The organism is Novosphingobium sp. EMRT-2 (assembly GCF_005145025.1).
Taxonomy (GTDB): domain Bacteria; phylum Pseudomonadota; class Alphaproteobacteria; order Sphingomonadales; family Sphingomonadaceae; genus Novosphingobium.
In genome coordinates this window covers 574,826-690,168 of record NZ_CP039697.1, presented here as the reverse complement: position 1 = coordinate 690,168, position 115,343 = coordinate 574,826, and the positions used below count along the sequence as shown (strand labels likewise).

98 protein-coding genes (2 of these 98 running past the window's edge) are annotated in these 115,343 nt (G+C 67.5%); 35 read left to right on the top strand and 63 right to left on the bottom strand.

The window, feature by feature from the left end:
• Window positions 1-82: the 5' end (the start) of a twin-arginine translocation pathway signal protein gene (locus FA702_RS21010; protein ID WP_370385533.1), read on the bottom strand. Its footprint begins 470 nt before the window's first position; the window shows 82 of its 552 coding nt (coding positions 1-82); the start codon lies at window positions 80-82; the stop codon falls past the left edge of the window.
• A 55-nt stretch (window positions 83-137) separates the two neighbouring features.
• Between FA702_RS21010 and FA702_RS22930 the strand changes: the two genes are divergently transcribed.
• Together FA702_RS22930 and FA702_RS21005 are read left to right on the top strand one after the other, a co-directional pair.
• Window positions 138-293 carry a hypothetical protein gene (locus FA702_RS22930; RefSeq protein ID WP_168196128.1) on the top strand — a complete coding sequence of 52 codons (156 nt, stop codon included), beginning with the start codon at window positions 138-140 and terminating at the stop codon, window positions 291-293.
• Window positions 294-412: 119 nt separating this feature from the next.
• Complete coding sequence (locus FA702_RS21005) at window positions 413-1,255, top strand: phosphatase PAP2 family protein (RefSeq protein WP_136958007.1); 843 nt, start codon at window positions 413-415, stop codon at window positions 1,253-1,255.
• A gap of 22 nt (window positions 1,256-1,277) precedes the next feature.
• Here the strand turns inward: FA702_RS21005 and FA702_RS21000 are convergent, their stop codons facing one another.
• The 11 genes from FA702_RS21000 to FA702_RS20950 all read right to left on the bottom strand — a co-directional run bounded on the left by FA702_RS21000 (window position 1,278) and on the right by FA702_RS20950 (window position 13,133).
• Window positions 1,278-2,255, bottom strand: coding sequence for an acyl-CoA dehydrogenase family protein (locus FA702_RS21000; protein WP_136958006.1), 978 nt, complete (start codon window positions 2,253-2,255; stop codon window positions 1,278-1,280).
• A 17-nt stretch (window positions 2,256-2,272) separates the two neighbouring features.
• On the bottom strand, window positions 2,273-3,418 hold the full coding sequence (locus FA702_RS20995; RefSeq protein WP_255504870.1) for an acyl-CoA dehydrogenase family protein: 1,146 nt from the start codon (window positions 3,416-3,418) through the stop codon (window positions 2,273-2,275).
• Window positions 3,419-3,555: 137 nt separating this feature from the next.
• The gene (locus tag FA702_RS20990; protein WP_136958004.1) at window positions 3,556-4,245 is read right to left on the bottom strand and encodes a response regulator; all 690 of its coding nucleotides are present in this window, start codon (window positions 4,243-4,245) and stop codon (window positions 3,556-3,558) included.
• 10 nt (window positions 4,246-4,255) lie between these two features.
• A complete protein-coding gene (locus tag FA702_RS20985) occupies window positions 4,256-6,913 on the bottom strand; it encodes a sensor histidine kinase KdpD (protein ID WP_136958003.1) in 2,658 nt (885 codons plus the stop codon).
• Window positions 6,910-7,506: a potassium-transporting ATPase subunit KdpC gene (gene kdpC, locus FA702_RS20980; RefSeq protein WP_136958002.1), complete on the bottom strand. Its 597-nt coding sequence runs from the start codon at window positions 7,504-7,506 to the stop codon at window positions 6,910-6,912. The genes FA702_RS20985 and kdpC overlap by 4 nt, the downstream gene beginning before the upstream one ends.
• 11 nt (window positions 7,507-7,517) lie before the next feature.
• Window positions 7,518-9,515, bottom strand: coding sequence for a potassium-transporting ATPase subunit KdpB (gene kdpB / locus FA702_RS20975; protein ID WP_136958124.1), 1,998 nt, complete (start codon window positions 9,513-9,515; stop codon window positions 7,518-7,520).
• A 43-nt stretch (window positions 9,516-9,558) separates the two neighbouring features.
• A complete protein-coding gene (gene kdpA, locus FA702_RS20970; RefSeq protein WP_136958001.1) occupies window positions 9,559-11,262 on the bottom strand; it encodes a potassium-transporting ATPase subunit KdpA in 1,704 nt (567 codons plus the stop codon).
• A 12-nt stretch (window positions 11,263-11,274) separates the two neighbouring features.
• Window positions 11,275-11,364: a K(+)-transporting ATPase subunit F gene (gene kdpF, locus FA702_RS20965; RefSeq protein WP_136958000.1), complete on the bottom strand. Its 90-nt coding sequence runs from the start codon at window positions 11,362-11,364 to the stop codon at window positions 11,275-11,277.
• A 106-nt stretch (window positions 11,365-11,470) separates the two neighbouring features.
• A complete protein-coding gene (locus FA702_RS20960) occupies window positions 11,471-11,749 on the bottom strand; it encodes a hypothetical protein (RefSeq protein ID WP_136957999.1) in 279 nt (92 codons plus the stop codon).
• A gap of 137 nt (window positions 11,750-11,886) precedes the next feature.
• Window positions 11,887-12,600 (bottom strand): anti-sigma factor, encoded by a 714-nt coding sequence (locus FA702_RS20955; protein ID WP_136957998.1) that lies wholly within the window; start codon window positions 12,598-12,600, stop codon window positions 11,887-11,889.
• Window positions 12,597-13,133: an RNA polymerase sigma factor gene (locus FA702_RS20950; RefSeq protein ID WP_136957997.1), complete on the bottom strand. Its 537-nt coding sequence runs from the start codon at window positions 13,131-13,133 to the stop codon at window positions 12,597-12,599. The genes FA702_RS20955 and FA702_RS20950 overlap by 4 nt, the downstream gene beginning before the upstream one ends.
• A 33-nt stretch (window positions 13,134-13,166) precedes the next feature.
• On the opposite strand from FA702_RS20950, the gene FA702_RS20945 reads away from it, so the two are divergent.
• Both FA702_RS20945 and FA702_RS20940 read left to right on the top strand, forming a co-directional pair.
• A complete protein-coding gene (locus FA702_RS20945) occupies window positions 13,167-14,417 on the top strand; it encodes a S8 family serine peptidase (RefSeq protein ID WP_136957996.1) in 1,251 nt (416 codons plus the stop codon).
• A 115-nt stretch (window positions 14,418-14,532) separates the two neighbouring features.
• Window positions 14,533-15,222 carry a hypothetical protein gene (locus FA702_RS20940; protein ID WP_136957995.1) on the top strand — a complete coding sequence of 230 codons (690 nt, stop codon included), beginning with the start codon at window positions 14,533-14,535 and terminating at the stop codon, window positions 15,220-15,222.
• A gap of 61 nt (window positions 15,223-15,283) precedes the next feature.
• On the opposite strand, the gene FA702_RS20935 is transcribed toward FA702_RS20940, so the two are convergent.
• Window positions 15,284-16,585: an MFS transporter gene (locus FA702_RS20935; RefSeq protein WP_255504869.1), complete on the bottom strand. Its 1,302-nt coding sequence runs from the start codon at window positions 16,583-16,585 to the stop codon at window positions 15,284-15,286.
• Between the two features lie 162 nt (window positions 16,586-16,747).
• On the opposite strand from FA702_RS20935, the gene FA702_RS20930 reads away from it, so the two are divergent.
• From FA702_RS20930 to FA702_RS20915, 4 genes are all read left to right on the top strand, one after another.
• Window positions 16,748-19,231: a TonB-dependent receptor domain-containing protein gene (locus tag FA702_RS20930; protein ID WP_370385532.1), complete on the top strand. Its 2,484-nt coding sequence runs from the start codon at window positions 16,748-16,750 to the stop codon at window positions 19,229-19,231.
• A 64-nt stretch (window positions 19,232-19,295) separates the two neighbouring features.
• Entirely contained in the window at window positions 19,296-20,417 is a 1,122-nt protein-coding gene (locus FA702_RS20925; protein WP_136957994.1) for a glycoside hydrolase family 68 protein, read from the top strand.
• Entirely contained in the window at window positions 20,414-21,307 is an 894-nt protein-coding gene (locus FA702_RS20920; RefSeq protein WP_136957993.1) for an ROK family protein, read from the top strand. The genes FA702_RS20925 and FA702_RS20920 overlap by 4 nt, the downstream gene beginning before the upstream one ends.
• A gap of 84 nt (window positions 21,308-21,391) precedes the next feature.
• Window positions 21,392-22,423, top strand: coding sequence for a substrate-binding domain-containing protein (locus FA702_RS20915; protein ID WP_136957992.1), 1,032 nt, complete (start codon window positions 21,392-21,394; stop codon window positions 22,421-22,423).
• 2 nt (window positions 22,424-22,425) lie between these two features.
• On the opposite strand, the gene FA702_RS20910 is transcribed toward FA702_RS20915, so the two are convergent.
• The 7 genes from FA702_RS20910 to FA702_RS20880 form a co-directional block, all read right to left on the bottom strand.
• Window positions 22,426-23,310: a sigma-70 family RNA polymerase sigma factor gene (locus tag FA702_RS20910; RefSeq protein ID WP_136957991.1), complete on the bottom strand. Its 885-nt coding sequence runs from the start codon at window positions 23,308-23,310 to the stop codon at window positions 22,426-22,428.
• A complete protein-coding gene (locus FA702_RS20905) occupies window positions 23,294-23,740 on the bottom strand; it encodes a hypothetical protein (RefSeq protein ID WP_136957990.1) in 447 nt (148 codons plus the stop codon). Before FA702_RS20905 ends, FA702_RS20910 begins: the two co-directional genes overlap by 17 nt.
• Before the next feature lie 239 nt (window positions 23,741-23,979).
• A complete protein-coding gene (locus tag FA702_RS23375; protein WP_255504868.1) occupies window positions 23,980-24,474 on the bottom strand; it encodes an alpha/beta hydrolase in 495 nt (164 codons plus the stop codon).
• A gap of 434 nt (window positions 24,475-24,908) precedes the next feature.
• Window positions 24,909-27,044 (bottom strand): TonB-dependent siderophore receptor, encoded by a 2,136-nt coding sequence (locus FA702_RS20895; protein WP_136957989.1) that lies wholly within the window; start codon window positions 27,042-27,044, stop codon window positions 24,909-24,911.
• 5 nt (window positions 27,045-27,049) lie between these two features.
• Window positions 27,050-29,077, bottom strand: coding sequence for a TonB-dependent receptor (locus FA702_RS20890; RefSeq protein WP_136957988.1), 2,028 nt, complete (start codon window positions 29,075-29,077; stop codon window positions 27,050-27,052).
• Between the two features lie 131 nt (window positions 29,078-29,208).
• Window positions 29,209-29,613 (bottom strand): DUF2946 family protein, encoded by a 405-nt coding sequence (locus FA702_RS20885; RefSeq protein WP_168196177.1) that lies wholly within the window; start codon window positions 29,611-29,613, stop codon window positions 29,209-29,211.
• Between the two features lie 105 nt (window positions 29,614-29,718).
• Entirely contained in the window at window positions 29,719-30,174 is a 456-nt protein-coding gene (locus FA702_RS20880) for an ester cyclase (protein ID WP_136957987.1), read from the bottom strand.
• A 138-nt stretch (window positions 30,175-30,312) separates the two neighbouring features.
• On the opposite strand from FA702_RS20880, the gene FA702_RS20875 reads away from it, so the two are divergent.
• Both FA702_RS20875 and FA702_RS20870 read left to right on the top strand, forming a co-directional pair.
• On the top strand, window positions 30,313-30,684 hold the full coding sequence (locus FA702_RS20875) for a helix-turn-helix domain-containing protein (protein ID WP_136957986.1): 372 nt from the start codon (window positions 30,313-30,315) through the stop codon (window positions 30,682-30,684).
• Between the two features lie 35 nt (window positions 30,685-30,719).
• Window positions 30,720-32,147: a VIT domain-containing protein gene (locus FA702_RS20870; protein ID WP_136957985.1), complete on the top strand. Its 1,428-nt coding sequence runs from the start codon at window positions 30,720-30,722 to the stop codon at window positions 32,145-32,147.
• 51 nt (window positions 32,148-32,198) lie between these two features.
• Here FA702_RS20870 and FA702_RS20865 read toward each other — a convergent pair whose 3' ends face one another.
• Together FA702_RS20865 and FA702_RS20860 are read right to left on the bottom strand one after the other, a co-directional pair.
• A complete protein-coding gene (locus FA702_RS20865) occupies window positions 32,199-32,621 on the bottom strand; it encodes a hypothetical protein (RefSeq protein WP_136957984.1) in 423 nt (140 codons plus the stop codon).
• Window positions 32,622-32,673: 52 nt separating this feature from the next.
• On the bottom strand, window positions 32,674-33,939 hold the full coding sequence (locus tag FA702_RS20860; RefSeq protein WP_136957983.1) for a hypothetical protein: 1,266 nt from the start codon (window positions 33,937-33,939) through the stop codon (window positions 32,674-32,676).
• Between FA702_RS20860 and FA702_RS20855 the strand changes: the two genes are divergently transcribed.
• Window positions 33,938-34,528: a hypothetical protein gene (locus FA702_RS20855; RefSeq protein ID WP_136957982.1), complete on the top strand. Its 591-nt coding sequence runs from the start codon at window positions 33,938-33,940 to the stop codon at window positions 34,526-34,528. The genes FA702_RS20860 and FA702_RS20855 overlap by 2 nt on opposite strands.
• 33 nt (window positions 34,529-34,561) lie before the next feature.
• On the opposite strand, the gene FA702_RS20850 is transcribed toward FA702_RS20855, so the two are convergent.
• A complete protein-coding gene (locus FA702_RS20850; RefSeq protein ID WP_136957981.1) occupies window positions 34,562-36,061 on the bottom strand; it encodes a serine protease in 1,500 nt (499 codons plus the stop codon).
• A gap of 131 nt (window positions 36,062-36,192) precedes the next feature.
• Between FA702_RS20850 and FA702_RS20845 the strand changes: the two genes are divergently transcribed.
• The 5 genes from FA702_RS20845 (at window position 36,193) to FA702_RS20825 (ending at window position 44,805) form a co-directional block, all read left to right on the top strand.
• The gene (locus tag FA702_RS20845) at window positions 36,193-36,999 is read left to right on the top strand and encodes a hypothetical protein (protein ID WP_168196176.1); all 807 of its coding nucleotides are present in this window, start codon (window positions 36,193-36,195) and stop codon (window positions 36,997-36,999) included.
• A gap of 233 nt (window positions 37,000-37,232) precedes the next feature.
• The gene (locus FA702_RS20840; RefSeq protein ID WP_168196175.1) at window positions 37,233-38,276 is read left to right on the top strand and encodes a LacI family DNA-binding transcriptional regulator; all 1,044 of its coding nucleotides are present in this window, start codon (window positions 37,233-37,235) and stop codon (window positions 38,274-38,276) included.
• Between the two features lie 150 nt (window positions 38,277-38,426).
• Complete coding sequence (locus FA702_RS20835; RefSeq protein ID WP_168196174.1) at window positions 38,427-40,727, top strand: TonB-dependent receptor; 2,301 nt, start codon at window positions 38,427-38,429, stop codon at window positions 40,725-40,727.
• A gap of 65 nt (window positions 40,728-40,792) precedes the next feature.
• A complete protein-coding gene (locus FA702_RS20830; protein ID WP_136957977.1) occupies window positions 40,793-42,514 on the top strand; it encodes an arylsulfatase in 1,722 nt (573 codons plus the stop codon).
• Between the two features lie 50 nt (window positions 42,515-42,564).
• Entirely contained in the window at window positions 42,565-44,805 is a 2,241-nt protein-coding gene (locus FA702_RS20825) for a beta-glucosidase (protein WP_136957976.1), read from the top strand.
• 7 nt (window positions 44,806-44,812) lie between these two features.
• On the opposite strand, the gene FA702_RS20820 is transcribed toward FA702_RS20825, so the two are convergent.
• A complete protein-coding gene (locus tag FA702_RS20820; RefSeq protein ID WP_136958120.1) occupies window positions 44,813-45,745 on the bottom strand; it encodes a formylglycine-generating enzyme family protein in 933 nt (310 codons plus the stop codon).
• 56 nt (window positions 45,746-45,801) lie between these two features.
• Window positions 45,802-46,596 (bottom strand): enoyl-CoA hydratase, encoded by a 795-nt coding sequence (locus FA702_RS20815; protein WP_136957975.1) that lies wholly within the window; start codon window positions 46,594-46,596, stop codon window positions 45,802-45,804.
• A gap of 129 nt (window positions 46,597-46,725) precedes the next feature.
• Here FA702_RS20815 and FA702_RS20810 point away from each other — a divergent pair, with 129 nt between their 5' ends.
• Genes FA702_RS20810 through FA702_RS20800 form a run of 3 tightly spaced genes read left to right on the top strand, consistent with a single transcriptional unit; the run spans window position 46,726 to window position 49,967 of the window.
• Window positions 46,726-47,784: a maleylacetate reductase gene (locus FA702_RS20810; RefSeq protein WP_136957974.1), complete on the top strand. Its 1,059-nt coding sequence runs from the start codon at window positions 46,726-46,728 to the stop codon at window positions 47,782-47,784.
• Between the two features lie 28 nt (window positions 47,785-47,812).
• Complete coding sequence (locus FA702_RS20805) at window positions 47,813-48,655, top strand: intradiol ring-cleavage dioxygenase (protein WP_136957973.1); 843 nt, start codon at window positions 47,813-47,815, stop codon at window positions 48,653-48,655.
• Complete coding sequence (locus FA702_RS20800) at window positions 48,648-49,967, top strand: MFS transporter (protein WP_210417671.1); 1,320 nt, start codon at window positions 48,648-48,650, stop codon at window positions 49,965-49,967. The genes FA702_RS20805 and FA702_RS20800 overlap by 8 nt, the downstream gene beginning before the upstream one ends.
• On the opposite strand, the gene FA702_RS20795 is transcribed toward FA702_RS20800, so the two are convergent.
• The 6 genes from FA702_RS20795 to FA702_RS20770 all read right to left on the bottom strand — a co-directional run bounded on the left by FA702_RS20795 (window position 49,955) and on the right by FA702_RS20770 (window position 55,723).
• Complete coding sequence (locus tag FA702_RS20795) at window positions 49,955-50,392, bottom strand: hypothetical protein (protein WP_210417670.1); 438 nt, start codon at window positions 50,390-50,392, stop codon at window positions 49,955-49,957. The two genes, FA702_RS20800 and FA702_RS20795, sit on opposite strands and share 13 nt — an antisense overlap.
• Before the next feature lie 11 nt (window positions 50,393-50,403).
• Complete coding sequence (locus FA702_RS20790) at window positions 50,404-50,925, bottom strand: methylamine dehydrogenase light chain (RefSeq protein ID WP_125953695.1); 522 nt, start codon at window positions 50,923-50,925, stop codon at window positions 50,404-50,406.
• Window positions 50,922-51,551, bottom strand: a complete 630-nt coding sequence (mauD, locus tag FA702_RS20785) for a methylamine dehydrogenase accessory protein MauD (RefSeq protein ID WP_136957972.1) — start codon at window positions 51,549-51,551, stop codon at window positions 50,922-50,924. The genes FA702_RS20790 and mauD overlap by 4 nt, the downstream gene beginning before the upstream one ends.
• Window positions 51,548-52,090, bottom strand: coding sequence for a MauE/DoxX family redox-associated membrane protein (locus FA702_RS20780; protein ID WP_136957971.1), 543 nt, complete (start codon window positions 52,088-52,090; stop codon window positions 51,548-51,550). The genes mauD and FA702_RS20780 overlap by 4 nt, the downstream gene beginning before the upstream one ends.
• Complete coding sequence (locus FA702_RS20775) at window positions 52,087-53,289, bottom strand: amine dehydrogenase large subunit (RefSeq protein WP_136957970.1); 1,203 nt, start codon at window positions 53,287-53,289, stop codon at window positions 52,087-52,089. Before FA702_RS20775 ends, FA702_RS20780 begins: the two co-directional genes overlap by 4 nt.
• Window positions 53,290-53,353: 64 nt before the next feature.
• The gene (locus FA702_RS20770; protein ID WP_136957969.1) at window positions 53,354-55,723 is read right to left on the bottom strand and encodes a TonB-dependent receptor; all 2,370 of its coding nucleotides are present in this window, start codon (window positions 55,721-55,723) and stop codon (window positions 53,354-53,356) included.
• Between the two features lie 334 nt (window positions 55,724-56,057).
• On the opposite strand from FA702_RS20770, the gene FA702_RS20765 reads away from it, so the two are divergent.
• On the top strand, window positions 56,058-58,160 hold the full coding sequence (locus FA702_RS20765) for a PQQ-dependent dehydrogenase, methanol/ethanol family (protein ID WP_136957968.1): 2,103 nt from the start codon (window positions 56,058-56,060) through the stop codon (window positions 58,158-58,160).
• Between the two features lie 28 nt (window positions 58,161-58,188).
• On the opposite strand, the gene arsC is transcribed toward FA702_RS20765, so the two are convergent.
• From arsC to FA702_RS20745, 4 genes are all read right to left on the bottom strand, one after another.
• The gene (gene arsC / locus FA702_RS20760; RefSeq protein ID WP_136957967.1) at window positions 58,189-58,617 is read right to left on the bottom strand and encodes an arsenate reductase (glutaredoxin); all 429 of its coding nucleotides are present in this window, start codon (window positions 58,615-58,617) and stop codon (window positions 58,189-58,191) included.
• Window positions 58,618-58,633: 16 nt separating this feature from the next.
• Window positions 58,634-59,707 carry an ACR3 family arsenite efflux transporter gene (gene arsB, locus FA702_RS20755; RefSeq protein WP_136957966.1) on the bottom strand — a complete coding sequence of 358 codons (1,074 nt, stop codon included), beginning with the start codon at window positions 59,705-59,707 and terminating at the stop codon, window positions 58,634-58,636.
• Window positions 59,704-60,081, bottom strand: coding sequence for a helix-turn-helix transcriptional regulator (locus tag FA702_RS20750; protein ID WP_136958118.1), 378 nt, complete (start codon window positions 60,079-60,081; stop codon window positions 59,704-59,706). Before FA702_RS20750 ends, arsB begins: the two co-directional genes overlap by 4 nt.
• A gap of 93 nt (window positions 60,082-60,174) precedes the next feature.
• The gene (locus FA702_RS20745) at window positions 60,175-61,161 is read right to left on the bottom strand and encodes an AraC family transcriptional regulator (protein WP_136957965.1); all 987 of its coding nucleotides are present in this window, start codon (window positions 61,159-61,161) and stop codon (window positions 60,175-60,177) included.
• Window positions 61,162-61,435: 274 nt separating this feature from the next.
• Here FA702_RS20745 and FA702_RS20740 point away from each other — a divergent pair, with 274 nt between their 5' ends.
• The gene (locus FA702_RS20740) at window positions 61,436-62,989 is read left to right on the top strand and encodes an aldehyde dehydrogenase family protein (protein ID WP_136957964.1); all 1,554 of its coding nucleotides are present in this window, start codon (window positions 61,436-61,438) and stop codon (window positions 62,987-62,989) included.
• A gap of 277 nt (window positions 62,990-63,266) precedes the next feature.
• Entirely contained in the window at window positions 63,267-65,591 is a 2,325-nt protein-coding gene (locus FA702_RS20735; RefSeq protein ID WP_136957963.1) for a TonB-dependent receptor, read from the top strand.
• Between the two features lie 141 nt (window positions 65,592-65,732).
• Here the strand turns inward: FA702_RS20735 and FA702_RS20730 are convergent, their stop codons facing one another.
• The 3 genes from FA702_RS20730 to FA702_RS20720 all read right to left on the bottom strand — a co-directional run bounded on the left by FA702_RS20730 (window position 65,733) and on the right by FA702_RS20720 (window position 69,674).
• Window positions 65,733-66,920 carry an SO2930 family diheme c-type cytochrome gene (locus tag FA702_RS20730; RefSeq protein ID WP_168196173.1) on the bottom strand — a complete coding sequence of 396 codons (1,188 nt, stop codon included), beginning with the start codon at window positions 66,918-66,920 and terminating at the stop codon, window positions 65,733-65,735.
• A gap of 11 nt (window positions 66,921-66,931) precedes the next feature.
• Window positions 66,932-68,176, bottom strand: coding sequence for a parallel beta-helix domain-containing protein (locus FA702_RS20725; RefSeq protein ID WP_255504867.1), 1,245 nt, complete (start codon window positions 68,174-68,176; stop codon window positions 66,932-66,934).
• Between the two features lie 67 nt (window positions 68,177-68,243).
• Window positions 68,244-69,674, bottom strand: a complete 1,431-nt coding sequence (locus FA702_RS20720) for a TonB-dependent receptor domain-containing protein (RefSeq protein ID WP_168196172.1) — start codon at window positions 69,672-69,674, stop codon at window positions 68,244-68,246.
• Window positions 69,675-69,701: 27 nt separating this feature from the next.
• Between FA702_RS20720 and FA702_RS20715 the strand changes: the two genes are divergently transcribed.
• The gene (locus tag FA702_RS20715) at window positions 69,702-70,790 is read left to right on the top strand and encodes an IS5 family transposase (RefSeq protein WP_136957250.1); all 1,089 of its coding nucleotides are present in this window, start codon (window positions 69,702-69,704) and stop codon (window positions 70,788-70,790) included.
• Window positions 70,791-70,890: 100 nt separating this feature from the next.
• Here FA702_RS20715 and FA702_RS23475 read toward each other — a convergent pair whose 3' ends face one another.
• From FA702_RS23475 to FA702_RS20685, 6 genes are all read right to left on the bottom strand, one after another.
• On the bottom strand, window positions 70,891-72,036 hold the full coding sequence (locus FA702_RS23475) for a TonB-dependent receptor (RefSeq protein ID WP_210417669.1): 1,146 nt from the start codon (window positions 72,034-72,036) through the stop codon (window positions 70,891-70,893).
• Between the two features lie 492 nt (window positions 72,037-72,528).
• On the bottom strand, window positions 72,529-73,560 hold the full coding sequence (adhP, locus tag FA702_RS20705) for an alcohol dehydrogenase AdhP (protein WP_136957959.1): 1,032 nt from the start codon (window positions 73,558-73,560) through the stop codon (window positions 72,529-72,531).
• A 67-nt stretch (window positions 73,561-73,627) separates the two neighbouring features.
• Window positions 73,628-75,154 (bottom strand): aldehyde dehydrogenase, encoded by a 1,527-nt coding sequence (adh, locus tag FA702_RS20700; RefSeq protein ID WP_136957958.1) that lies wholly within the window; start codon window positions 75,152-75,154, stop codon window positions 73,628-73,630.
• A 163-nt stretch (window positions 75,155-75,317) separates the two neighbouring features.
• Window positions 75,318-76,274 carry a GAF domain-containing protein gene (locus FA702_RS20695; protein ID WP_136957957.1) on the bottom strand — a complete coding sequence of 319 codons (957 nt, stop codon included), beginning with the start codon at window positions 76,272-76,274 and terminating at the stop codon, window positions 75,318-75,320.
• A 91-nt stretch (window positions 76,275-76,365) separates the two neighbouring features.
• Window positions 76,366-76,926, bottom strand: coding sequence for a nuclear transport factor 2 family protein (locus FA702_RS20690; protein WP_136957956.1), 561 nt, complete (start codon window positions 76,924-76,926; stop codon window positions 76,366-76,368).
• A gap of 147 nt (window positions 76,927-77,073) precedes the next feature.
• The gene (locus tag FA702_RS20685; protein ID WP_168196171.1) at window positions 77,074-78,171 is read right to left on the bottom strand and encodes a helix-turn-helix transcriptional regulator; all 1,098 of its coding nucleotides are present in this window, start codon (window positions 78,169-78,171) and stop codon (window positions 77,074-77,076) included.
• Between the two features lie 187 nt (window positions 78,172-78,358).
• Between FA702_RS20685 and FA702_RS20680 the strand changes: the two genes are divergently transcribed.
• From FA702_RS20680 to FA702_RS20665, 4 genes are all read left to right on the top strand, one after another.
• Window positions 78,359-80,512, top strand: coding sequence for a TonB-dependent receptor (locus FA702_RS20680; RefSeq protein WP_168196170.1), 2,154 nt, complete (start codon window positions 78,359-78,361; stop codon window positions 80,510-80,512).
• 70 nt (window positions 80,513-80,582) lie between these two features.
• Complete coding sequence (locus FA702_RS20675) at window positions 80,583-82,277, top strand: amidohydrolase (protein ID WP_136957953.1); 1,695 nt, start codon at window positions 80,583-80,585, stop codon at window positions 82,275-82,277.
• An 81-nt stretch (window positions 82,278-82,358) separates the two neighbouring features.
• A complete protein-coding gene (locus FA702_RS20670; protein WP_136957952.1) occupies window positions 82,359-82,901 on the top strand; it encodes an Rrf2 family transcriptional regulator in 543 nt (180 codons plus the stop codon).
• A gap of 160 nt (window positions 82,902-83,061) precedes the next feature.
• Complete coding sequence (locus tag FA702_RS20665) at window positions 83,062-84,270, top strand: NAD(P)/FAD-dependent oxidoreductase (protein WP_136957951.1); 1,209 nt, start codon at window positions 83,062-83,064, stop codon at window positions 84,268-84,270.
• Between the two features lie 70 nt (window positions 84,271-84,340).
• On the opposite strand, the gene FA702_RS20660 is transcribed toward FA702_RS20665, so the two are convergent.
• From FA702_RS20660 to FA702_RS20650, 3 genes are all read right to left on the bottom strand, one after another.
• Window positions 84,341-85,564 (bottom strand): TolC family protein, encoded by a 1,224-nt coding sequence (locus FA702_RS20660; RefSeq protein ID WP_255504866.1) that lies wholly within the window; start codon window positions 85,562-85,564, stop codon window positions 84,341-84,343.
• A 96-nt stretch (window positions 85,565-85,660) separates the two neighbouring features.
• Window positions 85,661-85,864: a DUF2892 domain-containing protein gene (locus FA702_RS20655; RefSeq protein WP_124808326.1), complete on the bottom strand. Its 204-nt coding sequence runs from the start codon at window positions 85,862-85,864 to the stop codon at window positions 85,661-85,663.
• A 12-nt stretch (window positions 85,865-85,876) separates the two neighbouring features.
• A complete protein-coding gene (locus FA702_RS20650; protein ID WP_136957950.1) occupies window positions 85,877-87,157 on the bottom strand; it encodes an NAD(P)/FAD-dependent oxidoreductase in 1,281 nt (426 codons plus the stop codon).
• Between the two features lie 219 nt (window positions 87,158-87,376).
• Between FA702_RS20650 and FA702_RS20645 the strand changes: the two genes are divergently transcribed.
• The 4 genes from FA702_RS20645 to FA702_RS20630 all read left to right on the top strand — a co-directional run bounded on the left by FA702_RS20645 (window position 87,377) and on the right by FA702_RS20630 (window position 93,706).
• Entirely contained in the window at window positions 87,377-88,411 is a 1,035-nt protein-coding gene (locus tag FA702_RS20645; protein WP_136957949.1) for an efflux RND transporter periplasmic adaptor subunit, read from the top strand.
• The gene (locus tag FA702_RS20640) at window positions 88,408-91,632 is read left to right on the top strand and encodes an efflux RND transporter permease subunit (protein WP_136957948.1); all 3,225 of its coding nucleotides are present in this window, start codon (window positions 88,408-88,410) and stop codon (window positions 91,630-91,632) included. The genes FA702_RS20645 and FA702_RS20640 overlap by 4 nt, the downstream gene beginning before the upstream one ends.
• Window positions 91,629-91,940, top strand: coding sequence for a helix-turn-helix transcriptional regulator (locus tag FA702_RS20635; protein WP_136957947.1), 312 nt, complete (start codon window positions 91,629-91,631; stop codon window positions 91,938-91,940). The genes FA702_RS20640 and FA702_RS20635 overlap by 4 nt, the downstream gene beginning before the upstream one ends.
• A gap of 95 nt (window positions 91,941-92,035) precedes the next feature.
• Window positions 92,036-93,706 (top strand): amidohydrolase, encoded by a 1,671-nt coding sequence (locus FA702_RS20630; RefSeq protein WP_136957946.1) that lies wholly within the window; start codon window positions 92,036-92,038, stop codon window positions 93,704-93,706.
• A gap of 119 nt (window positions 93,707-93,825) precedes the next feature.
• Here the strand turns inward: FA702_RS20630 and FA702_RS22925 are convergent, their stop codons facing one another.
• The 6 genes from FA702_RS22925 to FA702_RS20605 form a co-directional block, all read right to left on the bottom strand.
• Entirely contained in the window at window positions 93,826-93,984 is a 159-nt protein-coding gene (locus tag FA702_RS22925) for a hypothetical protein (protein ID WP_168196169.1), read from the bottom strand.
• The gene (locus tag FA702_RS20625; protein WP_136957945.1) at window positions 93,981-95,087 is read right to left on the bottom strand and encodes a PepSY domain-containing protein; all 1,107 of its coding nucleotides are present in this window, start codon (window positions 95,085-95,087) and stop codon (window positions 93,981-93,983) included. The genes FA702_RS22925 and FA702_RS20625 overlap by 4 nt, the downstream gene beginning before the upstream one ends.
• Complete coding sequence (locus FA702_RS20620; protein ID WP_255504865.1) at window positions 95,084-98,182, bottom strand: amidohydrolase family protein; 3,099 nt, start codon at window positions 98,180-98,182, stop codon at window positions 95,084-95,086. Before FA702_RS20620 ends, FA702_RS20625 begins: the two co-directional genes overlap by 4 nt.
• A gap of 41 nt (window positions 98,183-98,223) precedes the next feature.
• Window positions 98,224-100,452 carry a TonB-dependent receptor gene (locus tag FA702_RS20615; RefSeq protein ID WP_136957943.1) on the bottom strand — a complete coding sequence of 743 codons (2,229 nt, stop codon included), beginning with the start codon at window positions 100,450-100,452 and terminating at the stop codon, window positions 98,224-98,226.
• A 39-nt stretch (window positions 100,453-100,491) separates the two neighbouring features.
• Complete coding sequence (locus FA702_RS20610) at window positions 100,492-101,145, bottom strand: FMN-binding negative transcriptional regulator (RefSeq protein WP_136957942.1); 654 nt, start codon at window positions 101,143-101,145, stop codon at window positions 100,492-100,494.
• A 78-nt stretch (window positions 101,146-101,223) separates the two neighbouring features.
• The gene (locus FA702_RS20605; protein ID WP_136957941.1) at window positions 101,224-102,687 is read right to left on the bottom strand and encodes a PLP-dependent aminotransferase family protein; all 1,464 of its coding nucleotides are present in this window, start codon (window positions 102,685-102,687) and stop codon (window positions 101,224-101,226) included.
• Between the two features lie 177 nt (window positions 102,688-102,864).
• Here FA702_RS20605 and FA702_RS20600 point away from each other — a divergent pair, with 177 nt between their 5' ends.
• From FA702_RS20600 to FA702_RS20590, 3 genes are all read left to right on the top strand, one after another.
• Complete coding sequence (locus tag FA702_RS20600; RefSeq protein ID WP_255504864.1) at window positions 102,865-103,332, top strand: (2Fe-2S)-binding protein; 468 nt, start codon at window positions 102,865-102,867, stop codon at window positions 103,330-103,332.
• Complete coding sequence (locus FA702_RS20595) at window positions 103,329-105,446, top strand: molybdopterin cofactor-binding domain-containing protein (RefSeq protein ID WP_136957939.1); 2,118 nt, start codon at window positions 103,329-103,331, stop codon at window positions 105,444-105,446. The genes FA702_RS20600 and FA702_RS20595 overlap by 4 nt, the downstream gene beginning before the upstream one ends.
• A gap of 78 nt (window positions 105,447-105,524) precedes the next feature.
• Window positions 105,525-106,535, top strand: coding sequence for a sugar kinase (locus FA702_RS20590; protein ID WP_168196168.1), 1,011 nt, complete (start codon window positions 105,525-105,527; stop codon window positions 106,533-106,535).
• Between the two features lie 12 nt (window positions 106,536-106,547).
• Here the strand turns inward: FA702_RS20590 and FA702_RS20585 are convergent, their stop codons facing one another.
• The gene (locus tag FA702_RS20585) at window positions 106,548-107,180 is read right to left on the bottom strand and encodes a 2-dehydro-3-deoxy-6-phosphogalactonate aldolase (RefSeq protein ID WP_136957937.1); all 633 of its coding nucleotides are present in this window, start codon (window positions 107,178-107,180) and stop codon (window positions 106,548-106,550) included.
• Window positions 107,181-107,305: 125 nt separating this feature from the next.
• Here FA702_RS20585 and FA702_RS20580 point away from each other — a divergent pair, with 125 nt between their 5' ends.
• Window positions 107,306-108,013 (top strand): FadR/GntR family transcriptional regulator, encoded by a 708-nt coding sequence (locus FA702_RS20580; protein WP_136957936.1) that lies wholly within the window; start codon window positions 107,306-107,308, stop codon window positions 108,011-108,013.
• Between the two features lie 24 nt (window positions 108,014-108,037).
• On the opposite strand, the gene cobU is transcribed toward FA702_RS20580, so the two are convergent.
• The 9 genes in view from cobU to FA702_RS20535 are tightly spaced (at most 10 nt apart) and all read right to left on the bottom strand, a layout consistent with a single transcriptional unit that may run on beyond the window.
• Window positions 108,038-108,571: a bifunctional adenosylcobinamide kinase/adenosylcobinamide-phosphate guanylyltransferase gene (gene cobU, locus FA702_RS20575; protein ID WP_210417668.1), complete on the bottom strand. Its 534-nt coding sequence runs from the start codon at window positions 108,569-108,571 to the stop codon at window positions 108,038-108,040.
• The gene (locus FA702_RS20570; RefSeq protein ID WP_136957935.1) at window positions 108,568-110,028 is read right to left on the bottom strand and encodes a cobyric acid synthase; all 1,461 of its coding nucleotides are present in this window, start codon (window positions 110,026-110,028) and stop codon (window positions 108,568-108,570) included. Before FA702_RS20570 ends, cobU begins: the two co-directional genes overlap by 4 nt.
• A complete protein-coding gene (gene cbiB, locus FA702_RS20565; protein ID WP_136957934.1) occupies window positions 110,016-110,951 on the bottom strand; it encodes an adenosylcobinamide-phosphate synthase CbiB in 936 nt (311 codons plus the stop codon). The genes FA702_RS20570 and cbiB overlap by 13 nt, the downstream gene beginning before the upstream one ends.
• Window positions 110,944-111,942 carry an aminotransferase class I/II-fold pyridoxal phosphate-dependent enzyme gene (locus FA702_RS20560; RefSeq protein ID WP_136957933.1) on the bottom strand — a complete coding sequence of 333 codons (999 nt, stop codon included), beginning with the start codon at window positions 111,940-111,942 and terminating at the stop codon, window positions 110,944-110,946. The genes cbiB and FA702_RS20560 overlap by 8 nt, the downstream gene beginning before the upstream one ends.
• On the bottom strand, window positions 111,939-112,652 hold the full coding sequence (locus tag FA702_RS20555; RefSeq protein WP_136957932.1) for an adenosylcobinamide-GDP ribazoletransferase: 714 nt from the start codon (window positions 112,650-112,652) through the stop codon (window positions 111,939-111,941). Before FA702_RS20555 ends, FA702_RS20560 begins: the two co-directional genes overlap by 4 nt.
• Window positions 112,649-113,227, bottom strand: coding sequence for a histidine phosphatase family protein (locus tag FA702_RS20550; RefSeq protein ID WP_136957931.1), 579 nt, complete (start codon window positions 113,225-113,227; stop codon window positions 112,649-112,651). The genes FA702_RS20555 and FA702_RS20550 overlap by 4 nt, the downstream gene beginning before the upstream one ends.
• Complete coding sequence (cobT, locus tag FA702_RS20545) at window positions 113,224-114,240, bottom strand: nicotinate-nucleotide--dimethylbenzimidazole phosphoribosyltransferase (protein WP_136957930.1); 1,017 nt, start codon at window positions 114,238-114,240, stop codon at window positions 113,224-113,226. Before cobT ends, FA702_RS20550 begins: the two co-directional genes overlap by 4 nt.
• A 10-nt stretch (window positions 114,241-114,250) precedes the next feature.
• Window positions 114,251-114,658 carry a DUF1636 domain-containing protein gene (locus FA702_RS20540; RefSeq protein WP_136957929.1) on the bottom strand — a complete coding sequence of 136 codons (408 nt, stop codon included), beginning with the start codon at window positions 114,656-114,658 and terminating at the stop codon, window positions 114,251-114,253.
• On the bottom strand, window positions 114,658-115,343 hold the 3' end of the coding sequence (locus FA702_RS20535; protein ID WP_136957928.1) for a TonB-dependent siderophore receptor. It continues 1,267 nt past the right edge of the window; the window shows 686 of its 1,953 coding nt (coding positions 1,268-1,953); the start codon falls outside the window, past its right edge — the gene reads right to left on this strand; its stop codon occupies window positions 114,658-114,660. The genes FA702_RS20540 and FA702_RS20535 overlap by 1 nt, the downstream gene beginning before the upstream one ends.

The window sequence follows — 115,343 nt, the reverse complement described above, 5'->3', positions numbered from 1 at the left end:
CGAGCGGCACGATCGTGAAATCCGGTCCTTCCACGTGGGTCGGAACGTTGAAGTCGGCCGGTACAAAGGGCGGTGCCGGCACGGCAACGGTCGCAGACGACGGCGCCGCTCCTTGAGCGCATGCGGGAACCGCTGGCATGGCAACCATCGTCAAAGCCAGACCTGCACCGCCCTTCCACATCATGCTGTTACCCTTCCGGACCGAACGCGCCACACGCACTGCCGGCCCTCGCAAGAACCGCAGCGACGCGGTGGCTAAGGCGGCTGGCGGTGACGGACAATACGCCATTTGAGCGGGTGTTTCGCATTGTCTCGAACCGCGCGTGAAGCACAGGGTTGGCGAAGCGAAAAAGGACTGGCATCACCCACCCCGGCAGCCAGCCGAGCGCATGAAACGAACGAGGCAGAAGCAATGACCAATCGCGGTACGATCACCCTTATCGCCCTGCTGCTGACCGGCGCTGGCGCGGGCGCCGCGCTTGCCGGACAGACCTCTCCCGGATCGTCCAGCGCAACCCCTTTGCCCTTGGCGATGACCGCGCCGGGCGCAGGAGGTTACCTGGCGCCGGGCGCGGGCATCGACAGCGTGGCGCTCGTTCCTCCCGCGCCGGCGGCCGGTTCCGCCACGGAAGCACGGGACCATGCCGCCGCCGACCGCGCGCTGGCCTTGCAGGGCAAGGCGCGCTTCACGCTGGCGGCGAGCGATGCCGATCTCTGGTCGCCCAAGGCCACCGGCACCTTTTCCTGCACCGCCGGCCTTGCCATCACGCCGACGGACACGCCCGCGCTCAACCGGCTGATGCGCCGCGCCATGATCGATTTCGGCATGGCGACCAGCGGCGCCAAGGACAAGTACAAGCGCCCCCGCCCCTTCATGGAGAACGGCAAGCCCACTTGCACCCCTTCGCAGGAGGCCGGCCTGCGCAACAACGGTTCCTATCCGTCGGGCCACAGCGCCATCGGCTATGGCTGGGGGCTGCTGCTGGCGGAACTGATCCCCGATCGCGCGACGCAACTGGTCGCGCGCGGCCGCACGTTCGGCGAGAGCCGCCGGATCTGCAACGTCCATTGGGAAAGCGATATCGAGGAAGGCCGCGTGGTCGCATCCGCCGTCTTTGCGCGGATGCAGCTGGAACCGGACTTCCAGGCCGATCTGGCGGCCGCCCGGGCCGAACTGGCGAGCCAGCCGCACAAGGCGCCGGATCGCGATTGTGCGGCAGAAGCGGCGGCACTGGCGGAGGACAGCGCCGGGTAGGGCGTTTCCTGCGGTCCCGCTTTCAGGCGAAGACTTCCGCGCGTATCCAGTCCACCGAGCCCGCCGGATCAGCGAGACGAGCCGCGCCCAGTACACCGTTCCAGTATCCCTCGGAGCCGTCCGCCAGGCGCCATTCGTGCAGCCGCCGGGTTAGCAACTGGAGGTCGAATTCTTCGCTGATCCCGATCGCGCCGTGGACGGCATGGGCGGTGCCGGCGAGCCGCGCCGCGACGGACGAGGCGGTCGATTTGGCGACCGCCGCAGCGGCCGGCGAAACATCAAGCCCCTGCGCGCAGCCCAGTTGCGCGGCGATGCGGGCGACGACGGCGTCTTCCGCCATGACCGCGAGGTTCTGCTGCAGGGCCTGCTGGCGGCCGATGGGCTTGCCGAACTGCACCCGTTCGTTGGCATGACGCGTGGTCAGTTCCAGCAGGCGGTGCGCGGTGCCGGCGATCAGGGTTGCCCGCACGACCGCTGCGAGCGCCCGCAGCCCGGCCCGGGGACGGGTAATGTCCCGCCCCGCTGGCGTACCTTCCCAACCGATCCGCACGGCCAGCGCGTGATGAACCCCCGTCGGCGTCACCGCCAGCGCGTCGATCGGCGCCAGCACGAGACGGTCGCCCAAATCGATCAAGACGTGCGCGGCGACAAGACCGCACGGTACGATCTGCCCCGGCACGCCGGCCGTGGCGAGCGCGATCGGGCCATCCGGCGAGGCTAAACCAGTCCCGGCCAGCAGGGCGCGCGCCACCATGGTTTCGGCCGCCGGCAACGGCAAGGCATGGGCGCCGATGGCTTCGATCAACGGCGCGATTGCGGACAGCGACAGGCCGGCTCCCCCCGCCTCTTCGGGCACCAGCGCATCTAGAAAGCCCGATTGCGCCAGTTCGCTCCACATCGCCGAGGCATCGCTGCCGCCTTCCACGGCGCGCACCGCAGCCGGCATGGCAATCGTCGCCAGCATCCGGTCAAAGGGTTCGAGCAGTTCGCTTGCATCCATCGGCTCTCTCCCGTCCCCTACCGCAGACCCATGCCGCGCGCGATGATCCCGCGCAGGATCTCGCGCGTGCCGCCGCGCAGCGAGAAACTGGGCGCGATGTGCGTGACATAGAGCAGCGTGCGGTAGAGCTCGTCGCTCACCAGCTCGTCGGGATGCGCGGCCAGATCGTCACCGATCGCCACTGGGAGGTCCTGTTCGAACGTCGTACCCCGGTCCTTGACGATGCTCGCCTCGACCACCGGGCTTTCCCCCAGCGCAAGGCGCGCGGTGCAGGCGATCGACATGGCGCGCAGCGTGGCGATCTCGGCCATGAAACGGCCGGTCAGCACGCCCGCATCGCGACGGCCAACCGCCTGCAAATGGCGTATCCAGGCATCGAGCAGCACCACCGAGGAATAGATGCGCTCCGGCCCCGATCGCTCGAACGCGAGTTCGGCCGTGACCTGCTTCCAGCCTTCGCCCTCGCCGCCGATCAGCGCCTCGACCGGCAGTTCCACATTGTCGAAGAACACTTCGGCAAAATGCGCGTCGCCCGTGAGATCGACGATCGGCCGCACCACAACGCCCGGCGCCTTGAGGTCGATAATGAGCTGCGAAAGCCCCGCATGCCGGTCTTCCGGCGTGCCCGACGTGCGCAGCAGCGCGATCATGTAGTCCGAATGCATCGCATTCGTGGTCCAGATCTTCTGGCCGTTGACTCGCCACCCCTTGTTCGTGCGCTCGGCGCGGGTCCGCACGCTGGCAAGGTCCGAGCCGGAACCGGGCTCGCTCATGCCGATGCAGAACAGCGCCTCTCCCCGGCAGATGCGCGGGATATAGGCTCGGCGCTGCTCCTCCGTCCCGTAACCGAGGATCAGCGGCGCGCTCTGCCGGTCGGCGATCCAGTGCGCGGCCACCGGCGCGCCGGCGCTCAGCAGTTCCTCCACCACCACGAACCGGGCAAATGGCCCGCGCTCCTGCCCGCCGTAGGCCCTGGGCAGCGTCAACCCCAGGAACCCCGCCTGCCCCAGCGCGCGGCTGAACGCGGCATCGAAGCCCTGCCACGACCGCGCCCGCCGATCCGCCGGCAGTCCCGCGACATGGCTGGCGATCAAGGCCTGGATTTGCGGGCGCAGAGCCTCGTCCTCGGGCGGCAGCGCGGCCAGCGTCAACGTGTCGAACACTGTGAGACATCCTCGGTCAGAACCAGCCGCATGATCGTTCATGCGTTCCGCCGGACCGACTTAACCGATCAGTTAAAGCGACGCAATGCAGGCTCCATCGCGCTTCAACCGACGGCAAGGGCAAGGTGGCGGGCGGGTTACGCCTCCACCTGCAGCCGATAGCCAACGCCGGGTTCATTGCGCAGCAAGGTCGGCCGCGACGGGTCCTGCTCCAGCTTGCGCCGGATCGCGCGCGCCGCCACGCGCAAGTATTCCACATCGTTTTCGTGGCCAGCGCCCCACACCGTGCGCAACAGCTGGGTGTGCGTGACCACGCGCCCGGGCGATTTCGCCAGTTCCGCCACGAAGCCGTATTCCTTGGGCGTCAGGCGCACCTCCTCGCCCCCCCGGCTCACCCGGCGCAACGCCAGATCGATCTCCACATCGCCGTGGCGCAGCACCGGCGCGCCGGTCGCGCTTGCCAGCCGGTGCCGGAGCGCCGCCCGGATGCGGGCGAGCACTTCCTCGCTGTCGAAGGGCTTCGCCACGAAATCGTCCGCGCCAAGGTCCAGCGCCGCCACTTTCTCATCCGTGGCGTCGCGCGCGGACACGACGATCACCGCCGCGCCCGCGCTCTTGATGAGCGGGATCAGTTCCAGCCCGTCGCGATCGCGCAAACCGAGGTCCAGCAGCACGACCTCGGGCTTGTCGATCTGCAGCGCCGCCAGCGTCTCGCGCGCGGAGCCCGCCTCCACCACGTGATAGGCGGCGCGGGCGAGGCTGGCATGGAGCAGCCGCCGGATGGCCGGCTCGTCATCGACCACGAGTATCGTCACGGCACTGTTCATTCCACGGTGCTCATTCTGGCGGCAAGTCCTTCAACTGGCCGGGCGGGAAGCGGATCGCGAACGACGCGCCGCGCCCGTCCGCACGATCGGACGCGGCAACGCCCAGCCCCATCGCTTCGGCGAAACCCTTGACGATCGCAAGCCCCAGCCCGGTCCCACCCTTGCGGTCCGATCCCTCGATCCGCGCGAACGTTTCGAAAATCCGCTGGGCCTGCCCTGCGGGAATGCCCGGCCCTTCATCCTCGACGAACAGCGTCAGCCCTTGCGCATCGCGGTGGGCGCGCACGGTTATGCCCGTTCCGGGATCGCCATATTTGGCCGCGTTCTCGATCAGGTTGATCAGGCAATGGTGGAACAGTTGCGGATCGACCAGCACGAACGGAAGATCGGCGGCGATCTCTACGTATACCAGATGCCCGTGCAGCGCCGTGCCCAGATCGTGCAGCGCGCTGGCGACCGCCTCGGCCAGATCGACGGGTTCGATCTTGCGGTGCAGCGCCCCCGCCTCGATCCGCACCATGTCCAGCAGGTTGGCGACAAAGCGGTGGAGCCGCTCCGCTTCGGCGCGCGTTTCGGCGAGCTGGTCCTCCTGTTCGGGTGACATCGCCCGGATCTCCGCGAGCGAGCCCAGTATCGTGGTCAGCGGCGTGCGCAGATCGTGGCTGACAGACGAGAGCAAGGCATGGCGCAGCCGGTCACGTTCGCGGACATGGGCAAGGTCCGCCATCTCCTCGGCCAGCGCGATCCGCTCCAGCGCCAGCCCGGCTTGGTCCAGCAGGCTCAGCAGAAACGGCAACTGGTCCGCGCGCACCGGCGCGCCCGCGTCGGCCCGCGACAGCCCGAACACCGCCAGCACCCGACTGGTGGTGCCGATCGGATAGAACAGCCATTCCGAGGCGGTGAGCGTATCCGATCCCTGCCCCGCGGGCTTGTTGTTGTCGAAGGCCCAGCGAGCGGCGGCATCATCGAGCATCCCCAGCCCTCCTCCCGGCGGCGCGGAAGCCCGCACGGCCAGCCCCGTCGCATCGGGCATCAGCAGCACCGTGTTGCCGGCCAAGCGCTGCCCGATCTCGCCACACAAGACTTGCGCCAGTTCGTCGGTGGAGCCGATGCCGGTAAGCCGACGGGCGAAGCCTGCCAGCGACCGGTTCTGCGCCGCGCTCGCCTGCGCCAACAAGGCCTGCGCCCGCACGCGCGCGGCAAGCTGGCTGCCGACAATGGCCACGCCCAGCAGCACCAGCACGGTGATGATGTTCTGCGGGTCCTGAATGGTGAAAGTGTTGAGCGGCGGGATGAAGAAGAAATTGTACGCCAGCGAGCACGCAAGGCTGGTGACGATTCCGGTGCGCAAGCCATAGCGCGTCGCCGCCAGCATCACGGGCAGCAGGAACAGCAGGCCGATGTTGGTGATGCTGCCCTGCGCGAAGATCATCCGCCCCAGCACGGTGATCGCCGCGCCCAGACCCAGCGACACCGCATAGCCCTGCCACGAACCCCAGCCCGCGCCCAGATCGGGAAGGCGCATTTTGCGGGCCGCTCCCGCTTCGGACAGCGGCAGAACATGCACGGCGAGGCCGGGGGCATCGCGCACCAGCCGGTCCACGATCGATCCGTGGCGCAGTTCGAACCAGCGTGATCGCCGCGATTTGCCGACGATCAGCTGGGTCGCGCGCGCCTCGCCCGCGAACTGCCGCAAGCCGGCGAGCGCACTTTCGGCGGGGATGGTCTCGATCTGCGCGCCGAGTTGCGAGGCAAGGCGCATGGCTTCGGCCAGCCGCGCGCTTTCCGCCGGGGTAAAGGCGGCGTCGCGCGGGGTTTCGACATGAACCGCCGTCCACGGCGCGCGCAGCGCATCGGCCAGCCGCTTGGCCGCGCGCACCAGTTCGATCGCCCCCGCCTGTTCGCTGATGGCCACGACCAGCCGGTCGTTGACCGCGAACGTGCCGCCCACCGCATTCGCGCGCACATAGTCCAGCATCTGCGCGTCGACGGCTTGCGCCGCGCGGCGCAAGACCAGTTCACGCAATGCCGAAAGGTTGGACTTGGAGAAGAAATGCCCCAGCGCGCGCGAGGCTTCGTCCGGCACATAGACCTTGCCTTCGCGCAGGCGTTCGATCAGCTCGTCCGGCGGGATATCGACGATCTCGATCTCCGCGCTCTCGATCACCCGGTCCGGCAGCGTTTCCCGCACGCGGACCTTGGTGAACGAGGCGACAAGATCGTTCAGGCTTTCGAGATGCTGAATGTTGAGCGTGGAATAGACGTCGATCCCCGCCGCCAGCAGTTCCTCGACATCCTGATAGCGCTTGTCGTGACGGCTGCCCGGCGCATTGGTATGGGCCAGCTCGTCGACCAGCACCAGCTGCGGCCGGCGCGCGAGAATGGCGTCGATGTCCATCTCCGCCAGGGTGTGCCCCTGATAAGCGATGGGCTTGCGCGGCATGATCTCGAAGCCATCGACCTTGGCTTCGGTTTCGCGCCGGCCGTGGGTTTCGACCACGCCGACCACGACATCGACGCCCGCGCCGCGCCGCGCCGCGCCATCGCTGAGCATCTCGTAGGTCTTGCCCACGCCCGGCGCCGCCCCAAGGAAAACCTTGAGGCGGCCCTTGGCCTCGCGCGCGGCCGCGCGCAGCAAGGCATCGGGATCGGGCCTGGCGTCGTTCATGACCTCCCGTGTGCGCCTGCTGGTGCGGCGCTGTCGAGAGCAAGATTGAGTTCCAGCACGTTGACGCGCGGCTCTCCCAGAAAGCCCAGCATCCTCCCTTCCACATGGCTGGCCACCAGCGCGCGCACGGCCGCTTCGCTCATCCCTCGTGCCCGCGCGATACGGGCCACCTGGAAATAGGCCGCCTCGGGGCTGATATGGGGGTCGAGCCCCGAGGCGGAAGTTGTCACCAGGTCAGGCGGAACGATGACGCCCGGTGAGGTTGCGAGAGCGCGGGTATCAGCCTTCACCCGGTCGGCCAGCGCCTGGCTGGTCGGCCCGAGGTTGGAGCCGGCGGACGCGGTGGCGTCATAGCCCTTGCCGGCGGCGGATCGGCGCGGATGGAAGTAGCCTTCGCCGGCAAAGCCCTGCCCGATCAGGCTGGAACCCACCGCATGGCCATCGCGGTCGATCAGGCTGCCGTTGGCCTGGCGGGGGAATAGCAGCTGGGCCGCTCCCGTCAGCGCCACCGGATAGGCCAGCCCCAGCAGCAGCGAGAACAATACCGTGAGCACCAGCGCGGGGCGCAGCGCGGCCAGAAGATCCTTGGTCATGTCGAAAGTCCTCAGACGAGATGGAGGCCGGCGACCGCGAGGTCGATCGCCTTGATGCCGATGAACGGCGCGATCAGGCCGCCCAGGCCATAGACCGCCAGGTTGCGGGCCAGCAGCGGCCCCGCGCCCATCGGCCGGTAAGTCACGCCCCGCAGCGCCAGCGGCACCAGCGCCGGAATGATCAGCGCGTTGAAGATGATCGCCGAAAGGATCGCGCTTTCCGGGGAAGCCAGCTTCATCACGTTGAGCACGCCCAGCCCCGGATAGAGCACGACGAACATCGCCGGGATGATCGCGAAATACTTGGCGACGTCGTTCGCCACCGAAAACGTGGTCAGCGCCCCGCGCGTCATCAGCAACTGCTTGCCGAGGCCGACGATCTCGATCAGCTTGGTGGGATCGCTGTCCAGATCGACCATGTTGCCCGCCTCGCGCGCGGCCTGCGTGCCCGTGTTCATGGCCACGCCGACATCGGCCTGAGCCAGCGCGGGCGCGTCGTTGGTGCCATCGCCGCACATCGCCACCAGCTTGCCGCCCTGCTGCTCCGTGCGGATCAGCGCCAGCTTGTCCTCGGGCGTCGCTTCGGCAAGGAAATCGTCGACGCCGGATTCGGCGGCGATGGCGGCCGCGGTCAAGGGGTTGTCGCCGGTGATCATCACCGTGCGAATGCCCATCCGGCGCAGTTCCGCGAACCGTTCGCGCACGCCCGCCTTGATCACGTCCTTCAGCGCGATCACGCCCAGCAGCTGGCCATCCCGCGCCACCGCGAGCGGCGTCTGGCCCGACCGGGCGATCTCTTCGGAGATGCGCCGCAGCTGTGGCGCGTGACTGCCCGAAGCCGCTTCGGGATTGGCGCGCAGGATCGCATCCACCGCGCCTTTCTGCACCAGCCCGGCATCGGTCTTCACACCCGAAATCCGGGTCTGCGCGGTAAAGGGAATGATCTCCGCGCCTTCGGGCAGGGCATCGATGGCGACGCCGAACGTTTCGCGCGCGAGGACGACGATGGACCGGCCTTCCGGCGTCTCGTCGGCCAGGCTCGCCAGCATGGCGGCCTGCGCCAGCGTGCCGGCGGCGATGCCGTCGAGCGGGCGGAAGGCACAGGCCTGCCGGTCGCCGATGGTGATCGTGCCGGTCTTGTCGAGCAGGAGCACGTCCACGTCGCCCGCCGCTTCCACCGCGCGGCCCGACTTGGCCAACACATTGAAGCGCACCAGACGGTCCATCCCGGCGATGCCGATCGCCGAAAGCAGCGCGGCGATGGTCGTGGGGATCAGCGTGATGAGCAGCGCGGCCAGCACGGCGACGGGAATGTGCCCGCCGGCATAACGGGCGAAGGCGGGCACCGTCGCCACCGCGATCAGGAAGATGATGGTCAGGCCCACCAGCAGGATCGTCAGCGCGATCTCGTTGGGAGTCTTCTGCCGCTCCGCGCCTTCGACCAGCGCGATCATCCGGTCGAGGAAGCCCTGCCCCGGCTCCTGCGTCACCCGCACGCGGATCGAATCCGAGATGACGCGCGTGCCAGCGGTGACGGCGGATCGGTCGCCACCGGCCTCGCGGATCACGGGCGCGCTTTCGCCGGTTATCGCGGCTTCGTTGACCGAGGCGACGCCGGCGATCACTTCCCCGTCGGCGGGGATGAGGTCGCCGGTTTCTACCAGCACGTCATCCCCCCGCCGCAGTTGCGAGGCGGGCACAACCTGGCCGTTGGGCAAACGGGCGGCCAATTCGCTCTTGGTCGCGCGCAGCGACGCCGCCTGGGCGCGACCGCGCCCTTCGGCCAGCGCTTCGGCAAAGGTGCCGAACAGCACGGTCAGCCACAGCCAGACGATCAGCTGCGCCTGGAAGCCCAGCGGCAGCGGCTCGCCCCCCAGCGCCAGCAGCAGCGTGAGCAACAGGGCCACCACGGCCGTGGTGAACAGCACGGGGTTCTTTATGAGCGCGGCGGGATGAAGCTTGCGGAAGGCGTCGCCGATCGCGGGAACGGTCAGCTTGGCCGAGAACATGGATGCGGGAACGCTCTGGGGCGTGGTCATGGTAACAAACCTCTCAGAACAACTGGCCGGAGATCATCGCGAGATGATCCGCGATGGGGCCGAGCGCGAGGCTGGGAAGGAAGGTGAGGCCGCCGACGATCAGGATGATGCCCACCAGCAGGCCGATCCACAGCGGGCCGGTCGTGGGGAAGGACCCGGCGGTTTCGGGCGTGTACTTCTTGGCCGCCAGGCTGCCCGCGATGGCCAGCGCCGGAACGATCATGAAGAACCGGCCGATCCACATCGCCACCGACAGCAGCCCGTTGTAGAACGGCGTGCCGGCAGTCAGCCCGGCAAAGGCCGAACCGTTGTTGCCCGTGCCCGACGAATAGGCATAGAGGATCTCGGTAAACCCGTGCGGCCCCTTGTTGAGCGGCCCCGCCAGCCCCGCCGGCAGCACCGCGCTGATCGCGGTGAAGCCCAGGATGCACAGCGGCAGCACGGCGATGGCCAGCACCGCCAGCTTCACCTCTTTGGCCTCGATCTTCTTGCCCACGTATTCCGGCGTGCGGCCGACCATCAGCCCGGCAATGAACACCGCCAGCAGAGCAAACAGCAGAAAGCCATAGATCCCCGCGCCGACGCCGCCGACCACGATCTCGCCCAGCTGCATGTTGAACAGCGGGATCATGCCGCCCAGCGCGGTGAAGCTGTCATGCATGGCATTGACCGCGCCGCACGATGCCGCCGTGGTGACCACCGAGAACAGCGCGCTGGCGGCGATGCCGAAGCGCACGTCCTTGCCCTCCATGTTGCCACCGGCAACGCCAAGGTGGTGCAGCACCGGGTTGCCCGCCGCTTCCTGCCAATAGGTGATGCCGGCCCCCGCCAGGAACAGGATCATCATCGCGGCCAGGATCGCCCAGCCCTGGCGAACGTTGCCCACCGCCTTGCCGAAGCAATAGGTCAGGCCCGCACCGATCGCGAAGATCGACAGCATCTGCACCAGGTTGGTCAGCGCGGTGGGGTTCTCGAACGGATGGGCGCTGTTGGCGTTGAAGAAGCCGCCGCCGTTGGTGCCCAGCATCTTGATCGCTTCCTGGCTGGCGACCGGCCCCAGCACCAGCGTCTGCTTCACGCCTTCCAGCGTGGTCACGTCCACGCTCGACGCCAGCGTCTGCGGCACACCGCTGGCCACCAGAAACAGCGCATAGACGATGCAGGCGGGCAGCAGCAGATAGAGCGTGACGCGCGTGCAATCGGCCCAGAAGTTGCCGATCGTGCCGCTTTCGCGCCGGGCAAAGCCGCGGAACAGCGCGAAGGCGATGGCGATGCCCGTCGCCGCCGACAGGAAATTGTGAATGGTCAGCGCCAGCATCTGGCTGAGATTGCTCATCGTGCTTTCGCCAGCGTACCATTGCCAGTTGGTGTTGGTGACGAAGGCGATGGCGGTGTTCATCGCGCCATCGCCGCCAATGGCGCCCAGCGCGCGCGGGTTGAGCGGAAGCACCGCCTGAAGCCGCAGCAGCGCGTAAGTGAACACCGTCAGCACCAGCTGGAACAGCAGCATGTGCAGGGCATAGGCGCGCCAGCTCTGCTCGCTATCGGGGCGGATGCCGGCAAGGCGGTAGAAGCCGCGCTCCACCGGCCCAAGCACGCGATGGAGCGGCGTCGTCCGCCCTTCATAAAGGGCGAACAGGAATGCACCGACCGGTTGTGCCAGCGCAACGGTCAATGCCGTGAACAGCAGGATCAAGGTCCAGCCTTCGATGGTCATGGATGGCTCCGTTCAGAAGCGTTCGGGCCGCAGGAGCACGGCGACAAGATAGACGAGCAGGCCGGCGGCGGTGATGCCGGCCAGCAGAAGCGGAAGGGTCATGGCGAAATCCTCAGGCCTTTTCGCAAAGGCGGACAAAGGCGAGCGTAAGCAGGAAAAGGCCGCCCAGCAGGGCGAGCCACGCGATGTCGGGCATCGGACAGTCCTTTCAGTACCAGAGGCTGCGCGAGGGGATGGGAACGTGGCGGAACAGTCCCGGCCCCTCGATCACGAAGGCGAGCCCGCTGGTCAGCAGCAGGAAGACCATCCCGCACAACGCCAGTTCGCCGGGAGTGGTATGATGCGCCGGCGGCGTGGTAATGATCCGGTGCGCCCACACCGAAGCCCGGTGCGCGCCGCCGAGCAGCAGGACGCCAAGCGACCGCATGACGAGTTCGGCGGTCCACCAGCGTTCGCCCCGGCGCAGGCGATCGAAAGCGTGTGACATGGAAAAGCTCCCGCAATGCAAATGCGGTGCTTCCACTGCGCCTTTCGGGCGTTAAAATTCCACGGGGAATTCAGGCCGCGCCGTAAAGATTCCATAAAGCGCGCGGGGCAGCACGTGGCCGTCCCGAACGTGATGCCCTAACGCTTCCAATGCCGCGCAATCGCGGCCTTCTCCGCATCCGCATCAAGCGCCGGTCCGCTCGCCATGTCCTGCACGGCCGCCATCAGGCGCGGGTCGGCGCTGCCGGCCTGGCGATAGACGCCGTCTTCTCCTTCCGCCCCGCCGAACGCCTTTTCCAGCCGCCAGCCGCGCGCATCGCGGCAGGCGATCCCGGAACCGGCCTGCCCGCTGTAGCCACGGCACAAATCGCCCGTGGCGTTGGCGAAGCTCAGCATCACGCGCACCGGCGCACCCGCCGCCGGGGTTCCCGAAAGCTGGGTGTCGAGCGCCGCCGCCAGTTGCGCGTCCGCATAGCCGGGGCCACCGCTCGGCGTCGGCCGATTGAGCACCACGGCCAGCGCCAGCGACGCCGCCAGCGCCGCGCCGGCGCCCCAGGCCCAGCGCGATCGCGTCGGGTTGGAGGACGACGCGGCACGCGCGCGGCGCGCGGCGTCGAGCGAAAGGACTTCGGCTTCCGGCTGTGCCCGCACCGCGCGCGTCAGCGCCTCGGGCAGCGGCGCGTCGAGAATCGGGGCGAAATGGGCGGAAAGTCGCGCTTTCAAGGCGCGGTGCGCGTCCACCTGGCGGGCGAGCGCGGGGTCGTGCGCCAGCGCCTGTTCCACGCGATCGCGCTCCGCGCCTTCGAGTTCGCCATCGGCATAGGCGGCGATCATTTCGGGGGTGATGGTCATGCCGCTTCTCCCAACAGGACGAGCAGGGCATCGCGCCCCCGGACCAGCCGCGAATTGAGCGTGCCGACGGGGCAGCCGACGATCTCCGCCGCTTCCTTGTAGGACCAGCCTTCGACCATCACCAGCAGCACGGCCTCGCGCTGATCGTCGGGCAGGCGGGCCATCGCGCGATCGACATCGGTCAGCATCGCGCGCGCTTCCTGCCCGCCGTCCGCGCCGACGGCCGCGCCGGCTTCCTCATCCACGAAGGTCTGTCCACGGCGGTTGGCCGCGCGCGTCTCGTCGATCCAAAGGTTGCGCATGATTCGGTACATCCAGCTATCCATCCGTGTCCCCGCCTGCCACTGATCGCGGCTGCGCAGGGCGCGCTCCACCGTCATCTGGCAAAGATCGTCCGCCCGCGCCGGATCGCGCGCCAGCCCGGCTGCGAACCGGCGCAACCGGGGCAGCAAGGCCAGCATTTCGGATTCGAAGCGGTCTGACAGCGTTTTTGCCTTTCCGATGGATAAAACGGACGACACCGGTCGTTTCATCCATAATGAAATCCGAAAGATCGGGAAACGCGGATGCGAAGTCGAATATCGATCCTCCTGTCGGTCGCCATCGCCACGCCGGCGCTGGCGCAGATCGGCGCAATTGGTCAGGTATTGCCCGGTGTGACGCAGCCCGCCGAGCGTGTGCTGGGCGGAACGCTGGAAACGGTCGACCGCACGCTTGGCACGGGCGTTGATGCCACCACCCGCACGGTGCGCAGCGCCGCCGCGCTGGCGCAGGCGCGGATCGACCGGCTCGGCGATCTCGTCCGCCGCAACCCGGCGGCGATCGAACGCGATGCCGATGGCAATCCCGCGCGCAAGGGCGAATTGCTGCTGGTCTCCCCGGATCAGGGCGCGCTCGATGCCGCGCGGCAGCTTGGCTTTGCGGTCTTGGCCGAGGAGCGGCTCGATACGCTCGACCTGTCCGTCACCCGCCTGTCGGTGCCGCGCGGCATGGCGCTCGCGCAGGCGCAAGCCCTGCTGCGCAAGGCCGTGCCCGATGCGGCCCTGGCCGCCGACACGCTGAACTTCCCGTCGGGATCGGCTGCGCCGGCGCGCGGGCGGGAAGGCAAGGCCTCGCCGCCGCTCCCCCCGGTCGCCACGCCGGTCGGCGTAATCGACGGCGCGCCCGGGCGGGCCATCCCCTTGGAAGCCATCCGCGGCTTCGCGCCGGGCGCGCCGGCACCCGGCGATCATGGCAGCGCGGTGGTCTCGCTGCTGCGCCGCGCCGGGGTGCAACGGGTACTGGTCGCCGATGTCTATGGCGCGGGGCCAGCCGGCGGAAACGCGCTGGCGATCGCGCAAGCTATGGACTGGCTGATGGGGCGCGGCGTGCGCGTCATCTCGATCAGCCTGGTCGGGCCTGCCAACGGCCTGCTGGCGCGGGCCACGGACGCGGCGCAGCGGCGGGGCGCGGTGATCGTCGCGGCGGTGGGCAACGACGGACCGGCCGCGCCGCCGGCCTATCCCGCGTCCTATCCCGGCGTGCTGGCCGTCACCGGCGTCGATGGCCGCAACCGCGCGCTGATCGAGGCGGGCCGCGCCCTGCATCTCGATTATGCCGCGCCCGGGGCCGACATGCGTGCGATGAACGCCGCCGGACGGCTCGTGCCGGTGCGCGGCACCTCGTTTGCGACACCGCTCGTCGCCGCGCGCGCCGCCAATGCCATGGATGCGCGCGCCGCGCTGCCCGCCGCGCTTGACCGGGAAGGGATCGATCTGGGCGCGCGCGGGCCTGATGCCGTGTTCGGCCGAGGGCTGATTTGCACAATTTGTCGATAAATCAGCTATTTGTAAAAAATATCGGGCGAACGTGGATTAAACCGAACGCATCCTTCGTTTTCAGAGCAAGGGGATGGATCAGGGTCCATCACCACCAAACGAAAGGATGGATACCATGCGTAAGCTCATCACGATTTCGGTTCTCGCCTTCGCCGTTTCGACCATGCCGGCCCACGCCCAGTTGCTGGGTGGCGGCCTTGGCGGCGGATCGCTCGGCGGCATGGTCGGCGGCACGCTGGGCGGTACGCTCGGCGGTGGCATGAACGGCGGCCTGCCGATCGGCTCCACCATGGACCGCGTGGAATCGGCGACCTCCGGCGCGGCCAGCGCCGCCGGCTCGACCACGGGCAGCACCCGCGTCAACCGCCACAACGGGCAGGTTCACGCCGACCGCAGCGCCAGCGGCAGCGCGACCGGCGCCGTCACCCAGAACCTTGCCAGCCCGGCCGGCGCCCTCACCGGCGCGGTTTCCGGCAGCGGCTCGGCCAGCGGGTCCGCCAATGCCGACGCCCAGCTGATCGGCACCGACCAGATCGCCTCGACCTCGCGCGCCGTGGCGGGAACGGCCCGCAACACCGCGAGCGCGGCCGCCGGCAAGGCTCGCACCACGGCTCAAGGCGCGGCGATGACCGCGCGGGACACCGCAGCCGGCGCGGCATCGCGCACCCGTGATGTGGCTGGCAAGGCGGCCCAGCGCGCGAACAGCACCGCAGGCGCCGTCGCCGACAAGGCCGCCAGCACCTCGGTGACCGGCGGGGTGACCGGTTCGGTCAGCGGAAACGGTTCGGCGACCGCCGGCAACTGACGCCCCGGGGGCACTCTCGAAGGGCCTGGCCACTCCTTATGGGGCGGTCAGGCCCTTTCGTTCAGGGCTGGCGCGCGGCGCGGACCCGCAAGGTCGCCACCGCCGCAAGCAACAGCGTCAGCCCGGCCAGCGACAGCACGTTGCGCGGATCGGACCCCAGCACGGTGCCGTAAAGGAACGGCATCGTGACCGTCTGAACCAGCATCGGCACGACGATGAACATGTTGAAAATGCCCATGTAGATCCCCGTCCGTTCGGCCGGGATGCTGTTGGCCAGCAACACGTAAGGACTACCCATCAGGCTGGCCCAGGCGATGCCGATGCCGATCATGGGAAGATAGCTGCCCGCCTCGTTGCCGATGTGCGGCAAGGCCAGCATCGCCACGCCGCCCAGCGCGATGCTGACGGCGTGCACCGGCTTCACGCCCAGACGCCGGATCAGCGGAACGAGGGCGAAGGCGGCGAGAAAGGCGAGGAAGTTGTAGAACCCGCCCAGCCGCCCGTTGACGAGCGTGGCATCGCGCAGCGCCGCCGCCGAATCCGATCCGTGGAGCGACCGCGCCAGCGACAGTGTGACGTACTGCCAATAGCAGAACATGCCGTACCACTGGAACAGCATGGCCACGCCGAATTGCCGCATCGGCGCCGGCATTTCGCGCACAGCATCCATGAAATCGCGCCAGGCGGTTCCAGCGGACAAGGGCTGGGCGCGCATCGCCGCCGCCTCCTCCGCCGGCAAGGGCAGTTCGGGCACGCGCCAGACCGACCACACGATCGTCGACAGCGACAGCACCGCGCCGATGATGAAAGCCACGCGCGTCACCTGCGGAATGCCGTTCGCATCAACCGCGTCCGCGCTCATCCCGGCCCACACGAACAGCGACGGCGCAAGGTAGGACAGCGTCTGGGCGAGACCGGTAAAGGCGCTCTGCGTCAGGAAACCGAGTGGCCGCTCGGCCGTGTCGAGCCGGTCGCTGACATAGGCCCGGTACGGTTCCATCGTGATGTTGTTGGCGGCATCGAGCACCCACAGCAACGACGCGGCGACCCACAAGGCGGGGCTGAACGGCATAGCCAGCAGGGCGAGGCTGCACAGCACCGCTCCGATCAGGAAATAGGGCGTGCGGCGTCCGATTCGCGTGGACGTGCGATCGCTGAGCGCACCGATCAGCGGCTGGACGAGCAAGCCGGTCATCGGGCCGGCCAGCCACAGCACGGGCATGATCGTCGCATCCGCGCCCAGATAGGTGTAGATCGGCGCCATGTTGCTCTGCTGCAGTCCGAAACTGAACTGCAGCCCCAGAAAACCCAGGTTCATCTGCACGATGCCGGGAAAACCAAGGCGTGGCCGGGTGCCCTTCATAGTTCCTCTCCTAACCGGGTTTGGCGCTGTTTGCTCGCATCGCTTGCCCTGCCCCCTGCGTAGCAAAAATGCAAAGGTTTGCAAATTATTCTTGCAAACGTTTGCAATCGGTCCTAGCGATCCCCTGCAGATGTCGAGTCACTCGACCGTGTCAGGAGAGGGATGATGAAGGTTCTTCCGCTTAACGCCGTGCGCTTTTCCGCCGCCAGCCTGCTGGCAGCCAGTTCCATGTTCGCGCTCGGCGTCACCCCCGCCCTTGCGCAGGACGCGTCGGCGCAGGCCGATTCCCCCAACGATGCCGAGATCATCGTGACCGCGGTGGCGCGCGGGCAGAACCGCCTGGATTCCTCGGTTTCCGTCAGCTCGCTCAACGCCGATCAGTTGCAGCAGACCACGCCGCGCTCGGTGGCCGAACTGTTCCGCAACATCCCCGGCATCCGTTCGGAAAGCTCGGGCGGCGAAGGCAACGCCAACATCGCGGTGCGCGGCCTGCCGGTCGCCTCGGGCGGCGCCAAGTTCCTGCAGCTGCAGGAAGACGGGCTGCCGATCCTGGAATTCGGCGACATCACGTTCGGCAATGCCGACATCTTCCTGCGGTCGGACTTCAACATCGCGCGCGTCGAAGCGGTGCGCGGCGGTTCTGCCTCGACCTTCGCCTCGAACTCGCCGGGCGGCGTCATCAACCTGATCTCCAAGACCGGCGAACAGGAAGGCGGCGCGGTGCAGGCGACGGTCGGCCTCGATTATGGCGAGTACCGCGTCGATGCCGATTACGGCGGCAAGATCAGCGACAGCCTGCGCTTCCACGTCGGCGGCTTCTACCGCCAGGGTGAAGGCCCGCGCCGCGCCGGCTATGACGGCAACCGCGGCGGCCAGATCAAGTTCAACGTGACCAAGGACTTCGCCGGCGGCTACGTGCGGCTCTACGGCAAGTACCTGAATGACCGGGCGATCGGCTATCTGCCCAATCCGGTGCGCGTGACCGGCACCAACGCCAACCCGGTCTATACCAACCTGCCGGGCTTCAGCATCAACGAGGATACGCTGCATTCGCGCTATTTCACGCGCAACGTCACGCTCGATGGCAACAATAACCTGGTGGCCGACGACATCCGCGATGGCCAGCATCCGGTGGTGAAGGCGGTGGGCCTCGAAAGCAAGTTCGACGTCGGCGGCGGCTGGTCGGTGATGGAACGCTTCCGCTATTCGGCGATCTCTGGCCGGTTCATCTCCAACTTCCCCTCGTCAGTCGATACCTCGGGCGCGGTGGCGACCAGCCTGGGCGGCGCGGGTGCCTCGGCGGTCTATTTCAACGGCCCCAACGCCGGGCAGGCAGTAGCTGCCAACACCTATCTCGCCAACATCGTCGTGTTCGACACCAAGCTCAACAGCCTGGACAACATCACCAACGATTTCCGCCTGACCAAGGACTTTGACCTGGGCGGCGGCAAGCTGACCGTGACCGGCGGCTTCTACAAGTCGCGCCAGACGATCGATACCGACTGGCTGTGGACCTCGGCCGTGATGGAAGTGAAGGGCGGCGGCAACGCGGCGCTGGTCAATATCGTCAACGGATCGGGCCAGCTCGTCACGCAGGACGGCTTCTATGGCTATGGCGCGCGCTTCTTCGGCAATTGCTGCCGCCGCAGCTATCGCCTGAGCTACGACACCAATGCGCCGTTCGCCGCGTTCACCTGGAACAAGGACGCGCTGACCCTGGATGCCAGCGTCCGCTACGACATCGGGCAGGCGCGCGGGTTCGTCGCCGGGGCCGATCTTGGCGGTGGCCGCAACGGCATCACCAGCTTCGACATCAATGGCAACGGCGTGATCTCCGGCCCCGAAACGCAAGTCGCGGTGATCCCGCTGGCCAGCCCCGCCCCGGTGCATTACAACTACAACTACGCCTCCTACTCGCTCGGCGTGAACTACCGCGTGCGTGACGATCTGGCGCTGTTCGCCCGGTACAGCCGCGGCGGACGCGCCAATGCCGATCGCCTGACGTTCGGCCCGGCGATCCGCACCACCGATGGCAGCTTGGTCAATGCGGACGCGGCGGTCGATTTCGTGCGGCAGGCCGAAGGCGGCGTGAAGTACCGCTCGGGCGGGGTCGCGCTCTACGTGACCGGGTTCTACGCCACCACCGAAGAACAGAACTTCGAGGCGACAACCCAGCGCTTCCTCGATCGCAAGTACCGTTCCTATGGCGTGGAACTGGAAGGCAGCATCCGCAAGGGGCCGTTCCAGCTCAACGCGGGCGGCACCTGGACGCATGCGCGGATCACCGCCGATGCGCTCGATGCCACGGTCGTCGGCAACACGCCGCGCCGGCAGGCCAGCTTCGTGTACCAGATCAGCCCGGAAGTGAACCTCGACAAGGTATCGTTTGGCGCCAACGTGGTCGGCACCACCAGCAGCTACACGCAGGACAGCAACCAGCTGAAGCTGCCGGCCTACACCACGGTCAACGCCTTCCTGCAGGTGCGTCCGATCGAGCGCCTGCAATTGTCGGTGAACGCCAACAACCTGTTCAACGTGAAGGGCTTCACCGAAGCGGAAGATGGCGCGATCCCGGCCAACGGCATCGTGCGGGCGCGTTCGATCAACGGGCGCACGATCTCGGCCTCGGCACGCATCTCGTTCTGATCTCCCCACTCGGGCCGGCCTGCTGTGCCGGCCCGATTTTTCTTCTTTCGATCGGACCAGACCGATGCCCTGTTTCCGCTGGCTGCCCGAACACGTCGCGGGAATCGCCGCCCGTCCTCACCCACAGGCGCGCCCGTTCTCCCGCGCCGAAGCGCCCCGCGTTGCCGCCGGCATGGACCTGTGGGACCACTGGCCGGTGCTGGAAGCCAACGGCAATGTCGCCGCGATCGCGGGCGGCGCGCTGGTGATCTTCCTTGCGGCCCCCATCCTCGCGGATCCCGAAGATCGCCATGCCTTGGCGCGGCTGTGGCTGTTCCACCGCACGCCGGCGGGCTGGCGCGATCTCGGCCCGGTGTTTGCCGATGGCTTTTCGCCCGGCAGCCGGGAATGGTCCGGCACGGCGATCGTCAATCCCGCGCATAGTCACGTCACGCTGCATTTCACTGCCGCCGGCGTGCGCGGCGAACCGGCGATCACGTTCCGCCAGCGCCTGTTCGCGACCCGCGCCACGCTGACCATCGCGGACGGCGTGCCAGCGCTGTCCGGCTGGACCGCCCCTGTCGAAACGCTGCGCCCCGATGGCGTGGACTACATGATCGATCTGGAGGGAACCGGGGCGGTCGGCGCGATCAAGGCGTTCCGCGATCCGTTCGTGTTCAAAGACCCCACTTCCGGGCAGACCCGCCTACTTTTCGCCGGTTCCCGCATGGGATCGGATTCGGACTGGAACGGTGTGGTCGGCGCGGGTACGTTGCAGGCTGACGGCACCTGGCGGCTCGACCCGCCGCTGGTCAGCGCCGATGGACTGAACAACGAACTGGAACGGCCCCACGCGATCATGCACCAAGGTCTGGTCTATTTGTTCTGGTCCACCCAGCGCAAGGTCTTCGCCGCCGGCGGACCGTCCGGCCCCACCGGTCTCTATGGGCTTGTGGCGCAGGGCATCGACGGCCCATGGACGCCGATCAACGGCACGGGACTGGTCTTCGGCAATCCCGATTCCGCTCCGTTCCAGGCCTATAGCTGGCAGGTGCTGCCCGATCTTTCGGTGTGGAGCTTTGCCGATCTCGTCGGTCTTGCCGAGCTGCCGCCGTCGACCGAGGCGGCCCGGGCAGCCTTTGGCGGCACTGCCGCGCCCGTGGTCCGGCTGGCGCTGGACGGCGACCGCGCGAGCCTTGCCGCATGAGTGACGCACCGCTCCTCGCCGGGGTCGAGCTGGGCGGCACCAAGTGCATCGCCGTGGTCGCGCGCGGCACCGAGATTCTGCGCGAACGCCGCCTGCCGACGACCGATCCCGCAACCACGCTGGCGGGGCTGTCCGAAGCGCTTGCGGAATGGCAGGCCGAGCTGCCGTTCACGGCGCTGGGCATTGGCACGTTCGGCCCGGCCCGCGTCTCCCCTGACGCGCCGGACTATGGCCAGATACTCCCCACGCCCAAGCCGGGCTGGACCGGCGCGCGGGTGCTGGACCACTTCGCCGATCGCTTCGCCGTGCCGATCGCGTTCGATACCGATGTCGGCGCGGCCGCCCTCGCGGAAGGACGCTGGGGACGCGCGCGCGGGTGTTCGACCCATGCCTATGTCACGGTCGGCACCGGCATCGGCATCGGCATCGTGGCCAATGGGCAGGTGTTGCACGGCGCCTTGCACCCCGAGGCCGGGCACCTGCGCGTGCGCCGGCGCCGCGACGATGCCTTTCCCGGCATCTGCCCCTTCCACGGCGATTGCCTGGAAGGCCTGGCCGCAGGCCCCGCCATCGCTGCGCGCATTGGTGGCGATGCCACGCATATCGCCGATGACCATACGGTCTGGTCCGATGTCGGCGCAGAGCTGGGCGAACTGATGGCCACGCTCATCCTCACCGTATCCCCCGAATGCATCGTGATCGGCGGTGGCGTGGGCGGCGGACGCCCGGCGCTGCTCGACCGCATTCGCGATGCCACGGCCGGGGCGCTGGCCGGCTATGTTCCCGGGGCCGATCGCGACGCGCTGGAAACGCTGATTGGCCCGCCGGGACTGGAGGCACGCGCCGGCCCCATGGGCGCGTTGGCCCTCGCGCTCTCGGCGCTCGATTGACAGGCTGACACCGCTCCCGCAAACGTTCGCACGACTATCGGACCGGTCGCATGCGGCCACCCGGGGAGACGTGCGGAGCAAGCGATGGACGGGGACAACGAGACGGATCAGCCACCGGCCCGCGTCCGCAACATCGTGGAACTGGCCCGGATCGCCGGCGTTTCCGCCAGCACCGTCTCGCGCGCGCTGGCCGGCAACCCCCTGATCAAGGCGAACACGCGAGAACGGATACAGGCGCTGGCGGAAAAGCACGGCTTCCGTCTGAACCAGATGGCCAGCAAGCTGCGCACGCGGGAGACCCGCGCGATCGGCGTAGTCGTGCCGCTGGGGCACGAACGGCGACAGCACATTTCCGATCCGTTCTTCATGACCATGCTGGGCCATCTGGCCGATGGCCTGACCGAATCCGGATACGACCTGATGCTGTCGCGCGTGCTGCCCGATACGCCGGGCTGGCTTGATGACATCGTCGATTCCGGGCTGCTCGACGGCGTGCTGATCATCGGGCAATCGGATCAGCTCGATGCGATCGAACACGTCGCGCAGCGCTATCGTCCGCTGGTGGTCTGGGGCCAGCAGACCCCGGGCTATCAGCAGTGCACGATCGGGTCGGACAATCACGCCGGCGGCAGGCTTGCCGCGCGGCACCTGATCGCCGACGGGCGCAAGCGGCTGGCCTTCCTGGGCGACATTCGCCCGCCCGAGATCGCGGCGCGCTTCGCCGGCGCCAACGCGGCCGTGCAGGAAGCCGGCCTGCCCGCGCTGGAAGCGCTGCCGGTGCACTTGAGCGGCGAACAGGCGCAAGAGGATATTGCCACCCGGATCCGCAGGATCGGGCGCACGCTGGACGGGATCGTCTGCGCGTCCGACGTGATCGCGATGACCGTGCTGCGCGCGCTGACGGACGAAGGCCTCGCCGTCCCGACGGACATTGCCGTCACCGGTTTCGACGATCTGCCGATCGCGGCGCAGACGGTTCCCCGGCTGACCTCGGTGCGGCAGGACATCGCCCGGGGCGCGGGCTTGATGATCGGCGCTCTCGCCGCCCGGCTGCGGCGCGAAGACAGCCCGTCGGTCCAGATGACGCCCGAACTGGTCGTGCGCGACAGCGCGTAGCGCTATCCGCTGCTTGTGCCGAAAGCGGCCGCAAGATGGCGCAGCTTGTCAGGATTGCGCACGATGTAGATCGCCGAGATCCGCCCATCGCGCACGTCGAGCGCGGTCGTCTGCAGCACGTCGCCTCGATCGACACTGACATACCCCGGCAGGCCATCGATCGTGGCGGTGCGCAGGAGCGTCGGCATCGACGCATTTTTGCGCTTGAGCCCGGCGAACAAGCGCAGTGCCCGATCGATCCCCCGCACGATGTTGCGGAAGGCGATCACCTTGCCGCCGCCATCCGAATAGATCGCGACGTCGCGCGCGAGCAGCGCAGACAGCGCGCCCGCATCGCCCTCGCGCGAAGCGGTGAAGAAGGCCCGGGCGATCCGGTCCGCCTCGCGCGCGTCCACCAGGAAACGCGGGCGCGCATCCTGCACGTGTTTGCGCGCGCGCGCGGCAAGCTGGCGAACCGCGGCGGGCTCGCGCCCCAATGTCGCGGCGATATCGGTCAGCGCCACGCCAAACACGTCGTGAAGCAGGAAGGCGGCGCGCTCCAGCGGGGACAGGCGCTCCATCGCCAGCATCAGGGTAAGCGTCAGGTCGTCGGCGATCGTCTCGTCAGGCTCGGTGGTTTCCATCAGTGGTTCGGGCAACCAGGCTCCGACATAGGTTTCCCGGCGGGCACGGGCCGACTTGAGCTGATCGAGGCAAAGGCGGGTGACGATGCGGGTCAGATAGGCAGCCGGAGCATCGACGCTTTCCGCTTTTGCCGCCCACCGCAGCCATGCCTCCTGAACCACATCCTCCGCTTCGCTGACGGAGCCGAGCATGCGGTATCCCAGGCGCAACAACCGCGGCCGTTGCGCCTCGAAATCAGCGACATATTCATCCCTGCGCGGCACGCGCGTCCTCCACCGAGTGCGGTCGGCACCTCTCGCGTGCCGTATCGCGCCATGCCCACAGCGCCAGCGCGGTCGTCAGTATAGCCGGCAAGGTCACCGCGGGAAAATCCCGGGCGAGCGCGCCCGTGCCGCAGATACCAACCGCCACCTCCCAAAAATGGAACAGCGCGTGGCCCGCCAGCCAGAACGCGGCGGCAGACCAAAGCGGAAGACGCGCCACCGGCCGCGCGACGCCTGCGAGCATTGCGATCGCAACCAACAGGAAAATCAGTCCGATGTCGCGCACGAAATGCGGGTTGAACGGGCCGGTAGTGGTGACTCCCGGCACCGCGAAGTACCAGCGGACAGGGGAGAGCAGCATGAAAACACCGTTGAAGGCGGCTCCGATGCCGAGCGCAGAGGCCAGCGCGAACGGGAAGCCCCGGCTCATGCCGCCCTCTCCAGGGATTGAGCAACGCGCCGATGGCCCTGCGCGTGCGGAAGGGCAACGAGAGGCAGACCGATCCGTCGCGCGTCGCCGACGATAACAGGCTTCATGTTCGTATCTCCCATGCACAATGCCTGCTTGCATGACGAGATGGCGGCGGCCGGTGTGACATAGGCGATGGCGACAGGAAAAAATATGCGCCGCCCTGTTCACGGCGCGCCGGTCTGCCAGAAGGCGCGCGATTACCGCGACCAAACCGTCTCGATCAGGCCGCGTGCTTGCATCCACCAGATGAATTCGTCGAACCAGCGGTCGCTGGTCGTGCCCTTCGGCCTGAGATCGAAACCGTGGCCGCCATGCTCATAGACATGAAGCTCGGCCGGCACCCCGGCTTGCCGCCATGCGGCATAGAGCTGCGCCGCGTCGTTTGGCAGGAATTCGTCGTCGGCCGCGGCGGCGATGAAGGCTGGCGATGCATCGGCGGGGACCGGCGTGCGAAGCCCCCCATAGATCAGGCCGACAAAATCGGGCCGCGAAGCCTTGTCGCCAATCGCCAGGTCGACGGCCAGGAAAGCACCCGCCGAGAAACCGAGGACTCCGATCTTGCCGGGATCGATACCCCACCGGGCTGCGCCGTGGCGCACCGTCGCCACGGCGCGCGCGCCGTCCTCCACCGCATGCTTCTCGCCGGCAAAGGGCGGAACCTTGGCCGGAAGGCCGCTCTTCGCCCGCGCCATGATGGTGTCCATCTCCCGCATATGGACTCGGGCAGCTTCATGGGGTCGGCCCCGCTCCGGATCGTGCGGTACTTGAGCACGAACGCGGTAACGCCCTGCTGCGCAAGCCGGCGTGCGACGGCCGTTCCTCCGGCATCATATCCCAGCCCGACAAAGCCGCCGCCCGGCGCGACGATCACCGCCGCACCGTTCGACGATCCGGCCGCAGGGAGGAACAGCTCGAGCGTGGGTTGGCTGACGTTGAAGACCATGGTCTCGCCGTCAACCTGCCGACGCACCTCCGGGACGCCAAGCGATTCCAACGCACCGTCAGGGTAAAGCGCAATGACCGATCCATCTGATGGCGCTCGCGCCATGGCGGCCGATGCCGCGAGCGCAAACGCCATGCCGAAGCCCGAATATCGCGTCAGGTGTCTCACCAGCGCGGCCATGGCCTAAAGCCTGACCTTCAACGTGACATAGGCGGATCGCGGCTGCACCGGCATCACCAGCGGGTTCCCGAAATACTGGTAGGTATCGAAAGCCCGACGGCCACCCAGGTTGATTGCCGAAACCTGGATCGTGAAACGGCCAATATCGTAGGCGGCCTGCGCATCGATCAGCGCATAGCCCGGCACCGCGAGCGTATTGGGCAGCGTCAATTGCCGCGCGCCGAGCGCCGTAACGCCCGCGCCGAACGCCAGGCCTTTGGCGGGGCCGTTCAATATCCGGTAGCGCGCGGCGACGCGGCCGCTGCTCCTGGGCACGCGGGTCAGCAGGTCGCCGACCGGTATCGCGTTGTCCGCCGTCACCTTGGCATCGGTATAGGCATAGCTGGCAAGCAGCGAGAAGGCCGGCGTCGGTTCCCAGACCAGGTCAGCCTCCACGCCCCGCGCGCGCTGGCGTCCGGCCTGGATGAAGAAGCCGGGATTGGCCACATCGGCCGTGGCCACGTTGTTGCGCGTCTGGTCGAAGGCCGAGAGCGTGCCCGACAGCCCCGCCTTGGGCAGCGCCAGCTTGATCCCCGCCTCGACGTTGCGCGATGTTTCAGGCTTCGGCACGCCCAGCCCGACGAACCCGAACGGCGCGCGAAAGGCGGTCGCGTAGCCCGCGAACAGCGCGACACCCGGCACAAGGTCGAACGTGGCGCCGATCCGGGGGGAGAGACGGTGGTATGTCTCGTCGTTGGCGACCCCGATGTTGCTGACTTCGCGGAAGTTGAGCGCGGTGTAGCGCAAGGCGCCAGTCAGGTGCAGCCGGCCGTACGTCGCCTGATCCTGCACATAGAAGGCCAGCGTGCGGTAATGGTCGGTCTGGAGATAGTTGACCGGCACCTGCGGCGTATAGACCACGTCATAAACCGGATTGGCGAGGTCGATCGTGCCTTCTGGCGTGTTGCTGACGAACAGGCCCATATTGCTGGAGAAGCGGGTCCAATCGTAGTCGGCGCCGATCAGGAAGGTGTGCGATCCGCCGAGCATGCCGACCTTGGCCGAAAGATTGGCGTCGAGCGTGACCTCGCGGGTATCGGTGATCATGGTGATCGGAATGATCGGATAGACCGTTGGCGAGGCGGAGTCCGGCGGGAAGAAGTCCGGATCGACGAAGCTGCCGTATTCGCGGATCGAACTGTCATAGTACCGGCCACTGACTGTCAGCTTCACGTCTTCGCGGAAGCTGTGGCGCAGCGTTGCCTGCCCCATCCGGTTGTCGTTGGTGGTGAGCGGCTGACCGGTGGGCGAACCGGGAAAGGCATTGCGGTCTATCTGTCCGGCCAGTGCCTGTGCGGCGGGCAGCCCCGAATATTCAAGCTGGCTGCGGCCGTTGAATTGCGCCTGCAGGAGCAGATCGGTTGCCGGATCGATCTCGAACGACAGGCTTGGCTGCACCGACCAGCGTCGCCCGCGAACCTTGTCGATCCAGCTATCGTTGCGCTGGTACTCCGCCGCCACCCGCGCGGCGATGCCTGGCGCGAGCGGCACGTTGATGTCGGCATAGGGGTTCCACGTCGCGAAACTGCCGCCCCGCATCGCCACATAGCCACCCGGCTTGCCATCGGGGCGTTCGGATTCGATGTTGATCGTGCCGCCAAGCGGCGTTCCCAGGCCTCCGCCGTAAAGCGTGGCGCTTGGCCCCTTGAGCACGTCGATCCGTTCGACGCCGACGAGACTGGTCGGATCAAAGGCTTGCTGGTTGCCGGCATAGATGGGCAACCCGTCCAGATAGACCTCTGCGGGGAAGCCGCGCACGAGCGGCGCGATCAGCAACTGCTCTTCCGATCGCGTCGGCGTGACTCCCGAGACGTTGGCCAGCGCATCGCCAAGCGTCCGCCGATCCTGCTCCTGGATCAGCGTCCGGGTGATGACCTGCACGGATTGCGGCACCTGGATCAATGGCGTGCCGGTGCGCGTGGCCGAACTGGTGTCCGGCTGGGCATAGCTTCCACGCTGGCCCGTCACGACGATATCGTTGGTCCAGCTTGGCGCTGTCTCGCTTTCGGCGGCTTGCGCGGGCGCGGGCGAGACAAGGTTGGTGGCGGCGATGAGGGCGAGCGATGCCGCCCCTGCGATGCGACGGGTGGTCCTGGTCATGCCGGTCACCATGCGAACCGGATGCCGCCATAGACGGCGCGCCCGATCCCCGGGTTGAACAGCTCGGACGCGGCCGTGGCGGCACCGGCAACCGCCACGGTCGAGATGTAGGTCTTGTTGGTCAGGTTGCGCCCTTCGACGTAGAGCGACCAGCGCGTGCCGATGTCGACACCGGCTTTGAGGTTCAGCAGGGCGTAGGGATCGACCGTCAGGCTGTTGGCATTGTCGGCGAAATAGTGCCCCGGCGCCCATTCGACGTTCGGGCCAGCATAGAAACCGGCAGGATGCTTGTAGAGCAGTTCTGCGCGCAGGAAATGCTTCGGCACACCGGGCAATTGATTGTGCCCATAGGTCGTATCGCCATCGAAGAAGAAATCGTTGTAGGTGTAGGCGGCGGTGAGCGCCAGGCTGTCGCCGGCCACGAAGGCCGAGACGGGCAGTGCCGCGTCAAGGCCGGCTTCGATGCCCTGATGGACGGTGCGGCCCGCATTGATGATGCTGCACGGCGCCCAGGGCGCGGTAGTCAGGCACTGCAGTTCGTTCCGGATTTCCGACCGATACAGCGAAACGTCCCAGCCGATCGCTCCGTGCCTGCCGCGCGTGCCGATCTCGTAGGTGGTGGCACGCTGCGCGTTCAGATTTGGTGTGGTGATGACGTTGGCGTCGTAGCTCGGTACCTCGGCGCTGCGCGAGACATTGGCATAGACCTGTGTGGCCGGCGTGACATCCCACAGCACGCCGAAGCGCGGGCTCCACAGATCATAGCTCCTGCGGCCGGATTGATCGCCATCGGCCAGGAACTGGTCGCGCCGGTTCCGGCTTGCGTGAAGGTAGGACAGCCCGGCGATCAGCGAGACCTGCGGCGTCACGTAGAGCGCATCCTCGACATAGGCGGAAACGTTCTTCGACCTGTCGACCATCGACGCGGTCAGCGCGCCCTTGGTGGCCGCGACATTGACATATTGATGCGTGTCGATCGTGCCGTTCTGGATGTTGGCGCCCACGATCAGCCGGTTGCGCAGACCGCCGATGGTACGATCATCGACCGCGCGCACGAACCCTCCGTAATCGTCCACCGTGAAGTCGAGATATTGGTAGATCGGGTGATCGACATGGCGATGGTTGTAGAAGACGCCCACGTCCACCTTGGTTTCGCCTATGCGCACCGTGGTCTTGTTGGCGACCCGGATGGAATCCACGTTGCACTGCTGATCCTGCGCGATCCAGACCGGGTTGGCCGACCGCGGCGCGTTGAGCGCCTGCGCCTTGCTGACTTCGCCGGGTATATGCTGATTGGTGCTTGCGCCATAGACATAGAAGCGCGTCTCGACATCGGGCGAGAGGCGGTAGCCGATGTTGAGATTGCCGCGAAGCGCATCACCGTTGCTGTGCGCGCGATAGCCATCGATCCGCTGGGCGGAGATCGTGGCGAAGTAGTCCAGATCGCCCGATGCACCGCCCGTGCTGGCTTGGCCCTTCACATAACCGAAGCTGCCGGCATCGATGCGCGCTTCCAGCGGCGCGGCATCGTGGCCGGTCGGCGTCACCAGATTGATCGCGCCGCCCAGGGCATTCGATCCGTAGCGCAGCGCGTTGGCGCCCCTGTACACCTCGACATAGCGGTAAGCGCTCGGATCGATCTCGAAGAAATCGAGCAGTCCGTCCGACGTGTTGAGCGGGATGCCATCGATCAGCATGGCGATGCCACGGTTGCCATAGGCACGCGACAATCCCGACCCACGGACCGAGACGCGCGCATCATCGCCCATGCGCGGTTGAACGATGACCCCGGGAACGTAGCTCAGGATATCCTTGATATTCTGGACCGGTGTGTTCCTGAACGCGCTGTCCGGCACGATTTCCACCGCGCCGGCGATGCGGTCGATCATGACGGTTGCCTGCTGCCGGTCGGGCGTGGCGGTAACAACGATGTCGTTGGCACGCGAGGTGTCAGCGTCGTCGGCGCCGCGGCTTTCCGCAAGCGCGGGCGTGGCGATAAGGCTCGCGGCCAAGGCGAGGTAGGATATCTTCATGGGAAACGGTCTTTCCGGGATGCGGGCGCCGACGTTCACGTCGCGCCATGCGGTCTCAGGGCAGGTGCATCCGCACGCGGCGCGCGCCACAAGGGGCACACAGCCGGGGGCTGGTCATGCGTGGTGCGATGTCAGAGACGGACCGGAGGCGCTCGGAGAGGCGGCCGAAGATAGGGCCGCTGCCTGGCGACAGGCGGCGCCATGGGGCGCAGCGCAAGCGCGATGGCAAACACCAGCGCCAGCGCCAGCAGAACCGGATCGGCCGCCGCCAGCGAATGGGCCGTCAAACCGGCGAAGGCGCAGGGATGTTCGGGCTTCTGGGACTCGTCATGCCCCGGCTTGCCATGATCGACGTCGGGAATGGCCATCACCATGCTCATGGGCGCAGAGCCCGAGCAGATGCTAATCACGATGTGGCCATGCTCGTAGGCCGGCATGAAGCCGCCAGGCACCAACACCTTCATCATCATCGCCAGCGCGATCAGCGCGCCAGCAAGCGCGCGATGGTTCAGGGCAAGGCGACGAAGTAGGAACACGCCGCGCGTCTAGAGCGCCTGCGGGGCGCTGTCATGCAATAAGTGAAAGCGCCGGGCGAACACGTCGCTTCACCCGCCTTGGTGCCTGCCCGCACGCCAGCGGGATCATGTCGATTTCGGCGCCCCGCGAATCGAGAGCGAACCGTTGTCCGGGCCGCTGCCATGGCCCTGCGCGACCGATGCCATCACTTCCCAGGTATTCCATTCCTCATGGATTTTCCCACCCCTGATCACCGCAAGGTTGATACCCATCATGGTCATGGGTTTCCCGGTTTCACGATTGCGCACATGGGCGGTCATGCGGGTCGCGACCGTGTCACCGTCAACAAACTGGTCCTCAACGGTGAAAGAGTCCTCCACATAATCGAACAGCGCGTGAAAGTTGAGAATGCTTTGCCGAAACCCGTTCCAGTCACGCGGACCGGCGGCAGTGTGTCCGACGTAGTGCGTGTCCATCAGGCCTTCTAACGCGTTCACATCGGCGCGCGCATACAGTTCCACCAGACGCCGGAAGACAGCCTTCTTGGCCTCCGGCGTTTCGCTAATTGTGTCGTCGCGCATATCCCGCTCCCTGCACCCTGCCAGCAGACTCCTATACCTGCCCTAGCTGAGAGCAGAAGCCGCTCCGGCAGAGGTGCATGCAGCGACAATCGATCAACGGATTCTTGTTTTTTACAAATATAATGTTAAAAGAGGGGCATGAAGCTCGATGAACTCTCGACCATCACCGGCGCCACCATCCGGCAGATCCGTTTCCTGATTTCCGAAGGGTTCGTTCCCTCCCCCGAGGGTGGCCGCACTTATGCGACATATGGGGACGCGCACGTCGAGGCGATCCGGCGCTTCCAGCGGCTGAAGGGCCTTGGTTTCCCCAATGCCGCGATCCGCCTGTTGCTGGACGCGCGCGAGGGCGTGCCGGTGCCGGTGATGGACGGCCTGACCCTCGTCATCGCACCCGATCTGATCGGCCGGGAGGCGAACATGGAGGAGATCATCACGCGGACCGAAGCGAGGCTGCGCGAAGCGTTCACGGGGAACGCGCCGAAAGCGCGCAAGCGGGCAGCCGGCTGAACGGCCGGGCCGTCAACGCGCAAGGAGGCACGACGATGGACAAGCTGATCGATCCGCTGATGCCGCTCTTTCGGCCGGCGGCGGCGCCACGGCCTCCCCTGCTGCTCGACCGCACCGAGATACGCCTGCGCCTCGTTCCCCCGATCGCCCGGCTGACCATCACCCGCACCTTCACCAATCACGAGGCCGTACCGATTGAGGCCGTCCTCACCATGCCACCCGCGCTGACCGACGAGGTCGTCCATGGCGTGACGGTCCGGATCGGCGAACATCGCTGGGTCGCCCAGGCCAGGGCAAGGCGCCGGGCCGAAACGGCCTATGACGGTGCCGCCGTCGACGGCAACCGGGCGATCCTTCTGGAAGACCTCAAGCATGGCTGGCGCGCTCTGTCCGTGGCGGGGGTGCGCCCTGGCGAAGTCGTTTCGCTGACCTGCGAGAGCGTTATCGGCCTGGGCGAAAGCGGGGCCAGCGTCCGCCTTTGTCCTGGTGTCGACCCTGATCTCCGGGTGCCCGCGCTCCCCGATCACGTGTCTCCCCGCCAGACCGGCATGGCGCACCCGATCACGCTGAAGATCGAGGGCGCGGACGGGATCCGGGTACGGTGCGACGGGCAAGACCTGCCAGCGGTGCAGCCAATCGGCACCGCGCCGCTGATGCTCGATATCGTGATCCCACCCGGCTTCCAGAGCAAGGATGGCGACTGGTCGGCCGACGACGTCAGCGCGGAAATGGGCCTTCGCATGGCCAGGGAAATCGCGGCACTCACCGGTTCGACCGCTCCCTCCGACCGCGCGCGCATACGCGAGCTGGCGCTGAAGGGCAATTTGCTGACCGGCGAGACGAGCCTCGTCTTCCTCGGTGCGGACGGCGAAGCCACCGGCGTGCTACCGGCAATGCGCAAGCTCGCGCTCGTCGATGCCTCGCCGGATATCCAGGCGGTGCCGCCCGCGGCACCCGCGATCGAGCCGGATGCACGCCCCGCCGCTCCGGAGGGGGATTTCCCGCATCCCGGCCGCACGCGGCGTCCTTCGCCGCGCTGGCCGGACGTCAAGGCGTTACCCCCATGGCACGTGCGATTGGGCAACTGGTGGCGCAACCGGAAGGTGCTGAAGGAGATACGGCGCGCGCCAAGCAACAATCCGCGCGACTTGGGCGCGCGGCTGCGCGAGGCGTCGCCGCTGGTGCTCTGGCCGCAGGATGGCGTGCTGGCGTTGCGGTCAGCCGACGTGAACCATTTGCCCACCCCGGTGGCAATCCTCATCCGGGAGGTGGCAGACCTTGAAGCGGTGCGCTCGACCGCCGCCACGCTGGCCCTGGGCGCGGACCAGTTGGCAATCGCCTTGCTTGCGCGCGCGGCCATCCTTGCCGGCACAGCATCGTTCGATCTGCTCGATCACCTTTTCCCCGACCGGGCGCCACTGCCGTTCGAACGGCTAACATACGAGATGGGGCTTGGCGCGTGAAGGGGGCCGCCCACCTGGGCGTCCTGCTGCTCGGATTGGCCGGGGCCAGCGCTACTGTTGGTCTTTCAGCCGCTTTTCGAGCACCGCCCGCGCTTCCGGGCCGAGCGCCGAGGACGAGGGATCGCCGATGGGCAAAGATCCGGACAACTCGCCAGGAGCGATTTCTCCGTCCTTTCCCTCAAGCGCATTCCCGACCATCGAACCCTTCGGCACCCTGATCGCGCTTTCACCAAGGCCTGCCACGCCGGGTTTGCAGGGAATGGCTTGCGCGCGGGTGCCGTTCATCCAGTGGACGGGCCAGTCCCACCCCGTGACAATGTAGTCGATCGGCCCAAACGATTCCCGCTTGCTGGCATCGACGGCATAACAATGTCTCTCGACCGCCTGTCGCTCGGCCCCGAGGAACCACACGACGCCCAGAAGCGCCAACAACAGCGGAAACAGACGACTGGCGATCCTGGACAATCCGGTCATGAGACCTCCTCTCAAGGGCATTTCGGGCTACCACTGTTACGCATCTCATGCGTCACTGGACTGTCTTGTCGGTGCCGAAGTCGTTGCAGACGTCGCCCGGCTGCAGAAACGATGCGCTGCACGGAGGCCGCAGCACGAACGGAGCGCGATCGCCTCTGCTCGCCGGAGCGCGGGACTGCGCGCGGCGCCGGGCCGCGATCACCTGCGCCACGCGCCGCTCGTAATCGGCAACGTCATCGCCAAACAGCGCCCGGCAATCGCGTTGCCCGCCTTGCGTCACATCGTAGCAGATGTCGCCCCGGCCGCTGGCGACCATCGGCCGCGTAAACACCCACCACAGCCGGGCCGATGCGCCCTCGCCCCACCAGCGCAGCACCGCCGGACCATCATCCCGGCCACCTCCGCCAAGCGAAGGCAAAGCCATCGCATCGACGGGAATCGCCTTGGTGGTGCCTGTCGCGTCGCCCGCATAGGTCTTGCCCGCCGGCAACTCGCCCGCCGCGGGATCGAACAGCATTACCATCGTCGCATTCTTGCTTGGCGAATAGAAGCTGGGCACGATGACGGGACTGGCGAAGTCGCCGTCATGCGGCCGCACCTCCAGCGCGCGCAGTTCCGCGTCCGACGCCCAGGCCTTGGCCACGGCCATCGCCAGCGCGACGTCGGACGTCATGCCTTTGTCGGTGGAGGCAACCGCCCGGAAGACCGTGTCGACCTGCCGGCGGGCATTGGGACCGATCGGACGGAACCAGAGGATTTTCTGCTGCATCATCGCGACCATGCCGCCGCCGGTCACCGGCAACCATTGGCCCTCGTCGTTCCAGTTCTGCGCCGAGACGAAACGCAATCCCTTGTCGCTGACCGCGATTTGTCCGCGATCGACATGAAACGCGTAATTGTCGTCGGCAAGGCCATCGCGGACAATGGCGATGTAGCTGCCATCCCCCGCGATCCGCAGGCCAATGATCCCGGACGGCGTGTCCGCGCCGGGTTGGCGAACGACCACCGACCAAGCGCCGCAGAAATGCTGGATCCCGGAGAGGTCACCCTTGTCGGCCGGGCGCGCGACGCCCCTGCGCATGCGGTCGACCCAGAAATCGAACTGTTGCCACCGCGTGTCATCGGCCGCCAGCGCCTCCTGCGTCGCAGGCGTGGCGACGCAATTGTCCACCGGATCGGAGAGGTCTTGCGACGAGGAGGCGTGTTCGATCGCATTCGGGGCGTTCGTCGCCGGGTCCGCCTTGTTCGCGGAACCGCACGCGCCGACAATGAGCACGAGGAGTATTGCCGCCAGTGATTTCCATCCGAATCGCATCATGCCCGATCCCTTCGCGAGCATTTTAACAGGCACTGTTTCTTTTTACAATGTATATGTCATAAAGACGCAGTCACGAGTCATGGAGGACGGGATGGAAAGCGTTCACGATCTGGCAAGCGAGCGTGCCCATCTCTATTTCGTCAGGATCATCGAAACCCGCGCGGCGGTCGGCCTCTTCGTTTCGAGCTGGGGCGGACTGGAACTCCTCCTTCCCTGCTCCATCGACGTCCGGCTTTGCGAGGCAGCGCGGCTCGAGGTGGCAGCCGGCGTGCTGTTTCCCGATGCACCGCGGTTCCGGGATCAAGCCGCTGCGGAAGGCTATGCACATCGCTGCACGCTGACCGAAGGGTTGGCGCAAGCGTTGTTCGACGATGACGGCCGAGAGTGGGGAACGCCCCTGGAGTTCGAACCGCTGTATCGGCCGCTCGACATCGACGCGATGATAGCCGACTGGAGCGACGCGGACTTGCGTGCGCAATGGTCCGAATACGAGGGATTCAGGAGCCCGTCCGGGGACGATGGGGCGTTGTGCTCCACCGGCCTCGCGATCCAAGCGGAATTGCGGCGGCGCGGACTGCCGCTCGGATGAGTCGTATCTGTCCGATGCCGGCGAAGTTGGCGCTCACGCGCGAGATTTCGCCGGCGGATTTTTGGAATCGGGCTTGCAATTCCAGATGATCGTCTCGGTGGGGGTTTTGGGCAGCAGCGCGCTAACCTCGCTCACGCGCCGGGCTGCCAGCGCGGGATCGCCGCCTTTGCCGCTCGCATCGCAGACCTGCACGGGCGTCTTCTCGAGCGCCGCCTTCGCGGCCGCAAAAGGCTCACTTTCGAGCAGATAATTGCGATACTCGAAGCGCCCTGACGCCTTGTCGATCGATGACACCGAGACGCTCTCGTCCGCGGAATCGATATTGACGTTTGTCAGGACGTCGCCGTTGCGCGCGAACAGCTTGCGCCCCGACCCGTAACACTGGCCGGCAAGCAGGGAGATGACCGTCTTCCGGTTGTTGTCATCGGTGTCGAAGACAATGCGGCTTGCCTGATCGTCCAGTGCGCAGGTCGCGTCGCCGGTGTCCGCCAGGACGTTGGGTGCGGCGGCAGCGGTCTGGGAACGCTGAACGATGACGATGCCGGCCAGAGCCGCCACCGCAAACGTGCCGAAGATGGCGGCTCCACGCAGATCGTCCTTGCGCCAGCGCCAGGCCGCGAGCGCGGCCACGACGAGAAGCGCCAATGCACAGAGGATCGTCTTGCCGCGCCTGATGCTCTCGGCCACCTTGTCGGCCGCCTCGGCGTCGCGAAGCTTGGCCATGGCGGCATTGGTGGCGGCGAACATCGCATCGACCTGGCGTTCCGTGGCCTGCCGGTCGCTCAGGCACGGCTGCATGGTGCTGGCATACTGGATGCCGTTGGCGTCCAGGAACGCGCGCAGATCCGCGCCGGTAATCGCGAAGCCGAAATTCGCTCCGGATTCCCCCGTCTTCGTACCGGACTCGTTGACGCCCAACACGCGGCCGCAGAGATCGGAGATCGGCCCGCCGGAGTCGCCGGGCGCCGTGGCGAGATCGTGGACCAGGACGCCCTTGTCCACGTTCCAGGGCGCGCCACTGTCGCGAACCGACGTGATCTGCGCGCGTCGCACTTCGGGCGCGCTCGGGCTCACGGTGCCGTCCGCGCCAACGCTGCGCGCGCGATCGACGTTTCCGGGATAGCCAAGGGCGGCGGCCTCGAGATCGCCGCTGATCGAACCGCCATAGAGCGTGGCGCGGGGAATCGTGGCCTCGCCAATATTCACCACCGCCAGATCGTTCCCGTCGCGGTCGAAAGCCTTGACGGAGGCATCGAGCGGCTTTCCGCCGCGCGCCGGGATGACCCACAGCGCAGCCGGGGTGCCTTGTGCCTTGAGCTGGAGATAGTCTTCAACGACGTGGGCGTTGGTCACAATGTCGCTCGGGCTGACCGCGAAGCCGGTGCCATGGCCGACAACGACGACACCGTCCGCTGTCTGCGCGAGCGTGACCACCCGCACGACGCTGCGCTTCAGATGATCGGTTTCGGCAAGCGCGGGGATCGCGATCACCGAGAGCGACAGGAACGCGAGTATCTGCTTGAACCACCGCATTTTCACCCCCGAAAGCGCGCGGTCGTGGATAGCTTTCCTTGTTCCAACGGATCAGTCGGCGCGCAAGCCATAATTGTGTGAAGCGCCCTGTTTCCTCTTGCGGAGCGCTATGCATTCTTATAACAATATATTTGTCCAAAGAAAATGGGGCGATCGAAATGAGAGTGTATCCGAGCATCGTCGCAATCGCCTTGCTGGCGGGTTGCCACCCCTCGTCCAATGCCGGGAACACGACGGTTGCCGCGAACGAGAGCCATCCCGCCGAAACAGGGGGGCATGGTGTTCCGGCGCCTGATACCGGCGCGACAATGTCGTTAGGCCAGCTGGACCTGGGCAAAGACAAGGATAGCTACAATCGCACGGTGGACCTTGCCCAGGAAGCGCTCGGCACTCTTGGCGGTTCCTCTGCCGGCGTGCGCCAGACAACCGTCGGGGCGTCGAGCGGGAAGCGTGCCTTCACCGCACGCGCTCTCGCCGGCACGCTTCCGCCGGTGGGCAGCGGCAATGGGGCCGAACGCGTCACCCGGCAGGAAGTGGAGCTCGATCCTCCCAGCAGCGCCGACTGGATCGCCCGTTCGCGGATCGTTTACGCCGGCGCGCCGGCCATAGACGTCTATATGTACGACACGCCGGTCGTCGCCGCCAATACCGCCCCTGACGACGCCGCAACAATGCTGGAAGTGAAAGCCAGCAAGCTCGTCGATACTCCGATCGGCGTCGCGGCACGAACCGGCAGCAAGGGGGAAGGCCCCGCCTTTTGGTGCATGGCGTTGCCGGTCAGCGTCTCGCGGGACGGCGTATGTGCTATGACCGCGAACAGCACGAAGCGACTTCTCATGACGACCTATGCGCGCCGCAGCGACAACGAACCGGTCGTCAATGCCGAAGCCATCAGCCGTTTGTTCGCCACGCTGCGGATCATGTACGCAAAACGGTGAGCCTGGGCCAAATTGCTTCACGGCAATCTTGCCGCAGCGGTTTGAAGGGATGACGCCCCCCGCAGCGGCGATCATCCGTCACTGGCCATCCCGACCGCTCTGGAGTAATTGCCCTCCGGCCATGGCCTCTGCCGTGGTGGGCACGGCAAAGGCGGCTGGCGTTCACGGAGCAGCCGCCTGAACCGTGAACCTATTCTGCGGCAGGTGCTCAGGGGGAATGCTTGAAACGGTCTGTGACCATTGTCGACATCGCCAAACACGCCGGCGTGTCTTTCAAGACCGTTTCCCGTGTTCTCAACGGGGCTCCGACCGTCGCTGCAGAGCTGCGCGATCGCGTTGAACAGGCGATACGGGACCTCGACTACAAGCCGAACAGGGCCGCCAGCTTGCTGCGCGGGGGCAAATCCCATGCCCTCGGACTGATCATCGGATCGCATACGGAGATCCTCCACGCTTCCGAACCCGATCATCACATGCCGAGTTATGCTGCAGACGTAATACTGGGTTTGCTGCAGGCGTGCCATGCAGCAGAACATCATCTGGTCATCGAGAACATCTCCTCCGTGGAGGCCCGGATGTCGGGAGAAATGCTGCGCCGTTTTCTCGATCTGGTAAAGCTGGACGGCGTTATCCTGGTGCCGCCGCTATGCGATATCGCATGGGTGCTCGACCTCCTCGATCACGCGGGGATTCCGTTTGCGCGGATCAATCCCGGCCTCGATCTGGACCGGGGGCTGTGCTTCGTCATTGACAACAACAAGGCGGCGCACGACGTGGGAGAAGCCATTCTCGCAATGGGGCATCGGCGGATCGGCTTTATCGACGGCCCGGAAAGCCATACGGCCCAGCGCGAACGCAAGATCGGCTTTCTCGACATCGTCGGCAGCGTGGCAGGCACCCGTGTGGAGGTGCGGCAGGGCAACTTCCTGTTCACCTCGGGCTTCGAGATGGGGCACGAACTGCTGGCTCTGGCCGAACGTCCAACCGCCATATTTGCCGCGAACGACGAAATGGCCGCCGGGGTGCTCGCGGCCGCCATCGAACGGGGCATCGACGTGCCGGGTCAGCTGTCGCTGGTGGGTTTCGGCGGGCTTGCCGTTTCCGCTCATACCTGGCCTCGGATCGCCACGGTGCGGCAATCGACGATCGAAATTGCCCGTCTGGCGGGTAACAGCCTGATCAAGCGTGACACGCGAGACGGCGTGACATGGGACCGGGTTGTGACCATGCCCTACGAACTGGTGCCCCGCCAATCGCTGGCACCTGTGGCGCGCTGACAGCCACAGAGATTCCCGGAAGTCCGTCCGCTGTTGACGCCGATTTTGCGCGACACTATGCGTTCGGGACAACGTTGTCCCGAATCGCTTTGCGTCCTGGGGCAAACGGAATCGGACCGATCTCAATTCGGTCAGACAAGGGAGGGTGTCATGAATTATCGCCGCACAATGCTGTCGCTCGGAAGCGTGGCGTTTTCCATCTCGCTGCCTCTGTCCGTGCATGCGCAGCAGGTTCAGGACAGCGCGGCCGCGGATGGAGAAGCCGCCAGCGGCGAGATCGTGGTGACCGCGCAGAAGCGCGAACAGAGCCTCCAGAAAGTGCCCGTTTCGGTTGCCGTGCTGTCATCGACCGTGCTGGCGGACAACCGGATCAGCGGGCTGGAGCAGCTTTCGCAGGTCTCGCCTTCGATCAATTTCACCAACAGCGCCAACACGCGCGGGCAAGGGTTGTCGATCCGCGGCATCGGTACGCTCAACTTCTCGGACGGCGTGGAGCCGTCGGTTTCGACCGTGGTTGATGGCGTGGTCATCGGCCGGTCGGCCGCTTCGTTCTTCGATTTCAACGATATCGAACGCATCGAAGTGCTGCGCGGCCCGCAAGGCACGCTGTTCGGCAAGAATTCGTCGGCCGGCGCGCTCAACGTCGTCACCGGCAAGCCCGATCTGGACACGTCCTCCCTCTCGGCCTCGGCCAGCTACGGCACGTTCAAGGACGTTCGCCTGAAGGCCACCGGATCGGCGGTTCTGGATCAGGGCCGCGCGGCGCTGCGCCTCTCGGGCTTCCGCTCGACTGCCGACGGGATCATTACCAACACCGTCAACGGCCAGAAGCTCAACGGCAACAACAGCTGGGGCCTGCGCGGCAAACTGCTGTTCAAGCCGAGCGACGTTACCTCGATCTATGTCATCGGCGACTACGGCGAGAGCAACCGCAACTGCTGCACCTCGACCGTGCGCTCGGTGCTGCCGACCACGACCTACTACAACGGCCAGACTCGCGCCGCGCTGCTGGCGAGCCAGGCCCTCGGGCCGATCAACCGGCAGGTGACGATCGATGGCGATTACTTCAACCGCCAGAAGACCGGCGGCGCCTCCGTCGAAATCAACACGGAACTCGGCGGCCAGACGATCACCTCGATCACGGCCTATCGCGAATTCCGGGTGTTCGACAACAACGATCCCGATCTCGTTCCCTTGCCCGTGGTCAGCCTGAACAACGCCCTGCAAAAGCAAAAGCAGTTCACGCAGGAACTGCGGCTGACCTCGCCGGCCGGCAAGCCGATCGAATATGTCCTCGGCCTTTACTATTTCTGGCAGGACGTCACCACGCGCACGCAGGTGAAAGGTAATCTGACGGTCAATCTGCCTGCCGGGCAATATCTCGGCAACCAGGTCGATCGCGACATTACCACGAAGAACGTGGCCGCGTTCGGGCAGCTCACTGGCCATCTGACCGACTCCCTGTCGCTGATCGGCGGATTCCGCCTGACATCCGAACAGGCGGTGGCGCACTTCAACCGCACGGTGCTGCCAGGCGCGATCGCCGCCATGCCGAGCCTGGGCGGGCCGGCCTATGTCACCCCCACGCTGAAGGCCACCGACACCGATTTCAGCTACAAGCTCGGCATCCAGTATCAGGCTTCGCCCGATGTGATGGCCTATGCCAGCTATACCCGCGGCTACAAGGGACCGGCGCTCAACCTGCTCAACAACCTGACGGCGGCGACGGTGAACGCGGGGCTGGCGGTGCTGAAGCCGGAGATAGCGCGCAATTGGGAAGTGGGGGTGCGCACGACGCTGTTCGACCGGAAGCTGACGCTGAACGCGACCGGCTTCTACGAAACCTTCACCAACTTTCAGGCGCAGACCTACAGCGCAATACTCACCTCGTTCCAGCTGACCAACGCCGGCAAGCTCGTGACCAAGGGCGCCGAAATCGAGGCGATCCTGCGCCCGATGGACGGCCTCAGCCTTTCGGGCAATCTTGCGTTTACGGACACGGAAGTACGCGGGCTGATCGTCAGTTGCTATCCGGGGCAGACCGCCGCGCTCGGCTGCGTGACCGGCCGGCAGGACGTGACGGGCCAGGCGCTGACCAACGCTCCCAAGTGGGCCTATTCGCTGAACGCCAGCTACCGGAAGGATATCGGCGACAATCTGCGCGGCGGCGCAAACCTGTCCTTCACCTACCGGTCGCGCACGCTGTTCAGCTTCCGCGATCCTAACACCGTCCAGCCTGGCTACGGACTGCTCAACGGCAGGCTGTCGATCGAGACGCAGGACGGACGCTACAGCCTTGCGGTGTTCGGCAAGAACCTCACCAACAAGCATTTCGCCACGCTTATCGGCACCGGCTTGCTCGATACTTCGGCAACCGGCGCCGGCTATACCCAGTTGCTGACCCCGGATGCCTTCCGCACGTTCGGCGTCGAAGCGGCCGTTCACTTCTGATCCGTAACGCGGGGAGTGCCGGCCGATGCGCCGGCGCTCCCCGACCGTGCAGGAACGCCTGACCCATGCAGCTTTCCCGACGTCACTTCGTCAGCGCGCTCCTCGCCACGACCACCCTGGGGACCGCGCCCGCCCGGGCCATAGCCGGCAAAGGGCCGCGCCCCAATATCATCACGATCGTGCTCGACGACGTGGGCTATTCCGACATCGGCTGTTTCGGCTCCGAAATCCGCACGCCGGTGATCGACAGCCTCGCCAAGACGGGCCTGCGCTACGTCCATTTCGATACCAAGGCCGTGTGCGCATCCACGCGCGCCGCGATGCTGACCGGGCGCAACGCGCACACCGTCAACATGCCCGATGTGCCCGATGTCGCGGCGGTGACCCCCGATGATCCGCAGATGGCGCGCCTGTTCCGCCTGCCGGGCAACGCGCAGACCATGGCGCAGGCCTTGCAGCGGCGGGGCTATGCCACCTGGGCGATCGGAAAATGGCATATGATCCCGATGGCCGAGCTGGGCGCGGACGCCCCGCGCGACAACTGGCCGCTGCAGCGTGGTTTCGATTATTTCTACGGCTTCCCGCGCGGCTGGACGGACCAGTATCGACCCGAACTGGTGGAGAACAACGGCTATCTGAAACGGGATTTCCCGGAGGGCTATCACCTCTCCGCGGACCTGGCCGACAAGGCGATCGGCCTCGTCTCGAACCATCTCGACCGGAACCCGGCCGCGCCGTTCTTCCTGAACCTCGCGTTCGGTACGGCGCATTCGCCGATCCAGGTGCCGCGCGAATATTCCGCCCCCTATGACGCGGTTTACGCAAAGGGTTGGGACGCGATCCGGGAGGAGCGCTTCGTCCGCATGAAACGGATGGGACTGATCCCCGAAAACACGCTGCTGCCCGCGCGGGAAACGCGTGATCGCGCGTGGGCGGATTTGTCGGAAGACGAAAAGGCCGTCTTCGCCCGGTACATGGCGGTCTATGCGGGCTTCATCGAACATTGCGACCGGCAGATCGGGCGGGTGCTCGATGCCCTGCGCGACCGGAATGCGCTCGACAACACGATCGTTGTGCTGCTGTCCGACAACGGCGCGGCTTCCGAAGCCGGGCAAGCCGGCTTCTTCGACGGCCTCTATCGCGCCAATACGGTCACGCCGGCGCAACAGCGCGCCCGCATCGACGAACTGGGAACCGGCAAGACGCAGGCGGAATATCCCCGCCCCTGGGCCATGGCGGGGGACACGCCTCTGCGGCGCTACAAGCTGTGGCCCTATTCGGGCGGCACGCGCACCCCGATGATTTTCCACTGGCCCCGCATGGTCCACGATGGCGGCGCAATCCGCCGCCAATTCGTCGACGTGATCGATATCGCGCCCACGCTGCTGGAAGCGGCGCAGGCCCGCTTCGACATGATCGTCGAAGGCGTGCCGCAAATCCCGGTCGCCGGCACATCGTTCCTCCCCACGGTGCGCAGCCGCAAAGCGCCGGGCCGGCAGGTGCAGTATTTCGAGCTGCGCGGCAACCGGGCGATCACCAGCGGCCGCTGGCGCGCCGTGGCGCTGCATGACTGCGACCAGCCCTATGCCAACGACCGCTGGGAACTGTTCGATCTCGACAACGACTTTTCCGAAAGCACGGACCTCGCGTCGCGCTATCCGGCCAAGGTTGCCGAGATGAAGAGGCTGTGGGATGCGCAATGGGCCATGTATGGCAGCGGTGCTCTGGCGCAACCGGGGGCGCTGACGTGCCGGTATTCGGACATGTTCGACCGGCGGCCGGAATGATTGGTGGCTACGCCACGGCCAGGTACGACAAGAAACGGGGGACAGGAAGCATGACCAGGAAAATGATGAAGGCGGGCCTTGCCGTCCTGCTTGGCACCGCGGCCGCCACAACGGTCGCCGCCCGCGATCAGGCTCCCTCCACCGGACAGGGCACCACCGCACCGAACAAGGCCGGCGAAGACTCGCTGCGCCGGGCCGAAGCGACGCTGCGGCAGATGACGCAGGACGAAAGGTCCGTGCTGACCCACGGGATCATGCCGCTGCCGGTCGGCGCCACTCCGCCACCCATCCCGGCGGATGCCATTCCCGGCGCCGGCTATGTCGGCGGTATCGCCCGGCTGGGCGTTCCCGCGCTCAAGGAAACCGACGCCAGCCTTGGCGTGGCCTACGTGTTCGGGCTGCGCCGCGATGGAGCCACCGCGCTGCCATCGGCCCTCGCCATGGCATCGACCTGGAATCCCGCCCTGATCGAACAGGGCGGCGCGATGATCGGCGCCGAAGCGCGCGCCAAGGGCTTCAACGTGATGCTGGCCGGCGGCGTCAACCTGATGCGCGATCCGCGCAACGGCCGCAACTTCGAGTATTTCGGCGAAGACCCGCTGCTCAGCGGCACGCTCGCCGGCCATGCGATCCGGGGCATCCAGTCGAACCACATCATCGCCACGATTAAGCACTTCGCGCTGAACGGGCAGGAGACCGGCCGCAAGTTCGTCGATTCCAGAATTTCCGAAGGCGCCGCGCGCGAAAGCGATCTGCTGGCCTTCCAGCTCGGCATCGAGATCGGCAATCCGGGCTCGGTGATGTGCGCCTACAACAAGGTCAATGGCGACCCGGCCTGTTCCAGCAACTGGCTGCTGAACACAGTGCTCAAGCGCGACTGGGGCTACAAGGGCTTCGTGATGTCGGACTGGGGCGCGGTGCCCGATCTTCAGGCGGCGATGAACGGGCTGGACCAGCAATCGGGCGGACAGCTCGACAAGGCGATGTTCTTCGATCGCCCGCTCGCGGAGGCAGCCGCCACCAAGCCCGCCTGGGCCGCGCGGCGCGATGACATGAACCGCCGCGTGCTCTGGGCGATCTACGACAACGGGCTGGACAAATTTCCCGTCAGCCCCGGCGGCAAGATCGATTTCGATGCGCATGGCAGGATCGCGCAGGATACCGCCGAACAGGGCATCGTCCTGCTGCGCAACGAACGGGGGGCCTTGCCGCTTGCCGCTTCGGCCAAAAAGATCGCCGTCATCGGCGGCTACGCCGACACCGGCGTCGTTTCGGGCGCAGGCTCAAGCCAGGTGCAGGGCCAGGGCGGGCCGGCGGTATCGATCCCGCTGGGCGGCGGTAGCGGCTTCGCGGCCTTCATACAGGAGGCCTATCACCGCTCCGTTCCGCTGAAGGCGATCAAGGCGCAAGCCGGCGACGCTGCCGTTACCTATCGCAACGGCCGCTATATCTCCGAAGCGGTTACGCAGGCGAAGCAGGCCGATGTCGCGATCGTGTTCGCCACGCAATGGTCGACCGAAGGGTTCGACCAGCCCGATCTGACGCTGCCCAACGGGCAGGACGCGCTGATCGCGGCGGTGGCGGACGCCAATCCGAATACGATCGTCGTGCTCGAAACCGGCGGGCCGGTGCTGATGCCGTGGCTTGGCAAGACCGCCGCTGTGATCGAGGCATGGTATCCGGGCGCACGGGGCGCGGAAGCGATTGCGAACGTGCTGTTCGGCAAGTCCAATCCTTCAGGCCGCCTGCCGATCACGTTCCCGGCCGCCGAAAAGCAGCTTCCGCGCGAGAAGGTCGATGGTTTCGACGTGCTCGAACCCGATTTCACCGGCAATCCGCCGCACGCGGACATGGCCCTTGTCGCCAACTACGACATCGAGGGCTCCGACCTTGGTTACCGCTGGTTCGCCCGCAAGGGTGAAAAGCCGCTGTTCCCGTTCGGTCACGGCCTGTCCTACACCACGTTCGCCGCCAGCCGCCTCAAGACCGACGGCGCGACGGCCACGTTCACGGTCGCCAACACCGGCAAGCGCGCCGGCGCGACGGTGGGGCAGCTTTACATGGTCACGCAGGCCGGTGCACGCCGGCAGCGTCTGGTGGGCTACGCGCGCGTCGATCTGGCGGCCGGCGCATCGCAACCGGTCACGGTCGCGATCGATCCGCGCCTGCTGGCGGACTGGAAGAACGGCGCATGGTCCATCGCCGGCGGCGATTACGGCTTCGCACTGGGTGAAAACGCGGACACGCTCGGCCCGGTCGTCACCGTGCGTATGAAACCACGGCGCTGGTAGGCGCCGATCAGCCCGCGCGCACCACGCAGCGAAAGCCGATGTGCGTGGTGGAGGTATCGACCATTTCCGGGTGGCGCGCCGCCGGGCGGTAGCGCTGGCAATAGTTCGCCGCGCACAGGTGCGATCCACCCTTCAGCACCTTGCGCCCGATCCGCACCGTCGGCTGCGCCGGGTCGTAGCTGCCTTTCAGCTTGCCGCCGCGCGGGTTGGAAACCGTGCAGCAGGAGCCTTTCGGCTTCTTGAGATCGACCTGCGCCGCATGGTCGCTCCACCAGTCTCGCGTCCATTCCCAGGTGTTGCCGATCATGTCGTACAGGCCATAGCCGTTGGGCGGGAAGGACCGCACCGGCGAGGTCCGCTCCCATCCGTCCAGGCACTGGTTGGCGAAGGGGAACAGGCCCTGCCAGTAGTTCGCCAGCATCTGCCCGCCCGGCGCCAGCTCGTCGCCCCAGGCGTATTCGCGGCCTTCCAGGCCGCCGCGCGCGGCATATTCGTATTCGGCTTCGGTCGGCAGATCCTTGCCCGCCCAGCGCGCATAGGCATCGGCATCCGCCCATGCGACATGCACGACCGGGTGGTCCCACAGGTCCAGATCGTCCAGCGAACTGCCGGGGCCAAGCGGATGGCGCCAGTCCGCCCCGAATTCGAAGTGCCACCAGTTGCCCGGCGCGCTCATATCCACCGGCCCGCGCGTCTTGCGGAACACCAGCGATCCGGCGCGGTCCATGCCCGGCAACATATCGGGATAGTCCTTCGGATCGGGCGCGATCTCGGCCTGCGTCACATGCCCCGTTGCCTCCACGAAGCGCGCGAACTGGCGGTTGGTCACGGGCGTCTCGTCGATGTGAAAGGCATCGACCTTCACGCGGCGCAGCGGCGCTTCTTCCGGATAGAACGCTTCCGATCCCATCGTGAAAGTGCCAGCCGGGACGGCAACCATCCCCGCGTAGCGGTCCGCCACGGCTTCCAAACGCTCTTCCTTCCCCATCGCCACGCCTAAGCGCCCGCCCATACCGGCGCCCGCTTTTGCAGGAAGGCGTCGATACCTTCGCCGGCGTCTTCCTCCATCATGTTCCGCGCCATCACCTCCGTAGCCAGCGCATAGGCATCAGCGCTCGGGCGTTCGCGCTGGGCATGGAACAGCGCCTTGCCATGGCGGATCGCGGCGGGGCTCTTGGCCATGATCGTGCGAACGAAATCATCTACCGCCGCATCGAGATCCCCGGGCGCGACGGTCCGGTTGGTCAGACCCCAGCTCTCCGCCGTGGCCGCATCGATAAACTGCCCCGTCACCAGCATCTCGAACGCGCGCTTGGCCGGCACGTTGCGCGAGAGCGCAACAGCCGGCGTCGAGCAGAACAGGCCGACGTTGATCCCCGAAACGGCGAACCGCGCCTCGGAGGAGGCGACCGCGAGATCGCAGCTGGCGACGAGCTGGCATCCCGCCGCCGTGGCGATGCCGTGCACGCGCGCGATCACCGGCAACGGCAAGGCGGCGATGGCCTGCATCACCTCGGTACAGGCACCGAACAGATCGCGATAATAGGCAATGTCGGGCGTGGCGCGCATCTGGCGCAAGTCATGCCCCGCGCAAAACGCGCGGCCCGCGCCGGACAGCACCACGCAGCGCGCAGCGGGATCGGCCGCGACAACGGCCAGCTCGGCTTTCAGCGCCGCGAGCATCTCTTCCGACAGCGCGTTGAACTGCGCCGGGCGGTTGAGCACCAGATCGAAGCGCCCCCGATCGCGATGCACGAGGACGAGGGGTTCATCGTGGCTGGCAGACGTCATCTTGCGTGCATCCTCGATCCTGTTGTGGCCGATACCGGATTTTGCTTCGTATAGCGTACAGCGATTGCGAAAAACCGATTTTGCGCCTTGCTGCCGCCGCCCACCATGCGCCTTTCCCGCAGGAGGCCCATGCTCGACCGCTTCGCCTATACCACGTTGCCCGCACGCATCCTCTTCGGGCCAGGGATCGCGGCACACCTTGCCGGGGAAATCGAAACGCTCGGCTGCCGCCGGCTGCTGCTGGTTTCGACGCCGGGGCAGCGGGACAAGGCGCAGGCGATTGCCGAACCGCTCGAAAGCAGGATCGCCAGCCATTTCGCCCATGCCACGATGCACACCCCAGTCGAGGTGACCGAAGCCGCGCTCGCCGAATTTCGCGACGTGGATGCCGATGGCGTGCTCGCTTACGGCGGCGGCACGGCGGTTGGCCTAGCCAAGGCGATCGCCCTGCACACCGGCTGCCGGCAGGCGATCGTCGCCACCACCTATGCCGGCTCGGAAGTGACGCCCGTGCTGGGGCAGACGGCGGCGGGTATGAAGACGACGGTGCGCGATCCCCGGCTGCTGCCCGATCTGGTGCTTTACGATCCCGATCTCACGCTGGACCTGCCCCTGCCGACCAGCATTACCAGCGGCTTCAACGCCATCGCGCACGCGGTGGAGGCGCTCTACGCGCCGGATCGCAATCCCGTTTCCAGCCTGATGGCGCTGGAAGGCGCACGCGCCATGGTGGAAGCCCTGCCCCGCATCGCCGCCGATCCGCTGCATCTGCCCGCGCGCACGAATGCGCTCTATGCGGCATGGCTGTGCGGCACGGTGCTGGGCGCGGTCGGGATGTCGCTGCACCACAAGCTGTGCCACACGCTGGGCGGCAGCTTCGGCCTGCCCCATGCGGAGGTGCATACCGTGATCCTGCCGCACGCGCTGGCCTACAACACCCCGGCGGCGGTGGCGGAACTCGCCCCGCTGGCGCAAGCGTTGGGCGACGATCCCGCGCGGGCGCTGCACCGGCTGGCGCGCGACCTGGGCGCGCCAACCTCGCTCGCCGCGCTCGGCATGGCGGAAAGCGATATCGACCGCGCCGCCACACTGGCCACGCAGAACACCTATCCCAACCCGCGCCCGGTCGAACGCGGACCGATCCGCGACCTGCTGGCACGGGCGTGGCAGGGAGAGCAACCGGCATGACCGGGCCAATCATCAGGGAGCAAGGCGCATGAGCTATTTTACGGAGGCGCAATCGGCCGAGGCGGTCAACGCCCGGCTGGGCGCGGACATCGACCCGCGCCTTGACCGGATCATGCGCTCGCTGGTCACGCACCTGCACGCCTTCATCAAGGACGTCGAGCTGACAGGCGAGGAATGGGCCACGGCGATCGATTTCCTGACCGCCACCGGCCGCATCTGCAGCGCGGAACGGCAGGAGTTCATCCTGCTGAGCGACGTGCTGGGCGCATCGATGCTGGTCGATGCGATCAACAACCGCCGGCCGGACAAGGCCACGCAGAACACGGTGCTCGGGCCTTTCCACGTCGCCGGCGCGCCGGTGCGGGAGATGGGCGCAAGCATCTGTCTAGATGGCGGAGGCGAAGCCTGCCTGTTCGAAGGTATGGTGACCGACATCGCCGGCCAGCCCATCGCCGGCGCGGAGATCGACGTATGGTCGGACAACGCCGATGGCTTTTACGATGTTCAGCAACCCGGCGTACAACCACAATGGAATAATCGAGGTCGATTTTTAACCGATAAGGACGGACGATACGCCTTCATCGGTATCAAGCCCGTATCCTATCCCATCCCGTATGACGGTCCGGTGGGCCAGATGCTCGAAGCGACCGGGCGGCATCCGTGGCGCCCGGCGCATACCCATTTCATCATCTCTGCGCCCGGTTTCGACCGGCTGGTGACGCATACGTTCGTTGCCGGCGACGCATGGCTGGAAAGCGATGCGGTGTTCGGCGTTAAGGCGCCGCTGATCGTGGACTACGAACCCACACCCGATGCCGCGACGCCGTGGCGCTGCGCTTTCGATTTCGTGCTGGCACCGGCCCATGCGTGACCGGACCATCGCACAGGACAGCGCCGCATCGTGGTATGTCGTGGCGATCTGCATGGCGGCCTACGTGCTGTCGTTCGTCGACCGGCAGATCCTGTCGCTGCTGATCGGGCCGATCCAGGCCGATCTCGGCATCAGCGATACCCAGTTCGGCCTGCTGCACGGCTTCGCCTTCGCGATCTTCTACGCCACGCTCGGCGTGCCGATCGCCGGCTTTTCGGACCGGATGGCGCGCCCGGCGGTCATCTCCGCCGGCATCGCCGTGTGGAGCCTCGCCACCGCCGCCTGCGGCCTTGCCGGCAGCTTCGCCGCGCTGTTCGGCGCGCGCGTGATGGTGGGGGCGGGCGAAGGCGCTCTTTCCCCCGCCACGCAATCGCTGATCGCCGATCTCTTTTCCCGCGAAAAGTTGGGCCGGGCGCTGGCGGTCTATTCGCTCGGCTCGTTTGTGGGCGCGGGGCTCGCCTTCGTCGCGGGCGGCGCGGTGATCGCGGCGGCGACGGCGCACGGCACGGTGCATATTGCGGGCCTGGCGCTGCGGCCATGGCAGCTCTGCTTCATGATCGTGGGGCTGCCGGGCCTGCTACTGGCGCTGATTGTCGCCATGACCGTGCGCGACCCTCGCCCTACGGCGAGAGCGGAACAGGCAGCCTCCCCGCCGGGCATCGGCGCGGTCTTCGCCATGATGCGCCGGCATCGCGCGATCTTCGGCCCGCACCTTGCCGGCTATGCCCTGACCGGCTGGGCGCTGTTCGGCACGCTGGCCTGGGCGCCGGCCGTGCTGACCCGCGCCTTTGGCTTCGACACGCGCGAGGCCGGGCTATGGCTCGGCCTGATCGCGACCTGCGCGGGCGGCGGCGGCGCCTATGCCAGCGGCTGGCTGATGGACCTGCTCGACCGCCGCAGCGGACGGGGGGATGGCGCGCTGCGCGTCGGCATGATCGGGGGGCTATGTTCCGCGCTGTTCGGCGGCGCGCTGGCCTTCGCGCCTTCGCCGGGCACGGGCCTGGCGCTGCTGGCGGGTTTACAGTTCTTTTCGTCGTTTCCCATCGCACCGTCGGGCGCGCTCGTCCAGATCGTCGCGCCGCCGGCCATGCGCGCGCGGGTCTCGGCGCTGCTGATCTGCTGTACGTCGCTGCTGGGCGCGGGGGCGGGAACGCTACTGATCGGCCTGCTAAACGACCATCTGTTCGGCGCGGGCGCGGGGATCGTGCGATCGCTCGCGCTGGTGACCGTGGTCGGCGGCGTGGGCGCGGCGGCCATCCTCGCGCCCGGATGCAAGCCATTGCGCGCCTTCGTTGCGGGTCAGCGAGCCTGAACCCGCGCCTCGGCCATTGCCGCCTTGAGCCGGGCGCGGACCGGACCCGGCGACCGTAGCCAGTCCGCGCGCAGCCGCGTCACTTCCTCGGCTGTGTAGTCTTCGAACCCCGCCGGCATCGGCCCCATCCGGCGGACCAGCCAGTTCATCAGCCGGGCGACGTCGGCATCGCTGAGGCGTGAGGTGGAAACGCCGGGCACGCGCACCAGATACTCGCGCCCGCCCGGCAAGGCCGCGAAAGGACCGAGCTGCCCGCGCATGTCGGGCACTTTGCCGGCCATGCCGCGCCCGTCGGGCAAGTGGCATCCCTGGCAGTGCAGCGCATAGTCCACCCAGGCGCGGTGCGCGCGCTCGTCCGACGCCGTGCCGGTCGCGGCGACGCCGAACACCAGCGCCAACGGGAGCAGGACAACCGGTCGCCGCACGCCCCGCGCCGTCAGTCCGCCGGTCCGAGCACGACCGACGTGGAGCAGTGGTAGGCGACCCCCGCCTGCGTGCCGAGACACCAGTCGAGATCGTTCGACGTGGTCGGCTGGTAGGTTGGCGTCGCGCCTTCGTCGCGGCTGCAATTGCACCGCCCGCACGCCGCCTTGCCGCAGCAATCGTTGTAGCTGATGATGTAGTTGCGCCCGTCCACCGGGTTGCGGCAGGTGCCGACCCAGGTGATCGGCGAAGGCTCGGTTCCCGGCGGGCACGACGATGCCGAACCGCCGCAGCACGAACAGAGGAAGCCGTCCACCGCGCAATAGCGCCAGTATTCGCAAGACATCGGATCGCCCTGTTCCTGCACCTGCACGGGATTGGGCGCGCGTTCCGCCCGCGCGCGCGCCACCGGCAGCAGCGTGGCGGCGCCCGATACGGTCAGGAAAGCGCCCAGCCGCCCGATGAAGCCCCGGCGCGATGTGCCGCGCGCGGCGCTGCGGGCCAGGTATTCGGCGGCGCGGTCCAGTCTTCTCATGCTTTGCTTCCCTGGTTCTGCCCCAGCAGCCCCGCCGCGCGGGCGCGCTGGAAATCCTGCAGCGAGGCAACGCCGATCCGGCTCGCTTCGAACAGGCTTTCAAGATGTTCGCGGTTATTGATGAGGCCCTTGGCCACGATCTGATTGTTGGCGTCGATCAGCACGGCGTGGGGCAGCTTCGACACCTGGAAAGCGATGCCGAGCGGCGTCGACAGCACCAGCGGGAACGCCTCCAGCCGTTCGCGCACCACCATTTCGTATTGCGCTTGCGCATCGCCATCGCTGGCCAGCACCACCTGCAACGCGTCCCCCTGTTCGCGCGCGATCGATTTGACCACGGGGATCAACGACTTGCACACCGGGCAGGTCGGCGAAAGGAAGAACAGCAGGGTCGATCGCCCGTCCGCCGTCCCGCCGATGCGGACGGCGCGGCCGTCGATGGCTTCCAGTTCGAACGCCGGCGTCTCCTGCCCCACTTCCGGGCCACCCGGCAGCATCAGCGCGCCGACCGGGCCGAGCCGTTCGTGCAGCATCCCCACCTGCCGCAGCAGCGCGACGACGACCAGCGCCAGCACGAGCACCAGAACCCACAGCGCGATCAGCGCGGCAATCACGGCATTGGTCACGAGCGGATCTCCTTGCGGGGAAGGTGCAGCGCCATGTCGGCGCCGGCATGAATCAGCGCCATCAGCGCGAGGCCGCCGAGCAGGGTGACGGCATCGAGCCACACCAGCGGGCGGGGGGAAACGGGCAGTAGAGCCAGCAAAACCGCCAGAAGCAGCAGCGCGTTGCGGCCCACCAAGCCCCAGCGCAGTTCGGGCACGCGCGCGCCGAAGCCGAGACAGCCGCAGTCGATCCGCGTGTTCCCACGCAGAAGATTGATGGCGATAGCGGCCGCATAAGCCCCCAATAGCAGCGCGCAACCGAGCACGCCGGCGCGGCCGAGAGCAGGCCACAGGGGGCTGGCCAGCGCCGCCGCGCCGGCCGTGATTTCGGCCGCGATCACCGCCGGCGCACCCACGGGCTCCCACCCTGCCGGCAGAAGGCGATAGGCGGCGAGAGTAGGCACGAAACGCGTAAAATCGCGCATTTTGTGCACGCCCGCCGACAGGAACAGGCATCCCGCGCCGATCGCGGGCAGCAGCGCGAGAACGGGATCGATCATCGCGCGCCCGCCGTGGCCGCGACCGGCGCGGGCTGGATCAGCGTGAGGTCGGCCCCCAGCCCTTCCACCTTGCGCAGGACCGCGCCGGTGCCCGGATCGCGCACCGTCAGCGTGCCGCTGCCGAACAGCGTGGTGTAGAGCAGCGGCGCATCGTCGCCGCTGACGGCCACCGCGCTGGCCGGCTGATCGAGCGCGATGCGGGCGGTGCGCTTGGCCGAGGCGACGTCATAGACCCAGATTTCCTCGCCGGGATATTTGTGCGTTCCCGCGCCGCCCTTGTGCATCAGCACGAACAGCCGCCCGCTGGGCGCGTGATAGGCCAGCGGCTGCAAGCCGCCCGGCCGCCACGCGGATTCGTCCGCCCCCGCCAGCTTCCAGCGCGCCTTGACCGCGATCTGCCCGCCGGCCCCGTCGATCACCGCGACATCGCCGGCAAAGGTGGTGAACAGCCAGGTGGACGGACCGATCCGCACCGGCTTGTCGCTGGCGGGATCGTCGGCGGTGAACAGCGGCTTGGTCGTCGCGCCCAGATGAACCGCGCCATCCGCATCGAGCGCGGCGGCCTGCAACGATCCATCGGCGCATTGCATCAGGAAACCGCGCGGCCCGGTCATGTGCATCAACCCGCAGCCGGGCGTCGGAAATTCGCCCACCAGCTTGCGCGCCTGCGCATCGACCACGCTGACCGACTGTTCGGGCGTGAAGTTGTACACCAGCAGGAACCGACCGTCGTCGGTCAGCGGCATGGTGGAGGGCAGCGGCAGCGACTGGATGCGCTTGGCCGGGATCTGCACCTCGTCGCCCGGCATCAGGTCGCTGATCTTGAAGAACGTTACGACATCGGTGCGCGTGCCCCGGCTGCCGCGCGAATAGTACGTGCCCGGCACCATCGCCGTGCGCCCATCGGGCGAGACGGCGACGCCCGTGTGCGACATGCCACCCGGAATCGTGCCGAGGAAATGGCCACTGTCCGCATCGATCAGATAGGCGCGGCCATCGGCGATGTGCAGGAAGCTGATGTCGTTCACCAGCACCCAGTGCGGCGGCATCTGTTCCTTCAGCTCGACCGTGGTCAGTTCCTCGGGCTTCAGCGGCGCGGGCTTCTGGGCCATGGATTTCTGGGCCACGGGCTTCGGCGGCGCGGCCATCGCCTGCGCAGCGCCAAGCGCGATGAGCGAGAGGGCAAGCAGCTTCTTCATCGAAAACTCCGCAACGAAAGCCGGCCCCGCGCCCGATTTCCTATGGCCATGGGCCGCACCACGATCACCACTTCACGCTCGCGCTGACGCCATAGGTGGCGGGCTTGGCGTACATCGCGGTGGTGCCGAGCGGACCGAGGTTCAGCGTATACTGGCGATAGGCCTTGTTGAAGACATTGCGGCCGAACACCTCGATGCTGAAACGGTCGTCCGCGCTGGTCCAGGTCAGCGAGGCGTTCGAGACGTTGTAGGCCTTCTGGAACGAGGACGCGCCGTTGGTCACTTCGAGGTACTGGTCATCATACCACGCGCCGTCGAACTGCGCGGCGACATTGCCCAGTGCGGTGTCGATGTCGTAGCGGAACAGGTAGTTCACGCTGAAGCGCGGCGCGTTGGGCAGCTTGGCGTTGGTGACCGTGGCCGCCGGGAAGGTGCAGAAATAGTTGCCGGTGCCCTGATCGACGCAATATTGCGGCACGCTGGCGCCGGGGACCAGCACCGATAGGTATTCCGACCCCGCCGTCGCCACCGACTTGACCTTGCTGGTTTCCCACGTCGCGCCAAGGTTCACGTTGAAGTGCGGGACCGGCCTGATCCACGCCTCGAACTCCGCGCCGGTGGCGGTGGCATCGCTGTTGCGGACCTGCGGCACGTTGGCGATCAGGGCGAAGGCCTGATAGTTCTTGTAACTGTAATGGAACACGGTGGCGTTGGCGCGGATGGTCTTGCTGTCGTTGGACCACTTGATGCCGCCCTCGAACGCGTTGAGCGTTTCCGCCTTGTGCTGGAAGGTCGAGGCATCGATCGCGGGGCTGAGCGTGAAGTTGCCGCCCTTGATGCCCCGGTTCCACGATGCGAACAACAGCGTGTTCGCCGCCGCCTTGTAGTTCAGCGTGGCGCGCGCCGCCCAATCGCCCTTGGAAATGCGATCGACGCCGGGGATCACCGCATCGAAGCTCTGGTTCGAGGCCAGTTCCACCGTGCTGCCGTCCGAACTGACGAGCGAATGGTAGGTGACGCCCTTGGTGTCCTTGGAATAGCGCAGGCCGGTTATCAGCGTCAGCGCATCGGTCAGGTCGTATTCGGTCTGCGCGAACAGCGACCAGTTCTTCGAGGTCAGGCGATAGGTCTCGTCGATCGAGGGGTTGCTGCCGCCCAGCCCCACGGCCACCGCCGCGCCCAGCGCCGGGTTGCCGGTGGTCACGGTATGGCCGTTGATCTTCATGTCGAGGTAGTAGAACCCCGCCTGCCAGCGGAAGCGCGGCAGATCGCCCGACAGGCGCAGTTCTTCGCTGAACTGGCTGTAGCGCGCCTGCGTTTCGTAGCGGATGAGGTCGAGCGGCGTGGCGTCGCCATCCTCGAGATAAGACTTGGTGAGCTTGGTATAATTGGTGATGCTGGTCAGCTTGATGCCGCCCAGATCATAGGCCAGCTTGCCCTGATAGACATCGATCTTGCGATCGAGGAAACCGGGGACGTTGGAGAAGTTCTGGTAGGGGCTGGCCTTCTCGCCGGTGATGCCGTTGATGACCCCGCCGGTGCCGTTCGAGAGGCCGGCGGTGTCGGTGGTGCAATAGCCGTTGTCCTGCAGGTTGCAGTTGTCGAAGACATAGCCGCCGGTGGCGACGTGATCGTCCTGCGAATGCTTGTACCACAGGTCCAGCTTGCCGTTCGGGCCAAGGTCCGCCTGCACCGTGCCGCGCACGGCCCAGCCGTTCTCCCCGCCCAGCGCCTGCCCGTCGCTTTCGAACACGCCCGGCAGCGCCGCCGCCGGCTTGATGTAGCCATCCGCCTTGGCGACGCGGCCGGCCACGCGGAAGCGCAGGCCGGAGGTGATGCTGCCGCCCACCGCGCCTTCCAGCGTGCGCCGGTTGAAGCGTTCGTAGGTACCCGAGGCATAGCCGTTGAAGTCCGCCCGGCTGGCGTCGTTGCTGACGTACTGGATCAGGCCGCCGGTGGCGTTGCGGCCGAACAGCGTGCCCTGCGGCCCGCGCAGCACTTCCACGCGCTGCACATCGAACAGCTGGCCGGAAATGCCGTTGATCGAGCCCATGTAGGCATCGTCGACATAGACCGCGACCGGGCTTTCCAGATAGTCGGTGAAATTGTTCTGCGAAATGCCGCGCAAGTTGAAGATGGTGACGTTGGGCGACCAGGCGTTGAGCTGAAGCCCGGGTACGTGCTGGGTGATCTGGGTGGTGTCGGTCACGCCCAGCGCCTTCAGCTGATCGCCCGAGAACGCGGTGATCGAGATCGGCACCTTGGCGACGTTCTCGGACCGCTTGGTGGCGGTCACCACGATGTCGCCGAAGCCGCTCGTCGCATCCTGCGTGGCGGTTTGTGCTTCCTGCGCGTGCGCCGCGCCGGCCATCCCGGCGATCGCGACCGCCATGGCCAGTATGCTCGACGCCGCTTTGGTTTTCCCGAAGGTCATGCCGGATGCTCCCTGATCGCCGGCACCAACTGGTGCTTTTGTTGACCGGATGCTCGCCGAGGGGCCGTGGTATTTCAACAGTATAGAAATGCCGAAAACGTACATCCGCCGCGCATTTCGGATTGCCGGAACGCAAAGCGGCCAAGCTCTGCGGAACCCGCAAGCGGGGTTCGCGAAATCGGTTGCAACCTGTGACCGAAATGACGCGCTTTGCGTACAGCGCCGTTCGCGTTCCGGATAGCGCCGCTCCCCCAAATCGGGTGCCCTTCGGCCCTCAGCGACAGCGGGCGTGGCCGTGACCGACCCCGTACCCCTCCCATATGGCGGAACCCGGATGAAGACCAAAGCGATCCTGCTGACCGCGATCTGCGTCAGCGCCACGGCCCTTGCCGCGCCGAAGCCGGCGCCAGTCCGCGCCAGCACCGAGACCGCCAGCGCAGATACGGACTGGGCCATGCACGGCCTCGATCCCGGCGAAACGCGGTTCAGCCCGCTGGCCGCCATCGACGCCGCCAACGTCGCCCGGCTGGGCGTGGCGTGGAGCGCCGATTTCGACGCGCGATCGCTGCGCGGGGTGGAAGCGACGCCGATCGTGGTGGATGGCGTGATGTACGTCAGCGGTCCGTGGAGCGTGGTCATGGCGCTGGATGCGCGCACCGGCCGCGTGTTGTGGCGCTACGATCCGCAAGTCGATGGGGCCGATGCCCGGCGCGGTTGCTGCGACGTGGTAAACCGGGGCGTCGCCTATGCTGACGGCAAGGTGTTCCTGGGCGCGTTCGACGGGCGGCTGATCGCGCTCGACGCGAAGACGGGGCACGAGGTCTGGTCGGTTCAGACCACGGACCGCGACCAGAACTACACGATCACCGGCGCGCCGCGCATCGTGAAGAACCGCGTCATCATCGGCAACGGCGGCGCGGAATACGGCGTGCGCGGCTATGTCACCGCCTATGACGTGGCCACCGGCAAGCAGGCCTGGCGCTTCTATACCGTGCCCGGCGATCCGGCGAAGGGCTTCGAGAACAAGGCCATGGCAATGGCCGCCGGCACCTGGGCGGGCGAATGGTGGAAGGTGGGCGGCGGCGGCACCGCGTGGGATTCGATGGCCTACGATCCCGAACTCGACCTGCTCTACATCGGCGTGGGCAACGGCGGGCCGTGGGACCGCACCGTGCGCAGCGCCGGCAAGGGCGACAACCTGTTCGTCTCCTCGATCGTGGCGATCCGGCCGGAGACGGGCGAATACGTCTGGCATTTCCAGGAAGTGCCGGGCGACGAATGGGACTACACCGCCACGCAGCACATGATCCTGGCCGATCTCCAGATCGGCGGGCGGACGCGCAAGGTGCTGATGCAGGCGCCGAAGAACGGCTATTTCTATGTGCTGGACCGCGCGACCGGCCAGTTCATCTCGGGCACGCCCTATGTGCCGCTCAACTGGTCGAAGGGGCTGGACCCGCAGACCGGCCGGCCCGACATCGTGCCGGCCGCGCGCTATGCCGAAAGCGGCGCACCGTGGCTGGGCCTGCCCTCGCCTGCCGGCGGGCACAGCTGGCAACCGATGAGCTATGACCCTTCGCGCCGGCTGGTGTTCCTGCCCACCGCCGAAATGCCCTATGGCTATGTGTCGGCCAAGCCCGGCAGCTTTGCCTACGACCCGCGCGGGTGGAACACCGGGCAGGACCCGGCCGCCTCGTCGATGCCCGAAGACCCCAAGGTGCGCGCGCAGATCCGCGCGATGATGAAGGGCGCGCTGGTGGCGTGGGACCCGGTCGCCGGGCGGCGCGTGTGGTCCGTGCCGATGCCGCTGCCGTGGAACGGCGGCGTGCTTTCGACGGCCGGCGGGCTAGTTTTCCAGGGCAACGGCACGGGCGAATTCGCCGCCTATGCCGCCGACAGCGGTCGCAAGCTGTGGTCCGTGAACCTGGGCAGCGGCATCGTCGCCGCGCCCGTCACTTACCGCATCAGGGGCGTGCAATACGTCTCGGTCGCGGTGGGCTGGGGCGGCATCCTGCCGCTCAACATGGGCGAGGCGCTGAAGGACGCGGTCGGCCCGCGCGTGAATCGCATCGTCACCTTCCGGCTGGATGGCAAGGCGCCCTATGCGCTGCCGCCGGTCGATCCGAAGGTGCTGCCGCCGCTGCCCGCCAGCGCCGGCGATCCCCGGCAGGTGGACGAGGGCCGCACGCTGTTCCACGTGCGCTGCTGGATGTGCCACGGGGATACGGCGGTGAACCACGGCGGCGTGCCCAACCTGCGCTATTCGCAGGCGATCACCGATCCGCAGATGTTCGCCGCCTTCGTGCTGCAAGGCGTGGGCGAACCGCAGGGGATGCCCAACTTCGCCAAGGACCTGACCGCCGCGCAAGCCGAAGCGATCCGCGCCTATGTGGTGAAGCGCGCGCTGGACCTGAAGGCCGATCCCGACGCGCCGTGAGCAAGCGGCGGCGCGGCTTGCCGCCGGTTCAGGCGATACGGTTTCCGTCGGCATCCACGACCGCTTCTCCGTCTTCCTTGGAGAACGCCGCCTGCTGACGCCGAGGGAGGAGATCGAGGACTTCCTCGGACGGGCGGCACAGGCGGACGCCGAGCGGTGAGACCACCAGCGGGCGGTTGATGAGAATCGGATGCGCCATCATCGCATCGATCAAGGCGGCATCGCTCAGGCTTTCGTCGGCCAGGCCCAGTTCGGCGTAGGGCGTGCCCTTCTCGCGCAGCAGGGCGCGCGGGGTCATTCCCGCGCGGGCGATCAGGCTTTCAAGGAGCGCGCGCGCCGGCGGAGTCTTCAGGTACTCGACAACATGCGGCTCGATGCCGGCATTCCGGATCATCGCCAGCGCGTTGCGCGAAGTGCCGCAATCGGGGTTGTGATAGATCACGATGTCGGTGGTCATGGTCGTTCCTTGGCGTTCAGGCGATCGCCGGGCTTTCCCCGCCGCCAAACCAGTTGCGGCGGAACCACAGCGCAAGATTGACGAGGGCGATCAGCACCGGCACTTCGACGAGCGGCCCGATGACGGCGGCAAACGCCACCGGCGAGGCAAGGCCGAAGGCGGCGATGGCGACGGCGATCGCCAGCTCGAAATTGTTCGAAGCGGCCGTAAACGACAGCGACGCCGTGCGCGCGTAATCCGCGCCGCTGGCCCGGCCCAGCACGAAGGCCAGCACGAACATCGCCACGAAGAAGATCACCAGCGGGATCGCCACGCGGACGGCATCGAGCGGCAGCGCGATGATCTCGCCGCCTTTCAGGCTGAACATGCACACGATGGTGAAAAGCAGCGCCACCAGCGTGACCGGGCTGATCGCTGGCAGAAACGCGCCTTCGTACCAGGCCGCCCCGCGCATGCCGATCAGGACGCGCCGGACGAGATAGCCGCCGAGGAATGGCACGCCGAGATAGGTCACGACAGCCTTGGCGATCGTTGCGAAATCCACGTCGACCATGCGCGCCTCCATGCCGAACAGTGGCGGCAGAAAGCCGAGGTAGAACCAGGCGTAGGGGACGTAGAACACGATCTGGAACAGCGAATTGAACGCGACGAGGCCAGTCACATACTCCGCGCTGCCTTCGGCCAGCTGGTTCCACACCAGCACCATGGCGATGCACGGAGCGATGCCGATCAGGACGAGGCCGGTGAGGTATTCGGGCCTGTCCGGCAGGAACAGCGCGGCGAGCGCGAACATGAAGGCGGGCGCGATGACCCAGCACAGCACGAAGGACAGCGCCAGGATCCTGCCGTCGCGAAAGACCTTGCCGAGTTCCTCGTACCGCACCTTGGCCAGCGGCGGGAACATCATGAGGATCAGGCCCACGGCGATGGGAATGCTGGTCGAGCCGACCGACATCGCCCCCAGTGCGCGCGGAACCGATGGCGCCAGCGTGCCGAGAGCAATCCCCACGGCCATCGCCGCGAAGATCCAGACGGTCAGATAGCGATCGAGAAACGACAGACGCGGATGCGCCACCACCTGCCGGGTCATCGTGCAACCATCCTCTGGCTTGCCGCCGCGGTGTCTTCGTCCGCGGCCGGAGCGCAGGACAGGTTCGCGCCGCAGGGAACCCCGCCGCAGCAGTTTTCGGTAAGATAGGCCATGAGTCCGTTCATGGCGGGGTAGTTGGCCGAGTAGATGATGGACCGGCCCTGCCGGCGCTGCTTCACCAGACCGGCATTGGACAACTGGGCCAGATGAAAGCTCAACGAAGACGCCGGCACCGCCAGACGGCCGGCAAGCTCGCCGGCGGGCAGGCCGTCCTCCCCCGCCTGAACCAGCAGGCGATAGGTGGCCAGACGATGTTCCTGGGCGAGCGCGCCAAGGGCGCGGACAACCTGTTCCGCCGCTAATGATGATTCCATATTTCCAATATTATCGAGATAATATGGCACGTCAAGCAAGAGACCGCCCTGCGCGGGCAACGGTCAGGCCATCAGGACCGTGACGGGGCGCGCCTATCCCCGCTTGCGCAGGGTTTCCGAGGGAAGGCAGCCGTACTGCTGGCGATAATACTGCGCATAGCGGCCGAAATTGACGATGCCGCATTCAAGCATCAACTCGGTCACGCTGGCGGCGCCATCGCTTTCCATCAGCGCGCTGTGCAGCTTCTCCAGCCGATGCCGGCGGACGTATTCCAGCGGCGTCACGCCCAGGAAGTGGCGGAAGCCGCTTTGCAGCGAGCGCACGGAGACGCCCACCTGCGCCGCCAGCGCCGCGATCGAAATCGTCTCTTCCACCGAATCGTGGATGATCTCGCGCGCGCGGCGGACGTGGCGGGGCGAGATGTCGTTGCCGTGGAGTGCGATCTGTTCGGAATAGCTGTTGCAGTAATTGCCGAGCAGCACTTCGGCGAGCAGCATACCGTACTGGCGTTGCAGCCGCTTGTTGCTCATCGTGATCGGGCAGAGCTGCAACTGCCCGCAGATGTGGGTCAGCATCCCGCGCCACACCAGCGGCAGTTCGCGCGTGCCTTCGCGCCCCGGATAGAATTCCAGCCGGCGCTGGACCGGGATGTGGAGTTGCTGGCCGAGATAATCGGTGCAGATCGACGCGGGCATCCGCACCGCCAGATGGCGGCAATTGCCCGTCATGTGCACCTTGAGCGGCGTGCCGGGTGAGGACACCATCAGCTCGTCGGGCCGCAATTGATAGCGGTTGCCATCGGCCCACATCACGGTTTCGCCATCGAGCGCGAGATGGACCAGGAAGTGATCGTCCTCCAGCTGCGCCTCGACATCGACCTCCGTGCCGTACTGGAGATCGACGAACTGGATCGCGCCGAGTTCCATGCTGTAGATGCGCGCGTCGATCGGCTCCGCCCGGCCGCAATCGAAGCGGTGGCGCGAAAGGCGCTTCGACAGGTGTTCGTGGACCACCTCCGCCCGATCCGAATGGAAGGACTGAACACCGGCGACATTCGACTGGGCAAGGACGGCTAGCATGTGGCGGCTCCCTGAGCGCGACGGTTTGCCCGCCGTGTGTTCTCGCTTGCACTGTTACCCGGCTCACGCGGCCTGATCGGGTGCCGATCATGAGAACCGCGTAGCCGAGTCCTCATCCGATGCAGGACACTGAAAGCAGCGTCTCCTGTCAAGAGGCGTGCACCTTCCTTTTGCCGGATCGGCACGCGGCCTGCGCAAAGTGGATAGCGCGGGCGCGAACGCGCCTCCTACGATCGCGGTCCGACAGCACCATCCACGAAAAGGCGACCCTGAAATGAGCGAAACGCTGGACATCGCGATCACCGCCGGGGCGAGCCCTTCCGCCACCGTCGGGTCCGGCGCGCAGGCTGCCAGCGCCGCGACGCAGGCCTTCCTGGCGCAGCGCCACGACCTGTGGATCGATGGCGCACAAGTGCCAGCCGTCAGCGGCGACCGGCGCACCGTGATCGATCCGGCGACCGGCGCGCCCATCGCCGAAGTGGCGGAAGGCGGCGCGGCCGACATCGACCGCGCGGTGGCCGCCGCGCGCTCCGCGTTCGACACCGGCCCCTGGCGCGCGCTGCGGCCGGTGGAGCGCGAACGCCTGCTGCTGCGCCTGGCCGACCTGATTGAGCGCGACGCGGATCTGCTGGCCGAACTGGAAGTGCTGGACAACGGCAAGATCCTGCCCATGGCGCGCCATGGCGATCTGGTGCTTGCCATGGATTCGCTGCGCTACATGGCCGGCTGGGCAACCAAGATCGAAGGCACCACCATCGCGCCCTCGTTCCATTACGTGCCGGGCCTCAGCTTCACCTCGCACACCATCCGCCAGCCGGTGGGCGTGGTGGGGCAGATCATCCCGTGGAACTTCCCGCTGGTCATGGCGATCTGGAAGATCGCGCCGGCGCTGGCGGCGGGCTGCACCGTGATCCTCAAGCCGGCCGAGGACACGCCGCTGTCCGCGCTCCATCTGGGCGCTCTGATCGCCGAAGCCGGGTTCCCGGCCGGCGTGGTCAACATCGTGACGGGCGGCGCGGCGGCGGGCATCGCGCTGGTCGAACATCCACAGGTCGACAAGATCGCCTTCACCGGATCGACCGAAGTCGGGCAGGACATCCAGCGCCGCGCTACCGCCACGATGAAGCGCCTGAGCCTGGAACTCGGCGGCAAGAGCCCGGTGGTGGTGCTGGGCGATTGCCCGGTGCCGATGGCCGTGGAAGGCGCGGCCGGCGCGATCTTCTTCAACCACGGGCAGGTCTGCACCGCCGGTTCGCGACTGCTGGTCCACCGTAGCATCTATGCCGAGGTGATCGACGGTCTGGCGGCGGTTGCCAACGGCATGGTGCTGGGCGCGGGGCTCGATCCCGCCAGCCAGATGGGGCCGCTGGTTTCGGCCAAGCAGCGCGCGCGCGTGGACGGCTTCGTGCAAGGCGCGCTGGCGCAGGGCGCGCGGCTGGTGGCGGGCGGCGAGGCTCCCGCCGGCCCCGGCTTCTTCTATCGCCCCACCGTCTTTGCCGACGGTACGCCCGAGATGACGCTGTGCCGCGAGGAAGTGTTCGGCCCGGTGCTGGTGGCCATGCCGTTCGACAGCGAAGAGGAAGCGCTGGCGCTGGCCAACGACACCCGCTTCGGCCTGGGCGCCAGCGTGTGGACGCAGAACCTGGGCGCGGCCAACCGCTTCGCGCTGGGGCTGAAGGCGGGCAATGTCTGGGTCAACGCGCACAACCTGCTCGATCCGGCGGTGCCGTTCGGCGGCCACCGGATGTCCGGCTATGGCCGCGAACTCGCGCACGCGCCGCTCGAACTCTACACCGAGGCGAAGTCGGTGACGGTCACCCTGCTCTAGGCGCCTCCCCCCTTTGACGCTCCGCCCCCTGGAGAAGCCGCCGCGCCCTCACGCGGCGGCTTTTGCGTATGCGAAGCGTGCGAGCCAACACTCTCCCTGTTTTGCCGAATCCTTATTCGCAAACGCAGTACCGCCTTGCCGAACGCGCACATTGGCTGCGGATTGCGAATTGCCGCTGCCCGGCGAAATCCGGAAGTTCCCCGCAATGACGGCCGGCGCAGAACCGGACGCAGAAGTTCGCAGGCCCTGCCACGCAACTTTCCAATGAGGGATCACAATGACACGGGGAAATCACCGATACATCGGCCGCATGCTCACGGCCGGACTGCTGGCCGCAACCGCGCTTTCCTGCGGCGGCATCGCCCATGCCGAAGAAACCACGCCCGGCGCCTCGGCCAGCACCGGCCTTGAGGAAATCACCGTCACCGCGCGCAAGCGCAAGGAATCGCTCCAGGAAACGCCGATCGCGATTTCCGCCTTCTCCGGCAACGCGCTGGAACAACGGCAGGTCAGCTCGGTAACCGGGCTGGACCGGGTGGTGCCCAACCTGGTCGTCAGCGAAACGGCGCCGGTCGGCGGCAGCAGCGCGGCGGCCTCGTTCTTCATCCGCGGCATCGGTCAGACGGACTTCAACCAGAACACCGAACCGGGCGTGGGCATCTATGTCGACGGCGTATACATCGCGCGTTCGGTCGGATCGGCGCTGCAACTGGTGGACCTCGAAAACCTGGAAGTGCTGCGCGGGCCGCAAGGCACGCTGTTCGGCCGCAACACCATCGGCGGCGCGATCAACATCACCACCAAGAAGCCCGGCACGGAACTGGGCGGCACCGCTTCCGTCACCGGCGGATCGGATCACCTGCTCCAGTTCAAGGCGACGCTCGACGCGCCGATCACCGACCGCATCCTGACCAAGCTCACCGTGTTTTCGCGCAACCGCGATGGCTATGTCACGCGCACGAGCGACGGCGTCGATCTGGGCAACGACAACAAGTTCGCCATTCGCGGCGATGTCCGCCTGCTGCCGACGGACACGCTGACCATCGACGCCTCGATCGAGCGGATGCGCGAGCGCGAGCACGGCGCGCCGCTGCAGCTGATCGCGGCCTATGCCGATGCGCCTTTCGCGCAGTACAACAACCTGGCGCTAAACGGCGCGGTCTGCGCCACCACGCCCACGGCCGCCCAGTGCTATGGCTCGCAATGGATCGCGCCGGCCGGCAAGGATTACGGCACCGGCCGCGTCGTTTCCAACATCGACGTGCTGGGCGTGAACGTGACCGCCAACTGGAAAGCGCCGGAGCCGATCCTGGGCAGCGAGATCGCGGTCAAGTCGATCACCGCGTGGCGCAAGCTGGATTCGATCTTCGGCGCCGATCACGATCACAGCCCGGTGCTGATCGACGATACGTTCAACGATTATTCGCAGCGCCAGTTCTCGCAGGAACTCCAGGTCACCGGCTCGTCCAAGCTGCTCAACTGGGCAGCGGGCGTCTATTACTTCCGCGAAAGCGGCACCGATGCCAACACCGTGGACTTCTCGATCGGCAGTCTGCTGAGCGGGGGCGCGATCCGCAACCGCAGCCTGGCCTTCTATGGACAGGCGACGCTGAACATCACGCAAGCCCTGTCTATCACCGGCGGCATCCGCCATACCGACGAAGACAAGCTGTTCCTGCCCAACCAGGTCTATCTGACCGACTTCGTCGCCAGCCCCACGCAGATCCTGCCGGCGGGCACCCCGCAAGTGCTGCCGGGGGCAACGGGCAAGCTGAAAGTCAACGAAACCAACTTCCTCGCCAATATCTCGTACAAGTTCACGCGCGATATCATGGCCTATTTCAACTATTCCGACGGCTTCAAGTCGGGCGGCTTCACCCAGCGCCTGGCCGGCCCGCCGTTCATCTCGCCCCCCTCGTTCTCGCCGGAATACGTCAAGGTCTACGAGGCCGGCATCAAGAGCGAACTGTTCGACCGGCGCGTGCGGCTGAACCTTGCCGCGTTCCAGACCGACTACAAGGACATCCAGCTCAACGTCCTCTCGCCCGGCCTGCCCAACCCGTTCACGATGAACGCCGCCAAGGCCCGCATCCGCGGGTTCGAAGGCGAATTGAACACGCGGATCGGCAGCGGCTGGGCGTTCAACGCCTCGGTGGGCTATCTAGACGCGAAATATCTGGCGGCCAGCGGCGGCATCATCCTCCACACGGTGGCGGGTGACATCCCGGTCGGCACCGGCCTCGTCAACGTCAACAGCAAGTTCGTCAACGCGCCGAAATGGACGGCTTCGGTGGGCCTCGCCTACACCGCCGAAACCGCGATCGGAAAGTTCTCGCCGCGCGTGGACTGGGCCTATCGCAGCGACGTGTTCCTCGATGCGCTCAACACCCCACTGCTGCACCAGCCGGGCTATGGCCTGTGGAACGGCACCGTGAGCTATACCGACGCGGCGGAAAACTGGACCGTCAGCGTGGGCGCGAAGAACATCTTCAACAAGCGCTTCCTCGTTGCCGGCTATGCCGACGTGGGCGCTTCGGGCTTCGTCGAAGGCGTCTATAACCGGGGCCGCGAATGGCAGATCGAGGTGCGGCGCAAGTTCTGATCTTCGAGTGGACGTGGAGAAGGCGCGGGCTAGCGCGCTTCTCCACCGATCGCCGCGCCACCCTTGCCCCGCCTCCTTATGGAGGCGGGGCTTTTTTGCAGCAACCGTAGCGCTGCGGGAGGGGCCGGGGGTGGGAAGGCTCTATTGCTCGGACGCCAGCCGGCACTGGCCTTCCATCCGCTCGATCCAGCTGCGCACCAGCGCGATTCCCTCGGCATGAACGAGGCTGCGGCCGATTTCCGGCATCATCGTGCCCGGCACGTTCGAGCGCAGGCGATAGAGCAGGATCGACTTTTCCGGCTCGCCCGGCGCCACGTCGAACGGCAGGCCGCCGCCGCCGTGCCCGCCGGCCACGATCTGCTTGCACACCCCGATCCGGCGCGGGCTGGCCCAGTCGGCGCCGTGTTCATGGCCCTGATCGAACCACAGGCCGGTTGTGCGCGCGGCGCCGACGGGCGAATGGCAATGGCTGCAATTGATGTCGAGATAGCTGCGCGCGCGCGCATCGACGGGCAGGCGCTCGTCATGCCAATCGACGTTGCGCGGCGCGGACGCCACCGCCGGCGCACCGCTCAGATAGCCCAGCCGTTGCAGCCGCGTAAGCTGGTTGATCGTGCCGAACTTGCCCGGAAAATCGCGGTTCAGGTGCCGCGCCTTGATTCCGATCGGCTCGATATGATTGATCTCGCCGGTCGTGAAATTCGGCGCGTGGCAATTCGCGCAATCGTTGGCGTTGGGCACGACATAGACGAAGTCCTTGCGCTCCGTGCCGTCCACCATCGTCAGCGGGATCGCATCGCCCACGCGCTCCAGCGTGGCATCGCGCTGGTCCTCGTCCCACACATAGGGCAGCGCCACCCAGCCGCCCGCGCGATGAACCAGCAAGCGCGTTTCCATCAGGCGCACATGCGCAAGCCGCAAGCCGCCCACACCATCCTGATAGTCGCTGGGGCGCGCCTTGAGCACGTCCGCGCTCTCGCCGGTGTGATCGACGGGCGCGACGGGATAGTAGAACGTCTTGGCGATGACGGTGCCCACAGGCAGGTCGAACGCGCGATCGGGATTGTACGCGGCCTTCTGCCCGTTCGGAATGAACAGCACGCGCCATTTCAGCGCGTAGTCGGTGAACAGCGGCGTGGCGAGTTCGTAGGTCACGCCGGACGGCGCGGCGGCCAGCCGGTCGCCTGCGCGCTGGATCAGCTTCCATTGCGAGAGCTTCGCGGGGAAATCCTCCCGCGATCCCGCCGCGCTGGAATGGTGCGTCAGCACCGCGAAGCCGAGAACGGAAGCGACCAGCGACCACAACGCGAACCGCAGGAACTTGGACACCGGACGATTCCTTAGCGGATGACGACAGGCGGCTGGCGCTTGAAGCCGTCGCAGCTCTTGCCGTCGATCACCGCGAACTTGCCGGGGCTCTTCGGATCGAGCCGGATCAGCTTGTCCGGCCCGGACGCGAGGCAGATGCCGTTGTCGTCCGCGGGGGCACGGGTATAGCCGTCCCACACCACGTTGGTGCTCTGGCCCGCCGCGCGGATCACCGGGGCGGCCGGGAAGCGCTCCGCATCGGGCGCGTTGCCGCCACCCGAGATACGGTTGCCAGCGATCAGCACCCGGTCCGGATAGGGATCGTGCTCGCCGGGCGCGCCGGCCTCGATCTTGTAGTCGGTCGAGAAATCGCTGGCGATGGCGATGCCCATGGTATCGTTGTTGCGGATGTCGTTGTCGAAGATCTCGACATCGTCGTTGGCCAGCACGATCATGCCGGTGCCCTTGGGCACGATGCTGACGGCGGTGCCCTTGGCCGCGAAGTTCGGGGTGTTGTTCGCTTCCGACACGTTGTTGTGAATGCGCGTGCTGTGGCCCGGCTTGGGCAGGTTGGGCATGTTGAACACGAGGATGCCACCGGTGTTGCGGGTGGCGACGTTCTCGTAAACGTCGGCGTGCGTCGAGTTCTCGATCTCGATCCCGGCGACGTTCAGCTCTGCCCGGTTGCGGCGCACGATGATGTTGTCCGACTGCCCGACATAGATGCCGGCGTCGGACGAGCCGAACACTTCGCTGTCCTCGATCAGCACGTCGGTGCAACCCACCGGATAGATGCCATAGGCGCCGTGCGTGCTGTTGTCGGGATCGGTCCAGCGCACGCGCACGTTGCGGAAGGTGACGCCCTTGGTGCCGTTGATCTTGATCCCGTCGCCCTTGGTGTCCTGCACGGTCAGATCGCTGACGACGAAGTTGTTGCCGGTGACCAGCAGGCCGACGGGGCCGGCGACCATGCCGGCGAAGGACAGCACGGTCTGGTCCTTGCCCGCGCCCTTGATCGTCACGCCCGAGGCGGTCAGCCCCAGGCCGCGCGACAGGCGGTACTTGCCGGCGGGAATGGTGATCACGTCCCCGGCCTTGGCATCAAGCAACTGCTCCTGGAGATGCTTTTCGAAGGCGCGATCGGTGACGAAGCCATCGGCATCGGCCTGCGGACCCGCCGCCCAGGCCGGCCCGGCCAACCCCAGCGAGCCCAGACCCGCCACCATCAGCGCACTGCCCAGCAGCGCCGTGCGGCCGCGCACAAATCCTGCCTTCATCGTTCTCTCCTCGCTTGGTGCGATCCCGTGTGCGCGGCCGGCGACGCTTTTGCCGGCCGCCGATTCATCAATACTTGAGCGTCACGCTGCCGCCGAAGAAGCGCGGCGGCGAAATCCGCGTGTAGGGCGTGCCGAACGTGGTGGTGGTGATGTTGTTGATGCCGTTCATGTACTGCTTGTTGAACAGGTTCTCGACCCAGAAGGCCACGGTCACGCGTTCGTTGGCGCTCTTGCCGCCGATGCGGGCGTTGACCAGATCGCGCGAGGACCGCAGCGTGCCCAGCTTCGTCCAGTCGACCCCGCCCAGCACCGTATCGAGCGCGTCGTCATAAGGCGTGCGCGCGTTGGTGCGGGCGCGCGAGCGGTGGCTCCAGTTGAAATCGGCGAAGAGCTTGCCGAAGCTGACCGGTACGGTCGCGTGCGCGCCGAACGTGCTGCTGAGGCGCGGCTCGCCGGTGGGCTGCCCGTTGAGGTTGAGATTGATCGGCCCGCTGAAGGTCTGCACCTGCTCGATGCGGCTCGCCCAGGTGGAATCGATCCACGACAGGGTGCCGGTCAGGCTGAGGTAGTCGTTGATCTTCAGCGCCGTATCGAGATCGAAGCCATAGGCCTTCGAACTGCCGGTGGTGGTGACGTATTGCGGGATGGTGCTGCCGTTCTGCACCAGCGAGATCGACTGGCGATCATTGTAGCGGAAATAATAGCCGGTCAGGTTGAAGCGCAGCCGCCGGTCGAAGAATTCCGACTTCACGCCGGCTTCGAAGTTCCACACCGTTTCCGGACGGAAATAGCTGTTGATCGCCTGCGAGTTGAAGCCGCCGGCCTTGTACCCGCGCGAGGCGGAGACATAGGCCATGACATCGGGGGTGAACTTGTAGCTGACCACGAAGCGCGGCGAGACGTCGTTGAAGCTGGCCTTGCGGGTGAACGGCACGTTTTGCAGCGCGCCTTGGTTGAAGATCAGGTTGCCCGTCGGGTAGATCGGCGCGCCGGCCAGGAACGGCTGAGCGGCGAGCGTCTGATAGACCTGCAGCACCGAATAGGTGGTCGCCGGATCGAACAGCGGCGGCAGGCCGAGCTGGTCGAAGCCCGCGTTGAACACCGCGCCCGGCAACTGGATCGCCGACAAGCCCGGCGACTGCACGCTGGGCGCGAACCAGGTGAAGGTCTTGCGATCGTTGGTATAGCGCAGGCCGAAGCGCAGGCTCCACTTGTCGGTCACGTCCCAGGTCACGTCGCCGAACGCCGCGAACGACTTGTTGCGCGCGGTGTTGGTCATGTCCTCGCGCCAGGTGTTGCCGAACACCGGCAGGCCGGCGCCGGCAAACGCGCTGAACAGGGGCAGCCCGCCGCTGGAGAGCGCGAAATCGATCGAATCGACCAGCGCCGTCACCGCGCTGGTCTGGTGGCCGACTTCGTTGAAATAGCTGCCGCCCAGCAGCCAGTGCAGCTGGAGGGTTCGAAAAACTCTGGCGCTTGTCGGCCTGACCTGATTCACTGCCCTTGCGGATGAGCGGAGGCGATGATGGCGGGACAGCCCGGTTTCTTTGATCTTTCGAACCGGTACGAGGCCTTGAGCGCAGCGGGTGATCCGTTGGAGCGTCTGTCCGGGGTGGTCGACTTTGAGGTTTTCCGGGGGCCATTGATCGCCGCTCTGCGCCGCAGTGTTCGTGGCAAAGGCGGGCGGCCGCCGTTTGACCCGGTGATGATGTTCAAAATTCTGGTGCTGCAGGCGCTCTATTCGCTTTCGGACGAAGCGACGGAATTCCAGATCAAGGATCGCTTGTCGTTCCAGCGCTTCCTGGGCCTTGGGCTCGATGGCACGGTGCCGGATGCAACGACGGTGTGGCTGTTCCGCGAGCGCTTGGTGCAAGCCAAGGCAATCGACAAGCTCTTCGCCCGCTTCGATGCCGCACTGACCGACCGGGGCTATCTCGCCATGGGCGGCCAGATCATCGATGCTACCGTTGTGCCTGCCCCCAAGCAGCGGAACACCGACGAGGAGAAGGCAGCGATCAAGGACGGCCGGATCCCGGAGGCATGGAAGGCAAAGCCAGCCCGGCTCCGTCAGAAGGATCGCGATGCCCGCTGGAGCGTGAAGTACACCAAGGCCAAGGTGAAGGAGGGTGCCGATCCCAAGGCCTTCAAGCCGGTCGATCTCGCCATCCCGATGTTCGGCTACAAGAACCACATCGGCATCGACCGGGCTCACGGGTTGATCCGGACCTGGGATGCCAGTGCCGCCAATGCCCATGACGGCGCCCGGTTGCCTGACCTGATCAGCACGAACAACACCGGTTCGGGCGTCTGGGCTGATACCGCCTACCGGTCGAAGAAAAACGAAACCTTTCTCGAGAGGGGCATGTTCAAGAGCCACATCCACCAGCGCAAACCGAACCGCCGTGCCATGCCCGAGCGTGTCGCCAGAGCCAATGCGAAGCGATCGGCCATCCGCTCGGCAGTCGAACACGTCTTTGCCGGGCAAAAGCACCGCATGGGCCTGATCGTGCGCACCATCGGCATTGCCCGCGCCCGCATCAAGATCGGCATGGCCAACCTTGCCTATAACTTCCAGCGCCTCGCATGGCTTGAGGGGCGTACTGCGCCCGCGTGACCCAAAAACCGGCCCACGCAGCCGGCTCCGCCAAGAAAATAAGCAGATCAGCAACCCAAGCCTGGAGCTCGCCACCCGCTCCTGTGCCATCACATCGCAATTACGCCAAAATCAGACGGTTCTTCGAGGTGTCCAGCTTTTCGCCATCGTGCGAAAGGCGCAGCTCCTGATAGAAGCTCTTGTTGCTTTCGATATTGTCGGTGTCGAGATAGCGCGTGGGATCGTTGGTGCCGTCCTCGTCCTCGCGGTTCGAGGTCGAGAAGCGGCGGTACGAACTGATGCTGGTCAGCTTCAGCCCGTCGGTGATGTCGCGGTTGATGGTCAGCGCATAGCCGTTGAGCAGGCGCGTTTCGCGCGCGCCGCCGACCACGTCGTTGGTGAACGGTCCGAACGGATCGCGCGACAGCGCCGCCTGGCTGATGCCGATCGCCACGGGGCCATCGTTGCGCGTCTCGTCATGGTCCCACGCGAACACGATGTCGGTGGCGCTGTCGGGCGTCCAGCGCGCGGAAATGCGGCCCGAAGTGGTGTGGATGAAGCCCCGGCCCTTGCCGGTGACGGCATCGTGCAGCCAGCCATCGCGCCGGTTGATCAGCACATCGCCGCGCACCTGCAGGTTGTGCGTCAGAGGCACGTTGACCATCGCCTCGATACGCTTCGAACCGTAATTGCCGAAATCGAAGTTGGCGGTGGTGGTGAAGCGGTCTTCCGGCTTCTTGGTGACGATCGAGATCGCGCCGGCCGACGTGTTGCGGCCGAAGATCGTGCCCTGTGGCCCCTTCAGCACTTCCACGCGCTCGATATCGTTGAAGAAGATCAGCGCCGAGCCGGTGCGCGCGGTGTAGATGCCGTCGACGAAGACCGCGACGGCCGGTTCGGTGCCGATGCCGAAATCGTCGGTCGCCACGCCGCGAATGGTGAAGCGCGGCTGCGTGACCGAGCTGTCGTCCACCACCAGGCCCGGCGTGAAGGCGGCCAGCGAACCCAAGCTGATCGCGTGCAGTTCATTGATCTTGGCCGAGCTGACCGCGACCACGCTGACCGGCACGTCCTGCAACCGCTCCTCGCGCTTCTGCGCGGTCACGACGATTTCATCGAGCCCCTGGGTCGCCGTTTCCCCGGCGGCGGGTGGCGCCGCTTCGGCATGGGCCGATGATGCGGCGAAAGCCAGGCTCAGGCTGATAGCCAGCGCGGAAGCGTGATGGAACGCGGGCCTGCCCCCGATGCGTCGCGGAATTCCGGTCACCTGTACCCCCCAATATTTCTGCATTGTTATGTTTGTTTGCTACGCAATTGGCACGCGCCATGTCAAGAACATTGCCCTCTAAGCATTTCCGAGGACAACCAATGAATTCAACCGGATATGTTGGGGAGCACGGCGCGAAATAGGGCCAGATCCGAGCAGCCGGATTATGATCGCGGATTTGCGGGGCGAAGACGGAACATCACGCCACGCCGGGCCTATAACGGCGACAGGACGTTTCGTGGACCGCGGAAGCGAAAAAATGTGAATCTGTGTCCGAAGTCACGGCGCTGTCATCGCCGGCATGGCAAAGAAAAGCCGCGACCCGAGGATGGCTTGCCATCTGAACTGCGCCTCCTGCCTTGTGCAGGGGGCGCGTTTTTTCTTGCGGGTATAGTCTCGGCGGTGGAAGCCCACCCCGTTGCGACTAACGCCGCCTGCGGCGGCGCAAGTCTAACTCCCCTCCCGCTGGCGGGAGGGGTTGGAGCCGGTATCCTACACCGTCAGGTCCAGCACCACGCGGCCTTCGATCTGGCCCTTGTGCATCCGGTCGAACACGGCGTTGATGTCCTCCAACTTGGCGGTCTCCACCGTGGCGCGGACTTTTCCATGCGCGGCGAAATCGATCGATTCCTGCAGGTCGAGCCGCGTGCCGACGATCGAGCCGCGCACGGTGATGCCGTTCAGCACCAGCCCGAAGATGTTGAGCGGGAAATCGCCCGGCGGCAGCCCGTTGAGCGCGACGGTGCCGCCACGCGCGGTGACGCCGATCGCCTGCTCGAACGCCTTGGGGCTGACCGCCGTGACCAGCACGCCGTTCACGCCGCCACCGGTCTCGCGCTTGATGACCGTGGCGGGATCGTCGTGGCGGGCGTTGACGGTGATCGTCGCGCCCAGCCGGCGCGCGAGGTCCAGCTTGGCATCGTCGATATCGATCGCGGCCACGTTCAGGCCCATGGCAACGGCATATTGCACGGCCATGTGGCCCAGCCCGCCGATGCCGCTGATCGCGACGTAATCGCCGGGCTTGGTGTCGGTCATCTTCAGCCCCTTGTACACCGTGACGCCGGCGCAGAGCACGGGCGCGATCTCGGTGAAGCTGATGTTGGCGGGCAAGTGGCCGACGTAGTTCGGATCGGCGATGACGTAGTCCGCGAACCCGCCGTTGACCGAATAGCCGGTGTTGAGCTGCGTCTCGCACAGCGTTTCCCAGCCACCCAGGCAATGCACGCAATGGCCGCAGGCGCTGTAGAGCCACGGCACGCCGACGCGATCGCCTTCCTTCACGTTCTTCACGCCCGCGCCCACCTGGCTGACATAGCCGACGCCCTCGTGCCCCGGAATGAACGGCGGGTTGGGTTTGACCGGCCAGTCGCCCTCGGCGGCGTGGAGGTCGGTGTGGCATACGCCCGATGCCTGGATCGCGACCTGGATCTGGCCAGGGCCAACCTGCGGCACGGGCACTTCATCGATCGTCAGCGGCTTGCCGAATGCGCGCACGACGGCGGCCTTCATGGTCTTGGCCATGGTTCTTCTCCTTGGATTCCCGGGGAAAACAAATGGCCCGGCCACACCGGCCGGGCCTTGCGCAGGGTCAAAAGAAGCCGAGCTTCTTCGCGCTGTAGCTGACCAGCATGTTCTTGGTCTGCTGGTAGTGATCGAGCATCATGCGGTGCGTTTCGCGGCCGATGCCCGACTGCTTGTAGCCGCCGAACGCCGCGTGGGCGGGATAGGCGTGGTAGCAGTTGGTCCACACCCGCCCGGCCTGGATCGCCCGGCCGAAGCGATAGCAGGTGTTGGCATCACGGCTCCACACCCCTGCGCCAAGGCCATAGAGCGTGTCGTTGGCGATGGCGAGCGCCTCGTCGGCGTCGCGGAAGGTCGTCACCGACAGGACCGGGCCGAAGATTTCCTCCTGGAAGATGCGCATCTTGTTGTGGCCGCGGAACACCGTGGGCTGGACATAGTACCCGCCCGAAAGCTCCCCGCCGAGATCGGCCGCGCCGCCACCGATCAGCAGGTCCGCGCCTTCCTGCCGTCCGATGCCGACATAGGAGAGGATCTTGTCGCGCTGCTCCGCCGAGGCCTGCGCGCCGATCATCGTGGCGCTGTCGAGCGGGCTGCCCTGCCGGATCGCGGCGACGCGGGCCAGCGCCTTTTCCATGAAGCGATCATAGATGCTTTCGTGGATCAGCGCGCGGCTGGGGCAGGTGCAGACCTCGCCCTGGTTGAGCGCGAACATCACGAAGCCCTCGATCGCCTTGTCGAGGAAATCGTCATCCTCGCGCGTCACGTCCTCGAAGAAGATGTTGGGCGATTTGCCGCCCAGTTCCAGCGTTACCGGGATCAGGTTCTGGCTGGCGTACTGCATGATGAGCCGGCCGGTCGAGGTTTCGCCGGTGAAGGCGATCTTGGCGACGCGCGACGAGGAGGCGAGCGGCTTGCCCGCTTCCAGCCCGAAGCCGTTGACGATGTTGAGCACACCCGGCGGCAGCAGATCGCCGACCAGATCGATCCACACCATGATCGAGGCCGGAGTCTGTTCAGCGGGCTTGAGCACGATGCAATTGCCCGCCGCCAGCGCCGGCGCCATCTTCCACGCCGCCATCAGCAGCGGGAAGTTCCACGGGATGATCTGCCCCACCACGCCCAGCGGTTCGTGGAAATGATAGGCGACCGTATCGTGGTCGATCTCGCCGATCGAGCCTTCCTGCGCGCGGACGACGCCGGCGAAATAGCGGAAATGGTCGATCGCCAGCGGCACGTCCGCGGCCATCGTCTCGCGGATCGGCTTGCCGTTGTCCCACGTTTCGGCCGTCGCCAGCTTTTCGAGGTTCTGCTCCATGCGATCGGCGATGCGCAGCAGGATCGCGGCGCGTTCGGCCACCGAGGTACGCCCCCAGGCGTCCTTGGCCTTGTGCGCGGCATCCAGCGCTGCCTCGATATCCTCCGCTTGCGAACGGGCAATCTCGCCGACGACCTTGCCGGTGATGGGCGACACGTTCTGGAAATAGCGCCCGTCCCGGGGCGCGACCCACGCGCCGCCGATGAAATTGTCATAACGGGCCGCGAAGGGCGGTTGCAGCGTCGCAACCGGGCGATCCTGAACGACGGAATCCATAAACCTGATCCTCTTCCTGGCTGAACCGGCGCCGTCTTTCGGCGTCTGTCCCGCATCCTAGGAACGCGATCGGAACGGGGGGAAGAGGGGGCCGGGACAAGGCCATGCCCATGTGTCTCGCCAGCGAGACAGGCGCGGGCCTAAATCGTTCAGGCCGAGGCTTTCAGGGGGTCAGGCCGGCCCGGGCCATGCGGCGATAGAGCGTGGCCCGGCCGATGCCGAGCAGGCGGGCCGCCTGGCTGGCGTTGCCGCCGGCCTGCGCCAGCGCCTGCCGCAGGACCGCGCGATCGGCATCCTCGAACGATGGCCCCGCCCCTTCGCCGAGCAGCTGGCCAAGCGCGCGCGGCGTGGCCAGGGTCGCGTCGTTCAACCCCAGACGCAACCGCGCCGCCCGGCTCGCACCGATCACCAGATCATCGCGATCGACCGCCAGCAGCGCGGTGCCGGTGGTGGCGTCATCGGACAGGAACACGATGCGGTGGCCATCGAAGTGCCGGCAGAAATAGTCCCGCTCGATCTTGCGCGCGGCATCGCGCACCAGCGCGGCGATCATTTCCGCCATGGCCGGCCCGTGATCGTCGCGGCAGCTCGATACGTCGAGAGCCCCCGCCAGCCGGCCGTGCGGATCGTGCACCGGCGCATCCATGCAGCTGATATCGACATTGCGCCCGGCGAAGTGCTGATCGCGGTGAACGATCACGGGCTGGTCTTCGTACAGGCAGGTGCCGATGCCGTTGGTGCCTTCCTCCGCCTCGCCCCAGCGCGCGCCCAGAACAAGGCCCGCGGCGGTGAAGGCATCGGCGTCCGCATCGTTCGTCCGGCGCTCCAGCACCACACCGCGCGCATCGCTGAGGATCACCGCGCAGCCGGAGCGCCCGACCGAGCGGAACATCCCGTCGAGCACTGGTCCCGCCACGGTGAGCATGACCTCATGCTCGGCCCGCAAGGCCGACAGGGACGCACCATCGACTCGCTCGCGCGCCGCGCGCTGGTCCGGATCGAGCCCGTGGAACAGCACCGAGCGGCACCACGACGCGGCGATCGCCGACGAAGCCGCCGCGCTGGGGGACCGCACCACGTCCAGAACCGTGTCGCTGTGTCGAGCGACCACCACGGGCATCCTCCGCGCGTCAGGCCAAGAAGGTCACTGTCTTGTGGCCCGATGCTACAGGGAGTTCTGCCCCCGGTAAAGCGCGTGCGGCAAGCGCGGATCAAACCCCCGTCATCAGCACCGAGGTCTGGATCAGGGTCTGCGCCCAGTTGTCGGGCAGCTTGCCGATGAACAGGTTCTCGGTGCGGTAGTTGGCGATGCGCCAGCCGGCGGCGGTCTTGCGGAACTTCACGTGCAGGCGGCTCGACCGGATCAGCGACGATCCGTCGTCATAGATCCAGGGCTGGAACTGCACCCATTCGCCCTCGGCGGTTTCCGCGCTGGTGGCGCGCAGCTGCTCGGCGGTCAGGTAATGCGTGTTGAAGATCTGCTTCGGGTTTTCGGCGGCGTAGAACTTGCGCATGTGCGCGGCGATCTCGGCCGGGCCGCGATGCTGGCCGAACTGCGCGCCGTGCGCCCCGCCCACGCCCTGCCAGATGGCATCATCGGTGAACAGCGCGCCGATCGCGTCGGCGCGGGCGTCCGCCGGCATTCCGGCTTCGGGCAGAGGGCTGTCGCAGAGGAACATGTAACGCGCGATCAGCCGGCGCGCCTCCGCTTCCGCCTGCAGGAACGCGACCTGCTGCTGCAGCGCCGCAATGGCTGCCCTGACGTCTTCCATGCCCTTCATCCTCGCATCAATCGACAATGCCGCCGTCCTTACGCGCTAACACCGGCCGCGTCATGGCCCGCGACAAGCCGCTGGCTGCTTCGTTTCGCGAAACGGGCAAAGCCTGCCGGAAGCGGTTAGGCGATGGGACGCCGACTCTCAGTTCGATCGCCCGAACAGGTGCGAGGGGCTGGCCAGAGCCAGCCGGATCAGATCGGCCTGGCGGCTCGCCCGCGTCTTGGCCATGACCTGCTTGAGCTGCGTGCGCGCGGTGTGGATCGAAACCCCGCGCGCCTGCGCAAACGTGGCGACATCGTCTCCGCCGCACAGACGCGCCAGCAGATCGGCCTCGGACGGAGTCAGCGCGAAAAAGGCGCGCAGGTCGGCCGGCGATGGCGGCGGCGGTCCGCCCGCATCGGCCAGCGCCAGCGCGAAGGCCCGGCGTTCGCCCGCGATGGCGTACCGCTCCAGCGCGAAGCGGGGCAAGGCGACGGCGTGGAGCAGCACTTCGCGATCCCCGTTGCGCCACCGCATCGCGCCAGGGGAGCCGGAAAGCAGCAAGGGACGCAGCCCCTCGATCAGCCGCCATTCCGCGTCCGCCATCCCCGGCAGGCGCACCACCAGGCCTTCCAGCAGGCCGCGTGCCGCCGGATTGGCGATCTGGACCTTTCCGGCATCGTCGCAGATCGCCAGCGCGAACTGTATCCGGTCCATCACGTGCCGCAGCATGGCGTTTTCATCGGCGCGGCGATCGGTCTCGATCATCAGGCGCAGCGCTTCGCGCACGTGCGGCATAAGATCGGTCAGCGTCTGCCGGCAATGCGCCGCCAGCGGCGTGCCGACCCCGGCATGGACGGCTAACCCGGCCTCGCCCAGCGCCCCCATGGCGATGCGCGCGCCCAGGAACTGCCCCAGTCCCTGTTCGCGCAGGCGCGCCTGCCACTGGTGGAACTGCCCCTGCAGCGCATCCGGGCAATTGTCGTCCTCCAGCATATAGACGCCGTCATGGACGGGGTTCACCGCGACGATGGTGCGCGGATTGAGGTCGTCCAGCAGCGAGAGTTCGCCGGCGGGCGCCGGGGTCGCCGAGCAAGTCGCCAGCCAGCGATGGCGCAGACGGTCGGGCGTGCGGTGGAACCAGTGGATCGTGACGCTGCGCGCGCCGGTTTGCGTGCGCAGCCGGTCCAGCGCCGAGGCAAGGCGCGGACGGTCCATGCTGGCCCCGTACAGATCGCCCAGGACATTGGAACAGAGCATCGCCATACCCCCGACAAAGGCAACGGGGCATGGTGTTGGCGGCGGCGGGCGATGGCAAGGCCTAGCGTCCGCCTTTGTGACAATTCTTGCCGAAATTGCACAGCGCGTACCGCAAATGGGCGATGCCGCGCCCATTGCCGGTTCCCATCATCGCCCGATCAACGAACACACAACAGGGAGCTTTATCATGTGGGGAACCCATCGCGGCGCGGCGCTGCTCGCCATCTGCGCAGCCGGAATCGCGGCCTCGCCCGCCCTTGCCGCCGAACCGGCGGAGACCGGCGCGCAGGATAGCGGCGCGCTCGACACCATTGTCGTCGTCGCGCGCAAGCGGCAGGAAAATGTGCAGAGCGTGCCGATCTCGATCACCGCGCTGACCGGCGCGGCGCTGCAGCAGCGCGGCGTGGCGCGCGTGGGCGACCTGGTCGGCTCGGTTCCCAACCTTACTCAAGACGGTGGCGGTTCGGTGCTCGGCGCGATGGGCATTCGCGGCATCGTTTCGCAGACGCGCAACATCGGCTTCGACAGCGGGCTTGGCGTCTATGTCGACGGCGTGCTGACGGTGCGCCCCAATGCGGCGGACCAGGAACTGCCCGACATCGCCACGCTGGAAGTGCTGCGCGGGCCGCAGGGCACGCTGTTCGGGCGCAATACCACGGCGGGCGCGATCAACATCACCACGCGCAAGCCGAGCCTTGACGGCATCGAGGCCAACACGCGCACCGCCTTTGGCAACCTGGGCACGATCGAGGCCAGCCTGTTCGCCACGGCGCCGATCGTCACCGACCGGCTGGGCGTGAAGATCGCCGGCTCCATCGCCACGCGCGATGGCTACATCACCAACCTGTTCGACGGGTCGAAGCTCAACAACCTCAACCGCAAGTCGCTGCGCGGCGGCCTGCTGTGGAAGCCGACCGAGACGCTGGAAGTCGCGCTTTCGGGAAGCTGGCTCAAGCAGGCCGACCGGCTGCTGCTGGGCCAGGTGGCCGACAACACTTCCGGCGGTCTTGCCGGGCTGCCGGGCTACTTCACCGATCCTTACACCGTCTCGCAGGACCATCCCAGCCTGCAGAGCCGCGAGATCTGGAGCACCAACCTCAACCTCGACTGGCACGTCGGCGGCTTCACGGTCACCTCGATCAGCGCCTATGGCGACAATCGATCACGCCTGATCGACGATGACGACGCCCGCCCGATCCCGCTGTCCACGTCCGACTTTCAGGACCGCGCCCGCCAGTTCACGCAGGAACTGCGGCTGGCTTCGCCCACGGGCGGCAAGATCGATTACCTGATCGGCCTGTACTACCTGCACCAGGATGCCGACGCCAACCGCGCCACCACGGTCAACGGCCCGCCGGGACCGGCCGCCTTCATCGGCGCGATCTCCAGCATCTCGAACCTCAGGACCAATGCCTATGCCGCGTTCGCCAGCGCCAACTGGCGGCCGCTGCCGGGCCTGACGATCAGCGGCGGCCTGCGCATCAACACCGAGAGCAAGGATCTGGTGTTCGACCAGACCAATTCCTCGTTCGTGCCGCTGCCGAACCTGTCCGCGCGCCTGCACCGCAAGGACAGCAACCTTTCGGGCAACGCCAGCGTGTCCTACGAAGTCGTGCCGGACACCCGCCTCTATGTCAGCGCCGCGCGCGGCTTCAAGAGCGGCGGCTTCAACCCGGACATCGTCGGCAGCACCGACATCAGCTTCGGCCCGGAAAAGGCGTGGTCGTTCGAGGCGGGCATCAAGTCCGATCTGTTCGACCACAAGCTGCGCATCAACGCGGCGGGCTTCTACACCGACTACAAGGACCTGCAGGTATCCGCGCTGGTCGGCGCGGCCTTCCAGATCCGCAATGCGGCGGCAGCGCATATCAAGGGCTTCGAAGTGGAAGTCACCGCCCGGCCGGTGCGCGCGCTCGAACTCAACGCGGGCGCGGGCTATACCGACGCGACTTATGCCGATTTCCCCGGCTGTGCCCCGGCCACGAACTGCGCCGGGCAGCGCCTGCCGTTCGTGCCCAAGCTCTCGCTCAACGCCGGCGCGCAAGTGACGCAACCGCTTGGCGACGGGCACCTGACCGGACGGCTGGACCTGTCGTGGCGGAGCGGCATCTACTACGAGGCGACCAACACGCCCGACGGCCGGCTGCCCGGCTACGTGCTGGTCAACGGGCGGTTGGGCTACAGCTTCGCCGGCGACCGGCTGACGATCGCCCTGTTCGGCCGCAACCTGTTCGACAACCGCTACCGCGACTACTCGTTCTACCTCGCGCCGTTCGCCGAACGGCTGGTGCGCTGGGCGCCGCCGCGCACCTACGGCATCGAGATGACCACGCGCTTCTGATGGCCGGCCGGCGGCACACGCCGCCGGTCCGCCCCCCTGAAATTCTCCGACCACAAGGATTCGCCGCCCCATGTCCAGACTTCCGCTCGCCATCGCGCTGGCCACCGTGATCGCCAGCCCGGCTTCGGCCCAGTTCCAGGACGCCATCGGCACGGCACCGCCGGTTCCGGCCGAGGTGATCTACACGCATGGCCATGTCGCCACGCCCGCCGGCTGGCAGACCGACATCGCCATCGCGCAGGGCACGATCGTCGCGGTAGGGAGCGAAAGCGAGGTCAAGGCGCATCGCGCCAGCGAAACGCGGATCGTCGATCTCAAGGGCATGACGGTGCTGCCCGGCCTGATCGACATGCATGTCCACGCGGTCGACGCCGGGTTGCAGGCCCGCGACTGCCGCTTTCCGCAAGGGGCCGACGCTGCCACGATCACGCGCACGGTCAAGGCCTGCGCGGGCGCGGCGCGCCCCGGCGCCTGGATCACGGGCGGGCAGTGGGACGCCTCCTCCATGGGCAGGACGCCGCCGCACAAGCGCCTGCTCGATGCGGTCGCGCCGACGACGCCGGTCGTGCTCCACGACATCAGCCTGCACAGCGTGTGGGCCAATTCCGCGGCGCTAAAGGCCGCCGGGATCACGCGCGCCACGCCCAACCCGGCGGGCGGCGTGATCGAGCGCGACGGCAAGGGCGAACCGACCGGCGTGCTGCGCGAAAATGCCGCCATCGCGCTGCTCAACACAGTGCCGGCCCCCAGCGAGGACGATCGCGTCGAAGCGCTGCGGACAGCCAGCAAGGCGATGCTGGCGCAGGGCATTACCGCCTACGAGGAAGCGCTGCTCGCCACCACCAACGCGCGCGTCTATGCCCGGCTCGCCGACGCGGGCGGACTGGCGCAACACGTGCGCGCCTGCATGTGGGACCGCGACCAGGCACTGATCGCCCAGCGCCATCGCTATGCCCGGCCGGGTCTGGAAATGGGCTGCGTCAAGATGATCCTCGATGGCGTGCCCACGGATTCGCACACGGCCGCGATGCTGGAACCCTATGCCGACGCGGCGGCGTTCGGCGATGCGGCCCGGGCAAAGGGTTCGCTGCTCTACGCGCCGGGCGAGATCGGCGCAAAGGTCGCGCGCTACGATGCGGCAGGGCTGGTCGTGAAGCTCCACGCGGCGGGCGACGGTTCGGTCAGCGCCGCGCTCGACGCGGTGGCCGCGGCGCGCAAGGCCAACGGCCCCTATGGCCCGCATCACGAGATCGCCCACGCCAATTTCGTGACGCCAGCCGATATCCAGCGCGCCCGCGCCTTGACCGCTACCTTCGAATTCTCGCCCTACATCTGGTTCCCCAGCCCGCCGGTGCGCGACGTGATCCGCTCGGTCGGCCCCGACCGCATGGCCCGCTTCACCCCGGTCCGCGACGCGATCGATGCCGGGGACCGCGTGGTGCTCGGTTCGGACTGGCCAGTGGTGCCGTCGATGTCGCCGTGGCTGGCGATCGAGACTCTGGTGACGCGCGAAGCGCCGGGCGGCGGCGGCGAAACGCTCGCCCCCGGCCAGAAGGTGAGCGTGGCCGAAGCCCTGCGCCTGATGACCGCCAACGCCGCGCGCCAAATCGGCCTGGGCGACCGGATCGGCACGATCGAAGCGGGGCGGCAAGCCGATCTCGTGGTGATCGACCGCGACATCTTCGCCATCGATCCGCACCAGATCCACGCGACCCGCGTGCTGCGCACGATCATTGCCGGCAAGGAGGCCTATCTGGCGCCGTGAACGCTGGCAAGAATATCGCAGACTATATTAGTCTTTTTTTTTAACTTGACCCATGAACACGGACTCGGTAAGTCCGTGTTCATGGCACATATCACCACCAGCGTCGAATACGGCATCCATTGCCTGCTGCTGCTCGTCGGCAACGAAGACCGGCCGATGAGCAGCCGCGATCTTGCCGAATTGCAGGGCGTTTCCGCCAGCTTCCTCGCCAAGATCTTCCCGAAACTGGAAAAGGCCGGGATCGTGAAGGCCAGCGAAGGCGTGCGCGGCGGCTACCTGCTGGCGCGGCCGGCCGATGCGATCACCTTTCTCGATATCGTCGATGCCATCGAGGGCGCCAAGCCGCTGTTCGACTGCCAGGAAGTGCGCGGCCGCTGCGCCGTGTTCGGCGGCGATGCGCCCGACTGGGCATTGGACGGCGTCTGCGCGATCCATGCGGTGATGCTGCAGGCGGAAAAGGCCATGCGCGATGCGCTGGCCGCGCAGACGCTGAGCGCCGTCGCCGGGCGCTTCGGCCGCAAGGCTCCACCCGCATTCTTTTCCGAAGTCAGCACCTGGATCGACGGACGCCTGACCGGCCGCACCGCGAAGAGCGGCAGGCCGGCGCGCGACGTGCCGGACTAAACGGGCGCGCCCGCGCGGCGCCCTCCCCCTTCCCCACCTGAACGTCTTTTCTCGGCCCCCTTTGCCGGGCCGCGCCGGGAAAGCGCCTGCACGCCATCCCTCTGCGGCGTTGCGGGACGATGAAGCGCGCCCGGCAAAAAGCAACAGAAGGAGAAATGCCATGACCCAGAAGATCGTGATCGCCGGAACCGGATTTGCCGGTGTCTGGGCAGCCCTGTCCGCCAGCCGCGCCATTTCGCTTGCCGGCAGGCAACAGGACGTGGAGGTGATCGTCGTCTCGCCCACCCCCGCCCTCATCATCCGCCCGCGCCTCTACGAAGCCGTGCTCGACAACATGAATCCCGACGTCGGCGCGCTGCTCGCCGCCGTGGGCGCACGGCACATTGCCGGCCGCGTCGAGACCATCGATGCCAATGGCCGCACCATCACCGTGGCGCGAGGCGACGGGGAACGCGAGACGATCGCCTATGACCGCTTCGTTCTCGCCGCTGGCAGCCAGCTGTTCCGCCCGGACGTTCCCGGCCTTGACCGCTATGCGTTCGATACCGACCAGGTCGCCACCGCCCACGCGCTGGACGCGCATCTGAAGGCACTGCCCGACCAGCCCGAGACGGAGGCGCGCAATACCGTCGTCGTCGCCGGCGGCGGGCTGACCGGCTTCGAGGCGGCCACGGAAATGCCGATCCGGCTGCGCGCCGCGCTGGGCGACAAGGCGAACTTCCGCGTCATCCTGATCGACACGGCGGATCGCCCCGGCGGATCGCTGGGAGACGAGGCGCAGCCCCATCTCGCCGAAGCGCTGGCCTTCAACGGCGTCGAAACGCGGACAGGCGTGCGGGTCACCGCGATCGAGGCGGACGCCGTGGTCCTCTCCTCCGGCGAACGGATCGCGACCAATACCGTCGTGTGGACCGCGGGCATGCGCGCCAGTCCGCTGGCCGCGCAGATCCCCGGCGAACATGACGCGATCGGCCGCGTCGTCGGCGATGCCTATCTGCGCGCACCCGCCGCGCCGGGCGTGTTCGTGACGGGCGATACGGTGCACGCCGGCACGGACGATGACGGCAATGTCGCCCCGATGTCGTGCCAGCACGCGCTGAGCCTGGGGCGCGTGGCGGGGCACAACGCCGCCGCCGAACTGGTCGGCCTGCCGCTGCATCCCTACAGCCAGCCCAAGTACGTGACCTGCGTCGACCTGGGCGACTGGGGCGCGCTCTACACCGAAGGCTGGGACCGGCAGGTGCGGATCACGCGTGAAGCGGCCAAGGCGATCAAGCAGGAGATCAACCGCGTGTGGATCTACCCGCCCGCAGCCGATCGCGACGCCGTGTTCGCCGTCGCCAACCCCGACTACGTGATCGTGCCCTGATGTCCGCAAGCCGGCGGTATTCCACGGATGCCGCCGGCCCCTATTCCGAAGGCCGCGGCCCGATGGCAAGCTATGGCGCGATATTCCCGGTCAGGGCGTTGAGCCGCCATGCCGCCACGGTCTGCATGCCTTCTGCCTGCAGAAGGGCGGCTTCGGCCTCGATGGCCTCGCGTTCGGCGTCGAGCACAGCCAGCGGCGGCTTGGCGCCCACGCGCGCTTCCAGTTGCGTCCCGCGCAGCGCTTCCGTGGCCGCATCGCGGCGCAGCCGGGAAGCCTCCGTCATGCGCCGCGCGGTCGCCAGGCCCTGCCACGCATCGATGACCATGCCCTCGAGCGCCTGTTCTGCCTGACGCAACCGCGCCTCGCTGGCGTCGAGATCGGCATCGGCGGCGCGGACCTGCGACGATACGCGCCCACCCGCCCACAGGGTCCAGCGTCCCCTGATGCCCACGGCGACCGTATCGGCCTTGTAGCCGGGGAAGAATTGGTCTCGCACATGCCCGGCTTCGGCAAAGGCGCCCACCGTCGGCATACCATCGGCCCGCGCCGAACGGGTGCCGGCCCGCGCGACATCGACGCCCGCTTGCGCCTGGTGCAGTGCGGGATTGGATGCGCGGGCCATGTCCATGGCTTCGTCGAGCGTCGGCGGCACGGCCGGCGGCTCGGCAAGCGGCGCCAGATCGCCCGCCGGTTTCCCGGTAAGACGCTGGTAGGCCGCTTCCGCGGACATCCGCCGGCCTTGCGCCTGCGCGAAACCCGCATCGGCCTCGGCCTTCCTGGCCCGCGTCTGGGCGAGGTCCGAACTCGCGATTTCGCCCGCCCGGAAGCGCAGCCCCGCCTGGCGCTCGGTTTCCGTCAGTTCCTGGACGAGCTGGCCATAGCGCGCCTCGAGCTTTCGGGCCGTCAACACCTCGGTATAGGTGCCGACAGCCGTGACGATGGTCTGCAGCCGCGCCTGTTCGGCGCCGAAGTGCGCCATCGCCGCACCGCCACGCGCCTGATCGATGGCGGACGACACCCGCCCACCCGCATAGAGCGGCAGTTCCGCCGTGGCCTGCAGTGCCAGCGGATTCACATTGTCCGCCGTGATCCCGAAAAAGCCGCCGTTGTCGATCCGGCCCGCGCCATAGGATCCTTCGACCCGCAGGAGCGGGTTGCTTTCCGCCCGCGCCCGATCCAGCCGGGCTTTCGCCGCCGCCTCGCCCGCATTGGCCTCGGCCAGCACGGGTGCGTTGGCGAGGGCATCGGCGATGGCGGCGGCGAGGTCCTGCGCCATGGCTGGGGGTACGGCCACGGCGCAGGAGAGCAGACAGGACAGCGGCAAGGATAGGGCCGAAGGCAGGGAGGAGAGCAACCTGGGCGGCATCAGGCGAGGCATGTCACACCTGCGTCAGTTGAAGGAGCTGCCGGGCCTGATCCCCAGCTTCTTGAAGATCATGGCCGCAGGGCAAAAGCCGGTGAAGCTGGCCTGAAACATGTTCGCGCCGGCAAAGGCCGTCAGCCAGAGGAAACCGGGGTGAACCCAATGGGCCAGGGCAAGACTGGCGAGCACGACCACTCCGGCGAAACGGAAAACCGCTGAATCAAGCGTCATCGCACCTCTCCCTTATTTGAAACGCAGCTTGCGGATGCCGAGCGCGTGCATGGCCAGCTTTTCGTAGAACGGCTCGCTGGTGCCGCGACGGACCTTGTGCAGGAAGTATTTCTCGAACCCGATCTTGGCGAGGTGCACCCACTTCCCGCTTGACGACCAGTTGAGATTGCGCGGCGGAATCTGCGGCTGGGCGACGAAGGCAACCCCGCCATCGCCGAAGTCGGCAAGGCACACGGCGTTCCAGGTCGCTTCCTCGACCGGCTCCTTGCCAGCCAGTTCGAGCGCAAGGTTCCGCGCGATCGCAGTGACCATCGATTCGATCATGAACCCGGTCTTCGGCACGCCCACCGGCACCGGTGTGGGGCCGACGGGCGGAATCGCGACGCATACGCCCAGCGAATAGACGTTGCGGAACGTGGGATTACGCTGGTGCTTGTCGGCAAGGATGAAGCCGCGCGGATTGGTCAGCCCCTCGATCCCCTGCACGGCGGCAACGCCGCGAAAGGCCGGCAGGATCATCGAATAGCCGAAAGGCAGCGCATGAGCCGACCTGACCGAGCCGTCGTCCGCCACCTCTTCCACATGCATCGTGCCCTCTTCCACCTTGGTGATGCGAGCGCTGGTGATCCACTTGATGTGCCGATCGCGCAGTTCGCTCTCCAGCAGCGTCTTGGTGTCGCCCACCCCGTCGAGCCCGAGATGGCCGACGTAGGGTTCCGGGCTGACGTAGGTCATCGGCACCTGATCGCGGATCTTGCGGCGGCGCAGTTCGGTATCGAGGATGAGGGCGAATTCGTAAGCCGGGCCGTAGCAGGAAGCGCCCTGCGCCGCGCCGACCACGATCGGCCGGGGGTTTTCGCAGAAGCGGTCGAAGGCGTCGGCCGCGTGGGCCGCGTGGTCGGTGCGGCAGACCGACTGGGTGAAGCCATCGGGGCCGAGGCCCTCGATTTCATCGAACGCCAGTTCGGGGCCGGTCGCGATAACAAGATAGTCGTAAAGCAGCGAGGTTCCGTCGTTCAGCTCGACGCGGTTTTCGGCAGGGTGGACGCGACGCGCTCCGACGGAGGTGAACCCGATGCCTTTCCTGGCCATGATCGGCGGCAGATGCACCTTGATCGCGTCCGGTTCGCGCCACCGCACCGCAACCCACGGGTTCGACGGCACGAACCAGTAGTCGTCCTGGTCGTTGACCACCATGACCTGCGCCTTGCCCTTCACGGCATCGCGGATTTCATAGGCGGCGATGGTGCCCCCAAGTCCAGCACCCAGAACGATGATCTGCGGCAACGACATTGCTCATTCTCCCGTAAGCCGGCGGCGGGCCTGGAACCCTCGCGGCGCTCACCCCGATCGACCGGATCCCTCCAGGCGCTCTATGTATCGTTCTTGACTTATATAAGGTATTTAGGATATGAGCAAGTGATAATGTATTGAGGCTGTCGCCCAACGCCGCGCGCAGCCCGCTGGAGGAAGGCGCACGCCATGGTTTTCGGTTTCGGAACGAACAGGGACATGCGGGGACATCTGTTTGCTTTCGCCGCCATCGGCATGGCGACGGCGCTCGGCCTGCCTCTCGCCGGCTGCGCCGACAGCGGCGAGACGACGCAGACGGCGAAGGCCCCCGCCGGCCCTCGCCTCACCCTTGCCATGCAGGACACCACGGCATGGCAGGACGTCAGCGCCGAAATCGCCACGGTCGACCAGGCACAGGTGATGGCGCGCATCCCCGGCATCCTCAGCACGCTGACGGTCAAGGCGGGCGACACGGTGGCGAAAGGGCAGGCGATCGGCCGGATCGTCGATAGCCAGCTAGGGTTCCAGGCCGGCGCCTATGGCGCGCAGGCAGCGGCCGCGCAGGCGCAGGCGGCGCAGGCGGCGGCGGACCTCCAGCGCGTCAAGTTCCTCCACGACAACGGCGTCTATGCCAAGGCCCGGCTCGATCAGGCGCAGGCCGCGGCCAGCGCGGCGCAGGCGCAAGTCCGCGCCGCGCAAGCGCAGCAGGCCGCCGTGGGCGCGGTGGCGGGGCAAGGCACGGTCGTCGCGCCGACCGCTGGCCGGGTGCTGCGCGCCGACGTGCCCGCCGGCGCGCCGGTTGCCCCCGGCATGGTGATCGCGGTGATCACCGCCGGGCCGACGATCGTCCGGCTCGAAATGCCCGAATCGCTCGCCGGCAAGGCCCATGCCGGATCGCGGGTGTCCGCGGCGGGCATGGGCGAAGGCCGGGTGATCAAGGTCTATCCGTCGGTCAACGCCGGCAAGGTGATGGCCGACGTCGACATGCCGGGCATCGACAACAGCCTGATCGGGCGGCGCGTGGCGGCGCGCGTCGAGATCGGGACGCGCAAGGCGCTGGTCGTCCCGGCCCGTTTCGTCACCACACGCTATGGCATCGATTACCTGACCGTTCTGGCCAAGGACGGCAGCGCAACCCAGGTTCCCGTCCAGACCGCGCCCGCCGAACAGGCGGACAGGGTCGAAATCCTTTCTGGCGCCAATCCGGGCGACACCATCGTTGCGGACACGGGCAAGGGAGCCGACCGCAAATGAACCTGGGCATTTCCGGCAGGCTGACGCGTGCCACGATCCAGTCGCCGCTCACCCCCCTGTTCCTGCTTGCCGCGATCATCGTCGGCCTCATCGCCACGATCACGATCCCGCGCGAAGAGGAGCCGCAGATCAAGGTGCCGATGGTCGACATCATGGTCCAGGCGCCGGGGCTATCGGCCTCGCAGGCCGTGGAACTGGTGGCCAAGCCACTGGAAACGATCGTCAAGAGCGTGGACGGCGTGGAGCACGTCTATACCCAGGCGCAGGACAACGGCGTGATGGTCACGGCGCGCTTCCTCGTCGGCTCCAATCCCGAAGACGCCGCGATCCGCATCAACGAGAAGATCGAGGCCAACAAGGATCGCATTCCCGTGGGCATTCCCGCGCCGCAAGTGACGGTGCGCGGGATCAACGACGTGCCCATCGTCGTGCTGACCCTGACGCCGAAGCCCGACGCCGCCGGCCAATGGGACGATCAGGCGCTGGCCGAACTGGCCGGCAAGCTCAGGACCGAGGTCGCCAAGGTCGATGACGTCGGCCTTACCTTCATTACCGGCGGGCAGCGCATGGCGCTGCGCGTGATCCCCGATCCGGCCAGGCTGGCGCTCTATCGCGTGCCTCTGGGCAACCTGATCGAAGCCGTCTCGCAGGCGAACCGCGCCTTCCCCGCGGGCACCGTGCGCGAAGGCGGATCGGCCGCACTGGTCGTGGCGGGGCAGACGCTCCGCGATGCGCAGGAGCTTTCCGCGCTGACCGTCCGCTCGGCGACGGGCGCGCCGGTCCTGCTGGGCGACGTGGCGCGCGTGGAACAGGCGCCAACGCAGGACCAGGCCCGTTCCTGGCGCTGGGCCAAAGCCGAGACCAAGGACGGGAAAGGCGCGTGGTCGATGGCGCCCGCCGTCAGCCTTGCCGTCGCCAAGCGGGCGGGCGCCAACGCGGTGACCATGTCCGAACAGGTGGTGCAACGCATCGACACGCTCAAGGGCACGCTGATCCCGGCTGGCGTCGATGTCGCCGTCACGCGCAATTACGGCGAAACCGCCAACGAAAAGGCCAACGAGCTGATCTTCCACCTCGCCCTGGCCACGGTATCGATCGTCATCCTGATCGGCTTCGCGATCGGTTGGCGCGAAGCCGGCGTGACGGCGATCGTCATCCCCACGACGATCATGCTTACCATGTTCGCATCGAACGTGATGGGCTTCACGATCAACCGCGTCAGCCTGTTCGCCCTGATCTTCTCGATCGGGATTCTGGTCGACGACGCGATCGTCATGATCGAGAACATCGCCCGGCACTGGGGCATGCACGACGGCCGCGACCGCATCACCGCCGCGGTCGAGGCAGTCGCCGAAGTCGGCAACCCGACGGTCATCGCCACGCTGACCGTCGTTGCCGCGCTTTTGCCGATGCTGTTCGTGTCGGGCCTGATGGGGCCGTACATGGCGCCAATCCCGATCAACGCCTCCGCCGCGATGATCTTCTCCTTCTTCGTCGCCGTCATCATCGCGCCCTGGCTGATGATCCGCTTCGCGCGCCAGACGCTGTCGCAGGGGCACGGGGACGAACACGGGGGCAAGCTGGGCGCGCTCTACAAGCGCTATGCCGCCCGCGTCATCGCCACGCCGCAAAGCGCCAAGCGCTTCCTGATCGGCGTGGGCGTGGCCACCCTCGTCGCCTGCTCGATGTTCTACTTCAAGGCCGTGACCGTGAAGCTGCTGCCCTTCGACAACAAGAGCGAGGTCCAGCTCGTGGCCGACCTGCCCGAAGGCACCAGCCTGGAAATGACGTCGCGCGTGTTGGAACAGGCGGCGGCCGTAGCGCGCAGCGTGCCCGAAGTCGTGTCGATGGAAGCCTATGCCGGCACGTCCGCGCCGTTCAACTTCAACGGGCTGGTGCGGCACTACTTCCTGCGCAACCAGCCCGAAATGGGCGACCTGATGGTCACGCTTCTGCCCAAGGGCGACCGCTCGCGCTCAAGCCACGAGATCGCGGTGGCGCTGCGCGAGAAGCTCCGGGCCATTCCCCTGCCGGCGGGCGGGTCGCTCAAGGTGGTAGAAACGCCGCCGGGGCCGCCGGTGCTCGCCACCTTGCTCGCCGAAATCTACGGCCCCGACGAGGCAACGCGGCAAAAGACGGCGAAGCAGGTGGAGACGATCTTCCGGTCGGTGCCCTATATCGTCGATGTCGACAACAGCTTCGGCGCGCCCCGGCCCACGCTGAAACTGATCCCCGACCGGGCGAAGCTCGATCACTACGGCCTGTCCGAACGCCAGCTCTTTGACAGCATCGGGGCGCTGCTGGGGACGCAAGTCGTCGGCTATGCTCCGCGCGCGGCCGATCACGATCCCTTGCCCATCGAGCTTTCGCTCGATCAATCGCAACGGTCATGGTCGTCGGCACTGGCGGCAACTCCCGTCGCGACGACACCGTCCGGGCAGTTGATCGAGCTGGGCGAACTGGTCACCGCTAAGATGGTGCCGGGCGAACAAGCGATATTCCGGCGCGACGGACGCGGGGCAACGATGGTCACGGCCGAACTCGCCGGGCGCTACGAGGCGCCGATCTACGGCATGCTGGCGGTTGACGACGCCATCGACAGCTTCGACTGGCAGGCGCACGGCCTGACCAGGCCCGACGTCATCCTGCACGGCCAGCCCGAGGACGAAAGCAGGCCGTCGCTGCTGTGGGACGGCGAATGGGAAATCACCTGGGTGACCTTTCGCGACATGGGCGGGGCGTTCATGGTCGCGCTACTGGGCATCTACGTGCTGGTCGTGGGCCAGTTTCGCAGCTTCACGATCCCGCTGGTCATCCTGACCCCGATCCCGCTGACCCTGGTCGGCATCGTGCTTGGCCACCTGCTGTTCCGGGCGCCGTTCACCGCAACGTCGATGATCGGCTTCATCGCGCTGGCCGGCATCATCGTGCGCAATTCGATCCTGCTCGTCGATTTCATCCGGCACACCCGATCGCCCGACAAGAGCCTGCGCCAGACCTTGCTGGAGGCCGGGATGATCCGCTTCAAGCCGATCGTGCTGACAGCGGCCGCGGCCATGATCGGCGCTTCGGTGATCCTGACCGATCCGATCTTCCAGGGTCTCGCCATCTCGCTGCTGTTCGGGCTGGCGTCCTCGACCCTGCTCACCGTTCTCGTGATTCCCGCGATCTACATCGTCCTGCGCGATGACGGCCAACCTCTGGCGGATTCTCCATCATGACACCGGCCGATCGTTCGGACCTCAAATCCAACGCCAACGCGATGGCGGCCCGGCTGAAGCTGATGAGCCATCCGGAGCGCCTGCTGATGCTGTGCCGGATGGATGAGGGCGAGGTTTCGGTCAATGAACTGGTCGAACTGTCGGGCCTGTCGCAATCCTCCGTCTCGCAACATCTGGCGCTGCTGCGGGACGAAGGCGCGGTCAGCACCCGGGGCGCCGCGCAAACCCGCTTCTACAGCCTGCGCGATCCCGTGGTGCGCGGGATCATCCATGCCTTGTGCGAACTTTGCGAACGGCACTGCGGCTGACGCTGGCCCCCTGACAATTCCGTAGCTGGACGCCGAAGCATGACGTTTCGCGCTGAAGATGCCATGATCGTTGCAAAAAGCAGGAAGGCAGCATCATGGTCACGCGCCGCGCGTTCGTATCGGGTTCGCTCAACGCCATCGTCGCGGCGGCCGTGCCAGCGCGGGTCTGGGCCGCCACGCGCGGCGGGGTGGACGTGGCCTACGTCAACGCGGCGGTGTGGACGGGAACGGGACCGGACGTGCGCACCGACGCCATCGGTGTGGCCGGCGGGCACATCGTCGCCATCGGCAAGGATGCGGTGCGCGCCGCGTCCAGCCCGCGCACGCAGGTCATCGACCTGCAAGGCGCGTTCGTGACGCCGGGGCTGATCGATTGCCATACCCATTTCACCATCGGGTCGATGGCGCTGTCGCAGCCCTCCCTGCGCGATGCGGCGACGCCCGACGAATTCGTGCAGCGGATCGCGCAAGCCGCGCGCGCGCTGCCCAAGGGCGAATGGCTGGAAGGCGGCAACTGGGATCAGGACCGCTGGGGCGGCAAGATGCCCACGCGCCAGTGGATCGACGCGGTGACGCCCGATACGCCGGTGGCGGTGATCCGCTATGACCTGCACATGATCCTGTGCAATTCGCTGGCGCTGAAGCTGGCAGGGATCGACCGCAACACCCCGGACATGCCCGGGGGCGTGATCCTGCGCGACGAGAACGGGGAGCCGACCGGCATCGTCAAGGACGCGGCCAAGGATCTCGTCCTGCGCGCGATCGCGAAGCCGAGTGAGGCCCGGCTGGACGCCGCCTTGCGGCAGGGCATCGCGCTGGGCCTGAGCAAGGGCGTGACCGAAGTCCACGTCCCCGAACTCGACTGGTCCACCTTCGAGAACACCCGCCGCCTGCGCGCGCAGGGCGAAACGGGGATGCGATTCTACAACTTCACCCCGCTGAAGGACTGGGAACGGCAGGCCGCCATCGTCGCGCAGGAAGGGCGCGGCGACGACTGGGTACGCTGGGGCGGGTGCAAGGTGGTGTTCGATGGCTCGCTCGGTTCGCGCACCGCGCTGATGTATCTGCCCTATCTCGACGAACCGCACGCGCACGGCATCATGGTGACCGACCCCAAGGACCTGAAGGCGTGGATGACCGGGGCGGACAAGGCCGGCCTGCAGGTGACCTCCCACGCCATCGGCGACGAGGCGAACGACATCGTGCTGGACACGATGGCGGCGGTCGCCAAGGCCAACGGCGCGCGCGACCGCCGCTTCCGCATCGAACATGCCCAGCACTTGCGCGAGGAAGCGATCGGGCGGTTCGCCAAACAGGGCGTGATCGCCTCGATGCAGCCCTACCACGCGATCGACGACGGGCGCTGGGCGGTGCGGCGCGTCGGCCCCGAACGGCTGCGCACCAGCTTCGCGGTCGGTTCCATGGTGCGCTCGGGCGCGCACGTCTGCTTCGGTTCGGACTGGCCGGTGGCCCCGCTCGATCCGCTGACCGGCATCTACGCAGCGGTGATGCGCGAAACGATCGACGGGCTCAATCCGCACGGCTGGTATCCCGAACAGCGCATTACCATGGCCCAGGCGCTGCGGGGCTATACCCGCGAAGCGGCCTACGCAGGCCGGGTGGAGCGGCAGCGCGGCGCGATCATGCCCGGAATGCAGGCCGATTTCGCGGTGTTCGACCGCGACCTGTTCCGGATCGACCCGGAAACGATTCCCCAGGTCAAGGTGCTGCGCACCGTGGTGGGCGGCACGCAGCGCTTCGGGTAGAGCGGAACGACTCTGACTGCTTCGTCATTGCGAGCGCAGCGAAGCAATCCAGGGCCGTGCGCGTCGCTCTGGATTGCTGCGGGGCTTCGCCCCTCGCAATGACGAACGATGCCGCCGCCTCAGCGGCGCAGCAGCGCCACGGCGATCGGCGCCACGGACAGGGCAAGGCCCAGCGCGGCGAGGGCATCTTCCCAGCCATCGCCGGTCAGGCCGATGACGAGCCCGGCGAAGCTGACGAGGGCGATCGCCGCGATCGGCACGAGCGGGTGGCGCGTCATGCCGCGCGGCCCCGGCGCGCGGTGCGCGGCTTGCGCAGCCACAGATAGAGGCCGCTGCCCAGCACGACGATGCTCACGAGGTCGAGCACCGCCCACAGCAGCTTCATCGCCATGCCGCCATAATCGCCAAAGTGCAGTGGCTGCGCGAGCAGCAGCGCCTTCATGTACCACGGCATCGGCGCCACACCATCGACCTTGCCGGTGCGCGCATCGACCATGACCGGGGTCAGCAGCTTCGCGGTCAGCGGCGTCGCGCCCTGCAGATAGACGGCCAGGTGATCGCGGCTGCTGAAGGCCGCGCCGGGAAAGGCGATGAACTGCACGCGCATCCCCGGCACCGCGGCCTGCGCGTTGCGCAGCGCCGCGTCGGCAATGCCGGGGCGATAGGATGCGATCGGCCCGGAATGATCGCGCGCCAGATGGGCCAGTGCATCGGCGCGCCACCACGCGGTGATCGGCTCGGCCAGGGTGTTGATCGTGCCGGTCAGCCCCACGACCAGCGCCCAGGCCAGCGTGACGCCCCCGATCAGGTTGTGCCAATCGAGCCAGCGCGTGCGCGCGGTCTTGGCCTTGCGCACGCTGGCGAAGCCCGCCTTGCGCGCGAACGGGGCGTACAGCACGACGCCCGAAACCAGCGCCAGCACGAAGCACAGGCCGATCGCGCCGACGAAGTATTCGCCCACCGTGCCCAGCAGCAGGTCCTTGTGCAAATCGAGCACCACGTCCATCACCCCGCCGCCGGGCGCTTCGCCCTGCGGCGGCGCGGCGGTGCGCCGGTCGATCGGGTGGAAGCGCATCGCCGTCTCCGGCGCATCGCCGACCGGCCCGCTGGTGAGGTTCACCACCGGACGATCCTCGTCGAAGCTGAGGTAGATCGGCACGGCGCCCGGTTCCAGCGCCAGCGCGGCGGCAATCGCGCGGTCGAGCGAAACCAGCTCGGCGTCGTTCCAGCGTTCGATCCGTTCCGGCTTGCCGATGCCGTCGATCTCGTCGTGAAACACCAGCGGCAGGCCGGTCAACGCCAGGATCAGCATGAACAGCGTGCAGATCAGGCTCGACCAAGTATGCACCTTGCTCCAGGCGCGCAACGTCGCCGGCTTCATTGCGGGACCTCCCCGGATGCCTCTTCGCGCCACCACGGTGCGGCCGGGCTTTCGCTATCCCGTGCCAGCGTGGTGCCGTCGAACGCGATGCCGCCGCGCAGCACCAGCGCAATGCGCCGGGCGTTGGCGATGTCGGCGCGCGGATCGGCATCGAGCACCACCAGATCAGCCAGCTTGCCGGGCGTCACGCTGCCAAGGTCATCCGGCCGGCCGATGATCGTGGCGTTGTCGATCGTGGCCATTTCCAGCGCCTCCTGCGGCGTAGCCCCGCCCGCGACGAACGCGGCCATTTCCCAGTGGACGCCGATGCCCTGCATCTCGCCATGGCTGCCCACGCCGACCAGCGTGCCGGCGCGGCGCAACCGCATCGCGTCTTCGGCAAAGCGCCGCCAGGTCTGCCATTCGGACGGCGTCCAGTGCCGATCGCGCAGCTTGGCGGCCAGCACGAACGGTGGGGTGAACCGGCGCAGGCGCGGATCGTCCTGCGGGCGATCGTTCTGGATATCGGCGAACAGCATCGGCGCGCCGCCGTAAAGCACGGTCAGCGTCGGCGTGTAGGCGATGCCGCTGGCGGCGAAGAGGCGGATCACGTCGTCGTGGATCGGCGTGACCGGCAGGTTATGCTCGTTGCCGGAAAAGCCATCGATGGCGTGGGTCAGCTCCAGCACGAAATCGGCGGCGCCTTCGGTGGTGGGCATCATGCCCAGCTTGCGCGATGCCGCCACCATATACTGCCGCGCGGCCCGGTCGCCGACCATGTAGCTCTTGATATTGCGCGTGCGGTAGGCGTCGCGATAGCGCGTCAACACCTGCTCGGCCACGGCCTGCGAGGTGATGGCGCTGTTCACGAACACGCCGGGGCCGGTGCTGAACAGGCGCGGCCCCGTGGAAAGCCCGGCGTCCATCCGGTCGGCATAGGCGAAGATATCCGGCGTGAACGGCTGCACTTCCAGCACCGAGGTGACGCCATAGGCCAGCAGCGTCGGAAATTCCCAGTGCGTGCCATCGTGCACCCCGCGCGGGATCGGGAAGAAGTGGGCGTGCGCGTCGATCAGGCCTGGAATGACGAACTTGCCGGCCAGCTCGCGTATCCGCGCGCCGGCCGGAACGGGGATGGACCCGCGCGGGCCGACCGCGGCAATCCGGTCGCCGGTTATCAGGAGGTCGGCGTCCGCGATGACCTTCCCGTGGTCCATCGTCAGCACGGTAGCGCCGCGCAGCAGTTGCGCCGTCGCCGGCAGGGCACGCGGCACGCGGACCGAGAGATCGCGCGGGGCTGCCGCGGCTTCGGGATCGGCGGCCGCCAGCGCGCCGGCCGAGGCGGCGTGACGCCAGAACGGCCCGACCGTCCACGACAGGCCATCGCCGTCCCAGCGCATCGTATCGGCGCCCACCCCGGTGATCTGGCGGTGACCAGGCACGGCGTCCATCAGGTTCACCGGCTTGGCGTCGGCCGGCATCGGCAGAAGGTGCAGCTCGAACGCGGTGCGCGCCGCCAGCGTTCGCCCGTCGGGCGATAGGCGCAGTTCCTCGACCGGGCGCGGTTCCTTGACGTATTGCCCCATCGCGCGGGCGACGACCGTCGCGCGCGCCAGCAGCGTTCCGTCGGCCATCACTTCCTTGAGCGCGCCATCGGCCTGGACGAACAGACGCCCGTCCGCCGTCCGCTGCAGCGAGCGCAGACCCGCGCCATGGGCGATGACCGTCGCGGCACCACCGGGGGAAAGGCACACCACATCGACCGGCCACGCCGGGGCCAGCTCGTCCGGCGCGTGCAGGCGATCGAATTGCGCGGCGCGCAGTGCGATCAGGCTTTTACCATCGCGATCCCAGAGCGGTTCGGACCAGAAGGCGCCCTGCGGTCCGGCGGGGCGCGGCGGGCCGCCAGCCACGTCGAGCGTCCAGATGCCGCCGCCCTGCTCGGCAGTCCAGCGCGTGAAGGCCAGCGTGCGCCCATCCGGCGACCAGGCCGGCTGGAAGGCGTTACCATCGAACAGCTTGCGCGGCGGCGCGTTGCCTTGCGCCTCGGCGACGTACAGCGCGCCCAGCGCGGTGAAAGCGATCCGTTGGCCGTCCGGCGACAGCGCAGCGCCTTCGGCCAGATGCGTCCGGACCTCGCCGCCATCCTCTACCCGCTGACGGACCCGGCTTTGCGGGGCAAGCGCCAGCCGCACCGGCGCGCGAAACGGGATCGCCTGCTGCTTTCCGGTGACAAGATCGAGCCGCACGAAGCCGCCATCGCGCGCGAGCACGATGGCCTTGCCGTCGGGCGTGAAGCGGTAGCCGGGGGTAAGATCGTAGTAGTAGCCGCCTTCTTGCCCGTCGTGATCGATCGGCCAGGCGATCCAGCGGTCCTCGCCGGTAGCGAGGGTACGCAGGCGCAGGCCGGTTTCGCCGCCATCGCGCCGCGCGGCATAGGCCAGAAATCGCCCATCGGGCGAGAGCACCGGATGCATCCCGCCGGGAATCACCGTCTCGACCGCGCCGGTGGCCAGATCGCGCCGCGCGATGGACCAGGTGGGTGGGTCCTTCTCAGTCCAGGTGTGGCCCAGCTTGGTCGCGTACCACACCGCCTTGCCGTCGGGAGACGGGGTCGCGCCCATGGCGTTCACGCGATCGTCCCACCCCTCGTTGCCGCCGGGCTGGGCCGCCACGACCAGCGCGGGCGGGCCACCTTCGACGGGAACGCGCCACAGTTCGAACGCTAGCACCGCGTGGACGGCCCGGCTGACATAGACGCTTTTCCCGTCCGGCGCCCAGGCCGGCGAGGTCATCAGGACGAGCGCGGTGTCATGCGTCAGTTGCCGCGAGTCGCTGCCGTCACTGCGCGCGATCCAGAGGTTGGTGACGCCCGACCGGTCGGAAATGAAGGCGATCCAGCGCCCGTCGGGCGAAGGCACCGGGTTGCGTTCGAAGGCAGGGCCGGCCAGCACCGGTTGCGCATCGCCACCGGTGGCGGGCATCCGGTAGATGTCGCCCAGCAGATCGAACCACAGCCACGCGCCGTCCGGGGACAGCGCCGGCTGCGCCCAGGTCGCCTCGGTCGCCTGATAGGCAAGCAACCGGGCCTCTTCGGCGCGAAGAGGCCCGGCCACGAGAGCCAACGTTGCCGCGAGAAAGACGGCAACGCGGCGCATCAGAGCGACCAGTCGAGCCGCAGGCCCACCGTGCGCGGCCGCACGATCGATCCCGCCGGGGTCGCCTGCGACGTGAACGGCGCGTTGAGGATGCCGAACTTGTCGAACACGTTGTTGGCGAAGACCAGCACGCGCACCTTGTCCATCAGCGTCAACCCGGCGCGCAGGTCGATGATGTTGAAGTTGCCGCGCGTCGCGGTGTTGCCAAACGCCACCGGCGCCGACGACAGGTAGCGGTGCGCCACTTCGAACGAGGGCTTGAACGCCACCTCCTGGAAATCGAACTTGAGGTTGTTCGCCACCGACCACTTCGACGAACCCGGCAGCGTCGAGCCCGAGGCGTAGCCGCCGCCGACCGCGAACGTATCGGGCAGGAACGCGGTGAGGCTCGCTTCCTGACGCGTAACGCTGGTGCTGAAGCTCGCGACCTTGGCGATCTGCCAGGTGGCCGCCAATTCGCCGCCGACCACGTTGGCGCTGCCTGCGTTCGAGACATAGGAATAGTACGACGGCGCCGGGCCGAACAGACGGGCCTGGATGCCCTTCCAGTCGATGTTGAAGAAGGTGGCTTCCACATAGAGCTTGCCGTCGAAAGCGTGGAATTTCACGCCCGCTTCGTAGTTCTTCACCCGGTCGCTGTTATACTTGACCGGAATGGTCGGCAGCAGGCCGGCGTTCGGGTTGATGCCGCCGACGCGATAGCCTTCCGAATAGGTGGCATAGGCCAGGAAGTCCTTGGTCGGACGGGCGGTGATGGTCACCTTGGGGGTGAAGCCATCTTCCTTGTTCGACACCCGGCCCGTGGCGTCGACCGGGCTGTAGCCGCCCGGATAACCGCCCAGCGCGCCCGCCTGGTTGGTGACGGTGGCGTTGTACTTGTTCCAGAAATAGCGGCCGCCGAACGTGATCTCGATGCTGGGTCGGATCGCGTAGCTCACTTCGCCGAACACGCCGATATCCTCGTTGTAGGTATCGGATGCATAGCCATAGATGCGATCGCCCGGTGCCAGCACGCTGCCCGAAAAGCCGCCGAACGAGGCAGGGTTGGCGTTGATGTAAGCCGCCGCGCCGTTCTGGAAGATCTGGTCGTAGCTGAACTTCTTGGCCGCCATGTAGCTGGCGCCGATCAGGTAGCGGAACGGCCCGTCGCCCTTCGAGGCCAGCCGGACTTCGGCGGTCTTGATGTTGGCGTTGGCGTTGCCCGCCGAATAGGCCGCGCCCGAACCCGTCGTCACCCCGGTCACGTAGAAATAGGGATACGAGAACTGGGTGAAATTGTGCTTTTCGACGATGGAACCGATGGCGGTGAGTTCCGCTCCGCCCAGATCCTGATCGAGCCGCAGCGAATTCATCCAGAAACGCGTCTTCTGCGGTTCGGCCCGCGCGGTGTTGCGGATGTAGGGATGATCAAGGTCGAGGTAGGTCTGGTCCTCAAGATAGGTGTCCTGCCACGACGAGAGATAGCTGATCTTGGTCGCGCTGGACGGCGTCAGGACGATCGAGCCGCGCAGGCCCCGCGTGCGGAAATCGTTGCTGCCGCGCACGCCGGTGCCGGGGTTGTCGAGATAGCCCGCATCAAAGCGCTGCAGCGCGACCAGGCGCACCGCCAGCTTGTCGGCGATCAGCGGCACGTTGACCATCGCCTTGGCCGCATAGTTCACTTCGCCGTGCGAATTCTTGGTCGAACCGATGAGGCCAGATGCCGCCGCGTCGATCTTGCTCGTATCCGCGGTGTTGACCACGTAGTTGACCAGGCCGCCCAGCGTGGACGAGCCGAACAGCGTGCCCTGCGGGCCGCGCAGCACTTCCACGCGGTTGAGATCGAAGGTGTCCACATCGGGAATGCCGATCGGGAAGCCGGGTTCGACCAGCGGCACTTCGTTGAGGTAATAGCCGACCGTGGTCTGGCCCTGTTCGTGGTAGGTCGTGGCCGAGATGCCACGGATGATCACTTCGGAAACGCCGGGCTGGTAATCGTTGAACACCACGCCCGGCAGGCGGGTGACGTAGTCCGACAGGCTTTGCGCGTTGGCGGCGGCCAGATCCCTGCCCGATACCGCGCTGGCGGCGATCGGCGTCTGGTCGAGCGCGATGGCGCGCTTGGTCGCGGTCACGACGATCGTGCCCAGGCCGTTGTCGGCGGCATCTTCGGCGGCCAGCGCCGGCTCGGCGGCCATGGCCAGCATGGACGCGCCGGCAAGGCAGGCAAGGTGCAGTGTGGTCCTCATGTCTATTCCCCTCTGAATGTCATGGATCGCCCGCTTCGGCTATCCCGTCTCCCCGATGATCGCTTCCGCATCGTCCGCGTTAAGGCTGTCCGTTTCTAGGCGGTCGGCGTTGAGCCGCCGCATCCAGCCGGCCATCACCGGATCGGGATAGGCCGCCAGGATTTCCCTCAGCACGTCGACGTCTTCTTCCTGTCCCAGTTTGAATCGCGCGTCCGTAGCGTGAACCGTCGCACGAAAGCTAATGATTCTTGATAGCAAGTTTGGCAATCGCTCTCCGGCGTCCTCAACCTGCCAGGGCGGGGACTGCGGTGCTTCGGCGTGCGCGGTCAGCAGGCGGACCGCCGGCAGGGTTTCGCTGTCGTCCCCGAATGCGACTGTCACGTCGAAGGTTGCGACCGCGAAGTTCCAGGTCGGCGCCCAGTGCGGCCGCGACACCAGCGCGGGCGAGACATAGCCCTGCGGCCCCATGAACAGGATTTGCGCGCGCGGATCGGCGCGCAACGCGGCGACTTGCGCGTTGCGGCGCGAACAGTGGCCGATCAGCGCGACGATGGAGCCATCCGGCCCCGTTTCGGCGATCAGCGGCAGCGGCGTGGCGAAGAAACCGTCCGGCCCGCTGTTGGTGAGCCAGGCCAGCGGATAGGCGGCCACAAGATCGGCAAGATCGCCGTTGGTTCCGGAAGGAAAGTCCATGGCGACGTTGTCACCAAGCGATTGGCCCGGAAAAAGTGCCAGATCGGCAAAAGCAAGGGGACCAGTATCGTCGGCGGATCAACTGTGGCCCAGATGCCCCAGTATGCGTACGGCTTCCACCGTCCGTTCGCTGGAGTAACTCGCGAACCCGAGCCGCAGCCCGTGCGGGGCATCGGGGGCCAGCCGGTAGGAAGCGGACGCGGCGAAGGTGATGCCGGCGGCGGGCGCGCCGGACTCGATCCGGGCCAGGGCATCGAGATCGAGGAATTCCAGCCACATCGCCAAGCCACCCGCCGGCAGCCGCGCGCTGACGAAATCGCCCAGCGCTTCCCGCACCGCCTGCGCCAGCGCATCGCGCCGCGCGCCATAGACGCGCGTCGCCTTGCGCGCGTGGCGGCGGACCTCGCCTTCCTCCAGCAGGAGGGCGATGGCGTCCTCGGTCAAGCTGTTGCCCATGCCATCGCTAATCGAAACCTGGTGCGCGGCGGCTGCGATGACCGGCGCGGGCGCCACGATATAGCCGACCCGGAGCGCCGGCAGCAGCAGCTTGGACAGCGATCCGACATAGATCACCACGTCCGGCGCATAGGCGGCCATCGGCAGCAGCGGTTGCGATCCGAAGCGGAATTCGTGGTCGTAATCGTCCTCGATGATCGCGAAGCCGAACTGCCGGGCCAGCTCGACCAGCCGCAGGCGCCGTTCCGGGGCCAGCGAAACGGTGGACGGAAACTGGTGGTGCGGGGTGACGAACACCGCGCAGACCTGCCCGTTGCGGCACGCCCGTTCCACCGCATCGACATCGATACCGTCGTCGTCCAGCGCTACCGGCAGCACCGGCACCCCGGCGGCCTGGAAAGCGGCCACCGCCGGCTCATACGTCAGCGCCTCGGCCAGCGCGACCGCGCCGGGGCGAGCCAGCAGCCGCGCGGCGAGCGCGATGCCCATCTGGCTGCCGCGCGTGACGCAGACGTTCTCTTCGCTGACGACAAGGCCGCGCTCCTCGCGCAGCATCGCCGCCAGCCCGGCGCGCAGCCGCTCGCTGCCGCAGGGATCGCGATAGCCCAGCTGCTGCCGCCGCGCGGCATAGAGCGCGGCGGTGCGGAAGGCGCGCGCCAGCGCCTCGGGCGGGAACAGACTGCCGTCGGGGCTGCCTTCGTCCAGCTTGATGAGCCGCCCGGGCGGAACGGCGATCGGCCGCGACGGGGGCGGCACGAAGCGATAGATCGGCTGACGCCCGATCGGCGGGCTGCTTTCGGGGGTTTCCGGTCGGCCACGCGGCAGGCGGGTCGCGACCGCGGTCCCCTTGCGGTCCGCGGTTTCCAGCCAGCCTTGCGCGACAAGCTCCTCGTAGGCGGTCACCACGGTCTTGCGGTTGAAGCCCAGTTCGCTGGCGAGTTCCCGGCTACTGGGCAGCGGCGACCCCGGCTGGAGCCGCCCCCGCTCGATCTCGTGAATCAGCGCATGAGCGAGTTGCATGTAGAGCGGCGTCGACCCGGCGGGCCGGATCCGCTTTTGCAATGTCAGGGACCAGCCGCGTCGCATTGGCTCCCCTACTCCCCTCAAAATGCCGATAACGAAGGGACCAATCGGCCAGACCGCCCGGCAAAGTCAAGCGGCGGCCAAGGCAGCTTCCGCATATAAGGGTTTTGCTTGGGCCGCGGCTCGCCGCATAGTGCGGTCCGGACGCCAAAACGGGGGGCGTCAGACGGGGACATGGGCATGAGCTATTCGCTGACAGTCAACGGCAAACAGGTGACGGTGGACGCCGGCGCCATCGACATGCCGCTGCTGTGGGTGCTGCGCGACGTGATCGGGCTGACCGGCACCAAGTTTGGCTGCGGCGCGGGACTCTGCGGCGCGTGCAGCGTGCTGATGGGCGGCGAACGCTTCTTCAGTTGCCAGGCCCCGGCGCGCGCGTTCATCGGCCAGCCGGTCACCACGATCGAGGGTTTGCGCGACGATCCGCTGGGCAAGCGCCTGCAGGATGCCTGGGTCGAAGCCGACGTGGTCCAGTGCGGCTATTGCCAGCCGGGCCAGCTGATCGCCGCCACGGCACTGCTCAAGGCCAACCCCGCGCCCGACGACGCAGCGATCGAGGCGGGGATGAGCGGCAACCTCTGCCGCTGCGGCACCTACCCGCGCATCCGCAAGGCGGTGAAGCTGGCGGCGGCGGGAGGCAAGGCATGAGCGGCGGCGTGGCTGGCGGCCTTTCGCGCCGGGGCGTGCTGCGCGGATCGGCCGCGCTAGGCCTTGCGCTGGTGGTGCCGGTGGGCCGGGCCTCTGCCGCGAAGGCCGCCGCGCTGACCGCCAACGCTTTTCTTTCGGTCACGGCGGAGGGCGCCGCGCTCGCCCTGCCCAAGACCGAGATGGGACAAGGCGTGTTCACCACGCTCGCCATGCTGGTGGCGGAGGAACTAGGGCTGTCGCCCGCGCAAGTGGCCGTGACCATCCCCGAAGGCGACAGTGCGCGCTTCGCGCCTATCGACCAGGGCACCGGCGGGTCCAGTTCGGTGCGCGAACTCTACAAGCCGCTGCGGCAGGCCGCCGCCAACGCCCGCGCGGCGCTGGTGGGCGCGGCGGCGCGGCAATGGGGCGTCCCGCCCGAACGCTGCGACCTTGTCGGCGGCATGGTGATCGAGGCCACGGGCAGCCGCCGCCTGCCCGTGGGCGATCTGCTGGCCGCCGCCAGCGCCGCGCCGCTGCCCAAGGACGCGCCGTTGCGGCCTGGCAGCGCGTTCCGGGTCATCGGCAAGCCCACCCGGCGGCTCGACAGCCTCGCCAAGGTCACCGGCGAAATCGTCTATGGCATCGACGTGCGCCTGCCCGGCATGAAAGTAGCGATGCTGGCGCAATGTCCGATGTTTGGCGGCACGCTCGCCGCGTTCGACGAAAAGGCCGCGCGCGCCACCCCCGGCGTGGTGCAGCTCGTCAAGGGCACCGACGTGCTGTTCGTGGTGGCCGAGACCTACTGGGCGGCGATGCAGGGCTATATCGCCGCCAACCCGCAATGGACCGCGCCCAAGGCGCCGGCCGACCATGCGCATATCCTCACCGGGCTGGACGAGGCGCTGGCGAAGCCGGGGTTCGAGGCCAAGTCCACCGGCGATCTCGCCGCCGCCAAGGCGAAGGCGGCGCGTCCGTTCAACGCGACCTATCGCCAGCCCTTCCTGGCCCATGCGCCGATGGAGCCGGGCAGTTGCACCGCGCACGTCACGCCCGAAGGCTGCACGATCTGGGCGGGATCGCAAGTGCCCGCGCAGGCGCGCGACGATGCCGCCAAGGCACTGGGCCTGCCGGCGGACAAGGTCACGTTCCACAACTGCCAGATGGGCGGCGGCTTCGGCCGGCGGCTGGAAACCGACATGGTGGTGCGCGCGGTCGAGCTGGCGCGGCAGGTACCCTACCCGGTCAAGCTGATGTGGTCGCGCGAGGAGGACATGAAGCACGACATGTACCGCCCCGCCTATGCCGACCAGATCACGGCCGCGCTGGATGCAGGCGGCCGGCCGATCGGCTGGGAGCACCGGATCGCCGGCTCGTCGATCATGGCGCGGCTGCTGGGGCAGGGCTTCAACGGTGTGGATGCCGACGCGATCGAGGGCGCGGTCGCCATCCCCTACGCGCTCGACGCGCACCGCGTGACGTTCCAGCAGGCCGAAAGCGCAGTGCCGACAAGCTGGTGGCGCGGCGTGGGCGGGCTGCGCTCCGCCTTCGTGGTGGAAAGCTTCGTTGACGAACTGGCCCATGCCGCAGGGCAGGACCCGCTGGCCTACCGCCTCTCGCTCGTCACCGACCCGCGCATCCGCGCGGTACTCAAACGGGCGGGGCGCGAAGCGGGCTGGGGCACGCCGCTCCCCGCCGGGCAGGGACGCGGGATCGCGGTGCTGCAACTGTGGGGCACGATCATCGCGCTGGTGCTGGAGGCGCGCGTTGCCGATGGCGCGATCACCGTGCCCCGGGCGACCGTGGCGGTCGATTGCGGGCTGGCGATCAACCCGCTGGGCGTGGCCGCGCAAGTGGAAAGCGGCGTGATCTTCGGCCTCTCCGCCGCGCTTTATGGCGAAGTGACGATCAAGGGCGGGCGCGTGGAACAGTCCAATTACCACGACTACCGCATCCTGCGCCTGAACGAGGCCCCCGCCATCGCCACGCATATCGTCGACAGCGGCGCCGATCCCGGCGGCATGGGCGAACCGCCCTGCGCTGTGGTCGCTCCGGCGCTGGCCAATGCGGTGTTCGCCGCAAGCGGCAAGCGGTTGCGCACCCTGCCGCTGGCGGCGGCTCTGGAAGGGGTATCCTGAACCGGGCGACGCGCGCCCCGCTTGTTCCATCGCTATTTGTCATATAATTAATCGGGCAGCGCGATGGAGAGGTGCCGGGTGTCCAGGATCATCTGTTTTGGCGAAATGCTGCTGCGCCTGGCGGCCCGGCCGCCGGCGCTGCTGGGGCAGGAAAGCACGCTTGACGCCACGTTCTGCGGCGCGGAAGCCAACGTCGCGGTGGCGCTGGCAGGGTTCGGGCACGATGCGGAACTTATCACCGTGCTGCCCGAAAACCGCCTGGGCCGGGCGGCGCGGGACGCGATCCGCGCGTTCGGCGTGAACCTGGCCGGCAGCCCCTTCACCTCCGGCCGGATGGGGCTGTATTTCCTCTCGCCCGGCGCCATGGCCCGGCCTGCGGAAATTCTCTACGACCGCGCGCATTCGGCATTTGCCGACCTCTCCCCCGATCTGTTCGACTGGCCCGCTCTCCTGAACGGCGCGGACTGGCTGTTCGTGGGTGGCATCACCGCAGCGCTGGGCGAAGGCCCGCTGGCGGCGTTGCGGTCGGCCATGGCCACGGCGCGCGAGCGAGGCGTGCGCATCGCGTTCGACTGCAATTTCCGGCCGAGCCTGTGGCAGGATCGGGAAGATCAGGCGAAACGGATCCTGCGTGAACTGTCGCTGGCTGCAGACGTCCTGCTCGCCGACCCGCGCGTGATCGGCCTGATGCTGGACCGCACTTTCGCCGATCCCGATCCCGCCACGGCGTTGCATAACGCGGCGCAGGCGATGTTCGCGCTCGCCCCCGCCCTCACCCACGTCGCGGCGACGCACCGCGAAGTGTCCTCCAGCAACAACCAGCGCCTGACCGGGCTGCTTGCCAGCCGGTCCGCTGTGACCAGTACCGAGCCCGTTGCGCTGGACGCCATCGTCGACCGGATCGGCACGGGCGACGCCTTTGCCGCGGGCATCGTGCACGGTCTGGCGCGCGGCATGACGCCTGATCGCACCGTCACCTTCGCGACGGGCTGCTCGCAGTGGGCACACGCCGTATCCGGGGACTTTCTGCGCGCCAGCGAAGCGGACATCGAGAGCATCCTCGCCGGTGGCGGGGATGTCCGCCGCTAGGGTCAGTATCCGTTACCGCCGCGCCTTCGCCGCGTGGAACGCGGAAACGATCGCCCGTGCATCGTCGGCGATGGTGTCCAGCGGCTTACCGGGCCGGAACAGCGATCCCCCCATGCCGAAGCCGGTGGCACCCGCCTGGAGATAATCGGCCATGTTGGTGGCTGTGATCCCGCCGACGACGAAGATCGGCACCTGCGGCGGCAACACCGCCCGGACAGCGCGGACGCCCGCAGGCGGCATGGCTTCCGCCGGGAATATCTTGATGCCCGTCGCCCCCGCTTTCAGGGCCGCCATCATTTCGGTGGGCGTAAACACGCCCGGCAGCACGGTCATGCCCTTGCCCGCGGCATGGCCGACCAGCGCCGGATCGCAGTGCGGCGACACCACCAGACGCGCGCCAAGGCGCTCCAGTTCGTCCACCTCGTCGGTGCGCGTCACGGTGCCCGCGCCGATCAGCGCGCGATCGCCGAGCGAACCAACAAGGCTGGCGATGCTGGCGAACGGATCGGGCGAATTCATCGTCACCTCAAGGATGCCGAAGCCGGCCTCCACCAGCGCGTCCCCGACGGCCTGCGCCCTTTCCGGCTCAAGGCCGCGCAATACCGCAAACAGCGGCAAGGCATCGGCAAGCGTTACGACTGCCATGGCTGGGGTTCTCTCCTGTTCCCGATCGACGCAACGGCTTGATCCTGTCGCGGGGTCGCCTTAACACCATTTATCATATTAATATAGCGGCGATCCCGATCCCCAATTCGGGACGGGAGCAGCCCATGACCCCCTACGAAAACGGCGGCAAGGTTACCGCCCGCATTGTCGAAACGCTTGGGCGGGCGATCGTTGCCGGCGAATACGCGGATCGCCCTCTGCCCATTGAAGCGGACATCTCGGAACAGTTCAAAGCCAGCCGCAGCGTTACCCGCGAAGCCATCAAGATGCTGACGGCCAAGGGGTTGATCGCGTCCAGGCCCCGGCTCGGCACCCGCGTCGCGCCGGAGCGCGACTGGAATTTCCTCGATCCCGATGTGCTGCGCTGGCTGCTCAGCCGAGGCCTTTCGCTCGATCTGCTGGCGGAGTTCACCGCCTTCCGTAGCGCCATCGAGCCGCAGGCCGCATCGCTGGCGATCCGCCGCAACGATCCGGAGGCGATCACGCGCATCGGGGAAGCGGCGGAGCGCATGACCACGCGCGGGATAAGCCAGGAGGACGCTCTCCAGGCCGACATCGATTTCCATGTCGCCATCCTGCTCGCCAGCGGCAACCGCTTCATGATCCAGTGCCGGGATCTGGTCGAGACAGCGCTGCGCTTCAGCATCCGGCTGACCAACCGGCAGAAGGGCGTGGCGACCGCGGACAGCGACGCTCACCGGACCATCGCCAACGCGATTGCCGCTGGCGATGCGGAACGGGCCGTCAGCGCCAGCCGCGATCTTCTCAACGAAGCGGCCGCGCTGATCGAGCAGGCGCGCCGGGCAGGGTGAAGGCGGAAGGCCTATGCGCAGGGTTCATACCCCGGATACGACCGCGCCCGTGCCCTTCAGAACCATAGGCAGGCCGGCCGCGACGAACACGACCTCGTCCGCCATCGCCGCGAGCCGCTGGTTGAGCCACCCCGCCTCATCACGGAAGCGGCGCGCCAGCGCATTGTCCGGCACGATCCCCAGCCCCACCTCGTTGGCGACGAGCGCCACCGGCACCGGACAGGTGGCGACGGCTTCGACCAGCGCCATGCCTTCGCGCTGCACGTCGCGATCCGCCAGCAGCAGGTTGGACAGCCAGAGCGTCAGGCAATCGACCAGGATCGCGGCGTGGCTCTCGCCGGCTCGCGCAAGGGCGGCGGCAAGGGCAAGCGGTGCCTCGATGGTGTGCCAGCGCGCATCGCGATCGGCGCGGTGCCGGGCGATCCGGTCCTCCATTTCGGCATCGAGCGCCTGCGCGGTGGCGATATAGGCCAGCCGACCCCCGCACGCTTCCACGCGCTGCTGCGCATAGCGGCTCTTGCCCGAACGCGCGCCGCCCAGCACCAGCAGGCTGGTCATGCAAGGCCCGCCCGCGCGAGCGCCAGCAAGCCGTCGACATCGAGATGCCGCTCCAGCTCGCCCGCCAGTTCGTCGAGCGCGGCGTCGACCGCATGATCGTGGTCCGCGCCGTTCGAGCGCGCGCCGATCCGCGCCAGCACGGCCGCGCGCAGGCCGGGTGCGGCGAACAGGCCGTGGCAATAGGTGCCGAACACATGCCCGTCGGCGCTGATCGCTCCATCGGCGCGCGCGCCGTCCAGACAGGCGAACCCATGCGCCGCGCCCGGCCCCGTGGTTTCGCCCATATGCATCTCGTAGCCCTCGAACGCCGCGCCGAGCGCCACGCCCCGCACGCGCCGCAACGCCTTGTCCGGCGTAAGCACGGTTTCCACGTCCAGAAGGCCAAGCCCGGCGATGGCGCGCGGATCGCCCTCGATCCCCAGCGGATCGGCGATCCGGCGACCAAGCATCTGGTATCCGCCGCAGATCCCCAGCACCGCGCCGCCGCGCCGGTAATGGGCATGGATGTCGATGTCCCAGCCCTGCGCGCGCAGGAAGGCCATGTCGGCGATCGTCGCTTTTGATCCGGGCAGCACGATCATCGCGGCATGGGCGGGGATCGGCGTGCCGGGCGGAACCATCGCTACCTCCACCTCCGGCTCTTGCCGCAAGGGATCGAGATCATCGAAGTTGGCGATGCGCGGCAGGATCGGGCAGGCGACCAGCTTGCGCCCTGGCGTGGCCGGGGCCGCGCGGTCGAGCACCACCGCATCCTCGCTGGGCAACCGGGCGGTGGCCGCAATCCAGGGCACCAGCCCGAAGCCCGGCCAGCCCGTCAACCGGCCGATCGCCTCGTAGCCATCGGCGAACAGCGCGGGATCGCCCCGGAACTTGTTGACGATGAAGCCCCGGATCATTGCCGCGTCGGCCGGATCAAGCACCGCGCGCGTCCCCGCCAGCGACGCGATCACCCCGCCCCGGTCGATATCGCCCACCAGCACCACCGGCACCCCCGCCGCGCGCGCGAAGCCCATGTTGGCGATGTCACCATCGCGCAGGTTGATCTCGGCCGGCGAGCCGGCGCCTTCGACCACCACCAGATCGCAGCGCGCGCGCAGGCGGTGCCAGCTTTCGAGCACTTCGGGCAGCAGGCTGCGCCGCCCTTCGCGGAAATCGGCCGATCCCAGCGTGCCGCGCACCCGGCCATGGACCACGAGTTGCGACATACGATCCGCCTGCGGCTTGAGCAGCACGGGATTCATGTCGGTATGCGGCGCGGCGCGTGCGGCCAGCGCCTGCAACGCCTGCGCCCGCCCGATCTCGCCACCATCGACGGTGACCGCCGCGTTGTTCGACATGTTCTGCGGCTTGAACGGCAGGACGCGCACGCCGCGGTTGGCCAGCGCGCGGCACAGCCCCGCGACCAGCACCGATTTGCCCACGTCGGAACCGGTCCCCTGCAGCATCAGGCCAGCCATGCCATTCCTCCCGCCATCAGCCACAACAGCCCGCAGGCCCGGATATAGACGCGCCGCGCCGCGATCAGCGCGGCCAGACCGGCTTCTCCTCCCGCACCGATCCACGGTTTGTCCAGCACCTGTCCGTCATAGCAGGCGGGGCCGGCCAGCCGGACGCCGAGTACCCCGGCCATCGCCGCCTCGGGCCAGCCCGCGTTGGGAGAGGCATGGCGGGCATGATCGCGCCACACGATGCCCCAGCCGCCCCCGCCCGCCAGGCACAACAGCAGCGCGGAAAGGCGCGCGGGCGCCAGATTCAGCAGATCGTCGCTGCGCGCCGCCGCCCAGCCGAACGCACGCAGCGGTGGCTCGGGATGGCCGATCAGGCTGTCCGCCGTGTTGACCGCCTTGTAGGCCCACACGCCCGGCAGCCCCAGCACGAGCAGCCAGAACAGCGGTGCGACCACGCCATCGCAGAAGCTTTCCGCCAGGCTCTCGATCGCGGCGCGGGCGATTCCGGCGTGATCGAGCGCGGCGGTATCGCGGCCCACGATCCTGCCCACGGCCTTGCGCGCGGCGGGCAGGTCATCGCGCGCCAGCGCCGCGATCACCGGGCGCACATGGTCGTCGAGGCTGCGCTGCGCCAGCGCGGGCCAGGCGGCCAGCGCGAGCACCGGCCAGGCCAGCGGCCCCACGCCCCAGCGGATCGCGCACTCCACCGTCAGCGCCCCGAGCGCCGCAAACGCGATCAGCAGCGCGACCGTGGCCGTGCCCAGAACGCGCCGGGCAAAGTCGCCATACCCGCGCCGGTTCCAGCAGCGCTCGCACCCCGAAACAAGCCGCGCGAACGCGCCGACGGGATGCCCGGTCCGCGCGTGGAGCCGGGCCGGCCAGCCCAGCCCGGCGTCGAGCGCCAGCGCGGCCAGCGCGACAGGCTCAGCCATCGGCCCGCCCCTGCGCCAGCGTCGCATCGAGCCGCGCCAGCCCCGCGTCATCGGCCGGCAGGCCAAGGCGCAAGAGGCCGGGATGGTCCGCGAAAGGCCGGGTCAGGATGCGGTGGCGGGCCAGCGTGACAAACAGCCGGCCTGCCTCCGGCGTCCGCACCAGCCGGAACAGCGGGCAGGCGCCCTCCGGGGCAAGGCCATGGCGGCGCAGCACGCTATCGAGCGCGGCGGCCCGCACGGGCAACGCCTGCCGGGTCTGCGCGATCCAGGCCCGATCACCATAAGCCGCCGTGCCAAACGCCAGCGCGGCGGCATGAACCGGCCAATCGCCCAGCAGATGGCGCAGCGCCGCCAGGACGCCCTCCGGCGCGATCACGAAGCCCAGCCGCATCCCCGCAAGCCCGAAGAACTTCCCGAACGATCGCAGCACGATCAGCCGCCGGTGCGGCGCGACCAGCGCGGCGAGGCTGGCGTCCGGCGCGCCGTCCGCGAAGGCTTCGTCCACGATCAGCCAGCCGCCGTGCGCCTCCTGATGCGCCAGCAGGGCCAGCGCCCGCGCGGGCGACAGCACCGTGCCATCGGGGTTGTTGGGATTGCCGAGGACGATGGCGGTGGCGTGGGATGGCAGGTCTGCGCGCGGCGCCAGGGCCTCACCCCGCGCAAAGGCATCGCGATAGGTGCCATAGGCAAGCGGCGGATAGCGACCCGGCAGGTCCAGCAGCCGGGCCAGCAGGCGCAGCGCCACCTCGCTGCCGGGCAGGGCCATGCAGAGGTCGGGCTGGACGCCGAAATGCCCGGCCGCCCGAGCTTCCAGCAGGGCGAGCGCCTGCGCTTGGGGAAGCCCGCGCCAGTCGATCGCCAGCGCCGGCGGGGGCTGCCACGGCACGGGATTGATCCCGGTCGAAAGGTCGAGCCAGTCCTCCGGCGCGCCGCCGAACCGCGCGCTGGCGTCCGCCAGCCGCCCGCCGTGATGGGTGAAAGCCCCCGTCATCCGGTCACCGCCAGCACGAGCAGCCCGGCCGTTTCGAGCAGCTCGATCCCGGCGCCGTGCCCGTCGCCCGAAAGGCCGCCGATCCGCGCGCGCAGCCACCACGCCCACAGCGGCATCAGACCGAGCATCAGCAGGAGCGCCGGATTGGTCAGGAAAGCGCAGACAGCCAGGCAGGCGAGCCAGATCGCGAGAACCCGTCCGCTCGCGCCTGCCCGGAACAGCGTGCCCATCCCCGCGTGCAGGGGTGGCAGGGCGATCGCCCACGCGATCGGCCCCAGCCGCGCCAAGACCGGCACCAGCAGCAGCGCGGGCGGCACCGACATGCGCAGGACAAGGTGGAGCAACACCAGCTTGGCCAGCACTTGCAGCACGATGGCGACCACGCCGAAGCTGCCGATGTGCGGATCGGTCAGCACGGCGGAGACGCGCGTCCGATCGTGGTGCGCCGCCCCGGCGGCGTCCGCGACGTCGCCCAGCCCGTCGAGGTGCAGCGCGCCGGTGATCGCGATCCACGCCGCCAGCGCCAGCAGCGCGGCCAACCATGCGTCCCGGTGCAGGCCCACCCATGCCGCGACAGCGACCGCACCGCCAACGACCAGTCCGGCGACGGGAAACCAGCGGATCGCCCGGCCGAAGTCCGCCTCGTCCGCCGGGATCATTGGAAGCGGCAAGCGCGTCAGGAATTGCAGGGCGAGCAGCAGCGGCTTCACGCCCCGCCCCCGGCCTGCAGGCCCGTAATCTGCCCCGCCGGTTTCTCTCCCGGCCAGACCCTGAACGAGAGCAAGGCGCCATAAGGCAAGTCGAACGCCCAGACGGCGCGGTGATCCAGCCCGGTCAGGGCCGAGACCGCCGCGCGCATCGCGCCGGCGTGGGTCACGACCAGCGTCGTGCGGCCGACTTCGCGGATCGCCTGCCCTACCCGATAGCACAGCGCCGACCAGCGCTCTCCCCCCGGTGGAGGCCAGGCATCGGGATCGTCCCAGAACCGCGCGAGATCGGTCTGCGCGAGGTCTTCAGGGGCACGGCCATCCCAGTCCCCGAAATCGAGTTCGCGCCAGCGCGGATCGACCGCCAGCGGCAAGCCCCGCGCCAGCGCGAGCGCTTCCGCCGAAGCCCGCGCGCGCCGGAGATCGGACGTAACGATCCTCGCAACGTCGAACGCCATGGCCGGCGCGAGCAGCCTTGCGCAGCCGGGATCGCGCGCCGCATCGTCGGTGCGACCCAGCAACAGGCCCGGCCGCAGCGGCGCACCGTGCCGCAGGAGGTGCAGCGCCACGGCTTTCATAGGGCCTGCGCCACCGCTGCTTCGGCAAAAGTCGCCATGCCGTTGTGGGCGGCAAGGGCAGCGCGCACCAGCGGAACCGCCACCGCCGCGCCCGATCCCTCGCCCAGCCGCATGCCAAGCCGCAGCAACGGCTCCAGCCCGAAGTGCCCGAGCAACCGCGCATGCGCCTGTTCGGCCGAGCAATGCGCGGCAAGGCAATGGTCGGTAAACGCGGGCTGTGTGGCGACCAGCGGGGCAATCGCCGCGCAGCAGATGTACCCGTCGAGCAGCACCGGCACGCGCAGCAACCTGGCGGCAAGGATCGCGCCGGCCATGGCCGCGATCTCGCGCCCGCCAAGCCGGCGCAATGTCTCGAACGGGGTAACGCACTGCGCGCCATGCAGCGCCAGCGCGCTTTCGACCGCCGCGATCTTGCGCGCGACGCCCGGGCCGTCGATGCCGCTCCCGTGCCCGCACCAGTCCGCCGCCGCGCCGCCGAAGGCTTGCGCGCACAGCGCGGCGGCGGGCGTGGTGTTGGCGATCCCCATTTCGCCCACGAACAGGAGATCGGTGTCCGCCGCCACGCCTTGCGCCCCGGCGTTGAGCGCGGCGAGGCACTCCTCCTCGCTCATCGCCGCCGCGCTGGCGATGTCGCCGGTCGGGCGGTCAAGATCGAGCGCGACCACGGACAGCGCCGCGCCGCACGCCCGCGCCAGCGCGTTGATCGCTGCGCCGCCGGCCTGGAAATTCGCGACCATCTGTGCGGTCACCTCCACGGGAAAGGCGCTGACGCCGCGTGCGGCGACGCCGTGGTTGCCGGCAAACACCGTTGCCCGCACCCGGTCGAGCGCCGGCCGTTCGCGCCGCTGCCAGCCCGCCATGAACAGCGCGATCTCCTCCAGCCGCCCCAGCGATCCCGCCGGCTTGGTCAGCACCGCCTGCCGCGCGCGCCCCGCGGCCAGCGCGGCATCGTCGGGCTGCGGCAAGGCGTCGAGCGCGGCCCCGAACACCGCCGGATCGTCAAAGCGGATCATGGCCAGACAATCATGGGCAGACATAGCCTTCGGGCGGGGTGCGGGTGATGAAATGGCCCTTCACGCCTTCCGGCCATTCGGCATAGGGCACCACGCCTTCCGCGCTTGCGGCGTGGCGGGCGGCATAGCCCAGAATCGCGCGGGCCGAAGCCTCGTCGGGCGTGAACCCGCCCAGCACATAGCCGATCCGGCCCGGCGCGCGGATATGGACCGTGCAATGGCGCTGGCAGGCGAACAGGCAGGCCATTTCCTGCACCGCCACGCCGGCAAGGTCCGGTTCCTGCGCCTGCACCTGCCGCAAGGCCTCGGCGAGCAGCGCGCCACCGCGCCGCCCGCCTTCGTCCTCGCGCCGGTCGGCGGACAGGCGGCAGGTGGAGCAGACCACCACTGCCGGCCCGTTTGCAACCGCGCGCAGCATCAGAACCGGCTCCGCAGGCCGATATAGACCGTCCGGCCCAGGCTGCCGTAACCGCTGGCCGTCTCGTAATGCCGGTCGGCCAGGTTCTCTATGCGACCATGGACCGTCAGCCCGCCGGCCACGAGCCACTGCACCCGCAGGTCGACCAGCCAGTAATCGGGCAAGGTCGTGCGGCTGCCCGCGCGGTCGAACGTCGCGCCGGCATAGCGCGCGGCCACGCTGGCCTTCACCCCCTGCGGAAGATCGATCCCACCCTCGACGTTGGCGAGATGGCGCGGCACGCGGGCAAGCTGGCGGCCGAAGTCGGCGCCGCCGGGCGACCGGTCCTGCGCCGCAATCCAGCTGTAGTTGCCCTGCGCGAACAGCACGCCGATCCGGGCATCACCGCTCAGCTCAATGCCCCGCGCGTGCGCCTTGCGGACGTTGGCGTAGTAGCCGAAGCGCGTTGTGGTCGTGCCGGGCACATAGCAGGATGCAGGCAGCGGGCCGCTGGTGGGGCAATAGGCGAAGTCGATCAGGTTGTCGGTGTCGCGCTCGAACCATGTCGCGGAGCCGCGCAGCACGCTGCCCAGCGCCTGCTCGAAGCTGACCGACCAGCCCTTCGCCTTTTCGGGCTTGAGATCCGCGTTACCGTAGAGGCTGAACAGCTGGTAGAGCGACGGGGCCTTGAACCCTTCGTCATAGC

Bases quoted from the DNA above. Each gene is read 5' to 3' on its own strand.
- FA702_RS22930 (WP_168196128.1), top strand. From the start codon at position 138: ATGGCAACCATCGTCAAAGCCAGACCTGCACCGCCCTTCCACATCATG.
- FA702_RS21005 (WP_136958007.1), top strand. From the start codon at position 413: ATGACCAATCGCGGTACGATCACCCTTATCGCCCTGCTGCTGACCGGC.
- FA702_RS21000 (WP_136958006.1), bottom strand. From the start codon at position 2,255: ATGGATGCAAGCGAACTGCTCGAACCCTTTGACCGGATGCTGGCGACG.
- FA702_RS20990 (WP_136958004.1), bottom strand. From the start codon at position 4,245: ATGAACAGTGCCGTGACGATACTCGTGGTCGATGACGAGCCGGCCATC.
- FA702_RS20985 (WP_136958003.1), bottom strand. From the start codon at position 6,913: ATGAACGACGCCAGGCCCGATCCCGATGCCTTGCTGCGCGCGGCCGCG.
- kdpC (WP_136958002.1), bottom strand. From the start codon at position 7,506: ATGACCAAGGATCTTCTGGCCGCGCTGCGCCCCGCGCTGGTGCTCACG.
- kdpB (WP_136958124.1), bottom strand. From the start codon at position 9,515: ATGTTCTCGGCCAAGCTGACCGTTCCCGCGATCGGCGACGCCTTCCGC.
- kdpA (WP_136958001.1), bottom strand. From the start codon at position 11,262: ATGACCATCGAAGGCTGGACCTTGATCCTGCTGTTCACGGCATTGACC.
- kdpF (WP_136958000.1), bottom strand. From the start codon at position 11,364: ATGACCCTTCCGCTTCTGCTGGCCGGCATCACCGCCGCCGGCCTGCTC.
- FA702_RS20960 (WP_136957999.1), bottom strand. From the start codon at position 11,749: ATGTCACACGCTTTCGATCGCCTGCGCCGGGGCGAACGCTGGTGGACC.
- FA702_RS20955 (WP_136957998.1), bottom strand. From the start codon at position 12,600: ATGACCATCACCCCCGAAATGATCGCCGCCTATGCCGATGGCGAACTC.
- FA702_RS20950 (WP_136957997.1), bottom strand. From the start codon at position 13,133: ATGAAACGACCGGTGTCGTCCGTTTTATCCATCGGAAAGGCAAAAACG.
- FA702_RS20945 (WP_136957996.1), top strand. From the start codon at position 13,167: ATGCGAAGTCGAATATCGATCCTCCTGTCGGTCGCCATCGCCACGCCG.
- FA702_RS20940 (WP_136957995.1), top strand. From the start codon at position 14,533: ATGCGTAAGCTCATCACGATTTCGGTTCTCGCCTTCGCCGTTTCGACC.
- FA702_RS20935 (WP_255504869.1), bottom strand. From the start codon at position 16,585: ATGAAGGGCACCCGGCCACGCCTTGGTTTTCCCGGCATCGTGCAGATG.
- FA702_RS20930 (WP_370385532.1), top strand. From the start codon at position 16,748: ATGATGAAGGTTCTTCCGCTTAACGCCGTGCGCTTTTCCGCCGCCAGC.
- FA702_RS20925 (WP_136957994.1), top strand. From the start codon at position 19,296: ATGCCCTGTTTCCGCTGGCTGCCCGAACACGTCGCGGGAATCGCCGCC.
- FA702_RS20920 (WP_136957993.1), top strand. From the start codon at position 20,414: ATGAGTGACGCACCGCTCCTCGCCGGGGTCGAGCTGGGCGGCACCAAG.
- FA702_RS20915 (WP_136957992.1), top strand. From the start codon at position 21,392: ATGGACGGGGACAACGAGACGGATCAGCCACCGGCCCGCGTCCGCAAC.
- FA702_RS20905 (WP_136957990.1), bottom strand. From the start codon at position 23,740: ATGAGCCGGGGCTTCCCGTTCGCGCTGGCCTCTGCGCTCGGCATCGGA.
- FA702_RS23375 (WP_255504868.1), bottom strand. From the start codon at position 24,474: ATGGCGCGGGCGAAGAGCGGCCTTCCGGCCAAGGTTCCGCCCTTTGCC.
- FA702_RS20895 (WP_136957989.1), bottom strand. From the start codon at position 27,044: ATGACCAGGACCACCCGTCGCATCGCAGGGGCGGCATCGCTCGCCCTC.
- FA702_RS20890 (WP_136957988.1), bottom strand. From the start codon at position 29,077: ATGAAGATATCCTACCTCGCCTTGGCCGCGAGCCTTATCGCCACGCCC.
- FA702_RS20880 (WP_136957987.1), bottom strand. From the start codon at position 30,174: ATGCGCGACGACACAATTAGCGAAACGCCGGAGGCCAAGAAGGCTGTC.
- FA702_RS20875 (WP_136957986.1), top strand. From the start codon at position 30,313: ATGAAGCTCGATGAACTCTCGACCATCACCGGCGCCACCATCCGGCAG.
- FA702_RS20870 (WP_136957985.1), top strand. From the start codon at position 30,720: ATGGACAAGCTGATCGATCCGCTGATGCCGCTCTTTCGGCCGGCGGCG.
- FA702_RS20865 (WP_136957984.1), bottom strand. From the start codon at position 32,621: ATGACCGGATTGTCCAGGATCGCCAGTCGTCTGTTTCCGCTGTTGTTG.
- FA702_RS20855 (WP_136957982.1), top strand. From the start codon at position 33,938: ATGCCCGATCCCTTCGCGAGCATTTTAACAGGCACTGTTTCTTTTTAC.
- FA702_RS20860 (WP_136957983.1), bottom strand. From the start codon at position 33,939: ATGATGCGATTCGGATGGAAATCACTGGCGGCAATACTCCTCGTGCTC.
- FA702_RS20850 (WP_136957981.1), bottom strand. From the start codon at position 36,061: ATGCGGTGGTTCAAGCAGATACTCGCGTTCCTGTCGCTCTCGGTGATC.
- FA702_RS20835 (WP_168196174.1), top strand. From the start codon at position 38,427: ATGAATTATCGCCGCACAATGCTGTCGCTCGGAAGCGTGGCGTTTTCC.
- FA702_RS20830 (WP_136957977.1), top strand. From the start codon at position 40,793: ATGCAGCTTTCCCGACGTCACTTCGTCAGCGCGCTCCTCGCCACGACC.
- FA702_RS20825 (WP_136957976.1), top strand. From the start codon at position 42,565: ATGACCAGGAAAATGATGAAGGCGGGCCTTGCCGTCCTGCTTGGCACC.
- FA702_RS20820 (WP_136958120.1), bottom strand. From the start codon at position 45,745: ATGGTTGCCGTCCCGGCTGGCACTTTCACGATGGGATCGGAAGCGTTC.
- FA702_RS20815 (WP_136957975.1), bottom strand. From the start codon at position 46,596: ATGACGTCTGCCAGCCACGATGAACCCCTCGTCCTCGTGCATCGCGAT.
- FA702_RS20810 (WP_136957974.1), top strand. From the start codon at position 46,726: ATGCTCGACCGCTTCGCCTATACCACGTTGCCCGCACGCATCCTCTTC.
- FA702_RS20805 (WP_136957973.1), top strand. From the start codon at position 47,813: ATGAGCTATTTTACGGAGGCGCAATCGGCCGAGGCGGTCAACGCCCGG.
- FA702_RS20800 (WP_210417671.1), top strand. From the start codon at position 48,648: ATGCGTGACCGGACCATCGCACAGGACAGCGCCGCATCGTGGTATGTC.
- FA702_RS20790 (WP_125953695.1), bottom strand. From the start codon at position 50,925: ATGAGAAGACTGGACCGCGCCGCCGAATACCTGGCCCGCAGCGCCGCG.
- FA702_RS20780 (WP_136957971.1), bottom strand. From the start codon at position 52,090: ATGATCGATCCCGTTCTCGCGCTGCTGCCCGCGATCGGCGCGGGATGC.
- FA702_RS20775 (WP_136957970.1), bottom strand. From the start codon at position 53,289: ATGAAGAAGCTGCTTGCCCTCTCGCTCATCGCGCTTGGCGCTGCGCAG.
- FA702_RS20770 (WP_136957969.1), bottom strand. From the start codon at position 55,723: ATGACCTTCGGGAAAACCAAAGCGGCGTCGAGCATACTGGCCATGGCG.
- FA702_RS20765 (WP_136957968.1), top strand. From the start codon at position 56,058: ATGAAGACCAAAGCGATCCTGCTGACCGCGATCTGCGTCAGCGCCACG.
- arsC (WP_136957967.1), bottom strand. From the start codon at position 58,617: ATGACCACCGACATCGTGATCTATCACAACCCCGATTGCGGCACTTCG.
- arsB (WP_136957966.1), bottom strand. From the start codon at position 59,707: ATGACCCGGCAGGTGGTGGCGCATCCGCGTCTGTCGTTTCTCGATCGC.
- FA702_RS20750 (WP_136958118.1), bottom strand. From the start codon at position 60,081: ATGGAATCATCATTAGCGGCGGAACAGGTTGTCCGCGCCCTTGGCGCG.
- FA702_RS20745 (WP_136957965.1), bottom strand. From the start codon at position 61,161: ATGCTAGCCGTCCTTGCCCAGTCGAATGTCGCCGGTGTTCAGTCCTTC.
- FA702_RS20740 (WP_136957964.1), top strand. From the start codon at position 61,436: ATGAGCGAAACGCTGGACATCGCGATCACCGCCGGGGCGAGCCCTTCC.
- FA702_RS20735 (WP_136957963.1), top strand. From the start codon at position 63,267: ATGACACGGGGAAATCACCGATACATCGGCCGCATGCTCACGGCCGGA.
- FA702_RS20725 (WP_255504867.1), bottom strand. From the start codon at position 68,176: ATGAAGGCAGGATTTGTGCGCGGCCGCACGGCGCTGCTGGGCAGTGCG.
- FA702_RS20715 (WP_136957250.1), top strand. From the start codon at position 69,702: ATGGCGGGACAGCCCGGTTTCTTTGATCTTTCGAACCGGTACGAGGCC.
- adhP (WP_136957959.1), bottom strand. From the start codon at position 73,560: ATGGCCAAGACCATGAAGGCCGCCGTCGTGCGCGCATTCGGCAAGCCG.
- adh (WP_136957958.1), bottom strand. From the start codon at position 75,154: ATGGATTCCGTCGTTCAGGATCGCCCGGTTGCGACGCTGCAACCGCCC.
- FA702_RS20695 (WP_136957957.1), bottom strand. From the start codon at position 76,274: ATGCCCGTGGTGGTCGCTCGACACAGCGACACGGTTCTGGACGTGGTG.
- FA702_RS20690 (WP_136957956.1), bottom strand. From the start codon at position 76,926: ATGGAAGACGTCAGGGCAGCCATTGCGGCGCTGCAGCAGCAGGTCGCG.
- FA702_RS20685 (WP_168196171.1), bottom strand. From the start codon at position 78,171: ATGCTCTGTTCCAATGTCCTGGGCGATCTGTACGGGGCCAGCATGGAC.
- FA702_RS20680 (WP_168196170.1), top strand. From the start codon at position 78,359: ATGTGGGGAACCCATCGCGGCGCGGCGCTGCTCGCCATCTGCGCAGCC.
- FA702_RS20675 (WP_136957953.1), top strand. From the start codon at position 80,583: ATGTCCAGACTTCCGCTCGCCATCGCGCTGGCCACCGTGATCGCCAGC.
- FA702_RS20670 (WP_136957952.1), top strand. From the start codon at position 82,359: ATGGCACATATCACCACCAGCGTCGAATACGGCATCCATTGCCTGCTG.
- FA702_RS20665 (WP_136957951.1), top strand. From the start codon at position 83,062: ATGACCCAGAAGATCGTGATCGCCGGAACCGGATTTGCCGGTGTCTGG.
- FA702_RS20655 (WP_124808326.1), bottom strand. From the start codon at position 85,864: ATGACGCTTGATTCAGCGGTTTTCCGTTTCGCCGGAGTGGTCGTGCTC.
- FA702_RS20650 (WP_136957950.1), bottom strand. From the start codon at position 87,157: ATGTCGTTGCCGCAGATCATCGTTCTGGGTGCTGGACTTGGGGGCACC.
- FA702_RS20645 (WP_136957949.1), top strand. From the start codon at position 87,377: ATGCGGGGACATCTGTTTGCTTTCGCCGCCATCGGCATGGCGACGGCG.
- FA702_RS20640 (WP_136957948.1), top strand. From the start codon at position 88,408: ATGAACCTGGGCATTTCCGGCAGGCTGACGCGTGCCACGATCCAGTCG.
- FA702_RS20635 (WP_136957947.1), top strand. From the start codon at position 91,629: ATGACACCGGCCGATCGTTCGGACCTCAAATCCAACGCCAACGCGATG.
- FA702_RS20630 (WP_136957946.1), top strand. From the start codon at position 92,036: ATGGTCACGCGCCGCGCGTTCGTATCGGGTTCGCTCAACGCCATCGTC.
- FA702_RS22925 (WP_168196169.1), bottom strand. From the start codon at position 93,984: ATGACGCGCCACCCGCTCGTGCCGATCGCGGCGATCGCCCTCGTCAGC.
- FA702_RS20625 (WP_136957945.1), bottom strand. From the start codon at position 95,087: ATGAAGCCGGCGACGTTGCGCGCCTGGAGCAAGGTGCATACTTGGTCG.
- FA702_RS20615 (WP_136957943.1), bottom strand. From the start codon at position 100,452: ATGAGGACCACACTGCACCTTGCCTGCCTTGCCGGCGCGTCCATGCTG.
- FA702_RS20610 (WP_136957942.1), bottom strand. From the start codon at position 101,145: ATGGACTTTCCTTCCGGAACCAACGGCGATCTTGCCGATCTTGTGGCC.
- FA702_RS20605 (WP_136957941.1), bottom strand. From the start codon at position 102,687: ATGCGACGCGGCTGGTCCCTGACATTGCAAAAGCGGATCCGGCCCGCC.
- FA702_RS20600 (WP_255504864.1), top strand. From the start codon at position 102,865: ATGAGCTATTCGCTGACAGTCAACGGCAAACAGGTGACGGTGGACGCC.
- FA702_RS20595 (WP_136957939.1), top strand. From the start codon at position 103,329: ATGAGCGGCGGCGTGGCTGGCGGCCTTTCGCGCCGGGGCGTGCTGCGC.
- FA702_RS20585 (WP_136957937.1), bottom strand. From the start codon at position 107,180: ATGGCAGTCGTAACGCTTGCCGATGCCTTGCCGCTGTTTGCGGTATTG.
- FA702_RS20580 (WP_136957936.1), top strand. From the start codon at position 107,306: ATGACCCCCTACGAAAACGGCGGCAAGGTTACCGCCCGCATTGTCGAA.
- cobU (WP_210417668.1), bottom strand. From the start codon at position 108,571: ATGACCAGCCTGCTGGTGCTGGGCGGCGCGCGTTCGGGCAAGAGCCGC.
- FA702_RS20570 (WP_136957935.1), bottom strand. From the start codon at position 110,028: ATGGCTGGCCTGATGCTGCAGGGGACCGGTTCCGACGTGGGCAAATCG.
- cbiB (WP_136957934.1), bottom strand. From the start codon at position 110,951: ATGGCTGAGCCTGTCGCGCTGGCCGCGCTGGCGCTCGACGCCGGGCTG.
- FA702_RS20560 (WP_136957933.1), bottom strand. From the start codon at position 111,942: ATGACGGGGGCTTTCACCCATCACGGCGGGCGGCTGGCGGACGCCAGC.
- FA702_RS20550 (WP_136957931.1), bottom strand. From the start codon at position 113,227: ATGAAAGCCGTGGCGCTGCACCTCCTGCGGCACGGTGCGCCGCTGCGG.
- cobT (WP_136957930.1), bottom strand. From the start codon at position 114,240: ATGATCCGCTTTGACGATCCGGCGGTGTTCGGGGCCGCGCTCGACGCC.
- FA702_RS20540 (WP_136957929.1), bottom strand. From the start codon at position 114,658: ATGCTGCGCGCGGTTGCAAACGGGCCGGCAGTGGTGGTCTGCTCCACC.